General features: G+C 71.5%; 105 protein-coding genes, 1 tRNA gene and 1 riboswitch. Of the genes, 54 read left to right on the forward strand and 52 right to left on the reverse strand.

Annotation, left to right across the window (positions count from 1 at the left end):
* Positions 1-238 precede the first annotated feature (238 nt).
* Positions 239-715, forward strand: coding sequence for a hypothetical protein (locus QLQ12_RS11895; RefSeq protein WP_282759415.1), 477 nt, complete (start codon positions 239-241; stop codon positions 713-715).
* Between the two features lie 129 nt (positions 716-844).
* Positions 845-923: transfer RNA gene (locus QLQ12_RS11900), tRNA-OTHER, on the forward strand.
* 205 nt (positions 924-1,128) lie between these two features.
* Here QLQ12_RS11900 and QLQ12_RS11905 read toward each other — a convergent pair.
* Positions 1,129-2,634: a family 43 glycosylhydrolase gene (locus tag QLQ12_RS11905; protein ID WP_282759417.1), complete on the reverse strand. Its 1,506-nt coding sequence runs from the start codon at positions 2,632-2,634 to the stop codon at positions 1,129-1,131.
* Positions 2,635-2,857: 223 nt separating this feature from the next.
* Positions 2,858-3,415, reverse strand: coding sequence for a GNAT family N-acetyltransferase (locus tag QLQ12_RS11910; protein WP_282759419.1), 558 nt, complete (start codon positions 3,413-3,415; stop codon positions 2,858-2,860).
* A 241-nt stretch (positions 3,416-3,656) separates the two neighbouring features.
* On the opposite strand from QLQ12_RS11910, the gene QLQ12_RS11915 reads away from it, so the two are divergent.
* On the forward strand, positions 3,657-3,863 hold the full coding sequence (locus QLQ12_RS11915) for a DUF3311 domain-containing protein (protein ID WP_282759420.1): 207 nt from the start codon (positions 3,657-3,659) through the stop codon (positions 3,861-3,863).
* Entirely contained in the window at positions 3,853-5,550 is a 1,698-nt protein-coding gene (locus QLQ12_RS11920) for a sodium:solute symporter family protein (RefSeq protein WP_407651471.1), read from the forward strand. The genes QLQ12_RS11915 and QLQ12_RS11920 overlap by 11 nt, the downstream gene beginning before the upstream one ends.
* 66 nt (positions 5,551-5,616) lie before the next feature.
* Here the strand turns inward: QLQ12_RS11920 and QLQ12_RS11925 are convergent, their stop codons facing one another.
* Positions 5,617-7,152, reverse strand: a complete 1,536-nt coding sequence (locus QLQ12_RS11925; RefSeq protein ID WP_282759423.1) for a methyl-accepting chemotaxis protein — start codon at positions 7,150-7,152, stop codon at positions 5,617-5,619.
* A gap of 164 nt (positions 7,153-7,316) precedes the next feature.
* Between QLQ12_RS11925 and QLQ12_RS11930 the strand changes: the two genes are divergently transcribed.
* The 3 genes from QLQ12_RS11930 to QLQ12_RS11940 are packed head-to-tail and all read left to right on the forward strand — an operon-like array spanning position 7,317 to position 8,457.
* Positions 7,317-7,610, forward strand: coding sequence for a chorismate mutase (locus QLQ12_RS11930; RefSeq protein WP_282759425.1), 294 nt, complete (start codon positions 7,317-7,319; stop codon positions 7,608-7,610).
* A gap of 14 nt (positions 7,611-7,624) precedes the next feature.
* The gene (locus tag QLQ12_RS11935) at positions 7,625-7,972 is read left to right on the forward strand and encodes a metalloregulator ArsR/SmtB family transcription factor (RefSeq protein ID WP_282759427.1); all 348 of its coding nucleotides are present in this window, start codon (positions 7,625-7,627) and stop codon (positions 7,970-7,972) included.
* Positions 7,969-8,457 (forward strand): SRPBCC family protein, encoded by a 489-nt coding sequence (locus QLQ12_RS11940; RefSeq protein WP_282759428.1) that lies wholly within the window; start codon positions 7,969-7,971, stop codon positions 8,455-8,457. Before QLQ12_RS11935 ends, QLQ12_RS11940 begins: the two co-directional genes overlap by 4 nt.
* Here the strand turns inward: QLQ12_RS11940 and QLQ12_RS11945 are convergent.
* Positions 8,399-9,634 (reverse strand): DUF418 domain-containing protein, encoded by a 1,236-nt coding sequence (locus QLQ12_RS11945; protein ID WP_282759430.1) that lies wholly within the window; start codon positions 9,632-9,634, stop codon positions 8,399-8,401. The two genes, QLQ12_RS11940 and QLQ12_RS11945, sit on opposite strands and share 59 nt — an antisense overlap.
* A 140-nt stretch (positions 9,635-9,774) precedes the next feature.
* Here QLQ12_RS11945 and QLQ12_RS11950 point away from each other — a divergent pair, with 140 nt between their 5' ends.
* Positions 9,775-11,067, forward strand: coding sequence for a sensor histidine kinase (locus tag QLQ12_RS11950; RefSeq protein WP_282759432.1), 1,293 nt, complete (start codon positions 9,775-9,777; stop codon positions 11,065-11,067).
* Complete coding sequence (locus QLQ12_RS11955) at positions 11,064-11,714, forward strand: response regulator (protein WP_282759434.1); 651 nt, start codon at positions 11,064-11,066, stop codon at positions 11,712-11,714. Before QLQ12_RS11950 ends, QLQ12_RS11955 begins: the two co-directional genes overlap by 4 nt.
* A gap of 23 nt (positions 11,715-11,737) precedes the next feature.
* Here QLQ12_RS11955 and QLQ12_RS11960 read toward each other — a convergent pair whose 3' ends face one another.
* Both QLQ12_RS11960 and QLQ12_RS11965 read right to left on the reverse strand, forming a co-directional pair.
* Entirely contained in the window at positions 11,738-13,426 is a 1,689-nt protein-coding gene (locus QLQ12_RS11960; RefSeq protein WP_282759436.1) for a tetratricopeptide repeat protein, read from the reverse strand.
* A gap of 220 nt (positions 13,427-13,646) precedes the next feature.
* Positions 13,647-14,552, reverse strand: a complete 906-nt coding sequence (locus QLQ12_RS11965) for a LysR family transcriptional regulator (RefSeq protein ID WP_282759437.1) — start codon at positions 14,550-14,552, stop codon at positions 13,647-13,649.
* A gap of 69 nt (positions 14,553-14,621) precedes the next feature.
* Here QLQ12_RS11965 and QLQ12_RS11970 point away from each other — a divergent pair, with 69 nt between their 5' ends.
* The 3 genes from QLQ12_RS11970 to QLQ12_RS11980 all read left to right on the forward strand — a co-directional run bounded on the left by QLQ12_RS11970 (position 14,622) and on the right by QLQ12_RS11980 (position 18,238).
* The gene (locus QLQ12_RS11970) at positions 14,622-15,251 is read left to right on the forward strand and encodes a LysE family translocator (RefSeq protein ID WP_282759438.1); all 630 of its coding nucleotides are present in this window, start codon (positions 14,622-14,624) and stop codon (positions 15,249-15,251) included.
* A gap of 121 nt (positions 15,252-15,372) precedes the next feature.
* Positions 15,373-17,658, forward strand: coding sequence for a putative bifunctional diguanylate cyclase/phosphodiesterase (locus QLQ12_RS11975; RefSeq protein ID WP_282759439.1), 2,286 nt, complete (start codon positions 15,373-15,375; stop codon positions 17,656-17,658).
* Positions 17,659-17,794: 136 nt separating this feature from the next.
* A complete protein-coding gene (locus QLQ12_RS11980; RefSeq protein ID WP_282759440.1) occupies positions 17,795-18,238 on the forward strand; it encodes a rhodanese-like domain-containing protein in 444 nt (147 codons plus the stop codon).
* Positions 18,239-18,245: 7 nt separating this feature from the next.
* On the opposite strand, the gene QLQ12_RS11985 is transcribed toward QLQ12_RS11980, so the two are convergent.
* From QLQ12_RS11985 to QLQ12_RS12000, 3 genes are all read right to left on the reverse strand, one after another.
* Positions 18,246-19,169 carry a bile acid:sodium symporter family protein gene (locus tag QLQ12_RS11985; protein WP_407651472.1) on the reverse strand — a complete coding sequence of 308 codons (924 nt, stop codon included), beginning with the start codon at positions 19,167-19,169 and terminating at the stop codon, positions 18,246-18,248.
* 815 nt (positions 19,170-19,984) lie between these two features.
* Positions 19,985-20,833: a LacI family DNA-binding transcriptional regulator gene (locus tag QLQ12_RS11995; RefSeq protein ID WP_282759442.1), complete on the reverse strand. Its 849-nt coding sequence runs from the start codon at positions 20,831-20,833 to the stop codon at positions 19,985-19,987.
* 1 nt (position 20,834) lies between these two features.
* The gene (locus QLQ12_RS12000; RefSeq protein ID WP_282759443.1) at positions 20,835-23,273 is read right to left on the reverse strand and encodes a glycoside hydrolase family 2 protein; all 2,439 of its coding nucleotides are present in this window, start codon (positions 23,271-23,273) and stop codon (positions 20,835-20,837) included.
* A 103-nt stretch (positions 23,274-23,376) separates the two neighbouring features.
* Here QLQ12_RS12000 and QLQ12_RS12005 point away from each other — a divergent pair, with 103 nt between their 5' ends.
* Both QLQ12_RS12005 and QLQ12_RS12010 read left to right on the forward strand, forming a co-directional pair.
* Complete coding sequence (locus QLQ12_RS12005; protein ID WP_282759444.1) at positions 23,377-25,569, forward strand: alpha-galactosidase; 2,193 nt, start codon at positions 23,377-23,379, stop codon at positions 25,567-25,569.
* Positions 25,550-26,758 (forward strand): ROK family transcriptional regulator, encoded by a 1,209-nt coding sequence (locus tag QLQ12_RS12010; RefSeq protein ID WP_282759445.1) that lies wholly within the window; start codon positions 25,550-25,552, stop codon positions 26,756-26,758. Before QLQ12_RS12005 ends, QLQ12_RS12010 begins: the two co-directional genes overlap by 20 nt.
* A gap of 15 nt (positions 26,759-26,773) precedes the next feature.
* Here QLQ12_RS12010 and QLQ12_RS12015 read toward each other — a convergent pair whose 3' ends face one another.
* From QLQ12_RS12015 to QLQ12_RS12045, 7 genes are all read right to left on the reverse strand, one after another.
* Entirely contained in the window at positions 26,774-27,211 is a 438-nt protein-coding gene (locus QLQ12_RS12015) for a DUF732 domain-containing protein (RefSeq protein WP_282759446.1), read from the reverse strand.
* Entirely contained in the window at positions 27,208-27,696 is a 489-nt protein-coding gene (locus tag QLQ12_RS12020) for a hypothetical protein (RefSeq protein WP_282759447.1), read from the reverse strand. Before QLQ12_RS12020 ends, QLQ12_RS12015 begins: the two co-directional genes overlap by 4 nt.
* 207 nt (positions 27,697-27,903) lie before the next feature.
* On the reverse strand, positions 27,904-28,710 hold the full coding sequence (locus QLQ12_RS12025) for an ABC transporter ATP-binding protein (RefSeq protein ID WP_282759448.1): 807 nt from the start codon (positions 28,708-28,710) through the stop codon (positions 27,904-27,906).
* Positions 28,707-29,597 (reverse strand): ABC transporter ATP-binding protein, encoded by an 891-nt coding sequence (locus QLQ12_RS12030; protein WP_282759449.1) that lies wholly within the window; start codon positions 29,595-29,597, stop codon positions 28,707-28,709. The genes QLQ12_RS12025 and QLQ12_RS12030 overlap by 4 nt, the downstream gene beginning before the upstream one ends.
* On the reverse strand, positions 29,594-30,535 hold the full coding sequence (locus tag QLQ12_RS12035; RefSeq protein ID WP_282759450.1) for an ABC transporter permease: 942 nt from the start codon (positions 30,533-30,535) through the stop codon (positions 29,594-29,596). The genes QLQ12_RS12030 and QLQ12_RS12035 overlap by 4 nt, the downstream gene beginning before the upstream one ends.
* Before the next feature lie 12 nt (positions 30,536-30,547).
* Positions 30,548-31,537 (reverse strand): ABC transporter permease, encoded by a 990-nt coding sequence (locus QLQ12_RS12040; protein ID WP_282759451.1) that lies wholly within the window; start codon positions 31,535-31,537, stop codon positions 30,548-30,550.
* 27 nt (positions 31,538-31,564) lie between these two features.
* Positions 31,565-33,250, reverse strand: a complete 1,686-nt coding sequence (locus QLQ12_RS12045) for an ABC transporter substrate-binding protein (protein WP_282759453.1) — start codon at positions 33,248-33,250, stop codon at positions 31,565-31,567.
* A 316-nt stretch (positions 33,251-33,566) separates the two neighbouring features.
* Here QLQ12_RS12045 and QLQ12_RS12050 point away from each other — a divergent pair, with 316 nt between their 5' ends.
* Complete coding sequence (locus QLQ12_RS12050; protein ID WP_282759455.1) at positions 33,567-34,916, forward strand: cellulase family glycosylhydrolase; 1,350 nt, start codon at positions 33,567-33,569, stop codon at positions 34,914-34,916.
* Positions 34,917-34,984: 68 nt separating this feature from the next.
* Here the strand turns inward: QLQ12_RS12050 and QLQ12_RS12055 are convergent, their stop codons facing one another.
* Both QLQ12_RS12055 and QLQ12_RS12060 read right to left on the reverse strand, forming a co-directional pair.
* Positions 34,985-35,725 (reverse strand): ATP-binding protein, encoded by a 741-nt coding sequence (locus QLQ12_RS12055; RefSeq protein ID WP_282759457.1) that lies wholly within the window; start codon positions 35,723-35,725, stop codon positions 34,985-34,987.
* A 371-nt stretch (positions 35,726-36,096) separates the two neighbouring features.
* Positions 36,097-37,143: a fatty acid desaturase family protein gene (locus QLQ12_RS12060; RefSeq protein ID WP_282759459.1), complete on the reverse strand. Its 1,047-nt coding sequence runs from the start codon at positions 37,141-37,143 to the stop codon at positions 36,097-36,099.
* A gap of 148 nt (positions 37,144-37,291) precedes the next feature.
* Here QLQ12_RS12060 and QLQ12_RS12065 point away from each other — a divergent pair, with 148 nt between their 5' ends.
* Positions 37,292-37,594, forward strand: coding sequence for a hypothetical protein (locus tag QLQ12_RS12065; RefSeq protein WP_282759461.1), 303 nt, complete (start codon positions 37,292-37,294; stop codon positions 37,592-37,594).
* A 156-nt stretch (positions 37,595-37,750) separates the two neighbouring features.
* Here the strand turns inward: QLQ12_RS12065 and QLQ12_RS12070 are convergent, their stop codons facing one another.
* Both QLQ12_RS12070 and QLQ12_RS12075 read right to left on the reverse strand, forming a co-directional pair.
* Positions 37,751-39,094: a PQQ-dependent sugar dehydrogenase gene (locus QLQ12_RS12070; RefSeq protein WP_282759462.1), complete on the reverse strand. Its 1,344-nt coding sequence runs from the start codon at positions 39,092-39,094 to the stop codon at positions 37,751-37,753.
* 94 nt (positions 39,095-39,188) lie between these two features.
* Positions 39,189-39,509 (reverse strand): MerR family transcriptional regulator, encoded by a 321-nt coding sequence (locus tag QLQ12_RS12075; RefSeq protein ID WP_282759463.1) that lies wholly within the window; start codon positions 39,507-39,509, stop codon positions 39,189-39,191.
* A 946-nt stretch (positions 39,510-40,455) separates the two neighbouring features.
* On the opposite strand from QLQ12_RS12075, the gene QLQ12_RS12080 reads away from it, so the two are divergent.
* The 5 genes from QLQ12_RS12080 to QLQ12_RS12100 all read left to right on the forward strand — a co-directional run bounded on the left by QLQ12_RS12080 (position 40,456) and on the right by QLQ12_RS12100 (position 47,583).
* On the forward strand, positions 40,456-41,688 hold the full coding sequence (locus QLQ12_RS12080) for a multidrug effflux MFS transporter (protein WP_282759464.1): 1,233 nt from the start codon (positions 40,456-40,458) through the stop codon (positions 41,686-41,688).
* A gap of 388 nt (positions 41,689-42,076) precedes the next feature.
* Positions 42,077-42,892, forward strand: coding sequence for a DUF4397 domain-containing protein (locus QLQ12_RS12085; protein ID WP_282759465.1), 816 nt, complete (start codon positions 42,077-42,079; stop codon positions 42,890-42,892).
* A complete protein-coding gene (locus QLQ12_RS12090) occupies positions 42,889-43,566 on the forward strand; it encodes a class F sortase (protein ID WP_282759467.1) in 678 nt (225 codons plus the stop codon). Before QLQ12_RS12085 ends, QLQ12_RS12090 begins: the two co-directional genes overlap by 4 nt.
* A gap of 118 nt (positions 43,567-43,684) precedes the next feature.
* A complete protein-coding gene (locus tag QLQ12_RS12095) occupies positions 43,685-45,118 on the forward strand; it encodes a GGDEF domain-containing protein (protein WP_282759468.1) in 1,434 nt (477 codons plus the stop codon).
* Between the two features lie 107 nt (positions 45,119-45,225).
* Positions 45,226-47,583 (forward strand): PAS domain-containing hybrid sensor histidine kinase/response regulator, encoded by a 2,358-nt coding sequence (locus QLQ12_RS12100; RefSeq protein ID WP_282759469.1) that lies wholly within the window; start codon positions 45,226-45,228, stop codon positions 47,581-47,583.
* Between the two features lie 106 nt (positions 47,584-47,689).
* On the opposite strand, the gene QLQ12_RS12105 is transcribed toward QLQ12_RS12100, so the two are convergent.
* From QLQ12_RS12105 to QLQ12_RS12120, 4 genes are all read right to left on the reverse strand, one after another.
* Positions 47,690-48,472 carry a phosphotransferase gene (locus QLQ12_RS12105; RefSeq protein WP_282759471.1) on the reverse strand — a complete coding sequence of 261 codons (783 nt, stop codon included), beginning with the start codon at positions 48,470-48,472 and terminating at the stop codon, positions 47,690-47,692.
* A gap of 15 nt (positions 48,473-48,487) precedes the next feature.
* Positions 48,488-48,964: a glycine-rich domain-containing protein gene (locus QLQ12_RS12110; RefSeq protein ID WP_282759472.1), complete on the reverse strand. Its 477-nt coding sequence runs from the start codon at positions 48,962-48,964 to the stop codon at positions 48,488-48,490.
* 58 nt (positions 48,965-49,022) lie between these two features.
* A complete protein-coding gene (locus QLQ12_RS12115) occupies positions 49,023-49,967 on the reverse strand; it encodes a JmjC domain-containing protein (RefSeq protein ID WP_282759473.1) in 945 nt (314 codons plus the stop codon).
* A gap of 205 nt (positions 49,968-50,172) precedes the next feature.
* Positions 50,173-50,445, reverse strand: a complete 273-nt coding sequence (locus tag QLQ12_RS12120) for a hypothetical protein (protein WP_282759474.1) — start codon at positions 50,443-50,445, stop codon at positions 50,173-50,175.
* A gap of 224 nt (positions 50,446-50,669) precedes the next feature.
* On the opposite strand from QLQ12_RS12120, the gene QLQ12_RS12125 reads away from it, so the two are divergent.
* The 5 genes from QLQ12_RS12125 (at position 50,670) to QLQ12_RS12145 (ending at position 54,455) form a co-directional block, all read left to right on the forward strand.
* Complete coding sequence (locus tag QLQ12_RS12125; protein WP_282759476.1) at positions 50,670-50,999, forward strand: helix-turn-helix domain-containing protein; 330 nt, start codon at positions 50,670-50,672, stop codon at positions 50,997-50,999.
* Position 51,000: 1 nt separating this feature from the next.
* Positions 51,001-51,936, forward strand: coding sequence for an XRE family transcriptional regulator (locus tag QLQ12_RS12130; RefSeq protein ID WP_282759478.1), 936 nt, complete (start codon positions 51,001-51,003; stop codon positions 51,934-51,936).
* Positions 51,926-52,402 (forward strand): GNAT family N-acetyltransferase, encoded by a 477-nt coding sequence (locus tag QLQ12_RS12135; protein WP_282759480.1) that lies wholly within the window; start codon positions 51,926-51,928, stop codon positions 52,400-52,402. Before QLQ12_RS12130 ends, QLQ12_RS12135 begins: the two co-directional genes overlap by 11 nt.
* Before the next feature lie 338 nt (positions 52,403-52,740).
* On the forward strand, positions 52,741-53,403 hold the full coding sequence (locus QLQ12_RS12140; RefSeq protein WP_282759482.1) for a response regulator transcription factor: 663 nt from the start codon (positions 52,741-52,743) through the stop codon (positions 53,401-53,403).
* Positions 53,400-54,455 carry a sensor histidine kinase gene (locus QLQ12_RS12145; RefSeq protein WP_282759484.1) on the forward strand — a complete coding sequence of 352 codons (1,056 nt, stop codon included), beginning with the start codon at positions 53,400-53,402 and terminating at the stop codon, positions 54,453-54,455. The genes QLQ12_RS12140 and QLQ12_RS12145 overlap by 4 nt, the downstream gene beginning before the upstream one ends.
* A gap of 116 nt (positions 54,456-54,571) precedes the next feature.
* On the opposite strand, the gene QLQ12_RS12150 is transcribed toward QLQ12_RS12145, so the two are convergent.
* From QLQ12_RS12150 to QLQ12_RS12165, 4 genes are all read right to left on the reverse strand, one after another.
* Positions 54,572-55,327 carry an ABC transporter permease subunit gene (locus tag QLQ12_RS12150; protein WP_282759486.1) on the reverse strand — a complete coding sequence of 252 codons (756 nt, stop codon included), beginning with the start codon at positions 55,325-55,327 and terminating at the stop codon, positions 54,572-54,574.
* Positions 55,324-56,859, reverse strand: a complete 1,536-nt coding sequence (locus tag QLQ12_RS12155; protein WP_282759487.1) for an ABC transporter permease subunit — start codon at positions 56,857-56,859, stop codon at positions 55,324-55,326. Before QLQ12_RS12155 ends, QLQ12_RS12150 begins: the two co-directional genes overlap by 4 nt.
* Positions 56,856-57,605: an ABC transporter ATP-binding protein gene (locus QLQ12_RS12160; RefSeq protein WP_282759488.1), complete on the reverse strand. Its 750-nt coding sequence runs from the start codon at positions 57,603-57,605 to the stop codon at positions 56,856-56,858. The genes QLQ12_RS12155 and QLQ12_RS12160 overlap by 4 nt, the downstream gene beginning before the upstream one ends.
* A gap of 82 nt (positions 57,606-57,687) precedes the next feature.
* Positions 57,688-58,119 carry a universal stress protein gene (locus QLQ12_RS12165; RefSeq protein ID WP_282759490.1) on the reverse strand — a complete coding sequence of 144 codons (432 nt, stop codon included), beginning with the start codon at positions 58,117-58,119 and terminating at the stop codon, positions 57,688-57,690.
* A gap of 180 nt (positions 58,120-58,299) precedes the next feature.
* Here QLQ12_RS12165 and QLQ12_RS12170 point away from each other — a divergent pair, with 180 nt between their 5' ends.
* Together QLQ12_RS12170 and QLQ12_RS12175 are read left to right on the forward strand one after the other, a co-directional pair.
* Positions 58,300-60,192 carry an MFS transporter gene (locus QLQ12_RS12170; protein ID WP_282759491.1) on the forward strand — a complete coding sequence of 631 codons (1,893 nt, stop codon included), beginning with the start codon at positions 58,300-58,302 and terminating at the stop codon, positions 60,190-60,192.
* 138 nt (positions 60,193-60,330) lie between these two features.
* A complete protein-coding gene (locus QLQ12_RS12175) occupies positions 60,331-62,403 on the forward strand; it encodes a HelD family protein (protein WP_282759492.1) in 2,073 nt (690 codons plus the stop codon).
* 7 nt (positions 62,404-62,410) lie between these two features.
* On the opposite strand, the gene QLQ12_RS12180 is transcribed toward QLQ12_RS12175, so the two are convergent.
* Together QLQ12_RS12180 and QLQ12_RS12185 are read right to left on the reverse strand one after the other, a co-directional pair.
* Complete coding sequence (locus QLQ12_RS12180) at positions 62,411-62,587, reverse strand: hypothetical protein (RefSeq protein WP_282759494.1); 177 nt, start codon at positions 62,585-62,587, stop codon at positions 62,411-62,413.
* A 105-nt stretch (positions 62,588-62,692) separates the two neighbouring features.
* Entirely contained in the window at positions 62,693-63,049 is a 357-nt protein-coding gene (locus QLQ12_RS12185; RefSeq protein ID WP_282759496.1) for a PRC-barrel domain-containing protein, read from the reverse strand.
* Positions 63,050-63,143: 94 nt separating this feature from the next.
* Between QLQ12_RS12185 and QLQ12_RS12190 the strand changes: the two genes are divergently transcribed.
* The 7 genes from QLQ12_RS12190 (at position 63,144) to QLQ12_RS12220 (ending at position 70,352) form a co-directional block, all read left to right on the forward strand.
* Positions 63,144-63,302: a hypothetical protein gene (locus QLQ12_RS12190; RefSeq protein WP_282759498.1), complete on the forward strand. Its 159-nt coding sequence runs from the start codon at positions 63,144-63,146 to the stop codon at positions 63,300-63,302.
* Positions 63,303-63,380: 78 nt separating this feature from the next.
* Positions 63,381-64,601 carry a low temperature requirement protein A gene (locus QLQ12_RS12195; RefSeq protein ID WP_282759499.1) on the forward strand — a complete coding sequence of 407 codons (1,221 nt, stop codon included), beginning with the start codon at positions 63,381-63,383 and terminating at the stop codon, positions 64,599-64,601.
* Positions 64,602-64,638: 37 nt separating this feature from the next.
* The gene (locus QLQ12_RS12200; protein WP_282759500.1) at positions 64,639-64,875 is read left to right on the forward strand and encodes a hypothetical protein; all 237 of its coding nucleotides are present in this window, start codon (positions 64,639-64,641) and stop codon (positions 64,873-64,875) included.
* A 41-nt stretch (positions 64,876-64,916) separates the two neighbouring features.
* Positions 64,917-65,198 carry a CDGSH iron-sulfur domain-containing protein gene (locus QLQ12_RS12205; protein WP_282759501.1) on the forward strand — a complete coding sequence of 94 codons (282 nt, stop codon included), beginning with the start codon at positions 64,917-64,919 and terminating at the stop codon, positions 65,196-65,198.
* 19 nt (positions 65,199-65,217) lie between these two features.
* On the forward strand, positions 65,218-65,931 hold the full coding sequence (locus tag QLQ12_RS12210) for a VIT1/CCC1 transporter family protein (RefSeq protein WP_282759502.1): 714 nt from the start codon (positions 65,218-65,220) through the stop codon (positions 65,929-65,931).
* A 117-nt stretch (positions 65,932-66,048) separates the two neighbouring features.
* Complete coding sequence (locus QLQ12_RS12215) at positions 66,049-67,395, forward strand: FUSC family protein (RefSeq protein ID WP_282759504.1); 1,347 nt, start codon at positions 66,049-66,051, stop codon at positions 67,393-67,395.
* Positions 67,396-67,556: 161 nt separating this feature from the next.
* Positions 67,557-70,352, forward strand: a complete 2,796-nt coding sequence (locus tag QLQ12_RS12220) for a S8 family serine peptidase (protein ID WP_282759505.1) — start codon at positions 67,557-67,559, stop codon at positions 70,350-70,352.
* A gap of 101 nt (positions 70,353-70,453) precedes the next feature.
* On the opposite strand, the gene QLQ12_RS12225 is transcribed toward QLQ12_RS12220, so the two are convergent.
* The 4 genes from QLQ12_RS12225 to QLQ12_RS12240 form a co-directional block, all read right to left on the reverse strand.
* Positions 70,454-71,362, reverse strand: a complete 909-nt coding sequence (locus QLQ12_RS12225; protein ID WP_282759507.1) for an NAD(P)/FAD-dependent oxidoreductase — start codon at positions 71,360-71,362, stop codon at positions 70,454-70,456.
* A gap of 41 nt (positions 71,363-71,403) precedes the next feature.
* The gene (locus QLQ12_RS12230) at positions 71,404-72,288 is read right to left on the reverse strand and encodes a metallophosphoesterase family protein (protein WP_282759508.1); all 885 of its coding nucleotides are present in this window, start codon (positions 72,286-72,288) and stop codon (positions 71,404-71,406) included.
* 24 nt (positions 72,289-72,312) lie between these two features.
* Positions 72,313-72,385: riboswitch (ZMP/ZTP riboswitch) on the reverse strand.
* Positions 72,386-72,461: 76 nt separating this feature from the next.
* Positions 72,462-73,961 (reverse strand): glycoside hydrolase family 43 protein, encoded by a 1,500-nt coding sequence (locus QLQ12_RS12235; protein WP_282759510.1) that lies wholly within the window; start codon positions 73,959-73,961, stop codon positions 72,462-72,464.
* Between the two features lie 72 nt (positions 73,962-74,033).
* Positions 74,034-74,714 carry a uridine kinase family protein gene (locus QLQ12_RS12240; protein WP_282759511.1) on the reverse strand — a complete coding sequence of 227 codons (681 nt, stop codon included), beginning with the start codon at positions 74,712-74,714 and terminating at the stop codon, positions 74,034-74,036.
* 340 nt (positions 74,715-75,054) lie between these two features.
* Here QLQ12_RS12240 and QLQ12_RS12245 point away from each other — a divergent pair, with 340 nt between their 5' ends.
* The 3 genes from QLQ12_RS12245 to QLQ12_RS12255 all read left to right on the forward strand — a co-directional run bounded on the left by QLQ12_RS12245 (position 75,055) and on the right by QLQ12_RS12255 (position 76,716).
* On the forward strand, positions 75,055-75,501 hold the full coding sequence (locus QLQ12_RS12245; protein ID WP_282759512.1) for a hypothetical protein: 447 nt from the start codon (positions 75,055-75,057) through the stop codon (positions 75,499-75,501).
* 91 nt (positions 75,502-75,592) lie between these two features.
* Positions 75,593-76,378: a MerR family transcriptional regulator gene (locus QLQ12_RS12250; RefSeq protein WP_282759513.1), complete on the forward strand. Its 786-nt coding sequence runs from the start codon at positions 75,593-75,595 to the stop codon at positions 76,376-76,378.
* On the forward strand, positions 76,378-76,716 hold the full coding sequence (locus tag QLQ12_RS12255; protein ID WP_282759515.1) for a VOC family protein: 339 nt from the start codon (positions 76,378-76,380) through the stop codon (positions 76,714-76,716). Before QLQ12_RS12250 ends, QLQ12_RS12255 begins: the two co-directional genes overlap by 1 nt.
* A 48-nt stretch (positions 76,717-76,764) precedes the next feature.
* On the opposite strand, the gene QLQ12_RS12260 is transcribed toward QLQ12_RS12255, so the two are convergent.
* Together QLQ12_RS12260 and QLQ12_RS12265 are read right to left on the reverse strand one after the other, a co-directional pair.
* A complete protein-coding gene (locus QLQ12_RS12260; RefSeq protein ID WP_282759516.1) occupies positions 76,765-77,535 on the reverse strand; it encodes an SDR family oxidoreductase in 771 nt (256 codons plus the stop codon).
* Positions 77,535-77,975, reverse strand: coding sequence for a hypothetical protein (locus QLQ12_RS12265; protein WP_282759518.1), 441 nt, complete (start codon positions 77,973-77,975; stop codon positions 77,535-77,537). The genes QLQ12_RS12260 and QLQ12_RS12265 overlap by 1 nt, the downstream gene beginning before the upstream one ends.
* A 173-nt stretch (positions 77,976-78,148) precedes the next feature.
* Here QLQ12_RS12265 and QLQ12_RS12270 point away from each other — a divergent pair, with 173 nt between their 5' ends.
* Positions 78,149-78,781: an NADPH-dependent F420 reductase gene (locus QLQ12_RS12270; protein ID WP_282759519.1), complete on the forward strand. Its 633-nt coding sequence runs from the start codon at positions 78,149-78,151 to the stop codon at positions 78,779-78,781.
* Between the two features lie 60 nt (positions 78,782-78,841).
* Here the strand turns inward: QLQ12_RS12270 and QLQ12_RS12275 are convergent, their stop codons facing one another.
* The 7 genes from QLQ12_RS12275 to QLQ12_RS12305 all read right to left on the reverse strand — a co-directional run bounded on the left by QLQ12_RS12275 (position 78,842) and on the right by QLQ12_RS12305 (position 86,263).
* Positions 78,842-79,780 carry an ABC transporter substrate-binding protein gene (locus QLQ12_RS12275; RefSeq protein WP_282759521.1) on the reverse strand — a complete coding sequence of 313 codons (939 nt, stop codon included), beginning with the start codon at positions 79,778-79,780 and terminating at the stop codon, positions 78,842-78,844.
* Positions 79,780-80,589, reverse strand: coding sequence for an ABC transporter ATP-binding protein (locus tag QLQ12_RS12280; RefSeq protein WP_282759523.1), 810 nt, complete (start codon positions 80,587-80,589; stop codon positions 79,780-79,782). Before QLQ12_RS12280 ends, QLQ12_RS12275 begins: the two co-directional genes overlap by 1 nt.
* Positions 80,586-81,623, reverse strand: coding sequence for a FecCD family ABC transporter permease (locus QLQ12_RS12285; protein ID WP_282759525.1), 1,038 nt, complete (start codon positions 81,621-81,623; stop codon positions 80,586-80,588). Before QLQ12_RS12285 ends, QLQ12_RS12280 begins: the two co-directional genes overlap by 4 nt.
* On the reverse strand, positions 81,620-82,666 hold the full coding sequence (locus QLQ12_RS12290) for a FecCD family ABC transporter permease (protein WP_282759526.1): 1,047 nt from the start codon (positions 82,664-82,666) through the stop codon (positions 81,620-81,622). Before QLQ12_RS12290 ends, QLQ12_RS12285 begins: the two co-directional genes overlap by 4 nt.
* A 152-nt stretch (positions 82,667-82,818) precedes the next feature.
* Positions 82,819-83,775: a pectate lyase family protein gene (locus tag QLQ12_RS12295; RefSeq protein ID WP_282759527.1), complete on the reverse strand. Its 957-nt coding sequence runs from the start codon at positions 83,773-83,775 to the stop codon at positions 82,819-82,821.
* Positions 83,772-84,692, reverse strand: coding sequence for a pectate lyase family protein (locus QLQ12_RS12300; protein ID WP_282759529.1), 921 nt, complete (start codon positions 84,690-84,692; stop codon positions 83,772-83,774). Before QLQ12_RS12300 ends, QLQ12_RS12295 begins: the two co-directional genes overlap by 4 nt.
* Positions 84,692-86,263: a pectate lyase family protein gene (locus QLQ12_RS12305; RefSeq protein ID WP_282759531.1), complete on the reverse strand. Its 1,572-nt coding sequence runs from the start codon at positions 86,261-86,263 to the stop codon at positions 84,692-84,694. The genes QLQ12_RS12300 and QLQ12_RS12305 overlap by 1 nt, the downstream gene beginning before the upstream one ends.
* A 323-nt stretch (positions 86,264-86,586) precedes the next feature.
* Between QLQ12_RS12305 and QLQ12_RS12310 the strand changes: the two genes are divergently transcribed.
* A complete protein-coding gene (locus QLQ12_RS12310) occupies positions 86,587-87,768 on the forward strand; it encodes a right-handed parallel beta-helix repeat-containing protein (protein ID WP_282759532.1) in 1,182 nt (393 codons plus the stop codon).
* On the opposite strand, the gene QLQ12_RS12315 is transcribed toward QLQ12_RS12310, so the two are convergent.
* On the reverse strand, positions 87,765-88,736 hold the full coding sequence (locus tag QLQ12_RS12315; RefSeq protein ID WP_282759534.1) for an MbtH family NRPS accessory protein: 972 nt from the start codon (positions 88,734-88,736) through the stop codon (positions 87,765-87,767). The two genes, QLQ12_RS12310 and QLQ12_RS12315, sit on opposite strands and share 4 nt — an antisense overlap.
* A 275-nt stretch (positions 88,737-89,011) precedes the next feature.
* Between QLQ12_RS12315 and QLQ12_RS12320 the strand changes: the two genes are divergently transcribed.
* The 10 genes from QLQ12_RS12320 to QLQ12_RS12365 all read left to right on the forward strand — a co-directional run bounded on the left by QLQ12_RS12320 (position 89,012) and on the right by QLQ12_RS12365 (position 99,261).
* A complete protein-coding gene (locus QLQ12_RS12320; protein ID WP_282759536.1) occupies positions 89,012-89,902 on the forward strand; it encodes a UbiA family prenyltransferase in 891 nt (296 codons plus the stop codon).
* Between the two features lie 51 nt (positions 89,903-89,953).
* On the forward strand, positions 89,954-90,976 hold the full coding sequence (locus QLQ12_RS12325) for a sensor histidine kinase (RefSeq protein WP_282759537.1): 1,023 nt from the start codon (positions 89,954-89,956) through the stop codon (positions 90,974-90,976).
* Complete coding sequence (locus QLQ12_RS12330) at positions 90,973-91,668, forward strand: response regulator (RefSeq protein ID WP_282759538.1); 696 nt, start codon at positions 90,973-90,975, stop codon at positions 91,666-91,668. The genes QLQ12_RS12325 and QLQ12_RS12330 overlap by 4 nt, the downstream gene beginning before the upstream one ends.
* A 233-nt stretch (positions 91,669-91,901) precedes the next feature.
* Positions 91,902-93,230, forward strand: a complete 1,329-nt coding sequence (locus QLQ12_RS12335) for an aspartate aminotransferase family protein (protein WP_282759889.1) — start codon at positions 91,902-91,904, stop codon at positions 93,228-93,230.
* Positions 93,224-94,267 carry an NAD-dependent epimerase/dehydratase family protein gene (locus tag QLQ12_RS12340; protein WP_282759540.1) on the forward strand — a complete coding sequence of 348 codons (1,044 nt, stop codon included), beginning with the start codon at positions 93,224-93,226 and terminating at the stop codon, positions 94,265-94,267. Before QLQ12_RS12335 ends, QLQ12_RS12340 begins: the two co-directional genes overlap by 7 nt.
* Positions 94,267-95,205, forward strand: coding sequence for a UbiA prenyltransferase family protein (locus tag QLQ12_RS12345; protein WP_282759541.1), 939 nt, complete (start codon positions 94,267-94,269; stop codon positions 95,203-95,205). Before QLQ12_RS12340 ends, QLQ12_RS12345 begins: the two co-directional genes overlap by 1 nt.
* Positions 95,206-95,211: 6 nt before the next feature.
* A complete protein-coding gene (locus QLQ12_RS12350) occupies positions 95,212-96,204 on the forward strand; it encodes a glycosyltransferase family 2 protein (RefSeq protein ID WP_282759543.1) in 993 nt (330 codons plus the stop codon).
* Between the two features lie 2 nt (positions 96,205-96,206).
* The gene (locus QLQ12_RS12355; RefSeq protein WP_282759544.1) at positions 96,207-97,205 is read left to right on the forward strand and encodes a glycosyltransferase family 2 protein; all 999 of its coding nucleotides are present in this window, start codon (positions 96,207-96,209) and stop codon (positions 97,203-97,205) included.
* The gene (locus QLQ12_RS12360) at positions 97,202-98,293 is read left to right on the forward strand and encodes an endonuclease/exonuclease/phosphatase family protein (RefSeq protein ID WP_282759545.1); all 1,092 of its coding nucleotides are present in this window, start codon (positions 97,202-97,204) and stop codon (positions 98,291-98,293) included. The genes QLQ12_RS12355 and QLQ12_RS12360 overlap by 4 nt, the downstream gene beginning before the upstream one ends.
* Positions 98,294-98,304: 11 nt before the next feature.
* Complete coding sequence (locus QLQ12_RS12365) at positions 98,305-99,261, forward strand: aldo/keto reductase (protein ID WP_282759546.1); 957 nt, start codon at positions 98,305-98,307, stop codon at positions 99,259-99,261.
* Positions 99,262-99,457: 196 nt separating this feature from the next.
* Here the strand turns inward: QLQ12_RS12365 and QLQ12_RS12370 are convergent, their stop codons facing one another.
* On the reverse strand, positions 99,458-99,871 hold the full coding sequence (locus tag QLQ12_RS12370) for an SSI family serine proteinase inhibitor (protein ID WP_282759548.1): 414 nt from the start codon (positions 99,869-99,871) through the stop codon (positions 99,458-99,460).
* Between the two features lie 436 nt (positions 99,872-100,307).
* Positions 100,308-100,949: a maleylpyruvate isomerase family mycothiol-dependent enzyme gene (locus tag QLQ12_RS12375; RefSeq protein ID WP_282759549.1), complete on the reverse strand. Its 642-nt coding sequence runs from the start codon at positions 100,947-100,949 to the stop codon at positions 100,308-100,310.
* Between the two features lie 53 nt (positions 100,950-101,002).
* Between QLQ12_RS12375 and QLQ12_RS12380 the strand changes: the two genes are divergently transcribed.
* A complete protein-coding gene (locus tag QLQ12_RS12380) occupies positions 101,003-101,683 on the forward strand; it encodes a winged helix-turn-helix transcriptional regulator (protein ID WP_282759550.1) in 681 nt (226 codons plus the stop codon).
* Between the two features lie 84 nt (positions 101,684-101,767).
* Here QLQ12_RS12380 and QLQ12_RS12385 read toward each other — a convergent pair whose 3' ends face one another.
* Positions 101,768-102,784, reverse strand: coding sequence for a glycosyltransferase family 2 protein (locus tag QLQ12_RS12385; RefSeq protein WP_282759551.1), 1,017 nt, complete (start codon positions 102,782-102,784; stop codon positions 101,768-101,770).
* Positions 102,781-103,755, reverse strand: coding sequence for a lysylphosphatidylglycerol synthase domain-containing protein (locus QLQ12_RS12390; RefSeq protein WP_282759552.1), 975 nt, complete (start codon positions 103,753-103,755; stop codon positions 102,781-102,783). The genes QLQ12_RS12385 and QLQ12_RS12390 overlap by 4 nt, the downstream gene beginning before the upstream one ends.
* Before the next feature lie 228 nt (positions 103,756-103,983).
* On the opposite strand from QLQ12_RS12390, the gene QLQ12_RS12395 reads away from it, so the two are divergent.
* From QLQ12_RS12395 to katG, 3 genes are all read left to right on the forward strand, one after another.
* Positions 103,984-105,351, forward strand: coding sequence for an alpha-amylase family protein (locus QLQ12_RS12395; protein WP_282759554.1), 1,368 nt, complete (start codon positions 103,984-103,986; stop codon positions 105,349-105,351).
* Between the two features lie 84 nt (positions 105,352-105,435).
* Positions 105,436-105,867 (forward strand): Fur family transcriptional regulator, encoded by a 432-nt coding sequence (locus tag QLQ12_RS12400; RefSeq protein WP_282759555.1) that lies wholly within the window; start codon positions 105,436-105,438, stop codon positions 105,865-105,867.
* Positions 105,867-108,107, forward strand: coding sequence for a catalase/peroxidase HPI (katG, locus tag QLQ12_RS12405; RefSeq protein ID WP_282759556.1), 2,241 nt, complete (start codon positions 105,867-105,869; stop codon positions 108,105-108,107). The genes QLQ12_RS12400 and katG overlap by 1 nt, the downstream gene beginning before the upstream one ends.
* A gap of 50 nt (positions 108,108-108,157) precedes the next feature.
* Here the strand turns inward: katG and QLQ12_RS12410 are convergent, their stop codons facing one another.
* The 4 genes from QLQ12_RS12410 to QLQ12_RS12425 form a co-directional block, all read right to left on the reverse strand.
* Positions 108,158-109,126: a hypothetical protein gene (locus tag QLQ12_RS12410; RefSeq protein ID WP_282759558.1), complete on the reverse strand. Its 969-nt coding sequence runs from the start codon at positions 109,124-109,126 to the stop codon at positions 108,158-108,160.
* 50 nt (positions 109,127-109,176) lie between these two features.
* Positions 109,177-110,010, reverse strand: a complete 834-nt coding sequence (locus QLQ12_RS12415) for an FAD binding domain-containing protein (RefSeq protein WP_282759559.1) — start codon at positions 110,008-110,010, stop codon at positions 109,177-109,179.
* Between the two features lie 121 nt (positions 110,011-110,131).
* On the reverse strand, positions 110,132-112,495 hold the full coding sequence (locus QLQ12_RS12420; protein WP_282759561.1) for a glycoside hydrolase family 65 protein: 2,364 nt from the start codon (positions 112,493-112,495) through the stop codon (positions 110,132-110,134).
* Positions 112,496-112,616: 121 nt separating this feature from the next.
* A complete protein-coding gene (locus QLQ12_RS12425; protein ID WP_282759563.1) occupies positions 112,617-113,183 on the reverse strand; it encodes a TetR/AcrR family transcriptional regulator in 567 nt (188 codons plus the stop codon).
* Between the last annotated feature and the right edge of the window lie 26 nt (positions 113,184-113,209).

Below are 113,209 nucleotides of genomic sequence, written 5' to 3' on the forward strand. Positions count from 1 at the left end.
CCCGCCTGACGTGACCGATGTTCATCTTTCATTCGATCGAGTGATCACTATCTATCGCGAACCCGCAGAACGATCTCCAAACGGACCCAACGCATAGATCAACCTAAACAGTTCATGACCGGCCTCTGAGAACTGCGGTGATCACGTGTGCATCCGCCCACGATTGATAGCGGTGAAAGATCACGCCCTCATTCAGCCGATGTGAGTGCGTGTGGCACGTGCGGGGAATGTGCTACCCATGGTGGAAGAGCGCGCGAGATCAGCCCGCCGGAAGGCACTGCTGGGCCGGCTCGGTGGGCCGCCCGGACCGTATGCCGCGGTATGCGTGGTCCTGGCAGTGATGGTGTTTCCGTTCCGCCTGCTGCTCGACAGAGGCGATCCGATCACAGAAAGCATCGCCGGCAGCGGACTGCAAGGAGCTATGTTCGCACTGATGTCGCTGGCTTTCACGTGGGCTCAGCGGATGACTGCCGCAGCCCCCGGCTCCACCGGTAACCCTCCGCCACTCACCGCAGCGGACCGTTCGGTGCGGGATCGCCGCGGAGCGATTGTCGGCTTGGGCATCGGCGTGCCGTTCTTCGGAGGGCTTATCGCTCTGTGCCTGAGCACCGGCCTACCGCACGCGTACGCGATAAGTTTCGGTGTTGTATTGGCAGTCATGGCTATGATCGCGATCAGGAATCTACACCGGAGGCCTCCGGTGTCAGCCTCCTGACGGTGCCCTGTTCTGCCGTGATCCGCTCGGCTCGCGGATCGGCCGACCAGGTGAGAATACGGACGGGCGCTGGCTAGGCCTCGGTGACTGCCGAGCTGAGGGAAAGCGCCAATGCCGCACATTCCCCCGTGTCTCGTGGTCGAGCGGCCTAGGATTCCGCGCGCCCTTCGGGGACGGGGAGACGTGGGTTCAAATCCCACCGAGACATGGGCCCGACGCCGTCTTCGGCGTCGGGCCCGTCCTTACTCTCGTGCCGCTGTCCGGGCACGGCTTGGATGGCGTCTCCATGCTTGTCCTTGAGGGTGCCCCACAGACTCTGTGCGAACAGCAGGGCCGAGGCGACGCCGACCCGCGATCGCACCGCGCAGAGTGACGGCCGCGCCGCGTGCGCAGCGCGGCCGTCGTTCACTTGCTTACGGCGCGATATTCCAGCTCTGGCAGTTGTTGCCGAGCGCGGTCCACTGGCGTACGGCGGCGCCGTCGGCCGTGGAGCAGTTGGCGACGTCGAGGACCTTGCCGTTGCCACGGTTCGCGACGAGGTAGCGGCCGCCGACCGGTGTGACGCTCCACTGCTGGCAGACGTTGCCGAGTGCGGACCACAGGTCGACGCCGGTGCCGTCGGCCGTCCCGCAGTTCACCGAGTCGAGGAGCTTGCCGCTGTTCACGTTGGTGATGGTGTAGTAGCCGCCGGCCACCCGGGTGAAGGTCCACTGCTGGCAGGCGTTACCCATCGAGCTCCACTGCCGCACGCCCGTACCGTTGGCGGTGCCGCAGTTCGCGGCGTCGAGGACCTTGCCGCTGTTCTGGTTGGTCAGCCGGTACCGGATCCCTGCCACCGGGAAGGTGGCGCTGCCGCCCGGGTCTCCCGAGGGCGCCGTGATGGTGGCGCCGGAGGCGACCGGCGTGCCGAGGTTCGGCGTCCCGTCGGAGTTCCAGTTCACCTTCGAGATCCGCGACGTACGCGTGCCGGCGCATCCCTGCGTGGCGGAGTCGTTCGCGTGGTAGATCATCCAGTTCTCGGTGCCGTCGGGCGAGGTGAAGAAGGCGTGGTGGCCGGGCCCGAAGACGCCGTTGGCGTCGGAGCGCTGGAAGATCGGGGTGCTCTTCTTGGTCCAGGACGTGGCGCTGAGCGGGTTGGTCCCGGTGAGGGTCAGCATGCCGAGCTTGTAGTCCGGCGTGGTGCACGAGCTGGCGGAGAAGGTGAGGAACGTCTTGCCGCCGCGCTGCAGGATGTGCGGCGCCTCGTTGACCTTGGCTCCGGACGTCTCCCACGCGTGGGTGGGCGCGGCGATCTTCGTGGCGGTGCCACTGACCGTCCAGGGGTTGCTCATCGGGGCGACGAACAGGCTCTGCTGGTCGCCGACCCAGGCCGAGTAGAAGAAGTACAGCTTGCCGGCGATGGTGGCGACGGTGGCGTCGATGGCCCAGCCGTTGTTCTGGACCTGCAACTGCGCGGCGAAGTGGTACGGGCCCATCGGGTCGGTACCGCTGCTCTCCAGCACGACCGAGCGCTGCCCGTCGCAGCACGCCGGGGTGCCGGCCGTGTAGTAGAGGTACCACCGCTTGCCGTTCGGCCCGTCGAGCAGGTGCATCTCCGGCGCCCAGGCGTTGCAGCAGACGGTCGACCCGGCGCCGGTGTACACGACGCTGTAGGCCGCACTCGACAGCTGGCCGACGGAGGCAGCCTTCTTGACGACGACCTGGTTGTTCCAGGTGGTCGCGGCCAGGTAGTAGTTGCCGTTGTAGTAGCCCATCCACGGATCGGCGCCGTACGGCGCGGGGGCTACCAGATTGGAGGTGGTCGTGGCGGCGACCGCCGCGGGCGTGGTGCCGGTCAACAGCCCTGCGGTTCCCGTGACCAGGGTCAGCGCCAGGGTGACCATGGCCTGGACTACCCGGCGGCCGATCTTCGATGCCATGCCGTGCCTCTCGTTCCCCCCGCCGAGGCGGGGACGTACCAGCTTGGAGGCGAAGTGTGAGCGTTAACACCATGGGCCGTCAACATGCGTTCGAAACAACTTCGAAATACTTTCAGCCCGTCGGCAGCCGTCCGATCGGCCGCTACGCAGACCGTCGCCGCCATGCTCGGATGGTGACGCGACGCGCACCGTGCAGGCTGGTCAGGACGGACTCCGGGCTGAGTCAGCGGCCGGCCGGCGGCCGGTCGTCGAGGATCCGCTCGAACAGGAAACTGTCCTGCCAGGCGCCGTCGAGATAGAGGTGGCTGTGGGCGGTTCCGTACCGCTCGAAGCCGTTCTTGGTGAGCACGCGCTGCGACGCCAGGTTGGACGGCGAGGTGCCCGCCTCGACCCGGTGCACGCCGAGTGTCCCGGCGATCCGCAGCAGATCGCCGACCGCGGCGGTGGCGAGCCCCCGGCCGGATGCGGCGGCGTCCACCCAATAGCCGACAGCGGCGCCGCACACCGGCCGGGGCGTCAGCGCGTTGAGCGAGGCGTAACCCAGGATCTTCGCGCCGTCCACGATGACCCGGCTGACCAGTTCACCGTCCGCCTGCTTGCGCAGCAGCATGCGAAGCCTGTCCCGCTGGCCGTCGAGGGTCCAGTACGACTCGGGCCGGTCGGCCTCGAAGGGCATCAGATGCTCGCGGTTGCGCAGCAGCGCGTCGTGCATCGCCGGCGCGTCATCCTCCCGGACGCTACGAAGAACGACGCCGCAGGGCAGATCCACCGTTTCGGACATCGAGCCATCGTAGTGCCGGTCGCGCGGTGGCCGCGGTCCGCCGTCGCGAGCACGGCGGCGGCGGCGAAGATCCTCGGTCCGCGTCGATGATTTGGTTACGGGGGCTTTCCTCTTCGGATACCGGGGAGTAAAACAATCTTGACGGTTTCGGCACCAGCAGTGCTCATAGTTTCGCGCGCCCTTCCACGCCGTGGCCGGACACGGCGGCTTCCGCCGCACCGCACGACGCCAGGAGACGCCGATGGCCGCACCTGCCCGTTCCCGCCACTGGCAGTGGCTGCTGATCATTCCGACGGTCGCACCGCTGCTGACGCCGCTCACCAACCGGATCGAACCGACGTTGATGGGCATCCCGTTCTTCTTCTGGTACCAGTTCGCCTGCGCGCTGCTCGCCATCGTCGTCATCGCGATCGTGCACCTGACCATCCGCGAGGACCATCGTGAGTGACCGCACCGTCGAGGTCGGCGTGTTCGTCGTCCTGATGGCGGGTGTCGTGCTGCTCGGTTTCGGGGCCGCGCGCTGGCGCCGGCCGGCGGACCCGCTCACCCTCGAGGAGTGGGGCGTGGGCGGGCGCGCCTTCGGCAACTGGGCGACGTGGTTCCTGCTCGGCGGCAGCATGTACAGCGCGTACACGTTCATCGCGGTGCCCGCGGTCACCTACGGGGTCGGCGCGGTCGGCTGGTTCGCCATCCCGTTCGCGATCGTCACCACCCCGCTGACCTTCATCTTCACCACCCGGGCCTGGTCGGTGGCACGACGGCACGGCTTCCTCACCCACAGCGAGTTCGCCGCCGCCCGGTTCGGTTCCCGGGGTCTGGGCGCGCTCATCGCGGTCACCGGCATCCTGGCCACCATCCCGTACGTCGCCGTGCAGCTCATCTCGTTGCAGGCGGTGCTGAGCACGGTCGGATTCGGTGGCGAGCTGCCGCTGCTGGCCGCGGTCACCCTGGTGTCGGTGTGCACGTTCCGCTCCGGGTTGCGGGCGCCCGCCCTGCTGTCGGTCGTCAAGGACGTGCTGCTGGCGTGGATGCTGCTCACCGCCACGCTGATGGTGGCCATGTACGGCGGCTGGGACAGCACCTTCCGGATCGCCGGCGAGCGCTTCGCCGCCACGCCGAACCCGGCCGACGGGCTGCTGCTGCCCGACAACGGCCACCTCGGTTTCCTCACCCTGGTCATCGGCTCGGCGCTGGCCATCTTCGCCTACCCGCACGCCCTGCTCGGCATGCTCGCCGCGAAGGACCGGGCGACGGTACGCCGCAACGCGGCCGCCCTGCCGATCTACTGCGTGGCGCTGGCGCTGATGGCGATGCTGGGGTTCTTCGCCCTGGCCCGCGGGGTGACACCGGCCGACGGTGACCTCAACACCGTGGTGCCCCGGATGATCCACGAGTACTTCCCCAGCTGGTCGGCGGGTATCGCGTACGCCGCCCTGAGCATCGCCGCTCTGATCCCCGCGGCGGTGATGTCGATCGCCGCGGCGAACGCCTTCACCCGCAGCCTCTACCGTCCCTACCTGCGGCCCGGCGCCTCGCCGGCGACCGAGGCCTGGGTGAGCCGGTGGGTGTCGCTGATCGTCAAGTTCGGCGCGGCCGCCCTGATCCTGACCGTCGATCCGGCGTTCTCCGTCGACCTGCAGCTCATCGGCGGTGTGCTCATCCTGCAGACGCTGCCGGCGGTGTTCCTCGGTCTGCTCACCGCCTGGTTCCACCGGACCGCTCTCACCGCCGGCATGCTCACCGGGCTGGCCGTCGGCGTCGGCATGCTCTACGGCATCCCGAAGACCGACGGAGCCGGGCGGGTCGTCGCCGACCACTTCGGTGGGTCCAGCTGGCCGCTCGGCGACGGCGGCAGTGTGTACGTCGGCGTCGTGGCGTTGCTGGCGAACCTCGTCGCCGTCGTCGGCTGCACCCTGCTGCTGCGCGCCGCCGGGGTGCGCGAGGGTGTCGACACGACCCGGCCGGACGACTACCTCGCCGACGCCGGTGACCCGTACCTGAAGCGCCTCGACGATCTGATCGACGGGTCGCCGGCGAACGGCCGAGCGGTCCCCGCGCCGGCCCAGCACGGGGGCCGGTACCGGCGGGCACGGCCGCAGCGGAAGGCCGACGAGGGGCAGCCGATCGAGCGGTGACCTCCGAAAAGCCGCGAGGCAGCAGTCCCGCGAGTGCGGGACTGCTGCCTCGGGGAAAGACCGGTGTCAGTAGCGGAAGCGCGACACCAGCGTCTGCAGCTGCCCGGCGGTCACGGCCAGCTCGTCGGCGGCGTTCCGGGTCTGGCTCACCGAGTCGGTGGTGCGCCGGGTGGCGTCCGACACCCCGCCGATCGTGGTGGCGATGTCACCGGCGCCGTTGGCGGCCTCGGACAGCGTCCGGTTCATCTCCTGCGTGGTGGCCGTCTGCTCCTCGACCGCCGACGCGATCGTCAGCTGCAGGCCGTTGATCCGCTCGATGATCTCGGAGATCTCGCCGATCGCGGCCACCGCGTTGCTGGTGTCGGCCTGGATGGTCTGAACCCGCTGGGAGATGTCCTCGGTGGCCTTCGCGGTCTCCTGGGCCAGGTCCTTGACCTCGCCGGCGACGACCGCGAACCCCTTGCCGAGCTCACCGGCCCGGGCCGCCTCGATGGTGGCGTTCAGGGCGAGCAGGTTGGTCTGCTCGGCGATGCTGGTGATCACCTTGACGACGGTGGCGATCTCCTCGGACGACGAGCCGAGCCGGCCGACGATCGCGTTGGTCTGCGAGGCGACCCGCACCGCCTGGGCGGCGACCTCGGTGGCCTCCGAGGTGGAGACGCTGATGTCGCGGATCGCCGACCCCATCTCCTGCGAGCCGGCGGAGACCACCTGAAGGTTGTTGGAGACGGCGTCGGCGGCGGCGGCCACCGCACCGGCCTGGGTGGACGCGTCGGTCGCGGCGGTGTTGACCGCGCCGGAGACGGCGGTGAGCTGCCCCGCCGCGGACTGCAGGGTGGTGGCGTTGCCGGCCAGCTGCACCACGTCCTCGCGGAGGCGGGCGACGGCCTGGTCGAGCGCGATGGCCATCCGGCCGATCTCGTCCTGGCTGGTCACGCCGGAGGTGCGGGTGAGGTCGCCGGCGGCGAGGCCTTCGGCGAGGGCGGACACCTGGCCGACGGTGCGGCGCACCCGGGCGGCGGCCTGGAAACCGATCAGCAGGCTGAGGGCGAGACCACCGGCGAGCAGACCGCCAATCAGGTACGTGGCGGCGGTGGCGGCCTCCTCGGCGGCGGCGACGCGCTGGTCGACGAGCTCGTCACCGCGGGCCTGCAACGCGGCCTGGTCCTCGGTCAGAACCGCGTGCAGCTTGCCGTACTCCTGGAGGGCGGCCGCCAGCTCGGCCTTGGTGGCCGAGCTCCGGTCGGTCGCCATGAAGGCGAGGAACTTGTCCCAGTCCTTCTGCGTCTTCGCGACGGCCGCGTCGCCGGGCAGCGCGGTGGCGAGCGTGTCGAGGGCCCCCTCGACGCCCTTCCTGCTCTGCTCCATCGTCTTCGCGATCTGCTCGGCGACGGAGGGGTACACCTGGACGCTGGAGGCGCCGCCGACGTACGCCTCGATGCCGCGGCCGACCGTGCCGACCGCGTTGCCGATCGTGGTGGTGCGGCGCAGTTCCTGTTCGGCCTGGTCGTTCAGGTCGCTGATCGTGGAGATGGCGACACCGCCGACGATCAGGCCGCTGGCGGTCGCGGCCAGCGCCGCTGCCCCGATCTTCGTGCGCAAGGACCGATTGTCGAACAGTCCACCGATACCCATTGGTGTGCCTTCCATTGTCGTTGACCAGCGGATCGGCCTCGAATGTCCGTGGTTGAGCGGTCGAACCCCGTTGCTACCGATCCGCTCCCGGGACGCGCCCCCGTGGCCACCGCGGCTGACACGATGGGCCGATGACCGACGATCTCGCTGATGTCCGCTTCGCCATCGACGCCGTCGACGCCCAGGTGGTCCGGCTCCTGGCCGACCGGGAGCGCCTGGTGCGCCGGGCCGCCGCGTTCAAGACCGACGAGCAGGGGGTACGCGCACCGGCCCGCGTCGAGGCGGTGATCGGCAAGGTGCGGGCGCTCGCCGCCGGGGCGGGCGCGTCCCCCGACGTGGTGGAGCGGGTCTACCGGGCGATGATCGGCGCCTTCGTCGAGCTGGAACTGGCCGAGCACCACGACTCCCTGAAACGTAACCAGTAGGTTACGCTTCAGGGGTGGACGAGGTGGCGAGCGCGATCGCGGATCCGGTGCGGCGGGACATCCTGCTGATGCTGCGTGACGCGCCGCTGTCCGCCGGGCAGATCGCCGGCCGGTTCCCGGTCAGCAGACCCGCCGTCAGCCGTCACCTGCGCGTGCTGCGGGAAGCCGGCCTGGTGCGGGACGCCGCCGACGGGCGCCGCCGCGTCTACACCCTGGTCACCGAACCACTCGACGAGCTGACCGACTGGCTGGGCCGCCTGACGCGGCCGTCCGGCTGGCAGCACCGGTTCGACGCCCTCGAGACCGAGGTCTACCGCACCAGGCGCGAGCGGCGCCCACCCGCAGAGGAGAAGACCGCATGAGCCCCACACCCACCGGCCGGCTGTCCGGCGACGATCTCGTCCTGACCCGCACCTTCCGCGCGCCCGTCGACGACGTCTGGGCCAGCCTCACCGAGTCGGAGCGCACGGCCCGCTGGTTCGGCCCGTGGCAGGGCGACGCCGCCCCGGGCAACACCATCAAGGTTCAGATGTCACAGGAGGAGGGCGCCCCCTGGACGGACATGACGATCGAGGCCTGTGAGCCGCCGCGCCGGCTGGCGCTGTCCGCGGTGGACGAGTACGGCAGCTGGGACCTGGACCTGGTGCTGACCGAGAGCGGCGGGGTCACCGAGCTCCGGTTCACCCAGCACCTGACCGGCACGGAGAACGTCGGCGAGGTCGGCCCGGGCTGGGAGTTCTACCTGGACGCCCTGGTCGCCTCCCGCGAGGGCGCCCCCGCTCCGGACTTCAACGACTACTTCCCGGCGATGAAGGAGCATTTCGAGTCCCAGAGACCGGCCGGCTGAGCCGGTCCTGATCGGCCGGGCTCCGGCGCCAGGCCGGCCACCGCAGCCGGGTCGCCGCACGCAGCAGCCACTCCAGCGGACCGTAGGCGTAGGCCCGCATCCACGCCGCCGACAGGGCGAGCTGGATCGCGTACAACGCCAGGCAGAGCGCGACGACCGTACCCGGAGAGAGTCTGCCGACCAGAGCGAACCCGTAACCGGTGAAGATCACCGCGAGCACCACCGACTGTCCGAGATAATTGCTGAGCGCCATGCGCCCGGCGGGCGCCAGCGCCGCGGCGACCCGCCGCCCGGCCGCGGTGTGGAAGATCCGCAGCACGGTGGCCGCGTAGGCGGCGGCCAGCAGCGGGGCCGTGACCAGGTCGATCGCCGCGGCAAAGGCCTCATAGGCGGTGCCGGCCCCGTGGGCGGCGGCGTCGGCGTAGACGGCGCTGCCGGCCAGGCCGACCGGGAAGCCGATCCACTGCGCCAGGCGCAGCGCGGTGCGGTGCCGCATCGGATCGGCGAGCAGGTTCCGGGTGCCGGCGGCCAGCCCCAGCAGGAACATCGCCAGCGCGGCGGGCGCCTGGAAGAGCAGCAGCAGCGACGCCGTGCTGGGCAGGTCGTGCAGGTGGGCGCCGATCACCTGGGCCGGGTCGCCGGCGAGCTGCCCGGCGGCCCGGTACGCCCGGGCGGTCATCGCGGCGGCGTCGAGCGTCGCGTTCGGCTCGGTCCACGCGATCAGCCACCCCAGAGCCGCATAGATCGCGGCGACACCCGCGAGAATCCCGGCCGCGGCGAGCACGGCGGTCCGGGGCTTCAGGCCACCGGCGGCCAGCAGGATCAGACCCAGGACGGCGTACGTGGTGAGGATGTCCCCGGTGAACAGCAGCACCGCGTGGCAGGCGCCGATCACGAACAGCATCGCCAGGCGACGCAGGAACGCGGCCTTCTGCGCGAACCCGCGCAGCAGTGTGAACGAATATCCGAACAGGAACGAGAAGAGCAGGTAGAACTTCGTCTCGAACAGCCAGGTGACGAGCCAGGCGACCGTGAGGTCGGCGGTGGAGCCGAACGCCGGGTCGGGCAGCCCGCTGCCGTGGAAGGCGGAGGCGAAGTAGGTGGCGTTGACGATGAGGATGCCGAACAGCGCGAAACCGCGCAGAGCATCCACATCGGTGAGCCGGGCGGTGGCCACGGTGGGACTCCTTGACTGGGGTGATGATGTGCGTCGACCGTAGGAAGACGGCCCGGGTCACCGCGTCAGGCTCAGTGCTGACCTCCGTGTCCGACTTTGGTCGGACGCCCCGGGCGGCGCCGGATTCCTAGAATGGAGCGGTGATCAACTTCAGGGCCGCATGGCTGTCACTGCCGGCCGTGCTCTTCGTCCTGATCGCCACCCAGGAGGTGGCCGCCTCGCCCGATCTGCGGGGGCCGCTCTGGGCGAACGCGCTGTGCGCGGCGGGCATGGCGGCGCCGATCGTCGCCGGCCACCGGCGGCCGGCGCTCGCGGCCCTGGTGACGGCGGCCGCCGCGATGGCGCAGACCACGTGGCTCACCCCGTCGACCCGGCTGGCGATGCCGCTGGTCGCGATGCTGCTGGCGGCGTACACGGCGGGCCGGCGCATCGAGCGCCGGGCCGCCGCGGGCGCGGCGCTGCTGCTGTGCGTGGCCCAGGCGTGGCTGGGCCCGGTCGTGGTCAACGGCGACCCGCTCGGTGACGGCCTGTTCGTCACCGTCGCGCTGTGGGCGGTGTGGCTGCTCGGCCGGTCGGCGACCACCCGGGCCCGGCTCGCCGACCAGGAGCTGGCCCGCCAGGAAGCCGAGCGGCGGCGGGCCGAACAGGTGCGCCAGGCCGTCGCCGACGAACGGCGGGCCGTCGCCCGGGACCTGCACGACACGGTCGCGCACGCGGTCACGCTGATGGTCCTCCAGGCCACCGGCACCCGCCTGGTCGCGCAGGCGCAACCCGAGACGGCGGTGGCCGCGCTGGCGACCATCGAACGGACCGGCCGGCAGGCGATGGGCGATCTGCGCGCCATGCTGGGGGTGCTGCGGACCGCCGGCAGCGACACCGCCGCGCCGGGGCCGACACTCGACGACCTGGAGGATCTGGTGCGGGGCGCCCGCGACAGCGGCATGGACGTGACCGTCGAGGACCACACCGGCCGGCGAGCGCTGCCGCGGATCACCTCGGCCACCGCCTTTCGCGCGGTGCAGGAGGCGCTGACCAACGCCGCCCGGCACGCTCCGGGGGCGCCGGTGCTGGTCACCCTGCGGGCCGGCCGGTCCGGGCTGCGCGTGACGATCGACAACGAGCCGGGTACGGCCCCCGCCACCGACGTTCCCGGGGCCAGGCTCGGGCTGATCGGGCTGCGGGAGCGGGTGACCGCGCTGGGTGGGGAGCTTCGGGCCGTACCCCGGCCGGGTGGCGGTTTCACCGTCGGCCTGGACCTGCCCGCCGACCTGGATCCAGCCGGCGGGCCACCCGCGCCCAGCGAGCCGCACGCACCCAGCGGCCCGGATTCACCCGGCGGACCCGATTCATCCGGACCCGATTCATCCGGGCCCGGTTCGGTCGGTGGCCTGGATTCGGCTGTCGGGCCGCGTCTTCCCGGGGCCGCCGCGTGAAGCCGATCGGCGTGCTGATCGCCGACGACGAGCCGCTGGCCCGGGCCGGCCTGGCCCTCATCGTCGGCGCCGCCGCCGATCTCACCGTCGTGGGCGAGGCGGCGACCGGGCCGCAGGCCCTGGAACAGGCCGCGCTGCTGCGTCCCGACGTGATCCTGCTGGACATCCAGATGCCCGGCCGCGACGGCATCGCCGTCACCGCCGCGTTGCGGGCCGAACCCGACCCGCCGAGGATCGTCGTGATCACCACCTTCGGCCTCGACGAGTACCTGCACCGGGCGCTGGCCGCCGGCGCCGACGGCTTCCTGCTCAAGGACGCCCCGGCGGAGACGATCCAGGAGGCGGTGCGCGCCGCGCACCGCGGCGAGGCGGTGCTGTCACCGCGGATGACGCGGCGGCTGATCGACCACTACACCGCCGGGCGGATGCCCGATCCCGTTCCGCCGGCGGGGTACGCCGAACTGACCGGCCGTGAGCAGCAGGTGCTGGGCCTGATCGCGCGCGGGCGGTCGAACGCGGAGATCGCCGCCGAGCTGTACATCGGTGAGGCGACCGTGAAGACCCACGTCACCCGAGTGCTGATGAAACTCGGCCTCCGCGACCGCGCCCAGGCGATCGTGCTGGCCCACCGTCACGGCCTGACCTGAGCCGTCCGGCGCGGCGACCCGCGTCAGCCGCCCTTGGTCACGGTCAGCGTGCTGACCGGGGTGGCGTTCAGGGCGTTCATCCGGGTGCTGACGTCGCCCCAGGTTCCGGCGGCGATGCCGGCGTCACGTTCGGAGACCAGCGTGCGATAGGTGGCCGTGGAGATCCGGTCGAGGCGGACCTGCCACGCGACCCCCGTGCCCTCCGGTCTGGTGGACCCGAGATGGATGCTGTACGGCGCCGGCACGCCGTCGTGGACGTCCACCTTGCCGTCGAGGTAGCAGCGCCCGGCGACGCAGACCGACAGCGCCAGCACCGTCTCGGTGGCCGAGGCGTCCGCCGGCGAGACGGTGAACCTCGCGTCGAACGGCCACGCGACGGTGCTGCCGTTCGCCGGGGCGACGATCCTGGTCTTCGCGCCGGCGGCGGGCGTCGTGGTGCTCGCCGCGGCCTTCGTGGGTTTGACGGCGGGCGCGCTCGTGACGACCGCACGCGACGGGGTGGCCGCCGCGGACGCCGACGGGACGGCCGGGGCCGCCGCCGACGACGCCGGCGGGGCCTTCCGGCTCGTGCAGGCCTGCGGCGACGTGGCGGCGCCGTCCGGGCCGTACGACGCGACGACCGCGAAGCAGTGGTCGCGGCTCGGATCGAGGCCCTGGACCTCGAAGGACACCGCCTCCCGGGCGGCCTCCCCCAGGTGCCGCGGCGCCTCACCCACCGGGCCGCCGGTGATCATGAAGGAGGACACGCTGCCGTTCGTGGGCCGGCCCCACACGAGCATCACCGAGGAACCGGCGTCGTGCAGCGTCAGATGAGCGGGCGCGGCCTGGACGGCGACAGCGGACTCGGCCTTGCCGGGGGAACGGGCGAAGATCGCCGTCACCGCGGCGGTGACCGCGATCACGGCGACGCCGGCCAGCGCCCAGGACTTGCGGGATCGCGCCGGCCCGGCGGCGGACGCCGGTGGGGGCGGCACGGCAACCGGCTCGTGAGGCGGCGGCTCGACCGGCTGTCGCGCGTCTGGCCAGGGCTGAACCGGCTGAAGCTGGACCGGCTGGAGCTGAACCGGCTGGAGCTGGACCGGCTGGAGCTGGACCGGCTGGAGCTGGACCGGCTGGAGCTGGACCGGCTGGAGCTGGACCGGCTGGGGTTCGGCCGGTCCAGGCTCTACCGGCTGCGGTTCGGCGGATTGGCGTTCGACCGACTGGGGCTCGACCGGAGCCGGTATCGGAGCAGGCTCCGGCGCGGGGACCGGGGCCGGCGCAGCGACCGGCGCCGGGGCGGCCGGCGGGTCGGGTTCGGCGTAGGCGCGGGCGCGGACGACCGCCGGATGGTCGGGGCCGAGCGCCGCCGGGCCGAACTCGGCGACCCTGGCGAAGTTGGTGCGCGCCACGTGCCGGTTGGCCAGTTCCTCGGCGACCACCGCGAGGTCGTAGGCGAGCATCACCGCCAGCGGGTCGGTGTCACTGAGCCGGCGTCCGACCTCGAGAGCCTCCTCCAGCAGCCGCCGGGCCGCCATCGGGTCGTCCGCCCGCACATGGACGCCCGCGAGCTGGCGCATCGTGGCCAGCAGCTCGGCGTCACCCTCGGCGAGTCGCTCCCGGCCGATCTCGACGGCGCGTTCGAGCAGTGCCCGGGCTCCGTCCAGATCGCCCGCCACGGCGAGGGATTCGGCACGCTGACGGGCTTGTGAGAAGGCGGGAGACTCAGGCACCCGATCATGCTGCCTTCCGGCGGCGCGCAACGCCAGTCCGGGTTGGACGGAAATAGCTCCATTGACACCGAACAGCGACCGAGCCGGGTGTCCACAGCGCGCGATCGTGGATCGAGCGGTCACCGAGCAGCAGCGCGACTGGGGCGCCTGAGGGCGACACGGCGTGCGACCCCGGGCCGGACGCCGGTGACCTCTCCAGACTCCGCGAGCCTCCGGTTGATCACCCGGTCTTCCGGGCCAGCGCCTCGGTGATGCAGCGCAGCAGATGATGGACGGCGGCGGACCGGCCGCCGATCCGGGTGGTGGCGTGGATCTGCCGGGCCAGCCCGTCCGGCCGGCATACCGGCAGATAGCCCAGACCACGGTGGGCGGTGGCTGCGAGCTGCGGGACGAGCGACACCCCGAAGCCGGCGGCGACCATGGCGAGCACCATCGGGTAGCTGTGCACGCGGACGCTGATCCGTGGCTCGAACCCGGCTGCCCGGCACGCCATCTCGGTGGCCGCCTGAAAGCCGGTGCTGGTCAGCGCGGCCACCCAGTCCGTGCCGGCGAAGTCGGCCAGCGACACCGGCCCGGACTCGGCGGGAAGCAGGCGCCGGGGCACGGCGAGCAGCAGAGGCTCGTGGTAGAGCGGCCGCTGGGAGAGCCCTCGCAGGTTCGGCCGGGACAGCGGCGTGTACTCGTGGGTGACGGCGAGGTCGATCTCGCCGGCCCGGACCCTGGGCAGCGCCTCGTCGGACTCCAGCTCGGTGAAGTGCAGGTCGACGTCAGGCCACCGGCGCCGGAAGGCGGTCAGGGCCGGGATGACGAAGCTGGTGCCGGCGGTGGCGAACGCGGCGACCCGGACCGTGCCGCCGCGCAGCCCGGCAACGTCACGCACCGCGCGCTCGGCCTCGGCAAGCGAGGTCAGCACCGGTTCGGCGTGCTCGGCGAGGACACGGCCGGCCTCGGTCAGCCGGACGCTGCGTGCCGAGCGTTCGAGCAGGGCGGCGCCGACGTCGCGTTCCAGAGCGGACAACTGCTGCGAGGCGGCCGCGGCGGTGCAGCCGGCCCGGGCGGCCGCGCCGGCGATGCTCCCGGTGGCCGCGACATCACGCAGCAGGACCAGACGACGAGGATCGAGCACAAGCAGAACTTACGCTGAGCGATACGAGCATGCATTGATCCGGGTTTGCCACCGTGCCAGCCTGGCCGGGTGCCACTGGATCCGCACCTTCTCGCCGCCTTCACCGTCAGCACGATCGTCGCTACGCTGGCGCCCGGCCCGGACATGCTCTACGTGCTGAGCTCCGGGATACGCGGCGGTCCCCGTGCCGGGCTGCTCGCCACGGCCGGGATCGCCACCAGCGAGGCGGTCCACGTCCTCGTCGCCGCCGCCGGGCTCAGCGCGCTGTTCACCGCCGTGCCCGAGGCGTTCACCGTTCTCCGCGTCGCCGGTGCCGTCTATCTGGCCTACCTGGGCATCCAGATGATCCGCCAGCGCGGCGACCTGATCGTGTCCCCGGACGCCGCAGCGGCCGTCTCCGACCGTCGCGCGTACCTCACCGGCTTCCTGACCAACCTGTCGAATCCCAAGATGATCGCCTTCTCGGTGGCGTTCCTGCCGCAGTTCGTCAATCCCGCCCTGGGCTCGGTGTGGGTCCAGTTCGCCGTCCTCGGCGTGATCCTCATCGTCACGGAGTTCCTGATCGACGGCGGGGTGGGCGTCTTCGCCGGCCGGATCGGAAACTGGCTGCAGCACCGCCGCACGTTCCGGCGATGGGTCGACACCGCCACCGGCGGTATCCTCATCGCGCTGGGCATCAGGCTCGCGGTGGAGCAGTAACGCCCCGGCGTACCGGCCGGCCCATCGGTCGCGGCACGGTCGCCGGTACGCCGACGGCGCCGGCCGCCCTGATCCGCGGATTGCGGCTAAGGGCGCCGCCCGGCGTGCCGAAAAAGAGGTCGTGAGCGACGACGTCGCCCTGCCGCCCGCCCGCGCGGCCCGCAGGGCCGTCGCCTCCTGGGCGATGCTGGGCGCCATCCTGCCCGCCGTGGCGTTCGTCGGCGCGACGGGGCCGCCCGCCTCGTCGATCGGCTATCTACTGGGCGCCCTCGTCTGCATCGTCGCGACGGCGACGGGAATCCGCCGCAACGTCGCACCCGGAGACCGGCGTCCGTGGCTGTCGATGCTGGCCGGGGAATCGTTGTCCTTCGCCGGTGAGGCGGTCCGCATCCTGACGACCGTCGTCGACAGCCCGCCGCACTCCATCCTGGCGATGGTCCCGATCGCGGTGGTGCTGCCCACCTATCTGCTGCTGATCGCGGGCGTGCTGGATCTGGCCCGGCGCAGCCGGGCCGCCGACGACGATCCGGCCCGGGTGGACGCCGTCCTGATCGGTATCGGAGCGGCCCTGCTGGTGTGGTGTCTGTGGATCGAGCCGTGGTTCGCCGGTGACGACCCGCGATGGGAGAGTCTGGTCGCGGCGGTCCTGCCGCTCGCCGCCGCCCTGCCGCTGGTCATCGCGATGCCGATGCTGATGCTGGGCCGGGCACGTACGCCGGCGCTGTGGCTCTTCGCGACCAGCGGCGTGGCGTTGCTGGCCGCCAACATGGTGCTGGCCACCCGCGGCTGGTTCCCGGACGGCTCGGAGGCCGTACCCCTGCAGTTCATGGGTGTTCTCGTGCTGATCGCGGAAGCCGCCATCGCGGCCTGCGTGTTGCATCCCACGGTGGGCGTGCTGACGCAGCGGGTGCGGACCCGGTCCCGGCTGCTGCGGAAGGCCAGGACCGCGGTGATCGCCGCGACGCTGTGCGTGCCCACGGTCCTGAGCGTGGTGTCGCCTCCGGCGGACCGGACCTTCACTCTGGTACGGGCGCTGCTGTCGCTGGCTCTGATCGGTGCCGTGGTGTCCCGCGTGGTGCGGGCGAACAACTCCCGCGTACGGGCCGAGCAGGAAACCCTCTGGCGGGCCGAGCACGACCCGCTGACCGGTCTGCCGAACCGGGCGAAGCTGGCCGCCGTCGCCGACGGCCGGTCGCGGGTGAGTGTGCTCCTGCTGGGCCTGGACCGGTTCAAGGTGATCAACGATCAGTGGGGTCATGAGGTCGGTGACGAACTGCTCCGCGCGGTGGCCGGCCGGCTCACGGCCGCCGTACGCGAGGAGGATCTGGTCTGCCGGATCGGCGGCGACGAGTTCGTCGTGGTGCTGGCCGCCCCCGGGGAGCCGGCCGAGCGCGCGCCGGAGGACGGACCGGACGCCGAGCCGCTGGCGCAGCGTCTGCTCGCGGCGCTGGCCGTGCCGCTGCCGCTGTCCGTCGGCGCGGTCGACGTCACCGCCTCGATCGGGATCGCCCACGCCGACGGCCGGCCGAGCGCCGAGTTGCTGCGCGACGCCGACACCGCGATGTACGTGGCGAAGGGCTCCGGACGCAACCGGTACGCCGTCTTCGACCCGCTGCTGCGGGAACGGCTCCAGCGAAGGCTCACCCTGGAGCACGCGTTCCGCGGCGCGCTCGGCGGCGGGCAGCTGGACGTGCACTACCAGCCCCTCGTCGACCTGGCGACCGACCGGATCGACGGGTTCGAGGCGCTGATGCGCTGGACGCATCCCGAGCTGGGGGCCGTGTCGCCGGTCGAGTTCATCCCGGTGGCCGAGGACACCGGGATGATCGTCGCGGCCGGGGCCTGGCTGCTGGAGAACGCCGCCGCGCAGACGCGGGGCTGGCGGGCCGCCCACCCGCTGCACGTCTCGGTGAACCTGGCCGTGCGGCAACTGCGCGAGCCCGGCCTCGCCGACCGGGTCCGCGACGTCCTGACGCGGACCGGCCTTCCCGCCGAGGCGCTCTGGCTGGAGATCACCGAGTCCGGGTTCATGGAGGATCCCGACACCTGCCTGCGGACCCTGCACGAGCTGCGGGACCTCGGCATCACCCTGTGCATCGACGATTTCGGTACGGGCTACTCCTCGCTCAGCTATCTGCAGCGCCTGCCGGTGGCGGTCGTGAAGATCGACCGGGCGTTCGTGGCCGGGGTCGGGGACGGCGGCGCGAACGAGTCGATCGTGCGGGCGGTGCTGGCCATGTCGCACGCCCTCGGGCACCGGGTGGTGGCCGAAGGCGTGGAGACCGTGACGCAGCGGGACTGGCTGCGGGCCAGCGGATGCGACTTCGCCCAGGGCTGGCTCTACGGCAGGCCGCTGCCGGCCGCGGAGCAGGACGTCCTGCTCGGACGGCTCTCGGCCGTCCGATAGCGCGTCAGGGGGATCGCCGTCGTCGCGGGCGCGGGCGCCGGACCGGGCATTGATCATTCCGGTATGGACTGGCAGACTGCGGCCTGCGCTCTGTCACGTCAGGCGCGCAGACGTTCGCATTCACGGGGGATGCTCGATGTCGCAACAGTCCTATGCCCTGCGCGACCCGGGCGCCGGCCACGCCATCGGGATCAGCACGCTGCTGGAACAAGCCCGGGCCGGCGTGCGGCGGCTGCCGCCCCATGAGGCGCTCGCCGCGGCCGAGGGCGGCGCGCTGCTGGTCGACACCCGCACCGACGTCCAGCGGCGGGAACAGGGCGACCTGCCGGGGGCGCTGGTCATCGACCGTACGGTGCTGGAATGGCGCCTCGACCCGGCCTCGCCGGACCGCATCCCCGAGGCCACCGGCTACGACCTGCCGATCATCGTGGTGTGCCGGCAGGGTTACAGCTCCAGCCTGGCGGCGGCCAGTCTCCGCGCCCTCGGCCTGCACCGGGCCACCGACATGACCGGTGGCGTGCAGGCGTGGCGAGAGGCCGGCCTGCCGATGTGGGACGGACCCGCCGACGTGCGGCGCTGACGGGGCGTCAGGCCGGTTCCTGGTCGCGCGCCAGCGGTTCGAGGCGGGTGCGGGCCGGGTCGAACCGGCTCAGCACCATCCCGGCGAGCAGGGCGAGCGGGAACATGACCACACCGTAGACGGCGGCGGGGACGGCGAGTTCCTCGTTGCCGAGGACGCTGACGGCTATCGCGATCGCCAGGGTGCTGTTGTGGACGCCCACCTCGAAGGCCGTCGCGATGGCCTGCTGGGGGCCGACACCGAGCAGACGGGGCGCGGCGTATCCCACCGCGAGACTGCAGAGGCAGAACAGTGTGGTCGCGACGCCGACGTCCGCGAGGTAGCGGCCGATGTTCTCCCGTTCCGCGGCCAGGGCGCCGATGGTCACCCCGGCGAGCGCCACCGCGGAGGCGATGCGGACCGGCTTGTCGGCCCGGGCGGCGAATCCGGGCGCGAAACGCCGCACGGTCATCCCGATCGACACCGGCACCAGGACGATCGCGAAGACCTGGACCGTCTTGGTGAACTGGAGGCCGACGTCGCCCGCGCCGGCCGGGTCGAAGTAGGCCACGGCCAGGTTCACCAGCACCGGCAGGGTGATCACGGCGAGCAGGGAGTTGACCGCCGTGAGGGTGATGTTGAGGGCGACGTCGCCGCGGAACAGATGGCTGAACAGATTGGCGGAGGTGCCGCCGGGCGACGCCGCCAGCAGCATCATGCCGACGGCCAGCAGCGGTTCCAGGTCCAGGGCCAGGACGATCCCGAAGCAGATCAGGGGCAGCAGCAGTGTCTGCGCGACGAGCGCCACGCCGACCGGCCGGGGCTGGCTGCCGATGCGCCGGAAGTCATCGACGGTGAGCGACAGCCCCAGCCCGAACATGATGACGGCGAGCGCGACCGGCAGTCCGGCGGTCAACAGCAAGGAATCCACGGCGGTCCCCTTTCGATGGATCTCGTACGCGGCAGCATGAACCGCGGAGGAAGTGACGGAGACCACTCGGCCGCAAGGTTGCCGAGATGATCGCACTGTTCGGCGGCCGCGTCGATGCCGGGACCGTACTTCGCCGGCCAGGCCGTCGTCCCGGCCAGGCGTTTCCGGCGAAACCGGCGCACGCCGCGCCCCGGGGACGGCCGGCGAGTGAGGGCCCAGCCGGCTGTCGCCGGGAGAAGCGGCAACCGGGCCGTACGCGGACGCGGCCCAGCAGGGTCACCGATCTCGGCGGTGCTCAGCCCCGCTTGCGGATGCCCTGACCAGTCGAAGCGTCCAGGAATCCGGCGTTTCCTCGCCGACGCTCGCCCACAATCGGCATTGGCGACTGCGAATCGCCCGACGGCCCCTGGCCGGGCTGTCGCCCAGGCCGGTGTCTTCGCCGCCCATCGCTCGGCTTCCGCTGGGGTGTGGCCGGCGGGGCGGGCGCGCTTTTGATTCCGTCGCCTCACCTGATGGAGAAGTTTCCGATTCGGCTGTCCCGTACTGGCGGATGAGCACCTTCGAGTCGATGCTTTGGGCGCGACTCGGCCAGGTCGACCGCGGCGAAGTCACACAGCGCGACGCAGACGCAACGCGGCCGGAGCATCTGGCTCGGTTCGCGACGCATATCGACATGCATCGGGGCCTCATGCTGGCGAACGCAGGTGATCAGCGAGGCGGTCTGGCACACGCGAAGGCAGCCCTTGCCGCATTGCTCCCTGAGAAGCGTAGCCAGACGCTTCTTCTCGTTCTCGCTGAAGTAAGTGCAGCGCGCCGCCAGGCGGTAGAAGGGCCGTCTAGGTTGTGGGGACCGGGCCGGTGCTCGCGCGGTGGAAGATGCGGACCGGCGGTCCGGGGTGTTCGACCGGCGGAGCGCCGTCGAGGGCCGCCAGCAACGCGCGGGCCAGGGTGATCCCGTGTTCGTGCACGTCGATGCTGAGCGCCGACAGCGGCGGGACGGCGAGCTCACACAGCGGCGAGTCGTCGTAGACGAGCAGGCTGATCTGCTCGGGCACCGCTATCGCGGCGCGGCTCAGCTCCTGTTCGGCGGCGACGGCCATCACGTCGTTGTCGAAGATGACGGCGGTCGGCGCGGGGTCGCCGGCGAGCAGGTCACGGATGCCTCGGACGCCGCTCTCGGCGCTGTAGTCGCCCTCGACGATGTGCACGCGCACACCGTGGCGGCCCGCCGCCGCGAACATCGCGGCCGTGCGTTCGGCGGTGTGGACCAGCTCGGCGGGGCCGCTGACCCGGCCGATGGCCCGGTGGCCGAGGGAGACCAGCAGTTCCACCGCCTCGGTCATGGCGCCGCCGTCGTCGGTGACGACCCGGGCGAACCCGGGGGCGTCGGCGCGGCCGGCGAGGACGGCGGGCAGGCCGAGTTCGGCGAGCCGGGCCGGGCGCACGTCGTCGTGGACGAGGTTGACCACGACGACGGCGCTGACGGTGCGGTCGCCGGCCCACCGCCGGTAGGTGGCGAGTTCGGCGTCGAGGTCGGGCACGACCAGGAGCAGGACGGTGACGCCGTGCGCCGCCAGGGCCTGCTCCATGCCGGCGATGAGTTCCATGAAGAACGGTTCGACGCCGACCCGGGCGGCGCTGTCGGTGAGCACCAGGCCGATCAGGCCGCCGCCCGGGGCCGGCACGTCAGCCGACCTTGGCGGGGGTGGTCAGCACGTTCGCCGAGCGCAGCACCTCGGGGGCGGAGAACGCCTCGCCGTCGACGGTGGCGGTCGTGGTGACGGTGAACGTGTGGGTCTCCCCCGGCAGCAGGTCGACGAGCATGGTGTCGACCGTCGCGCCGGGGTCGACGCGATCGGCGAGCACGGCCACGTCCCGGGCGAACGATGCGGCGGTCACGGTGACCGAGTATCCGCCTTCCACGGCGACGGTGTGCGCCCGGACCGCCGCCGGGTCGTAGGCCAGGCTGTGATCCTCCGCGAACAGGTGGGTGGCGCGCTGCCCGCCGACGTCGGCGACCAGCACCTCCCGGTCCGGCTGGGTGACGGCCAGCAACGCGGGGTCGAGGTCGATCAGCCGCACGGAGCGGGCCGGCACGTGCACATCGACGCTGGTGACGGCCCGTTCGACGCCGTCGAAGCAGACCCGGCGCAGCCGCGCGCCGCCACGCCACGGCTCATCGCTGTCGTTGACGGCGGCGAGCACCACACGGCCGTCGTGCTTCTGGAAGGACAGAAGCCGGGGGGCGTACGCGTGACGCAGCGCGTACCAGGCGGGTTTGAGCCGCCCGGCGCCGTCGACGACGGCCCAGGAGGTGACCGGCCAGCAGTCGTTGAGCTGCCACAGGATGCTGCCCATGGTGCGGGGCGCGTGCGAGCGCAGGTGCCCGATCGCGTACGCCGTGGCCCGAGCCTGATTGAGCTGGGTCGCCCAGTGCCAGGCGGCGAAGTCGTCCGGCACCGCCATGTGATGGGCGAGCCCGCGGTCGAGTTTGCCGTTGCCGTCCTCGGCCTTCTGGTGCAGCAGGAACGTCGGCGAGTCCTTGCGCAGCTCGCCGGGGGGAATCGTGGCGACGAGCGTGGACCACGCCGGAGGGGCCTGCCAGCCGAACTCGGAGCAGAACCGGGGCACGAAGTTGTCGTGGTGGGTGTAGTCCTCCCGGTTCCAGGCCTCCCACTCGTGGCGGGTGCCGTACCGGTCGTCGTTCGGGTGCGCCCCGGAGGAGAGCGGGCTCGACGGGCTGCCCGCGTGGTAGGGCCGGGTCGGGTCGAGTTCGGTGAGCAGCGCCGGGAAGTCCTCGTAGTAGTAGCCGGCGCCCCAGGAGGCGCCGTTCAGCTCCTCTTTCCAGTTCCAGTCCTCGTGGCCCCAGATGTTCTCGTTGCCGCCGTTCCACACCGCCAGCGACGGGTGCGGGCTGAGCCGGGTGATGTTCTCCCGGGCTTCGGCGAGGATCTCGGAGCGCAGCGGCTCCTCCTCGGCGTAGGCGCCGCAGGACAGGGGGAAGTCCTGCCAGACGAGGACGCCGCGTTCGTCGCAGACGTCGTAGAAGTCGTCGGACTCCCAGATGCCGCCGCCCCAGACGCGCAGCAGGTTGGTGTTGGCGGCGACGGCCCGGTCCACGGCGGCTTCCAGATCGGCGCGGGTGATCCGGGTGAGCAGGTGGTCCTCGGGAATCCAGTTGAGGCCGAGGACGAAGACCTCCCGGTCGTTGACGACCAGGGCGAAGCGGTCGCCGTGCTCGTCGGGGCTCTCGTCGAGGCGCACGTCGCGGAACCCGACCCGGCTGTGGTGCTCGTCGAGGATCTCCTCACCGGCCAGCAGGGTGACGGCGACTCCGACCAGCGGCTGCTCGCCGTAACCGGCCGGCCACCAGGTCGGCGCGTCCGGAACGGCGATCTCCAGCACGCCGCGGTCACCGTCCAGCGCGAGCCTCTCGGTCCGCTCACCCACGGTCACTTCGACGATCAGGGGTACGGCCGACGCGCGCTCCACCTCGACGTGCACGGTGAGGCGGTCGCGGGTGGCCAGCGGCCGGGCCGCGGCGAGGCGGGCGGTGTGCCAGCGCTCCAGCCGGACCGGCTTCCAGATGCCCGCGGTCTGCAGGTCGGGGCCCCAGTCCCAGCCGAACGAGCAGGCCATCTTGCGGATCGCGTTGAACGGGTGCGGGTACGGCCGGGGCCTCCGCCCGAGCTTCCGCTCGTTCTCCTCGGCGTACTCCAGGGCGGAGCCGAAGTGCACGGTCAGCGGGATCGCGCCGTCGCCCAGCAGGTGCCGCACGTCGAACCGGTAGCCCCGGTGCATGTTCGCGGTGCGGCCCACCTCGACGCCGCCGAGTTCGATCGTGGCGACCGTGTCGAGGCCGTCGAAGACGAGATCGACGCGCTCGCCGGGAGCGGCCGGCGCCGCGGTCAGGGTGGTGTCGTACCGCCACGACGTGCGGTGGAACCACGCCAGCTCGGCCTCGTTGGCGCCGAGGTAGGGGTCGGGGATCAGCCCGGCCGCGAGCAGATCGGTGTGCACGGTGCCGGGCACGACCGCGGGCAGCGCCGACGCCGCGATCTCAGCCGGAACCGGCCCGCCGGTGGCCTGGACTGTCCAGCCGGTATGAAGGTCGGTCTTGAGCATGGGGGCGTGCTCCTGTCGTGTCGTGAGATCTGCCGCTGGCGTGCCGGGCGCCCACATTCTTAAGCTACTGAACGAAGTCCGTCAACGACGAACCGGAGGCACGATGCGGCCGAACCCCGCCCCCGACAGCGCCGGCCTGGTGCATCTGAGCGCCGCCGGAGTCAGCGTGGTGCTCGACTGCCGCGGCGACCGGTTCCCCTCGATCGTGCACTGGGGTGACGCCCTCGGCGACCTCTCCGCGGAGCGGCTGGCCGGACTGGCGCGGGCGGTGGCGCCGCAGCCGATCGGGTTCTCCGCCGACACGCCGGTGCGGGTGTCGCTGCTGCCCGAGCAGTCGGCCGGCTGGCTCGGCCACCCCGGTCTGGCCGGGCACCGTGACGGGCGGCACTGGTCCAGCGCGTTCCTCCTGACCGGAGTCGCACGCGACCGTGCCGACGGCGTACGCCTGGAGGCTGCCGACCCGGTCGCCGGGCTGGACCTGGCCGTGGAGATCGAGCTGGACCCGAGCGGGGTTCTGCGGGCGCGGGCGCGGCTGACCAGCACCGGCGACGGGGTGTATTGGCTGGAGCACCTGACGCTGTTCCTGCCGGTGCCGGCCGAGGCCACCGAGCTGCTCGACTTCACCGGCCATCACCTGCGGGAGCGCTCGCCGCAGCGGACCGCTTTCACCCACGGCCTGCGGGTTCGTGAGAACCGCACCGGCCGCACCGGCTACGACTCCGCCTACGTGCTGTGCGCGGGCGCCGCCGGCTTCGCGAACCGGCGTGGCCGGGTGTGGGGTGTGCACACCGCGTTCTCCGGCGGCTCCCGCACCGTGGCCGAGCGCGACTATCACGGGCACTCCGCGCTCGGCGGCGGCGAGCTGCTGCTGCCCGGCGAGGTCGGATTGGCCCGGGGCGAGAGTTATACGACCCCCTGGTTGTACGCGTCGTTCGGCGCGGACGGCCTCGACGAGCTGGCCGGGCGCTTCCACACCCTTCTGCGCTCGCGCCCGCACCACCCGGCCACGCCACGGCCGGTCGTGGTGAACACCTGGGAGGCGGTGTACTTCGACCACGACCTCACCCGGCTGACCGCCCTGGCCCGGGCCGCCGCCGAGGTCGGCGCGGAACGGTTCGTGCTCGACGACGGGTGGTTCGGCTCGCGCCGCGACGACACGTCCGGCCTCGGTGACTGGACCGTCTCCCCCGACGTGTGGCCGGACGGGCTCGGCCCGCTCATCGACGTCGTCCGCGGCCTCGGCATGGAGTTCGGGCTGTGGGTGGAACCCGAGATGATCAGCCCGGACTCGGACCTGGCCCGCGCGCATCCGGACTGGATGATGGCGGCCGGCGACCGCCTGCCGCCGGCGGCCCGCTCCCAGCAGGTCCTCGACCTGCACAACCCGGCGGCGTACGCCCACGTGCGCGACCGCCTCGACGCGCTGCTGCGCGAGCACGACATCGCCTACCTGAAGTGGGATCACAACCGGGACCTGGTCGACGCCGGGCACCCGGCCACCGGGCGGGCCGGGGTGCACGACCAGACGCTCGCCGTCTACCGCCTGCTCGACGAACTGCGGGCCGCCCACCCCGGGGTCGAGATCGAGTCCTGCTCGTCCGGCGGCGGCCGCGTGGACCTGGAGATCCTGGCCCGCACCGACCGGGTCTGGGCGTCGGACTGCATCGACGCGCACGAGCGGGTGCCGATCCAGCGGTGGACGAGCCTGCTCGTACCCCTGGAGTTGATCGGATCGCATGTGGGCGCGCCCCGCGCGCACACCACCCAGCGGGAGCTGCCTCTCGATGTGCGGGCCGGGACCGCGATCTGGGGCCACCTCGGCATCGAGTGGGACCTCACCCGGGCGTCGCCGGCCGAACTCGCCCGGCTGGCCGAGTGGGTGGCCCTCTATAGGGAGGTCCGCGGCCTGCTGCACAGCGGCACGCTGGTGCACGGCGACGTGGCCGACCCGGCCTACGAGCTGACCGGGGTGGTGGCCGCCGACGGCTCGGACGCGCTGTACGCGCTGATCGCCACCGCCACCAGCGAGAACTACCCGCCCGGCACGGTCGCCCTGCCCGGCCTCGACCCGGACCGGACCTACGCGGTGCGGCCGCAACCGCCCGGGGACCTGCCCGACGGCAACGCCGCCGCCTGGGGCGCCGCCCTGCCCTGGTGCGCACCCGGGGGCGTCGACCTGCCCGGGCGTGTGCTCGGCACGTCCGGGCTGAGATTGCCGGTACTGTATCCCGATCGTGTGATGCTGGTGCGGGCCACAGCGGCAGAACGGGGAGGCCGTGGGACAGGTAGCCGGTGAGGCTTCCCCGGCGAGCCGCAGGCGTGGCCCGGGCGCCCGGGAGAGCATCCTCGACGCGATCCGTGCCGCCGGCCGGCTCAGCCGCGTCGAGCTGGCGGCGATCACCGGGCTGACCGAGGCGGCCGTCTCGATGACCGTGCGCCGCCTGCTGGAGGAAGGGCTGGTCGTGGAGACCGGCCGCACCCCCACCGGCGGCAAGCCGCGCACCCTGCTGCGGCTGGACCCGGCGGCCCGCCTCGCCGTCGGCGTCTATCTGGACCGCGACACCACCACCTATGTGCTGACCGGCCAGACCGGCGGTGTCATCTCCCGGCTGGCCCGCCCGGCGCCCACCGGCGACCTGCTCTCCCACCTGGCCGCCGACATCGACGTCCTGCTGGCCGGCTCCGGCGTGGACCGGGCCCGCTGCTTGGGCGTCGGCCTGGTCTGGCCGGGCCCGCGCAGCGGCGTCGCGCGCCTCGACGACACCCCGCCGCATCTGCGCGGCTGGGACGGCGAGCAACTGGGCCGCGACCTGGCGGCGGCGGCCGGCTGGCCGGTTCTGGTGGAGAACAATGCCACCGCGGCGGCTGTCGGCGAGTACTGGGTGGCCCGGGTCGGCCCGGAGCGCGCGTTCGCCGCGCTGTACATGGGCAGCGGCATCGGCGCCGGCATCATCGTCGACGGCCGCGCCATGCGCGGCGGCCACGGCGGCGCCGGCGAGTTCGGTCACGTGTGCGTGCTGGTGGACGGGCCGGAGTGCTGGTGCGGCAGCCGGGGTTGCCTGGAGGCGCTGGCCGGGCCGCGGGCGGTGGTGGCGGCGGCGCTCGCCGATCCGGCCGCCGCCGCCGAGGCGGGCCTGGATCCGGGGGCGGCCCGGCGTGGCGCCGCCACCGACTTCGCCGCGATCGCACGCGCCGCGCGGGCTGGCGCTCCGCGCTGCCTGGCGCTGCTGGAGGACTCGGCCCGCTATGTGGCGGCCGCGGCGGAGTCGGTGGTGAACCTGCTCGACATCGACCTGGTGGTGCTGACCGGGCCGGGGTTCGCCGCGGCGTCGTTCGTCTACGGGCCGGCGATCATGCGGCGGGTGGGGGTGGCCGACGCCCGCACCTGGCGGCGGTCGGTGACCGTGACGGTGTCGCTGGCCGCGGCTACCGCCTCGGCCACCGGGGCCGCCGCCCTGGTGCTGCAGTCCCACCTGCGCCGCTGACGACCGGCCGCCGGCTCAGGCGGGCTGTCCGGTGTCCGGGCACATGTTCTCCTGTGCCGCCTTGATCATCGCCCGCTCCACGTACTTGGGCAGGGGGGTGTCGGCGATGAGGTCCTCGACGGTCGAGCCCGCGCGGAGACTGGCACACGTGGCCACCGCCACGTTGATCGCCGCCTGCTTCGTCGACGGCACGGCCCACCCGTTCGCGACCAGGAACGAGTCGGACGTCAGGTCCCGCCAGAACCCCGCCTTGCCGGGAAGGCCCTTCGGTCCGCGCTCGCCCACGGGACCCCGCAGCCCGGGCGTGCCCGCGACGCCCCTCTCGCCGGCCGGCCCGGCGGCCCCGGCCGCACCCCGCGGGTACGTCCCGGTGGCCATGGCGACACCTGCGCCGGTGGCCGTCCCCCAGCCGAGAGCGGCCAGGACCACCACGATGGCGACCGACCGGGTCATCCCTGTTCTCCCTGCGGTCCCGCGGGTCCCTGCGGGCCGACCTGGCCGGCGGGTCCCGGAGCCCCTGGAACGCCCTGCGGTCCCTGCGGTCCGGTCGGCCCTTCCGGCCCCACGCCGTTGAAGATCAGGACGGTGAGCACCGCCGCCGCCAGCCAGCCCAGCACCGCGATCAGCGCCGCCGTCGTCATGGAGATCTTCAGGGTCCGGCCGCCGCCGTCCGGGCCCGACGCCGCGACATCGTGCGGCGCCGCCGGAGGCGACCACGGCGGCTGCGGCGCGCTGAGCCCGGCGGGCACCACGCTGCCCGGCGGCGAGCCGGGGTGGTACTGCGCGGGAACGGACGGCACGGGAACGACCTGGGTGGGCACGGCCTGGGTGGGCACGGCCTGGGTGGGAACAGACGGCGGCGGGCTCCCGGCGCCGTCCGGCGCCGGCGAGTGCCCTTCTGCCGGTGACGCACTCGCCGCGTGGTGGGGAAAAGTCACAAGGCACTCCTTCGGATCTCTGTGGGCGGTCCCGGTGGGTCTCCCGGAGTAATCCTCCAGCGGTGCCTGTGTGCACGGTGCCCGGAAATGGACCGGGCTGGACAGGGTTGGACACGGTGCCGGGACTGGTCAGGCGAAGGGCTGTCCTCGTCCCGGCGGGCCGGCCGCGATCCTTTCGCGACGCCGCGCCCTGAGGGTCACCGACGGTCAGCGGCGCAGTTCGCCCAGGCGCCGCTCGGGGTTGGGAGCGGCGTCGGCGAGTGTCCGGGTGTACTCGTGCCGCGGACGGAGGATGACGTCGTCGGCCGGGCCGCGTTCGACGATCCGGCCCTGGTACATCACCAGGATCTCGTCGGAGAAGTGCCGGGCGGTGGCCAGATCGTGGGTGATGTAGAGGACGCCCAGGTCCTCTTCCCGTTGCAGGGTGGCCAGCAGGTTGAGCACTCCGAGGCGAATCGACACGTCCAGCATGGAGACCGGCTCGTCGGCGATGAGCACGCCCGGTTCCGGGGCGAGGGCGCGGGCGATGGCGACCCGCTGCCGCTGGCCGCCGGAGAGCTCGTGCGGGCGGCGCCGGGCGACGTTCGCCGCCGGGGTGAGGCGAACCCGTTCGAGCAGGTGCAGGACCCGGCGGCGCACGTCGGCGTCGGTCATCGCCGGATGGTGCAGCCGGATCGGCCGGGCCAGGTGATGCTCCACGCTGTGGAACGGGTTCAGCGAGGCGAACGGATCCTGAAAGATCATCTGCACGGTACGGCGATAGCGGGCCAGTCCCGCCCCGCGGCGGGCGACCGGCTCGGAGTCGAGCAGGATCTCACCGGAGGTGGGGCGTTCCAGTTGGAGCAGGAGCTTGGCGACGGTGGACTTGCCGCTGCCGCTCTGCCCGACCAGCGCCACGGTCCGGCCGTGGCCGAGGGTGAAACCGACGTCGTCGACGGCGCGCAGCGTGCTGGTCCGCAGGCCGTGCCGCAGCCGGTACTCCTTGCTCAGCCCATGCGCTTCCAGGGTGGTCACGAGGTCTCCTTCGCGGCGCCGGCGTCGATCGCGTCGAGGGCGAGCAGCCGGTCGTCCAGCGCGCCGCGCACGAACGAGCCGCGCTCGCCGGTCAGGCTGGGAAAGGACGCCAGCAGTTGGCGGGTGTAGTCGTGCCGGGGATCGGTGTAGAGGTCGAGGGCGTCGCCGAGTTCGACGATCTCCCCCTGGCGCATCACCGCGATCCGGTCGCTGATCTCCAGCAGCAGCGGCAGGTCGTGGGTGATGAAGACGACCGCGAAGCCGAGTTCGCCGCGCAGCCGGGAGATCTCCCGCAGGATCTCGCGCTGGACGACCACGTCGAGCGCGGTGGTCGGCTCGTCCATGATCATGATCTGCGGTTCGAGGGCCATCGCCATCGCGATCATGACGCGCTGCCGCATGCCGCCGGACAGCTCGTGCGGATAGGAGTTCAGCCGGGCCCGGTCGACGCCGACGCGTTCGAGCAGATCACCGCAGCGGTCCCGGCGCTCCCGGCGCCGGAGCGCGGGCCGGTGGGTGCGGAAGATGTCCTCGAACTGGTCGCGGATGGAGATCACCGGGTTGAGCGAGTTCATCGCGCCCTGGAAGACCATGGAGATCTTGTCCCAGCGGGCCGCCCGCAGATCCTCCGGGCCCAGGTCACCCCAGTCGATGTCGTGTCCCTCCGGGGAGTGGAACACCGCCCGCCCCGAGGTGATCATCGCGGGTGGTTTGAGCAGGCGCACGATGCCGTACGCCAGGGTGCTCTTGCCGCAGCCGCTCTCCCCCGCCAGGCCGAGCACCTCGCCGCGGCGCAGCGTGAGCGAGACGTCCTTGACCGCGTGCACGGGCGGATCGACCAGGTAGTCGACGCTGAGGTTCTCGATCGTCAGCACCGGACGGGTCACAGCGTGGACTCCTTGGCCTTGCGCAGTTGCTCGGACGACATCCGCCAGCCGCGGCGGGAGGCGCGGGTCTGGCTGCGCAGCTTCGGGTTGATGATCTCGTCGATCGAGAAGTTGATCAGGGAGAGGGCCGCGCCGAAGAGCGCGAGCAGCAGACCGGGGGGCACGAACCACCACCACGCGCCGAGCCGCAGGGCGAGGCCGTTCTGCGCGTAGTAGAGCATGGTTCCCCAGGTGAACGAGCCGCTAGCGCCCAGGCCCAGGTAGGACAGCCCGGCCTCGCCGAGGATCGCGAAGATGACCGCGAACACGACCTGTGAGGCGAGCAGTGGGATCAGGTTGGGCAGGATCTCCACGGCCAGGATCCGCCAGCGCTTCTCCCCCGCGACCCGGCAGGCCAGCACGTAGTCGCGGCCGCGCAGGCTCAGTGTGGAGCCGCGCAGCACCCGCGCCGACCCGGCCCAGCCGGTGATCGCGAGGACGAGGGAGACCAGCAGCAGGCTCTTGTCGGGCACGTAGGCGGAGATGACGATGACCACGGGCAGGCCCGGGATGACCAGCACGATGTTGGTGAACAGGGAGAACAGCTCGTCGAGCCACCCGCCGGCGTAGGCGCCGACGATGCCGAAGAACGCCGACAGCAGCAGGGTCAGAACGCCGACGATCGCGCCGACGATGAGCGAGCCGCGGGTGGCGTACGCCAGTTGGGCCAGCACGTCCTGCCCGGTCTGCGTGGTGCCGAGCAGGTGGTCGCCGGAGGGCCCGGCGAGCCCGATGTCGCCGACCCGCGACGGGTCCTGCACCAGCAGCGGGCCGAGCAGGCCGAACAGCACGACGGCGCCGCCGAGGATCAGGCCGGCGGCGAGTTTCGCGGTCAGCGGCGGCCACGTGGGGCGCCGCCGCGTGACGGGTGCGGTGAGGGCGACGGTGTCCGCGGTCAACGCGATCTCCTCTCAGCTCCGCGCCCGGATGCGCGGGTCGATGACCGAGTACAGGAGGTCGACCAGGAGGTTCGCGCCCAGCACCGCCAGCGTGATGATCAGGAAGATGCCCTGCATGAGGGCGTAGTCGTTGCCGCCGACAGCCTGCAGCAGCGCCGATCCGATGCCGGGGTAGGAGAAGACCGCCTCGGTGACGATCGACCCGGCGACGACGAAGCCGAGACTGATGGCGAAGCCGGAGATGGACGGCAGGACGGCGTTGCGAGCCGCGTACCGCCGCATGATCCGGCCCGGGCGCAGGCCTTTCGCCTCCGCGGTGAGCATGTAGTCCTCGGACAGGGTGGACACCATCATGTTGCGCATGCCGAGCATCCATCCGCCGGCCGACGACACGATGATGGTCAGCGCGGGCAGGGCTCCGTAGTAGAGGACCGAGCCCAGGAACTCCCCGTTCCAGCCGGGCGTCACGGTGTAGACGTCGTAGCCGCCGTTGAGCGGGAACAGCGGCCAGACGCTGCCCAGCAGGAAGAGCAGGATCAGGGCCAGCCAGAAGTACGGCACGGACTGGAACATGGTGGTGACCGGGATCAGGTTGTCCAGCCAGGAGCCCCGCCTCCAGCCGGCGAGGGTGCCCAGGCCCACGCCGGCCAGGAACGAGATGACGGTGGCCAGCCCGATCAGGCCGATGGTCCAGGGCAGTGTCCGCCCGATGATGTCGATGACCGAGGCGGGGAAGAACGTCACGGAGACACCCAGGTCACCGGTGGCCAGGCCGGCCAGGTAATCGCCGTACTGGCGCGGGAGGGGCCGGCTGGAGTCGGCGCCGAGGAGCGCCTCGATGGATTGCCTGGTCTCCGGCGTGACCGGCCCCTTCTGCCCCAGTTTCGACATCATGATCTCGACCGGGTCGCCGGGCATCAGTCGCGGGATGCAGAAGTTGACGGTCAGCGCCGCCCAGAGGGCGACCAGGTAGAACCCGAATTTGCGGATCAGGTATCGCATGTCGTGCGTTCCCCGGCGCCGGCCCGGCTACTTCGCCGGCCGGAGGTTGGCCATCACGATGCCGTTGTCCCAGATCTTCCAGGAGGCGGGCAGCGCGTACTTGTTCTCGTTGGTCGGCCACCCGGTGGCGCGGCTGGTGTTGAACTCGGTGAGCAGCGAGTTGACGTAGATCGGGATGTAGGGCAGGTCCCGCACGATCTCCTTCTGGATGATCGCGTACTGCGCCTTCTGCGCGGCCTCGTCGTTGGTTCCCGCGGCGGCCTGGAGGGCGCTGTCCACCAGCGGGTTGCTGTAGCGGGCGTAGTTGCCGCTGGTGCTGGCCGTCTCGCCGACCTTCGCGGTCGTGACGGTGGCGTACTTCGCCTGGTAGGTGTGGTAGGGGTTGTTGTTGGCGCCGAGGCCGATGGAGTCCAGCGACAACTGGAACTTGCCTTGGACCTGGTTGTTGTTCCACTCGTTCCAGGACACCTGGGCCGGTTTCAGCTCGATGCCGGCTTCCTTGAGCTGCTGGGCCATCGCGTCGTTGAGGGAGATGAAGTCGCTCCAGCCGGTGACGGTCTGGATGGTCATCGACAGGCGCTGGCCGCCCTTGCCGCGGATGCCGTCGGCGCCCTTGACCCAGCCGGCCGCGTCGAGGATCTGGCCGGCCTTCGCGACGTCCGGGGCGCCGGGGATGGTGACGTGCGCCGGATCGGTGATCCACTTCTGGTCCCGCTCGGGCAGCAGCAGGGTCGGCGAGGCGGTGGCGGCGAATCCGCCGCCGGCGAGCTTGTTGAGCTGGTCCCGGTTGATCGCGTGGTGGATGGCCTGGCGGACGGCCGGGTCGGTCTGCGGGCCGGCGCAGCCCAGGGCGACGTTGGAGCAGGTGAAGACGGATGCGGTGAGCACCGGGGTGTTGACGTAGGAGAGCTCCTTGTGGTTCTTCAGAAGCTGGTCGAGCCCCGGCAGGAAGGAGCTCATCCAGTCCACCTGACCGGCGGTCAGCGCGGCGCTCGCGGCGTCGGCAGTGGCCAGGGAGATGTAGCGGACGTTCTGGATCTGCGGCTTGCCCGGCTGCCAGTAGGCGCTGTTCTTCTCCAGCACGAAACTCTGCGCGGAGAAGGTCTTCAGCTTGTACGGGCCGGTGCCGACCGGGTTCTGGTTGATGGTCTTCGCGGGGTCGGGGACCTTGCTCCAGACGTGTTCCGGGATGATCGGCGTGTGGCCGACGATCGACGCCTCGTCGGTGAACGACTTGGCGTCGAAGGTGAGGACCGCGGTCTTGTCGTCCTTGGCCACCGAGGACCGGAGTTTGAGGCCGGTGGCGTTGATCGCCTTGGTGCGGCGGATCAGATCGAACGTGAACGCCACGTCCTTGGCGGAGAACGGCTGCCCGTCGGCCCAGGTCACGCCGTCGCGGGTGGTGACGGTCAGTTCGGTGCCGTCGGCGTTCCAGGCGTAGGTGGATCCGAGCATCGGCTGCGGCGCCGCGTCGCTGGCGAGGTTGTACCAGAACAGGGCCTCGTAGATCATGCCGTTGGTGGGCTGGAGCTGCGTGGGCGAGAACGGGTTCCAGTTTTCGAGAATGGTGCCGTTCGCGCCGTTGAACACGGTGATCGAACTGTTCGCGGCGTTGGCGCCGGGCTTGCCGTCACCGGAGCCGGAGCAGCCGGCCAAGGCTAGTGCCATCACGGCGACGGCCGCGACGGCCCGCCGTGCGAAGACGTGAGACATCGGCGAATCCCTCGTTCGGATCGCCACCCGGCAGGCGGCGAGTCACGTGCGCGTGCCCCGGACCCGCACCGCGGACCAGGATTCATGAGCTTCGATCGATCATTATTAAGTGGCTTAAGTTTGCGTTGTCAAGTGCGACTCTTCGGGGCACGGGATCGAAGACGATCAAGGCCTGATCACTTGACACGGCTTAGTTAAAACAATTTAGATTCTTTGGGAGCGTGACCACCCTCGATTCCGTTCCCGTCTCCCGTCCCCCCGGGAGTCATCCCCACGACCGGCCGAGGAGTCCCGCGGCCGGGCAGGAGGCACAACCATGAGATCGAAATGGTGGGGCGGCCTCGCAGCCGTCCTGACCGCCGCCGTCGCCGTGTTCGTGGCAGCCCAGCCCGCCCAGGCCGCCGCCGGGTTCACCGTCTCCGGCACCCGGATAATCGACGGCAACGGCAACCCGTTCCTGATGCGCGGTGTCAACCACGCGCACACCTGGTACCCGACACGGACCGCCTCACTGGCCGACATCAAGACCCTCGGCGCCAACACCGTCCGGGTCGTCCTGGCCAGCGGACACCGCTGGACCAAGAACGAGGCCGCCGACGTCACCGGCGTGATCAACCAGTGCAAGGCCAACCGGCTGATCTGCGTCCTCGAGGTGCACGACACCACGGGGTACGGCGAACAGGCCGGCGCCGCCACCCTGGCCCAGGCCGTCGACTACTGGATCTCCATCAAGAGCGCCCTCGCCGGCCAGGAGAACTACGTCATCCTGAACATCGGCAACGAGCCGTACGGCAACGGCAGCGCCACCGCGAGCTGGACCGCCGACACCAAGAGCGCGATCACCCGCCTGCGTGCCGCCGGATTCCAGCACCAGATCATGGTGGACGCCCCGAACTGGGGCCAGGACTGGCAGTTCGTCATGCGCGACAACGCCGCCTCGGTGTTCGCCGCCGACCCGCAGCGCAACACCGTCTTCTCGATCCACATGTACGGCGTCTTCGACACCGCCGCGGAGATCAACGACTACCTCGGCCGGTTCCAGAGCGCCAACCTGCCGATCGTGGTCGGCGAGTTCGGGCACGACCACTCCGACGGCAACCCCGACGAGGACACCATCCTGGCCACCACCCGCCGGCTCGGCATCGGCTACCTCGGCTGGTCGTGGTCCGGCAACGGCGGCGGCGTCGAATACCTCGACATGGTCACCGACTTCAACCCCGCCCGGCTCACCTCATGGGGCCAGCGGTTGTTCAACGGCGCGGACGGCATCAAGGCCACCGCCGTCGAGGCGACCGTCTACAGCGGCCGGCCCTCCGGCAGCCCCAGCGTCTCGATCAGCCCCAGCACCTCGGTCCCGCCGGCCGGCGCCTGCACCGCGACGTACACGGTGACCAACTCCTGGCCGGGCGGCTTCCAGGGCACCGTCACCGTCAAGGCCGGCACCGCCGCCATCACCGGCTGGACCGTCGCCTGGACCTGGGCCGACGGCCAGCGCATCACCAACAGCTGGAACGCGGCCGTCACCGCCTCCGGTAACACCGTCACCGCCCGCAACGCCGGCTACAACGGCACCCTCGCCGCCGGCGCCGAGGCCAGTTGGGGCTTCACCGCCTCCCGGAGCGCCGCCAACACCGTCCCGGCGCCGGTGACCTGCACCGTCGCCTGAGCCTTCCTCTCGCCGGTGCCGTGGAGTCCCCGACCACGGCACCGGCCCGGCGATCCGTCCGCGGACGCTCAGAGTCCCACCGTGGCCCACACGACCTTGCCGCCGAGGGTGGGCATGGCGCCCCAGGCCACCGCGGCCGCGTGCACCAACAGCAGACCCCGCCCCCGCTCTGCCAGTGGGCCCGGCGAACTGGTGGACGCCGGCTTGCCCGGGTACGGGAACCGGCCGGCGCCGTCACGCACCGCTACGTGCAGCCCGGAAACGCCGCAGATGGTGGTGACGATGAAGTCGGTGCCGGCGTGCTGCACGGCGTTGGCGGCCAGCTCCGACACGATCAACAGGGTGTCCTCCAGCAGATGCGGCAGGTCCCAGACACCGCAAGCTTGCGTGACGAGATGACGGGCGGCCGGAACGGAATCCGGCCGGGCCGGCAGGCGGGCCTGTCGCCGGTCGGCACGCGACATCCGCTCGGCGACCGCTATGCGCGCGTCCCGCACCGAGTCGTACACCCGGGGCTGCGGTCCTCGGAGATTCCGGATCCGCCACGCCAGCCTTGTCTCCGGGTGCAGGCACAACGCCAGGTGCACCGGTGACGGGCCGAGCCGGACCTGGCGCCAGGCGGACAGCCAGAACGGCAGGCTCACCCCGTAGGGATCGCTCACCCCGCGCAGATCGGCGATGATCGAGTCGGCCGGTCCGGCCCCGCACAGTCGCAGGCCCTTCGACACCTGGTCGCACAGACGCTCCGACCACGGGCCGCGCGGCACCAGGTCGATCACCGCGGCGGCCGCGTCACCGGTGACGGTCACATCCGCACGACGGCGGTCCGTCGCGGTGAGAAGGTACGGCGGTTGAAGCGGGGGAAGCCGTGCGCTCCGGTCCACGCTGGTCATCGCCGACCGGCCAGGCCCACGCCACTCTCGCCGGGCCGCACGGCGGGCACCTGCACCACGAGACGGATCAAACGGTTCACGACGGCCACAGCTCTCTGAGCACCTTGTCACCACAGGGGCGCTACCAGGGTCTGAGGCAGCCTGCGAGGATGACGTGCCGTCGTCCTCCGACTGCAATCTATAGCAGCCCGCCGTCGATTGCCGACATCGTAGGGATGAACGGGCGCCCGGCACTGTCCGTCCGCATCGATCGCCCCGGCGGACAGTGCCGGGCGCTGAAGCGCAGTTCAGCGGGCCGCGTGCTCGGCGCGAGCCGGCGCGCCCACCTCGTGCAGATGGCGCAGGGCCTGCCGGTAGGAGGTGACCAAGCTGGTCTGCTCGTAGGCGACACCGATCTCGGCGCAGTACGCCTGCACGATGGGCTGCGCCTTGCGCAGGTTGGGCGTCGGCATGCCGGGGAACAGGTGGTGCTCGATCTGATAGTTCAGGCCGCCCAGCGCCGCGTCGGTGAGCCGGCCGCCGTGGACGTTGCGGGACGTCAGCACCTGCTTGCGCAGGAAGTCCTCGTCGCCGGTGGGGTGCGGCATGCCCTTGTGGTTGGGCGCGAACGTCATGCCGAGGTAGACGCCGAACAGCGCCTGGTGCAGCAGCAGGAACCCGGCCGCCGGCAGCGGCGGCAGGACGATCAGCAGCGCGGTCAGGTAACCGGCGGCGTGCAGGACGAGCAGCGCGCTCTCCAGCAGCGGGCGCTTCACCACACCGCCGCGCAGCGCCTTGACGCTGGAGACCTTGAGGTCCACGGCGAGGAGGGTGAGCAGCGGGAAGAAGAGCCCCGCCTGGTGCCGGGTGACGAAGCCCTTCAGCCCGCGACGGCCGAGAGCCGACCCGGTGGCCCAGATGAGGACCTCGGGTGCGACGTCCGGGTCGAGGTCGTCGTGGTTGGGATTGTTGTGGTGCCGGGTGTGCTTCTCCACCCACCAGCCGTAACTCATGCCGACCGCGAGGTTTCCGGCGATCCGCCCGGAGATCGCGCTGGGGCGTTTGGTGCGGAACACCTGGCGGTGGGCCAGATCATGGGCGATCAGCGCGACCTGGGTGAACGCGACGGCCAGGAACGCCGCGGTGACCAGCTGCCACCACGACGAGCCGATGAGGAAGAAGGCGGTCCAGCCGCCGAGGAACATGAGCGCGACGACGCCCATCCGGGCCAGATAGTACGCGGGCCGGCGCTCCATCAGTCCCTCGCTGGTGATCCGGCGCGACAGGACGGCGAAGTCGCTGCCACCCGCCCTCGCCGCCGGCGTCGGGATGCTCGTCGGTGCCGTGGTTGTCATGCCCCCATTCCACCGTCCCGGGCGTGCACGGTCAGGAGCGCTGACTCCCCACACCGTGGTGGTGCCAGCACCACCATCGCGCCGGCCGGCACCGGCCCGCCGCCCACGGCGGCCCGGCGGTTAGGATCTGCCGGTTGAAAGGTGGGCGATGACGACTCCGCTCCGACCGCTGCGCTGGTACGCCGTACTCGCGGTGGTGTTCTTCGGCATCGCCCCGGCGGTGATGCTGACCCTGCTGGTGATCCGTGGCGACACCCCGGGTTCGGTCGGTTTCCTGCTCGCCGGCGGCATCCCGCTGGTCATCGCGGCGATCGCGGTGGGCGTGCGGGGCCTGGCCGAAACCGATCCCCAGCAGGCCGCGAAGCTGCTGCACCGCAGCATGGCCTTCGTCGCCGGCGCGGACGTGCTGATGCTCGGCGGCAACGCCCTGCTCCGGATGACCTCGTCCTGACCGGCGCGAGCCGACCACCGGCGCGCACGCCGGGCGGGTCACGGTCCGGGGTGTCGGCTGATCACCGGCGCGCACGCCGGGCGGGTCACGGTCCGGGGTGTCGGATGATCACCGGCGGCCCGGCTCCCGGCGACGAGGAGCCGGACCGCGGTCCGCTCAGGGGGCGGTGACGCGGTAGACCGCGCCCGCCTGGTCGTCGCTGACGTACAGCGCGCCGTCCGGGCCCTGCACGGCCATCACCGGCCGCCCCCAGCGGCTGCCGTCGGCCAGCTGGAACCCGGTCAGCAGCGTCTGCTGCGGCCCCAGCTCACCGTCGCGCCAGGCGAAGAACGACACCTCCGGCGGGCGGGGCGGCCGGCGGTTCCACGAGCCGTGGATGCCCGCCAGCGCGCCGGGCCCGTAACCGCCGGCCAGCCCGGGCCGGGTGGCGAAGCTCAGGCCCAGCGGCGCCGAGTGCGCGCCCATGCCCTGCTCGGTCAGGGCGAGCGCGGCGCAGTCGAGCTTGGAGCCGTCCGGGTTGGTCTGGATGTCACGGACGAACGGCCGCCGGGTGTAGCTCAGCGGCGTGTCCTCGGCGCCGGGCTTCAGATCGGGGTCCGGGTTGCAGTACGGCCAGCCGAGGTCGCGGCCCTGGGTCAGCTTGGCAAGCTGCTCGAACGGGTGGTCGTTCACGTACCACAGCAGGACCTCGCCGGAGTCCGGCCCCTCATAGGGGTAGCCGACGTTGTCACGGTGGTTGACGGCCGTCCACACCGCACCGTCGGGGGCGACCGCGAGCCCCGTGCCGTTGCGCACGCCACGGGCGAAGGTCGCCGGCTCGCCGCCGCTCGCCGGAATCCGCAGAATGGCGGCCCGCTCCGGCTTCGCCTCCCGGTCCTCGGCCGAGACGTTGCCGGTCGAACCCACCGAGACGTAGAGCTCGCCGTCCTTGCCGACGGCCACGCTCTTCAGCGCGTGAGCGTAGGCGCCGCGCAGGTCAGGGCTCTTCTCGTCGGGCAGCCCGGCGGCCAGGACCCGTTTCCCCGACAGCGTCCCGGCGCGGTAGGTGAAACTGACGAGCTGATCGCTTTCGGCCACATAGAGCGTGTCCCCGGCGAAGGCCAGCCCATGCGGCTGGGTCAGCCCGTCGATCAGGGTGCGCTGCTGGGGCGGAGCGTCGCCCGGCCCGGGGACGAGTTCGACGATGTCACCGGATTTCGGCCGGGACACCAGCAGCCGCTGGTCCGGTGTCCAGGCCAGCAGCCGGGCGCTGGGCACCCGCGCCCAGACCGAGACCACCCAGCCCGGCGGGGCCTGCACCTGCCGGGCCTCGTCGAACGGCGCCGTGCCGGTTCCGGCGAGCGTGCGGACAGTCGTGGCGGCCAGCGCCGGCACCGTCGCCGCTGACGGCGAGCCCGGCGGCGGCGACACGGTGGCGGCGGGGGCCGGATCATCGGCGGCACATGCGGCCAGGGCGAGCACGAGGCCGCCGGCCAGCGTCGTACGAGCGAACGTCTTCACCGTTGCATTTCTACCCGGTCACTCACCCGGCGGCCCGTCGGACGACGGACGTGCGGTCCCTCCCCGGCCGGAGAAGGACCGTGCGGTGGTCCGGTCAGGCGACGCCGTCTTCTTGACGTCGCCGGAATTTCTCGTTCTGCTGCAGGGCCTCCTCGAGCTGGTCCTCGAGGATGATGATCCGGCAGGCGGCCTCCAGCGCGGTGCCCTGATCGACCATCTCCCGGGCGCGTGCGGCGAGGCGCAACTGGTAGCGGGAGTAACGGCGGTGCCCACCGGCGGACCGGAACGGGGTGATCAGTTTCGCCTCGTCGAGCCGGCGCAGGAAGTCCTGCGAGGCGCCGGCGATCTCGGCGGCGCGGCCCATCGTGTAGGCGGGGTAGTCGTCATCACCGAACATGTCGTCGGATTGGGCCATTCACACCTCCAAGACGAGGGCCCCGACGCGGAAGCGCCGGGGCCCAGGGATTGTGGGTTTTAAACACCATCTACCGACAGGTTCGTCGGGTTGTCGTTTCCGCACTTACCGCCAGAGGCGGTTCGAAGTGCAGGGATCGCATAAGCGTGACCGGAGAACCACCTTTCGTGCGATGGAGCCTGCGGTGTCCGCCCCGGGTCAGAACTGCATCCCTGGAGGCGGGCGATCCAACGGTGTTCGTGCCCTCCCTTTCCTCTGCTTCGAATTTCCGTACTTCACACTCACCGGTGACGGAGCCCCACGCGACTTCATGGCCCCGCACACGTGCGGTCTGCCTTGACCTGGAATTACGTCAAGGTCTTGTGCTGCACTTACCTGTTACCCATTGCACCGAGCGAGCCACGACACCGTCTTCATCAACACCGTCGGGCCCTGCTTGACGCTCGGCCTGCATCATCGTCTGCGTCTTCAACGATCTCTGCTCTCAACGAGAGGAACACTATCCAACCCTGGCGAGAATGTCTAGTTCGCTCGCCATAGATTTTCTCACCGGCACCACCTGAGCCACGGGCGCGGCGCGGGTGAGCCGAGCCACGGTAGCCGGAACGTGGTCACGGTAGTGGGAACCGGCTGGGATCGGGGTGGGGGTGTACGGGCTTAGGCGCAGTCGGGTACCAACATGTAGAGATCGAAGACGTCGGGACATCCACTTTGCGCATCGCCCCTGATAGATGCAGCTCACAGCCCGGGCCGAACCCAGCACTGATCGCCGGGTTGATCAACCAAAGCCGCATCGGCCACAACTTGCCTCGAGACAGTTACGTCAACAGCAACAGCGTGCCTGCGTCCTGCACCGTGACGAGCGTCCGAGCGGATCGTGGCCAGAAGCGCGCAGCAACCGTGGCGCGGGTGAGCTGGTCTCCGCATACCGTTTAGGGTCTCTGCCATGGCGGATGCGGCCGGCTCCCGGGTGCCGAGTAGGCCGTTGCTCGTCGTCATGCTGGGGCTGGCCACCGCGATCGGTCCGCTGTCCACCGACATGTACCTGCCGGCGCTCCCGGCGATGGCCGACGACTTGGGTGTGGGTCCCGGCGCGATGCAGCAGTCGATCACGTGGTGCCTCTTGGGGCTGGCCGTTGGTCAGCTGATCGGGGGCGCGCTCAGCGACCGGTGGGGACGGCGGCGGCCGATAGTGATTGGCCTCGCCGCGTACGCAGTGTTGACGATTCTGATCGCGCCGGTGTCGTCCATGCCGTTGTTGATCGCTTTGCGTTTCGTGGAGGGCCTCGCCGGAGGCGCCGGCGTGGCGATTGCGCGGGCCGTGGTCCGCGACCTCTACGCCGGGACTGACGCCGCGCGGGTTTTCTCCCGGCTCGCGTTGATCTTCGGGCTGGCCCCGATCTTGGGGCCGGGCCTGGGGAGCTTGGTTTTGCGGGCGACTTCCTGGCGCGGCGTCTTCGTCGTGCTCGGTGGGCTTGCGGTGCTGGTCACCGTCTTGCTGGCGGCGAAGTTGCCGGAAACCTTGCCTTCCTCTCGCCGGATGGGAGGCGGTCTCGCTGCCACCGTCCGGTCGGCCGGACCGATCGTGCGGGACCGGGTCTTCATGGGGTACGCGGTGGCTCAGGCGCTCGCTTTCTCGGCGCTGTTCGGCTATCTCGCGAACGGCACGTTCGTGCTGCAGGACGGGTACGGGCTCTCACCCACCGCGTTCGGCCTGCTCTTCGGCTTGAACGCGGTGGGGATCACGGCGTTCAGCCAGGCCAACGCGCGGCTGCTCGGACGGACCACCCCACGCCGCCTGCTGCTAGTAGCGCTGACTGGGCTCGGTGTGGCCGGCGTGGTCGCCCTGGCGTCCGCGCTGCTTGGGAACCTTCCCGGACTCTGCGCCGGGCTGTTGCTGCTGACCTGCTCGTTCGGGATGACCCAGCCGAACTCGTTCGCCTTGGCCCTGGACCGGCACCCGGACCGGGCCGGTACGGCGTCGTCGGTGCTGGGTCCGCTTGCTCCGTTACTGGCCGCCCTGCTGGCGCCGCTGGCGACGCTGGGGCGGCCGGGCACGGGCGTGCCAATGGCCCTGCTGATCCTAGGTTGCGCCGTGGGGTCGCTGGTCTGCGTGTTCGCGCTGACTGGTGATTCCACTTGGTCAGCGACGGCTGGCCGTCGTCAGCAGTCCCGGTGACTGTCGATCCCATTTTGGCCGTTCAACGTAAGGATGAGTCACCCGGCGCCAATTCAAACGATGCCCCGAACATTAGACGGACATTCGACAAGTAATCGGTGCGCGCTCATGCGTGTTGGACGAGGTGTTTCCGCAACGCGGCGTAGTGGGGCAGGGGATCCGGGCGAGAGAGCTGAAACCAGGTGGCGCCTCGACGGGGAAGCCAGGCTCGACGAATGTTGTGGGACTGTTCAGCCTCGCGGGGCGTGGGTCGCACAGCGGGCGCGGGCGTTCGCCGCGCGGGCCGCCGGTGGATGCACGAGCTTGCTCACAGTCCCGGCCGCATCCATCCCCGCGGCCCGCCGCGAAGGAACGTGCGTACACCGACGCACTTCCTCCAGGAGTCAGCATGCGCATCCAGCACCTACACCGCGCGGCCACCGTCGGCGCCGTCACTCTGGTCGCCCTCGGCACGATCGGCGCCTCGCCCGCGTTCGCCGCCGCGAACTCGGCCGTGACGGTGGTCCACGGAATCCCCGGCCAGGCGGTGGACGTCTACGTCAACGGCGAGAAGACCATCCCGGACTTCCAGCCGGGCAAGGTCGCCGGGCCGCTGAGCCTGCCGGCCGGCCGGTACGACATCGCGCTCACCAAACCCGGTGACGCCATCGGCAGCGCCCTGCTGACCGTCAATGACGCCGACGTGCCCGGTGACGCGAACATCAGCCTGGTCGCCCACCTCGGCGCGGACGGCAAGCCGGCCCTCACCCCGTTCGTCAACGACACCGCCAAACTCGCCGCGGGCAAGGCCCGGCTGATCGTCCGGCACACCGCGGCGGCGCCCGCGGTGGACGTCCGCGCCGGCGGCGAGCCCGTCTTCGAGAGCCTGACCAACCCGAACCAGGCCGAGGCCGACGTCGACGCCGGCGCCGTCTCGGCCGACGTCGTTCTGGCCGGTACGCAGGACCGGGTGCTCGGCCCGGCCGAACTCGACCTCAAGGAGGGCACCGCGACCGTCGTCTACGCGGTCGGATCGGCCGAGGCCAAGACCCTCGACATCGTGGCGCAGACCATCGACGGGCTGCACTCCGCGCCCGGTGGCGTGCCCAGCGGTGACGGTGGCCGGGCCGACCGGGGCGCCACGCCGGTCTGGTACGGCGCCGGCGCGCTCGGCATCCTGCTCGCCCTGTTCGGCCTCACCCGGCTGGCGACCGGGCGCCGATGACCGTCTCCGGACACGGCGGCTCGCCCCGGCTCCGGCCGGGGCGAGTCCTGGTCGCCGGTGTCGTCCTGACCACGGCCGCCACGGTCTTCGCCTGCCGGTCGCAGCCGGCCGACGACTTCGGCTCACCGCCGGTGACCACGCCGGCCGCCTCCACCGCCGCTGCCGCGCCCGCCCCGGCCCGTGTCCCGGTCACCGACGGGCGACCGCCGGCGGCGGCGACCACCGACGCGCCCGCGCGGCTGCGGATTCCCGCGCTCGGCCTGGACACGGCCGTGGACGCCGTCGGCCTCGACCCGAAGACCGGCGACTTCGCCGTGCCGCCGAGCGTCGACCGGGTGGGTTGGTACCGGTTCGGGCCGGATTTCTCCGCGCCGGCCGGATCGATCGTGATCGCCGGCCACGTCGACGCCGCCGGCCAGGGCGAAGGAGCGTTCTTCAAGCTCGGCTCGCTGACCGCGGGCGACACGGTGGTGCTGGCCGGTGCGGGCGCGCGGACCAGGACGTTCGAGGTGGTGGCCCGCGAGCGGCACACCAAGACGGCGATCCCCCTCGACGGGTACTTCGCCCGCGACGGCGCGGCCCGGCTGACCCTGATCACCTGCGGCGGGCCCTTCGACGCCGCGACCCGCCACTACCGCGACAACGTGGTGGTCACCGCGGTCGCCCGGCCCTGATCAGCATGGCTCGCACCGGGAAGCGGCGAGGTGTCGGCAGCGGGCGCCCTGAGCCGGTGTGCCGTGGCTCACGGCGGATTCCGCACAGCTTCGGGCTCCCCCGGCCGACGTCACGACCATGGCAACACGCAGCATATGGGTCTTCCTGGGCGGTGCGACGTCCGCGGTCGCCGGTCTGGTGCTCACGTACGAGACCACGATCGGCGACGTTCTCTACCTCGTCACCTACCTCACCCTGTGCACGTTCATGTGGCTGGCCGTCCGCCGCACCCCGCCCGGCCGGGACCGGCGGCCGTGGGTGCTGGTCGCCGCTTCCCAGAGCCTGTGGGTCATCGGGGACTCGATCGAGATGGCGTACTTCTATCTGACCGGCGATGTGCCACCGGTCGGGGTCGCGGACGTCTTCTGGCTCGCCGGGTACCCGCTGCTGGCGCTGGCCCTGACTATGATGGCCCGCCGTCGCGCGCCCGGCCGTCTGCGTGGCGCTGTGCTCGACGGGCTCACCCTGACCGTGGCCGGCGCGATGGCGAGCTGGCAGTTTCTGATCGCGCCGTACCTGGACTCCGGGTATGGGCTCGCCGAGATGATCGTGCCGCCGCTGTATCCGGTCGCCGACGTCGCACTGCTGGCCGCGGTGCTGTTCATCGCGCTGTCTCCCGGCGACCGGCGGATGCCGACCCGGCTGCTGCTCGCCGCGGTGGGGCTGTACCTGACGATCGACATCGCCTACAATGTGCTGCCGAACTTCCTGGATTACACCCTCGTGGCCCGGATCGGGCCGCTGATCATGCTGGGCAATGCCATGATCATCGCGGCGTGCCTGCACCCGGACCGGGCCGAGCTGACCCGCCCGGGCCAGCAGGTGAACGTGCTGCACCCGTCGCGGGTGCTGTTCCTCGGTCTGGCGTTCCTGTCCGCCCCCGTGCTGAGCCTGGTCGAGAACGGCCTGGCTCGCAACGCGGTCATCGCGCTGGTCGCCACCGCGCTGAGCACCGGCTTCATCCTCGCCCGGTTCACCATCGCGGTCCGCGAGCAGGAGAAGGCCCAGGCGCAACTCGCCTACCAGGCCCGGCACGACCCGCTCACCGGGCTGGCCAACCGCGCCGTGCTCACCGACGAGCTGGAACGGGTCATGCCGCGGCGGTCCGGGCCGGTCGCCGTGCTCTACCTCGACCTCGACGGCTTCAAGCAGGTCAACGACACCCACGGGCACGAGGCCGGCGACCTGGTGCTGGCCACCGTGGCGCGGCGGCTGTCCTCCGCCGTCCGCGGCACCGACCTGGTGGTCCGCCTGGGCGGCGACGAGTTCGTGCTGCTCTGCCCGGATCTGCCGGAGGCGGACGCGATCCGCCTCGCCGAGCGGGTCGTCGGCGACGTGGCCCAGCCGATCAGCTTCCGCGGCGCGCTGCTGGACGTCGGTGCCAGCGTGGGCATCGCCGCCTACGGCGCGGACGCCCCGGCCCACGACAGCGATGTGCTGCGCACCGCCGACATGGCGATGTACCAGGCCAAGAAGCAGGGTCGCGGCCGCTGGGTGATGGCCGGCGCATGAGCTGATCCGAGCCGCCCTGCGCATTCAGGCACCTGCCGTCCGTTGACCAACGACAATGATGTGGTCCGCGATCGGAAGCGGCACCTGCGGTACGGGTGGTGATCGTCATGGTCCCCAAAGGTAAGGAACAGGCGCTGTTGTCGTCGGTGGTGAAGTCGGCCGCGGACGCCATCGTCGGCTGCGACGCCCAGGGCCGGATCACCGCCTGGAACCCGGCGGCCGAGCGGATCTACGGCTACCGGCGCGACGAGGTGCATCTGCGGCCGGTGACGATGATGTACCCGCCGGACGTCGCCGACCGTGACTGGGAGGTGTTCCAGAAGGCGCTGCGCGGCACCCCCACCACGCAGGTACGCACGGTCCGGCTGCGCCGCGACGGCACCCGCGTGCCGGTCCGGATGTCGCTGGCCCCGATCGAGGGCGTGGACGGGTCGGTGCGCGGCGTGGTGAGCATCGCCCACGAGCTGACCGGGGAGGTCCGCTCGGAGACGCGGATGGCGGCGCTGCTGGAGGCCACCCCGGACGCCATCGTCGGCGTGGACCGGGACGGGCGGATCGTGTTCGCCAACCGGTCGTGTGAGCGGCTCCTCGGCTACCGGCCCGGGGAGCTGGCCGGGCACCAGGCCCGGATGCTGTTCACCGAGGGCACCCGGGCCGAGATGATCGCCTTGCGGGAGCGGTTGTTCACCGACCCCGAACTGCGGGCGCGCACCCACACACTGGCCACCCGGATGCTGCGCCGTGACGGCAGCGAACTGCCCGGCGAGACGACCCTGAGCTGGCTGGAAGAGCCCGAAGGGCTGCTGCTGATCACGGCGACCCGGGACCTGTCCGAGCTGCAACGCGCCGAGGCCCAGCTCCGGGCGCTGCTGGAGGCGGTGCCGGACGCGATCACCGCCATCGACGCGAACGGCCGGATCGTGATGGCCAACCAGGGCACCGAGCAGCTCCTGGGCTATCCACGGGAGCGGCTGCTGAACCAGCCGTACGCCACCCTGCTGGCCGAGGACGAGAGTGAGCGGTTCGCGCCGGTCGTCGCCGCGCTGTTCGGGTCGCCGCAGCACCGCACGGTCGTCTACGTCGACGTGGTGCGCGCCGACGGCGTCCGGGTACCGACCGAGAACACCGTCACCCGGTTCAACACCGGTGGCCAGGACATCCTGCTGGTGGTCGGCCGCGACATCACCGAGCGCATCGCCGCGGAACGCGAACGGGTCCGGCTGACCGAACAGGTCGAACGGCAGCGCACCGAGCAGGCGATGCTGCGGGCTCAGCGGCTGGAGGCGCTCGGCCAGCTCGCCGGAGGGGTGGCGCACGACTTCAACAACCTGCTGGCGATCATCTCCAACTATGCCGGGCTGCTCAGCGACGACGTCGGGGACCTGGCCCGCACCGACCCGGGACGGTGGCAGCCGTACGCCGAGGACCTGGCCCGGATCCAGCAGGCGGCGCAGCGCGGCGCCACGCTCACCCAGCAGTTGCTGACCTTCAGCCGGCGCGACCTCAACCGGCCTCAGGTGCTCGCACCCGCCACCGTGCTGGAGAACCTCCGCTCGCTGTTGGAGACCACCGTCGGCGAGCGGCACGAACTGCGGATCGACACCGACGGCGACCTGTGGCCGGTCCTGCTCGACCCGGGCCAGATGGAGCAGATCCTGGTCAATCTGACCGCCAACGCCCGCGACGCGATGCCCGGTGGCGGGATGGTGCGCATCACCGCCGACAACCTGTGGCCCGCCGACGCGGACACGACCTGCCAGCCCGCCCCCGAACCCGGGCTCTGCTACCTGCGGATCCGCGTCGCCGACTCCGGCGCCGGCATGCCGCCGGAGGTCGCCGCCCGGGCGTTCGAGCCGTTCTTCACCACCAAGCCGAAGAGCCAGGGAGCGGGCCTGGGCCTGGCCACCGTTCACGGCGTCGTCGGGCAGGCCGGCGGCTGTCTCGCCCTCAAGTCCGAGCCGGGCACCGGGACCACGGTGACGGTGCTGCTGCCCGCCACCGATCAGCGTCCGCCAGAACCGGCGCCGCCGCCCGGCGCCGGCCACACCGACGGCGCCCCGGACGAGGACGCCGGGCGACAGCGGCTGATCCTGCTGGTCGACGACGAGCAGGGAGTGCGCGAATCCACCGCCCGCGTGCTCACCCGGCACGGCTACCGGGTCCTGACCGCCTACGACGGGCGCAACGCCCTCGACGTGGTGACCGAGCACGGCGACGAGATCGACATCCTGCTCACCGATGTGATCATGCCGCGGATGCACGGCGGTGAACTCGCCGAACGCGTCACCGACCTGCGCCCCGGCATCCGGGTGGTCTTCATGTCCGGGTACGCGGAGCCGCTGCTCGACACCGACCCGGCGGCGCACTCGGCCGTCCGCCTGCTGGAGAAGCCGTTCACCACCGCCGACCTGCTCCAGGCCGTCCGGTCGGCCACCCCGAGCGGCGGGCGCGGGCCGCACGGGTGAACTGGTCGTCCCAGCCTGCGCATCGTTGGGGCGAAGGACACAGGCTGTGGTTGAAATCCGGCTCGGCGTGAACCTGGGGATACTCCACGCCATCGGATGCTGGGGGTCAGTTGGCCGGGCGACGCCGGTACGCCGCCCATTGGCCGGTCCAGTCCGCAAGGTCGTGCATCCACCCAGCGGAGCCCTGCCGCGACTTCAGCGCCCATTTCTCGGCGTTCCGCAACGCGAAAAAGGTCAAAACCGCTGGATCGACCTCATGCCACGCAGAGTGCTGCGCCAGCCATTGTTCGGCTTGCTCCGGGGTGTGGCCGGCACCGATCAGCCATGCGACGAGCGCGGCCAACTCAACCCATGGAGCCGCCTCCGTTGCCATGGCCCAATCGACAATGCGTAGACCCTGGGTCGTGACGATCAGGTTCGCCGCAGTGAGGTCGGTGTGGACGAGCCTGTCACCATCCATCGCAGGGTGAGCGAACCCAAAACGCTCGCTCGGCACGAACAGTCGGGCGTCCGGCGCGGGTGTTCCGCCGAGGTCTTGCAGGGTCGCGGCGAGCAGTCCGAGATCAGTACTCCCTGGGGAGAGGTCGGCGTGCGGGCCTTCGCAGTGCTCAAAGGCCACCACCAGCCAGCCGGCCGCCTCGAAGTGCCACTCGACCGCGGGTGAGTGAGATCCGCTGACGGCCTCACTCACCCGCAGCTCGTAGCGCAGTGACCGGACACCGAGCTCGGTACGGGCCGCCTTGACGAACACCTTCCCGCGTGCCCCGGCGACGGTTGCGGCTATCTCCGCATGGTCACCGGCTGTAGCGGGTAGCACGCGAGATCCGTCGATCCGGTTGGCCACTTCCTTCGTGACGGCCTCGGGCAACGCGGTCCAATCCATGCGCATCGGTCAGATGGCCCTTCAGATTCCCGGGTTGGGCGGGCAGCAGGACTTCGCTTCGCCGTCCCAGAACTCGGGGTCGATGTAGTAGCCGGTCGCCGTCAGAGCTTGACGGGTGTAATCCATCGAGGAGCCGTCCGCCATGCCCTCCGTCATGATCGGCACGTGATGCATGAACTCCCCTACGACCTGTACACAGGCGGCCATGTACGGCTCGGTGTGCTGGAGCGACGCGTGCCAGGCCGCGTCGACCGGCTCGGTCGGAACGACGCGGTAGGACCGGCCGTCCGGCAGCAGCCGGCCGAAGTCGGGGTCGTTCTTCGAGTTGGCGTGGGCCTTCATCATGAGCAACATCTGTCCGACGGCCCGTCGGGCGTAGGTCTTGGTGACCTCCTGCGTGACGGCGAAGTGCAGGGCCAACTTGTCGAAGGTCTCCGGGTCGACGAGGGTCTGCGGGTCTTTGTCGGCCTTCGCCGGCAACGTGGGGCTGAGTGTCACGACTGCTCCTTGGGGGTGTATGGATCACCGACGCCTGATGCGCCGGGGAAGTTCCGAATCAGCGGGCTGATTGGTGATGGCCGTTGGGGCCGTGTCGCGGTGCGTGAGAGATGTAGTCGACGTTCGACTCGGTACGTGCCGCGTCGAGCAGGTCGGCGGCCAGTGCGTTGACATCGGCGCGGGCCAGCCATTCCGTCAGCAGGTCTCGCGCCTCGGCGACCTGTCCGGCGAAGGCAGCGCGGTCGACGACGCTGGCGGGCTGAATGACGCGCCGCAGCGGCGTCGAGGCGAGCGCGGCCTGGGCAAGCTTTCCGGCGATCCAATAGCCGGTGCGCTCGCGGGCCACGAAGGTGACATGGACGCTCTCCTCCGTCTGGCCGCGAGCGTGCGGGTTGTGCATCCAGCCGCGCGGAAGTACCAAGATCTGGCCAGGACTGAGGTCAAACTCGTAATCAGGTCGCATCGATTTCATGCGGTCGAGAACGTCACTGCCGGACGAGGTGTTGGACGCGAACTGCTCGCGGTGAGGTTCTTCGACCCCGGGCTCCCAGATCTGCCAGGTCTTCCGACCGGCTAGCTGGTAGACCAGGCCCATGTTCTGGTCCCAGTGGTGATGCAGACCTTGTCCGCCTGCCGGGGTGACGAAGCCGGTGGCGTAGGTGCCGTATCCGGTTTCGTTCTGGATCGCCGAGCAGATCGCGTGCACTGCCGGACACCAGCGGTGCAGGTTGCGCAGTTGGACGGTGTAGCCCCGGCCGCGCCACTTCGCGATCTTGCCCGCGTCGAGGTAGCCGTCCGTTGTGTACGCCCGCGAGTGGAGCGCATGCCCGTCCTTGATCACGATGAGCTGATCTGCGGGGGCAGTGCCGGTTTCGAGATAGGTGATGATGAGTTCCCCGTTGACGATGCGGGGAACGGGGCTGGCGTCGGGCGGCGTGTGAAGCGCCGGCTTGGTCGGCCAGGCGGTCATCATGTCGCTGACCGTGGCCTCGTCGAACAACATCGAAAGAGACATTTCACCCTCCGGGGTGTGGCAGTGGGTCAAGTCCGGTTGCTGCTCCAACTCCGATCGAGTGGCCCTGGCCCTCGCCGCCGTGGCGTGCTGGGTCGGCGGAGCGCGGGGGCAGGGGGCATTCGGCCGCGCCCCGCCGGAATATGAGGATGCAGACGAAAGAGCGCGATCGGCGGGAAGTGCTTGCGCTCCGCCATCACGCCACCCGCCGATTGGTAGCCACACAGGTGTTCTGGTGCGCGCTCACCACCTGCCGAGCCGACTCCGCCTCGCCGGCGTACTTCCCCAGCCAGGAACCTCCGGAGTGACCAGGCACTCGCACGTAGGCGTTGAACAAACCGTCGCCGGCTGCGTTGATCCATCCGACGTACCCGGTGCCAACGTGAACCGAGTAGCCCCCCATCGTGCTGACCTTCAGAGTGATACCCGGCAAGATCTCACGATCAGCGAGCGGAATGCGGCGCTCCACTGTTCACCTCCTTCTCGTGTTCTTCCGCGGACTCACCACGTCGTGCCGCCCCTTCCGCGATAGGCCTGAGCCGGGGTGAGGGCTCCGGCTGATACTGATAGACCTGAGCGCTACGCCACACGGGTGACGGTGGAGTCTGGCAGAGGTAGCGTGACGGATACGCAGAGCGATGGGCAGGTGTGCCGCGTACGCGGACAAGCTGCGTACAAGAATCTGGAGGCGACTTGAGCACCTTCGGGCAGACACTTAGGCAGCACCGTCAGGGCCGCAGGATTTCGCTGCGCGAACTCGGCAAAATGACGAGCTTCGGCTTCACATTCCTTTCGCAAATCGAACGCGGCGAGCGAAATGCGACTGAAAAACTTGCCCACCTATGCGATGAAAAGCTGAATGCGGAAGGGGTGCTCGTCAGCGCATACTGGAATGAAAGGGCAGGAAAAGAAGACATGCATCGACGCGCTGATCAGAACCCTAGGCGCCCTAGCCGCAAATTCATTACCGCTAGTGCAGTGGGAGGCGTTGCGCCACAGTATGGCCGCAGCATCGGATCCTGACATGGATCGATGGGATCAGGTCGTCGCTGATTACGGTGAATCATACTATCGCCTGCGAAGCGATCAGCTGATGGAGAATGTCCGCGCCGATCTGACTGTCCTACATTCCCTCATCGCCGCCGCCGACGGCCCGGAACGAAAACCATTACTCCGGGCAACGAGTCGCCTTTCTGTCGTTGTGGCTCTCGGTATGGTGGCCGCTGGTCAGATTCTTATCGCAGGCAGATGGTGGCGCGACGCGTACGAGTATGCCGTCAAGTCAGGAGATAAGGACAGCATTCTCCACGCTCGCGCCTGGAGCGTGGTTAATGGCTGCTATGACCGCCGCGATCCAGGCGACGTTGTGGCCCTATCTGACGAAGTCATGCCACTCACTGCAGGACGTTCATCCGCGGAAGCGTGCGGCCTGCTGGCAGGGCGCGCGCAAGCGCTCTCGCTCGCGGGACGACACAGCGAAGCTATCGACACAGTTCGGCAACTTGCCGACGCATCGGAAAAAATGCCAGCGAATGTGGCAAATGGCGTGCATTCACTATGGGGATGGCCGGAGCATCGCCTTCGCCACACCGAAGCATGGGTATATGCCCATTCCGGCACTCTAGTCGATGCAACCAAGGCGCAGGAGCGAGCAATCGAACTGTACCCACCTCAGATGACACGGCTCCGCACGCAAGTCCAACTCCACCACGCTGCGGCGATGATTCGCAGTCGACAAATCTTGGACGGGCTGCGGCTAGCTGCGAGCGCCCTGGAAAGCCTGCCTGCCGAGAACCACAATGAGCTCCTGCGAACCGTAATCCGACAGGTCGTCCACTCGGTTCCCACTGAAGCGCGGAAGCGTCCGGAGTATCGCGAGGTCACCGACCTCCTGAGGGGCCGATCCTATGATCTCCTACTTGAGTCACGACCCGGCTTCGGCAGCAGCTATGGTCTCTGACCTGGCCGAGCTATATGAATTGGTGTACTCCGAAGCACCCTACAAGGAAGGGCCGGAACAGGTGGAGCGGTTCCGGAAATCGTTTCTTGAAGAGGTGAATCGACCCGGTTTCGCCATGATAACGGCACATGACGGGGCCGGATGCCTTACAGGGGTTGCATATGGATGGACGATGCCGGCAGGAAGTTGGTGGTCAAAAGCCGACCATGAGCCGTCAGCATCAATCCACAATGCTGAGAAGTTCGCCATCATGGAGTGGATAGTGCATCCAAGTCAACGCCGCAGAGGTGTAGGGAACGAACTACTCAGCCGGTTGCTCAGAAATCGGCCTGAGCATTACGCAACTCTAGCTTCAGACCCGCGGTCCGAGGCGCGTAAGATCTACGCGAACGCGGGCTGGAAAAAGGTCGCACAGTCCACCCTCACGTGGGGCCCTTCAATGGATCTGCTCGTCTTAAAGATCTAATTTAGACAGTCACCTCGCGCAAGAGTTGAGGCCCCACAACAACGCCACACCCTGGCCGGTCGTCCTCCCCGCAGGGGCGGGCGGCGCTGCCGTACACCGAGGATCTCGACGCCAGCACGAAGCGCGGCCGCCGCGCGGCGCAGGCGGTGAGCAGCCGCTCGGTCGCGATGACGTCGTCCCGGTGGGTGTGCGCCGCGCCCCTCCCCACGAGCCGCGCACCCCGGGCCGTCCCGCCAGGTGCACAACCACGTCCGCGCCGGCCCCTGCTGCCGCCGGGCCCGGCAGACGTGCCCGGCGCCGACACCGGGCTGACACCGCCGGGCTGAAATCATGGCGGGATGCGTGTGCTCGTGGTGGAGGACTTCGAGATCCTGGCCCGGACCATCGGCGTCGGGCTGCGCCGCGAGGGCATGGCCACCGATGTGGTCCTGGACGGCGACGACGCCCTGGAGCGCCTGGCGGTCACCCGCTACGACGTGGTGGTGCTCGACCGGGACCTGCCGGGCACGCACGGTGACGACGTGTGCCGGCGGATCATCGCCGCCCACCGGGAGAGCCGGGTGCTGATGCTCACCGCGTCCGGGACGGTCCAGGACCGCGTCGACGGGCTCGGCCTCGGCGCCGACGACTATCTGCCGAAACCGTTCGACTTCGCCGAACTGGTCGCCCGGATCCGCGCCCTGGCCCGCCGGCCGTCCGCGCTGGTGCCGCCGGTGCTGCGGCACGCGGACCTGACGCTCGACACCGGCCGGCGGCTCGCGGCTCGCGGCGGCCGGCGGCTCGACCTCAGCCCGAAGGAGCTCGCCGTGCTCGAATACCTGCTGTCCGCCGACGGGCGCGCCGTGCCCGCGGAGGAGCTGCTGGAACGGGTCTGGGACGAGGCCGCCGACCCGTTCACCACAGCGGTGAAGACGACGATCCGCCGGCTGCGCGCCAAGCTGGGCGATCCGCCCGTGGTGCACACCGTCCGCGAGGGCGGCTACCGGGTCGGCGAGCCGTGAGCCGCCGCTGGTGGACGCTGCGCACGCAACTCATGCTGCTCTACGCGGTTCCGTTCGCCGTGTCGGGCGCGTTGCTGCTGACCGGGGCGATGCTGGCCGGCCGCGAGTCCGTGCCGGTGGGCACCCCCGGCGCCGTCGTTCCACCGGACGCGGAGACGGGCCGGTTCCCGGTCGTCATCTGGGCGGTCGCGGTGGCCGCCTTCGTGCTGGTGTCGTTCGTCCTCGGCCGGCTGGTCGCCGGCCGCTTCCTGCGGCCGGTGCGGGCCATCACCGCGACCGCGCGGGACATCTCGGCCAGCGACCTGCACCGCCGCCTCGGCGACGTCGGCGGCGCGGGTGAGTTCGCCGAGCTGGCGGCCACCCTCGACGAGCTGTTCCAGCGGCTGGAGGGGTCGTTCGCCTCGCAGCGGCAGTTCATCGCCAACGCCTCCCACGAGCTGCGCACGCCGCTCACTGCCGAGCGCACCGTGCTGCAGGTCGCCCTCGCCGACCCGCACGCGACGGTCGAGTCGCTGCGCGAGTCCTGCCAGCAGGTGCTGCTGCTCGGCGCGGCACAGGAACGGCTGATCGAGGCGCTGTTCGCTCTGGCCGGCGGCCAGCAGGGAGTGGAGCGGAAGGAGCCGTTCGACCTGGCCGGCCTCGCCCGCACGGTGCTGCGGGGCCGCCCGCACCCCGGCCTGACCGTCGAGACGTCCCTGGGCGCGGCTCCCGCCTCGGGGGATCCGCGGCTGGTGGAGAGCCTGATCGCCAACCTGGTCGACAACGCCGTCCGGCACAACCTGCCGGCCGGTGGCCGGGTCGAGGTGACGACCGCCGGTGTCGCGGACGGGGCGCGGCTGGTCGTCCGCAACACCGGCCCGATCGTGCCGCCGGCCGAGATGGACCGGCTGTTCGAGCCGTTCCAGCAGCTGCACCGAGCGCGGACCGGGCACGGCGACGGGCACGGTCTGGGGCTGGCGATCGTCCGGGCGATCGCCACCGCGCACGGCGCCGCGCTGGTGGCGCGGGCCCGCCCGGCCGGGGGCATGGACATCGAGGTCACCTTTCCTTGACGTCGCGTACCCGGCCGGCCCGGGGCGCGGCGGACACCCAACCCAGGTCGGGCGGCCCCGTTCCTTGCCCGCCGCGCCCCGGCCCGCCCCGGCACGCCACGTACCCGAACACCGGGTCAGGCGTCGCGGGCCTTCAGCAGCACCCCGCCGACGACCAGGGACCCGAACGCCCACGCTGCCAGCACCGCCAGCCCGCGCCACGGGCTGACCGGCAGGCTCGCCAGGTCCACAGTCGCCTGGATCGCCAGGCCGGCGGTCATCGGCGCGATCTCCCGCAGGTTCTCCCGCAGCTCCGCGTCCGGAACCATCTGCGCGAGGATCGCGAAGACGTACAGCAGGCTCAGCACCACACCGATCGCCGCCGCGGCGTCCCGGGCGATGACGGCGACCCCGACGGTGAGCAGCGCGATCAGCACCAGATAGAGGACCGACCCGAACGCGGCGCGCTGCACCGCCGCGTCGCTCAGGGCGAGCGTGAGTCCCCGGTCCGCCAGCATCGGCCGCCCGACGAGCACACCGGCCGGCACCGCGACCGCCCCGGCCAGGGCCACCACCCCCGCGACGACGGCCGTCTTGGCGATCAGCATCCTGATCCGCTGCGGTGTCGCGGCCAGGGTGGTGTGGATCATGTTGGTGCGGTACTCGCCGCCGACCATGAGGGCGGCGACGATCGCGACGACCGCCTGGCTCAGCTGGATCCCGGTGAGGCTGATCTCGGCCGGGTCACCGGTGCAGCCGGTGCTCGGGCACCGGAGGGTGGCGGCGGTCGCCGCCCCACCCGCCACGGTCACCGCCACGACCGCGACCAGCAGCCAGACGGCGCCCGGCGCGCTGCGGAACTTCGTCCACTCCGAGCGCAGGACGCCGGTCATGCGTCCCTCCGGCGCAGCAGGACGCCGGCGCCGGCCAGCGCGGCCCCGGCCCACAGGCACAGCACCGCGAAACCCGCCCACCAGGGCAGCGGGAAATACCCGCCGGCGGGCGTGTAGAGGTTCTCGACCTGGGCGTACTGCTTGGCGCTCTGCTGGACCGCGAACGCCGCCGCGGGCGTGACCCGCAGCAGCCACTGCCCGGCGGTGGCCGGCAGCACCGTGAGCGCGAGCAGGTACGGCAGGACGGTCAGGACGATGACCGCGGTGATCGCCCCGGCGCTGCGGCGCAGCATGGCGCCGATGCCGAGGGCGAGCACGGCCGCGACCGCGAGCAGCGCCCCTGTGCCGACGATCATCCGCCACGCGGTCGGAGTCGACACGGGCAGGACGTACACGCCGTTGTCGAGCAGCGACTCCCGGCCGATCGTGACCGCCGCGGCGGCGCTCACCAGCCCCACCACGAAGGTGACACCGCCGACCACGACCGCCTTGGCCAGCAGCATCCGGCCCCGCCGCGGGCTGGCGGCGAGGGTGGTCCGGATCATGCCGCGCCGGTACTCGCCGGTCATGAAGACCGTGCCGACGACGACGACCAGGACCAGCCCGGCGAACGTGCCGGCCAGTGTCTGGGTGACCGAGACGCCGAGGCCCGCCGCACCCGCCACGGCCGGCGCGATGTCACCGGACCCGGTCAGGACGAAACCGTCACCGGCCGGCTCGTGACGGCCCCGCTCCTGTTCGGGTGTGCCCGGGGGCTCGCCGATCGCCTCACCGGACCAGCCCGGGCCCGCGCCGGCGCCGGTACGTGTGATGGCGTCGAAGGTGGCCGCGGCGACCGTCGGGGCGCTGGCGCTGCCGGCCGCCCCGAGAGCCTCGACATGCTGGGGCGACGTGACGAACAGGCCGATCCGGACCGTCGCCGGCAGCCCGTCGAGTTCGGCGGCGCCGACCGTGGTCCAGATGACGCCGTCGGTGGACTCCTCGCCGGTGATCGTGTCACCGTCGCGGGTCAGCCGCAGCCATCGTGGCGCCGTGTCGCTGACGGCGCCGGGCTGTCCGGCCCGGTCGTGGACGTAGTCGTGCTGCATCCGGACGCCATGGCCGCCGGTGGCCATCACCGCCGCGTACGTCGTCCCCTGGCCGGTGCCGTCCTTGACGATGAGTCCCGCCTTGGCCCACGGCACGAGGCCGGGGCGCATGCCGCCGCTCCCGCCCGGTCCGATGGCGGCGCGTTCGTCGTCCTCGGACGCCGATCCCGGTTCCGGCGGCAGCAGGCCGGTCATCGACGTGAGCCGGGCGGTGATGGCGCCGTCGCCGGTGAGTGGCTGGTGGAGGAAGTAGAAGCTGTCGCGCACCTGTTCGCCCTCCGGGCCGACGGGTTGCCCGCAGGTGTCCCGGGTGCAGGTGCCGGACATCGGGCTCAGCGCCAGACCCAGGATCACGCCGCCCGCGACGAGCATCGCGGCGAGCCGGCCGCGGACCGTGCGGAACTTCGTCCATTCCGTTCGCGTCAGCCGTCCGAACCCGGTCATCGTGCCGCCTCCGTGCCGTTCGCCGCGCGGTACTCGACGGCGTCGCGGGTCAGCTTCAGGTAGGCCTCCTCCAGCGAGGACGAGGTACGCAGCAGGTCGGCCACGGCCGTGTCGGCGAGCACCCGGCCGCGGCCCACGATGACGACCTGACTCGCGGCGTCCTGCAGCTCGCTCATCAGGTGGCTGGACACCAGCACCGCGCGGCCCTGCCGGGCGAGTGATCGCAGGAACCCGCGCATCCAGATGATGCCCTCGGGGTCCATGCCGTTGAACGGCTCGTCCAGCATCAGCATCGGCGGGTCGCCGAGCAGCGCCATCGCGATGCCCAGCCGCTGCCGCATGCCGAGGGAGAACCCGCCGGCCGCGCGCCGGGCGACCCCTTGCAGGCCGGCCTCCTCGATGACCGCGTCGACCCGCCGGGCGCCGAGGCCCTGCGAGTGGGCGATCCACAGCAGATGGTTGCGGGCGGTCCGGCTCGGCTGCAGCGCGGCGGCGTCGAGCAGGGACCCGAGGTGGCACAGCGGCCGCCGCAGCGTCCGGTACGGCTGCCCGCCGACGAGCGCGGCGCCGGAGTCGGGCCGGTCCAGGCCCAGGATCACCCGCATGGTGGTGGACTTGCCGGCCCCGTTGGGCCCGATGAAGCCGGTGATCCGGCCGGGTTGGACGGTGAAGGTCATGCCGTCGAGGGCCTGCGTCGATCCGAACCGTTTCCGCAGCCCGTCGACGACGATCGTCGCCTCGCTCATGATGTGGTCTCCTCGCTGTCACCGATCGGCGTCGGTGCCAGTAAAGAGACGGGGCGGTGTCAGCCCGGTGTCATCGTCGCGCTCAGCGCACCACCGCGACGGTGCATCGGGCGTAGGCGGAGACGTGCTGGCTGACCGAGCCGAGGACCAGTCCCGCGAATCCGCCGTGTCCGCGCTTCCCGACCACCAGCAGGTCGGCGCCGGCCGACTCCTCGATCAGCACCTTCGCCGGGCTGCCCTGCCGGACCACCGGCCGCACCACGACCGGCGGCTGTTCGCCGAGTTCCTCTTTGATCACCTGGAGCAGGTCGTCGGCGGTGCGCTGGCTCGGGTCCGGCACGTACCGCTCGGACACGCTGACGCTGCCGGCCGGCGGCAGCAGCGTGTGCTCCCACACGTTCAGCACGACGAGGTCGGCGCCGTGCTGCGCGGCCTCGGCGGCGGCCCAGGTCAGCGCCTTGCGGCTGCCGGGCGACCCGTCGACGCCGACCACGATGGTCCGCCACTCGCTCACCGTCGTCTCCCTTCCACGCCAAGCCGTGCTTCTCAGAGTGGTCGAGATCTTGCCGGGCCGCCATCCCCCCGGTTTCGCAGAAATCGGCGCTCGCCGTTACTTCGTGTTGCGGCTCCGTTACATCGGGCTTAGCTTCGCATCGATGGTCTGGCTCTGATCGCGTCGGCCGAAGGGGGTCTCGTGACCACCACCACGACTGCCGGAACCGCCCCGCTCGACTCCGGGCAGATCGAGCGAAAACCGCTGATGAGCGGCCCCGCCCTGCTGATGATGAACCTCGGCTTCTTCGGGGTGCAGTTCAGCTTCGGGCTCACCCAGTCCGCGGTGAACCCGCTCTTCCTGCTGATCGGCGCCACCCCCGACCAACTGCCGATCCTCAACCTCGCCGGCCCGGTCACCGGTTTGATCATCCAGCCGCTCATCGGCGCGATCAGCGACCGGACGTGGCATCCGCGCTGGGGCCGGCGGCGGCCGTTCATCACCGCCGGGGCGCTGCTGTGCGCGGCCATCCTGTTCCTGTTCCCGTTCGTCGGCATCCTGTGGCTCGCGGTGGTCTGCTTCTGGCTGCTCGACGCCGGCAACAACACCTCGATGGAGCCGTACCGGGCGTTCATCTCCGACCGGCTGCCGAAATCGCAACTGGCCCGCGGCTTCCTGACCCAGAGCATGTTCACCGGCGCCGGGGCGGTGCTGGCGAACCTGTCGCTGTTCATTCTGGAAAAGGTCGAGGCGCTCCAGGAGACGGCAGGAAACGGCGTGCCCTACTGGATGTACGTGTGCTTCATGATCGGGACGGTGTGCATTCTGCTGACCGTTCTCACCGCGATGGCGCGTACCAAGGAAATCGTTCCCTCGGACGAGGACATCGCGGAGATGAAGGCCGCGCCGAAGGGTCTGCACCACGCGGTCGGTGAGATCGCCGACGCCGTCCGGACGATGCCGGTCGCCATGCACAAGATCGGCGTGGTGTTCCTCTTCCAGTGGTACGCGATGTTCATCTACTGGCAGTTCGTGGCGGTCAGCCTCGGCGAGACGGTGTTCGGCGCCACGCCCGAGGAGGGCGGCCCGGCGTGGGCGGAGGCGATCGGCTGGAGCGGCCTGGAGAACGCCGCCTACAACTTCGTCACCATGGTGTCGGCGCTGTTCCTGGTCGGTTTCGCCCGGCGGATCGGCGCGAAACGGGTGCACGCGGTCGCGCTCGGCCTGGCCTCGGTCTCGCTGGTCTGGCTGTCGGGCATCGACGACCAGTACGTCGCCCTGATCCCGATGATCGGCCTGGGCGTCTTCTGGGCCAGCGCGGTCGGGGTGCCCTACCTGATGGTCGCCAGCATGGTGCCGGCCAAGCGCACCGGCGTCTACATGGGCATCCTGAACATGATGATCGTGGTGCCGATGCTGATCCAGACGATCACCTTCGGCTGGATCTTCGAGAACCTCCTCGACGGCCGGGGCAGCAACGCGATCATGCTGGCCGGGGTGCTGCTGGGCATCGGCGCGATCGCGATGCTGTGGGTGGACCCGCCCGACGAGGCCGACGAGTCGCCGATCGTGCCGCTCGGCAGCAAGCGCAGCATCACCGTCTACGACCGGGTCGTGGTCGGCTCCGACGGCACTCCCACCAGCCTGTACGCCGTGGACCGCGCCGCCGAGGTGGCCCAGGCCGCCCAGGCCCGCCTGGTCGTGGTCACCGCCTACCGCGAGGGCGCGCCCGCCGATGCCACCGCCGGCGCGCACCGGGATCTGCACGGCGTCGACGCCGCCCGGGAGGCCATGGAGAAGTCGGTCACCGGGCTCACCAAGGAGCGGGCGCGTTACATCGACCAGCGGCTGGTGGTCGGCGACCCGGCGCAGGCGCTGCTCGACGCGGTCGGCGCGGACCCGGCGAACCTGATCGTCGTCGGCAACCGAGGGCTGGGCGCCAGCCACGGCCAGTTGCTGGGTTCGGTGCCGGCCGGCGTGGTGAAGAACGCGATCTGCGACGTCCTGGTGGTGCAGACCTCGGCCCTGGACGAGCCGCCGGCACTGACCGCCGGCGAGTCGCTGTCAGCACAAGAGGCTCCCCGTCAAGAATGAATTCACCATGGAGAGATGGCATCCGGCCGAAAAGAGCAAGGGTATTGAGAGAACGGTCTCCGTGACTGGCCGTCCGGGATTTTCGGACCCTAGTGTTGCCGCCGAATACGACTCGGCGACCATTACGGGGATCCGCGAATGCACCGGAATGCTGTCCACGAGGAACAGGAGTTCCTCGACCTGGCCACCGCCCGCCGCGCCGAACTGGCCGATCTCCTGCGGGCCGAGCTGTCGCACGACGCCACCGACGCGCTGGAGCAGTCCCGGCTGAGGATGCTGCGCCGCCGGCACGAGGAACTGCTCCGAGCGAGTGAGGGGCTGGTCTTCGGCCGGCTCGACGGCGCCGACGGCTCCGTGCGGCACGTCGGCCGGGTCGGGCTGCGCGACGACGACGAGAGCGCCGAACCGCTGCTGCTGGACTGGCGCGCCCCCGCCGCCCGGCCGTTCTACACGGCGACGGCCGTCGACCGGCAGGGGCTGGCACGGCGGCGGCACATCCGTACCACCGGCTCGGTGGTGATCGGGGTCGACGACGAGCCGCTGGACGGCGCGGCGACCGCCGGCCTCGTCGGCGAGGGCGCTCTGCTCGCCGCCCTCGGCGAGCGGCGCACCGGCCACATGTCGACGGTGATCGCCACCCTGCAACGCGAGCAGGACGACATCATCCGCGCCGCGGCGACCGGTCCCCTGATCGTGCAGGGCGGCCCGGGCACCGGTAAGACGGTGGTGGCCCTGCATCGCGTCGCCTACCTGCTCTTCACCCACCAGCGGATGGCCGACCAGGCCGTTCTGGTCCTGGGTCCGTCGCCGCGCTTCCTGGATTACATCGGGCAGGTGCTGCCGGCGCTCGGTGAGACCGCGGTGGTGTCGGCGACCTGCGACACCCTGCTGCCGGGCGTGCGGGTGGGCCGGGAGGAGAGCCGCCGGCTCGCCGAGATCAAGGGCCGCGCCCTCTGGCAGCCGGCGCTCGAGCGGTACGTGACGTCGCTGCTGCCCGGCGCCGGTAAGCTGAAGCTGCGCTGGGACGGCGAGTTCCACGTCATCGCCGCGGCGACGGTGGCGCAGGCGCTGGCCTCGGCGGTGCGGGGGCGTTCGTACCATCGCGCCCGCACGGTCTTCGCCGAGCAGTTGCATCAGATCCTGGCGGCGGCCGTCGCCGAGCAGCGCGAGACGCTGCTGGAGCAGATGGAAGAGGGGTACGAGGACATCCTCGCCCGTTTCGGCAAGGCCTCGGAACCCGCTGACGGGCACGGCAGCGACGTCGACGGCGTGCTCTCCGAGGAGGAGGTCGAGGAACTCCGCGACCGCATCGCCGACAGTCCCGCCATCGCCCGGTTCGTCGAGGCCTGGTGGCCCACCCGCGATCCCCAGCAGGCGCTGCGTGACCTGCTGGCCGACCCGGCCCGGCTGGCCCGGTTCGCGCCGGAGCTGTCGCCGGAGGAGATCGCGGCCGTGACCGCCGAGCCCCCATCGTGGTCCTCCGGCGACATCCCCCTGCTCGACGCCGTCGCCGACCTGCTCGGCGAGGTCGCGGCCGGAACCGCGTCACCGCCGGGCGGGCCCGTCGCCGAACACGCCCGGCGGCAACGCGGATGGGTCTACGGCCACGTCGTCATCGACGAGGCGCAGGAGCTGTCCGAGATGCAGTGGCAGATGGTGCTGCGCCGCTGCCCCAGCCGGTCGATCACCGCCGTCGGCGACATCGACCAGGCCGAGGCGGCACACCGGCACACCAGCTGGGCACAGGCCGTCGAGGCGGCTCTCGGGGACCGCTGGACCGCCGCCGAACTGACTGTCTGCTATCGGACGCCGCGCGAGGTCATGGACCTCACCGGCCCCGTCCTGGCCAGGGCGGGCAGCCACAACACCCCACCGCGGGCGGTACGGTCGTCCGGCATCGCACCGTGGCGGCTCACCGTCACCGTTGACGAGTTGGCCGGCGCCGCGGCAGAGGCCGTTCACGAACTGCGGCGCCGCTGGGAGGGCGGCACCGTGGGCGTCGTCGCCCCCGCTGCCCGTGTCGAGGAACTCCAGGCGGTGCTGACCGGTGTGCCGGTGCTGACCGCGACGCAGGCCAAGGGCCTGGAGTGGGATGCGACGCTGCTCATCGACCCGGACGGCATCGCCGCCGAACCGCGGGGCTGGAACGGGCTTTACGTCGCGCTCACCCGATGCACCCAGGAACTCGGCCGGCTCGTGCCGACCGGTTGATCAGTGGTCAGTTGGGGTTGCGGGGCGGCCTGCGGGTCGTGACCGTGCGACGTCGCTGGACCTGTGGTGGCGCGGTTTCCGGGTTGTCGAAGGCGCCGGGGCTGGAGAACACCACCGGCGGCACGGCCGCGCGCACGGCGGCATCGGACGTCGGGGATGAACGCTCGGGATCCGGGTTTTCCATGCACACACGCTAGCATCGAACGGTTGTTCTACGGGTCTCGCCCGACCGGACCAGGCTCCGGACCGCGCCTGATCCGCGTGCGGCGGCCGGTGGCCCGACAGCCGGTCAGCGGCGGGCGAGCCGCCGTGACCCCGGCGCCCCGGCGCCGTAAGGCAGGCCGTAATGGGCGAACACGGCGGGCTCGTCGACGGCCGCGAGTTCGCCGTCGAGGTCGATGCTGGGCGCCTCGCCGACCAGCTTCTTGTCGTACCGGACCCGGACCGCCTTGGGGGTGACGGTCGCCCCGGCGAGCGGCACGAAGACCAGCCGGTGCCGGCCGATGAAACCGACCCGCACGGTGGCGAACACCGGTTCGTCGTTGACCGTGTCGACGTACACCGCCTCCAGGTCGCCGATCTTGCCGCCGTCGGGGTCGATGACGTTCTCGCCACGCCAGTCACGCAGGTTCTCAGCCGGGAACATGTCATCGCCTTGCCCGGCAGGGATCGTTCGAAACGCGGTGGTTGACCGGTCAGCACACCGGGCATGCCCCACACATCAACGTAGGGAGCCCCTCATGCGCGCACTTCTGGTAACCCTCGGCGTCGTCGCCGTCGTGCTCATCGTCCTCGGCCTGGTGGTCAAGGCGGTCAAGTGGCTGATCATTATCGGCCTCATCGCTCTGGCCGCCTCGCTCGTGCTGGGTGTCGTCAAGGGACGCCGGTCGCTGCGGTAGGCGACGCCGCCGCCCCCGGCGGGAGGTTCCACCGCGAGGTCGGGGTTGCCGCACCGGCCGCCGGGGTAGCCGGAGGCCGTGTCAGCAGACCAGGAAGACCTCGACCGGCTCGACCGGGAGGACGAGGAGGAACGCGATCTCGTCCGCCCGCCCGACGTCAACCAGGAGTCGAACCGCTCCGCCACCCGGCTGGAACTCTTCTTCGACCTGGCGTTCGTGCTGTTCGTCGCCGGGTGCGCGGACGTGCTGTCGAAGAACGAGACGGTCACCGGCGGGCTGAAGTTCGCCGCGGTGCTCGCCGTCGGGTGGTGGGCGTGGGCCAGCACCACGCTGTACGCGAACCGGTTCGACACCGACGACGCGATCTTCCGGCTGCTCACCCTCACCGGCATGGGCGGCGTGATCGTGATGGCGGCGTCGGCCGACCAGGTCACCGGCCCGGCCGGGAAGTGGTTCGCGCTGGGCTACGTCACGCTGCGGATCGTCCTGATCCTGGGCTACCTGCGGGTCTGGCGGAACCTGCCGGACACCCGGGCGGGGGTCCGGCCGTACCTGATCGGCCACACCGCGGGCGCGGTGTTGTGGCTGGCCTCGCTGACGGTGGAGGGGCCCGGCCGCTACGCCCTGTGGGCCGCCGGCGTCCTGGTGGACCTGCTCGGCCCCACCCTGGCCGCCCGGGTGCCGGACGCCCCGCCGCTGCACATGGAGCACCTGCCGGAGCGGTTCGGCCTGTTCGTGATCCTGCTGCTCGGCGAGGCGGTCGCCGGCACCGTGCACGGGCTGCACGACGGCGCGTGGTCGGCCGGTGTCGTGACCACGGCGCTCCCCGCGTTCCTGCTCGCCGCCGCCCTCTGGTGGTCCTACTTCGACCTCTCCGGCGGAGCGGCGAAACGCCGTCTGGTCCAGGAGGGCGGGGAACACACCCGCCAGGGCGTGCACGACTTCTACGTGTACGCCCACCTGCCGGTCGCGATCAGTCTCGCCGCCGTGGCGGTCGGCCTGGAGCATGCCATCGCGCACGGCTCGGACGGTCACCTCAGCCCCGGCACCCGGGGGGTGCTCGGCGCGGGCCTGGCGGGCTATCTGCTCAGCGCGGCCGTGATCCAGAGCGTGCTGACCCACCGGTACCGGGCCGCACTGATCTGGCCGGGGCTCGGCGTCCCCGCGATCATCGTGATCATGGTGCTGGACCTGGCGGCGCCGGTGCTGGTCGGGCTCTGCGCGGCGGTCGTGATCGCCGGCGTCGTGACCGGCATCCGCCAGCACCGGCACGGCGAGATCCGGGTCGCGAAGGTGTGACGCATGATGATCCGTCGGGCGGGGTAGGTGTCGCCGTGTGACCCACATCGACGATCTCGGGCGGCGCACCGCGTCGGCCATGCGCGACACCGCGGACCAGTTGGAGACGGTCGAGGCCCGGCTGCACCAGAGCGCGGAGGAGTCGCCCGACCCCGAGACCGGGGCCCGGCTGCACGAGCTGGGCGATGAGGTCACCGCCCAGGCGAAGGACGTGGAGCGGCGCGCCGGGCTCCTGGCCGAGCCGGAGGCGCCGCAGCGGCCGGATCCCGCCTGAGCCCGGGTTTCGGCCGGTGCCGTGCGGGCATCCCCGACCGCATGACCGTCGATGATCAGGAGCAGGGCGCCAGCGTGGTCGTGTACGAGAACGGCCCTCTACTGCTGCGCGGCAGCTTCACGTTGCGGACGCCGGACGGCGAGACGATCGACCCGGGCCGCACCACGGTGGCGTTGTGCCGCTGCGGACGATCGGCGATCAAACCCTTCTGCGACGGTACGCACAAGGCCGTCAAGTTCCGGGCGGGAGTGGACCGGGAGACGCCCGCGCCCCGCTCGGCCGACGCCGGGCAGGAGGCCGTCCCCCACCCGAAGTCGACGTGATCCCGCGCACGGGAGCACGATGGCGTCCGTGACGCATCCCGGGGAACCGCACACCGACGACCTGTCCGGACTGCTGAACCGGCTCCGGGCCGGCGTGCTGGGCGCCAACGACGGCATCGTCTCGACGGCGGGCCTGGTCGTCGGGGTGGCCGGCACCACCCTGGCCACCGGCCCGATCGCCACCGCCGGAGTCGCCGGCATGGTGGCCGGCGCGGTGTCCATGGCGCTGGGCGAGTACGTCTCGGTGAGCAGCCAGCGTGACACCGAACGGGCGCTGCTGGCCACCGAGCGCACCGAGCTGGCCGACTTCCCCGATCAGGAACTCGACGAGCTGACCGCGTTGTACGTGGCCAAGGGTCTGACCCCGGCGACCGCCCGCCGGGTGGCCGAGGAGCTGACGGCGAAGGACGCGTTCGCCGCCCACGCGGACGCCGAGCTGCACATCGACCCGGAGGCGCTGGCCAGCCCGTGGCAGGCCGCCGGCGCCTCGGCGGCCGCGTTCACCCTCGGATCGCTGCTGCCGCTGACCGCGATCCTGCTGCCGCCCCCGCATCTGCGGGTGGCCGTCACGTTCGCGGTGGTCGTTCTCGCCCTGGCCGTGACCGGCGCGGTCAGCGCGCGGCTCGGGCGCTCGCCGGCCGGGCGTGCGGTCGCCCGCCTGGTGGGCGGCGGCGCGGTGGCGATGGCCGTCACCTTCGGCCTCGGGCGGCTGGTCGGCGCCGCCGTGGGCTGAGCGACGCCCATCACATTCCCACTAAATCGGCCGTTTCGGTTCAGCACTGGCAATAACTTGGCGAACGGATACCGGGTCGACATTCGGCCTTCCGTTCCTGAGAGAGAAAGCCACGCCTTGCCCCAGCTGCTCGTCGCCTCCGTCAACCCGATCACCGTCGTCGCCACGGGCCTCGCGCTCTGCGCGCTGGCCGCGACGCTGCTGAGCCGCAAGGTCCGGCCCGCCGTGGAGGCCGCCTTCCGGGCGGTCGTCGCCCGGCTGCGGCCGCACCTCCCGGCCCCGCTGCGCCGGGTGGCACGCCGTTATCGCGACCGGGTCGAGCCGGCCACCGCCCGGTCGGTGGTTATCACCGGGATCGCCGCCGGGATCGCCTGGTCGGCGGCCGAGACGCTGCACCTGTCCGGCTCGATCATCGCGGCGATCTCCGCGACCCTGTCGGTGCAGCTGAGCTCGCACGCCTCGATGCGGGAGGGCGCGCAGCGCCTGGTCGGCACCCTCGCCGGGCTGGCTCTCACGGTCGTCGCGTGGGGCGCGTTCGGCCTGAACCCGCTGTCCATCGCGATGATCGCGGGCTGCGGCCTGGCCGCCGGCCGGCTGCTGCGCCTCGGGGACGCCGCCGTGACGGTCCCGGCGACCTCGCTCGGCATCATCGTCGCCGGCAGCGCCGTCACCGAAGCCTTCGTGTGGGAGCGCATCGCGGCGACCGCCCTCGGCATCGTCGTCGGCGCGATCCTGTCGCCGCTGGTCGGCGGGATGACGCCGCTGGAGCGGGCCCGGGTCCGGCTGGCGGACCTGTCCGGCGAGATCGCCCGCCTGCTCGGCCACCTCGGCGCCGGGGTGTGCGGCGGTTACACCCGCGACCAGGCCGCCGAGTGGCTGGCCCGGTCCCGCGAACTCGGCGAGAACCTGGAGGACGCGGTCACCGCGGTCGACGACCTGACCCGGCAGGCCCGGTGGTCGCTGACGACCCCGCTCACCCGGGTGACGCCGATGCACCAGACCCTGCGCGCCCTCGAGCACGGTGTGCACCAGGTCAACTCGGTGGCCCGGTCGATGTTCGACGCCACCGCGACCCCGCAGGCGGCCGGCGTGCCGCGGCAGATCGGCCAGGTCCTCTCCAAGGCGGCGGAGGCGTTCGCCGCGCACGCCACGCTGGTCGCCGACCATCACGCCGACTCCACCCGGGACGCCAGCAACCTGCACGAGCTGCTCGACGGTCTGCGCGAGGCCCGGCAGCGGACTCTGCGCAAGGTCCGCACCGAGGTCGACGACACCGGTGTGCTGGTGCTCACCGGCTCGATCATCACCGACATCGACCGGATGGCCGGCTCCCTGGAACGCTCCGCGCCCGCGCTGACCGTCGGCGTGCGCGAGCCCGGCCCCGGCATTCCCGCGGTCTCCGAGATCCTGCCCGCCGTGCGTCTCATCTGGGAGAAGAAGGTGACCGCCCGCACCGGCCGCTGACGCTCGCGCCACTCTTCGCGTTCACTGCGTGACGACTCCAACACGGAGAGCACTGTCGCGCATCGATCGCGACCGATAGGCTCCTCGACATCGAGATCAGTAGATGTCAATGGGGGGCCCAGGCATTGAACATTTTCAGTAGGACCAGTCTCCGGCGCGCGGTGACGGTGGCCGCGATCGGCGCCACCGTCACCGCACTCGCGACACCCGGCGCGAACGCGAAAGCACCCGACGATCCCACCGCCCGCGCATACTCTCAGATCGCCGCGCTCCAGCAGCTCAAGCAGTCGTTGACCCCGGCCGAGCGCAAGCTCGACAGCCGGCTCGCCGTCGAACTGCGCAAGCGCGGCGGCCAGGTCGCGGCGAACACCCTGCCGCAACTCGGCACCGGCGTCGAGGTGTCCAAGTCGGGCACCACCGAGGTCGAGGTGCACGCCGAGAAGGTCGGCGACGAGCTGATCTCCCGGCTTCGCGCGATCGGCGCGGGGATCCGCTTCCCGTCGGCGGCGACCGGAACCGTCCTCGTCGAGGCGCCGCTCACCGCCCTGCCGGAGATCGCCGGCTGGAAGGACGTGACCAGCGTCAACCTCAAACACGGCCTGATCAGCGCCCGGCAGACCGACCCGAACGCCAAGAAGACGGACGAGTCGAAACAGACGAAGGCGGCCCGCATCGAGACCGCCGTCCGCGCGGCCCAGGCCGCACCGAAGGTCGCCGCCGCCCCGCAGGGAGCGGTGGTCTCCGAGGGCGACCGTACGCACGCCGCCGACACCGCCCGCACCAGGTACAAGGTGACCGGAACCGGCGTCAAGGTCTGCGCGCTGTCCGACGGCGTGGACTCGCTCGCCGCCTCCAAGGCGTCCGGCGACCTGCCGGCCGACCTCGACGTGCTGCCCGGCCAGGAGGGCTCCGGCGACGAGGGCACCGCGATGCTGGAGATCATCCACGACCTGGTGCCGAACGCGAAGCTCGGCTTCGCGACCGCGTTCACCAGCGAGGCCAGTTTCGCCGACAACATCCGCGCGCTGCGCTTCACCGCCGGCTGCGACATCATCGTCGACGACGTCGTCTACTACCACGAGAGCCCCTTCCAGGACGGGCTTCCGGCGCGGGCGGTCAACGACGTCACCGCCGACGGGGCCTACTACTTCAGTTCCGCCGGCAACGAGGGCAACACCCTCGACGGGACCTCCGGCAACTGGGAGGGCGACTTCGCCGACTCGGGCCGCGGGATCGGCAAGTTCGCCGGCGCCGCGCACGACTTCGACCCGGGCACGGGCGTGCAGGAGTTCAACCCGCTGTCGCCGAACAGCGCCGGCCAGGTCACCACACTGTGGTGGGCGGACGCGCTGGAGGCCTCGGCCAACGACTACGACCTGTACGTGCTGAACTCGCTCGGCAACGTCACGTCGTTCTCGCAGGACGTGCAGAACGGTGACGACGATCCGTTCGAGATCCTCCGGACCGGCGCCGGTGCCGGGCAGCGGCTCGCCGTCGTCAAGTTCTCCGGCGAGGCACGGTACTTCCAGCTCAGCGCGTTCCGCGGCCGTTTCGCCGACTCCACCGACGGGCTCAAGGGCTTCTCCACTCCGGGCGTGACCCGCGGGCACAACTCGGCCGTCGGCGCGTTCTCGGTCGCCGCGACCCCGGCGAAGGACCCGCTGCCGTTCGCCCTGGAGACCGGTGACCCGGCGAACCCGGCCGGGCCGTACCCGAACGTGCACACCCGCCAGTCGAAACCGGAACGGTTCACCTCCGACGGGCCACGCCGTGTCTTCTTCAACGCCGACGGCACCCCGATCACGCCGGGCGACTTCACCTCGACCGGCGGCGCCGTGCGGGCCAAGCCGCAGATCACCGCCGCGGACGGCGTGGCGACCTCGGTCGCCGACTTCGCGCCGTTCTTCGGCACCTCGGCGGCGGCGCCGCACGCCGCCGCGATCGCCGCGCTGGCGCTGTCCGGCAACCCGGGCCTCAGCAACGACGAGATCCGGACGGCGTTGCAGGGCACCGCCCTCGACCTCGCCCCGGCCGGCTCCGACAACCGCACCGGGCACGGCGTCATCCGCGCCGACCTGCTGCTGCGCAACACCGGGGCGACACCCCAGCCGCTGGTACGGGCGGGCACCCCCACGGTCACCCCGACCACCGGCGACGGCGACGCCTTCCTCGAGCCCGGCGAGCAGGCGAAGGTCACCGTTCCGGCGGAGAACATCGGCGACGGCACGGCCACCGGCGTCAACGTGGTGCTCGACCCGGACCACCCGGGAGCCACGGTCACCCCGCGTGCCCGGTCCTACGGCAACCTCGCCGCGGGCGCGTCCAAGTCGCGGGACTACACCGTCAAGCTGGCCGCCGACTACCCGCTCGGCCGGCCGGTCACGCTGAAGGCACGGGTCACGTTCGCCGGCACCCTCTCCCCCACCACCGGCAGCCTGCTGGTGGCGACCGGGCAGCCGTCGGCCACGGTCCGGGACTTCGCCTACACCGGCGCGCCCGTGCCGATCCCGGACAACGACCCGACCGGCGCCTCGGTCACGGTCGACGTCAGCGGCGTCGGCTTCGCCTCCGGGATCACCTTCTCCATCGACGGTACGGCCTGCTCCACCGACACCGCGTCGGCGACGGTGGGCCTCGACCACACCTGGGTCGGTGACCTGGTCGCCACGCTGACCGGGCCGGGTGGCCGCACGGCGACCCTGTTCGCCCGCGACGGCGCCGGCGGCAACAACCTGTGCCAGGTCGTGTTCGACGACGCGGCCACCACGGCGTTCGCGTCGGTGACGTCGAGCAACGCGCCGTACACCGGCACCTGGCGGCCGGACGACCCGCTGGCGCCGTTCCGGGCCTCCTCGGCCGACGGCACGTGGACGTTCACCGTCGCCGACCGGGCGGGTAGCGACACCGGTTCGATCCGGGCGTTCTCGCTGCACGTCACCGGTTTCGAGCCGGCGTGACCGATGCCGTCCGGGCGCGTCCACGGCGCGCCCGGACGGCATCCACACCCAGCAGGGCCGGACAGCGTCTCAGCCATCACCCAGCAGGGCCGGACAGCGTCTCAGCCATCACCCAGCAGGGCCCGGGCGACGGCGCGGCCGGAGAGCCAGGCGGTCTGGACGCGAGGACGGCCGAAAGCGTCGCCGCAGAGCCAGACGCGGCCGTCGACGGCGTAGGGCGCGTCGGTGGGTTCGGATCGGGCATAGGTCCAGCGGTGCACCCGCGCCTCGGGCTCGGCGCGGAGACCGAGCAACTCGCCGACGGCCCCGGCGAGAATCGGCCCGGCCGTCTCCGGGTCCTCCAGATGCCGGGCGGCCAGCGCGGCGGTGGAATGGGCGACCAGCACCGGAGCGCCGTCGCCGCGGCGGTCGCCGTCGTCGCAGACGGTGGCGAGGGTGGGATGGTCGTTGACGAAGGCGCCGTGCAACTCGCCCCACTCGTGGGACGGATAGGTGAGGACGGCGGTGATCACCGACTGCCAGATCTGCGCGGTCGCCGCCGCGACGATCGCGGGTGGCGGGGCCAGGCGCAGAGCCTGCGGGCCGGGCATGGCGAGCACGACGACATCCGCGTCCCCGGGCACCGCGTCGAGCGGGGCCGACAGCCGCACGTCGAGCCCGTCGGTGAGGTCGGCGGCCAGAGACCGCAGCCCACCGGGCGCCGCCCATCGCATCGGCCCGGCCGTCTCCGCGCCGCCGGGATAGACCCGGAACGTGTCGGTCCACGGCCGGGCCAGCCCGCGTGACTCCCAGGACGTGACCTGCGCGGTGAAGTCCGGGTCGTCGGCGACGAGGTAGGCGGCGCCGATGTCCGCGTAGCGGCCGTCATAGCGTTTGCTGGCCAGCCTGCCGCCAGGCACCCGGCCCCGCTCGACGACGCGCACCCGGGCGCCGCCGGCAGCCAGCGCGCGTGCACACGACAGCCCGGCGATCCCGGCCCCCACCACGACAACGTCCACGACGGCGAACACTACCCAGAATCCCGGCGCGAATCCCGGGGAGCCGGGATGCCTCAGAACTCCCGGGCCACGTCGTCGCCGGACATGGCGTCGACGAGGTACACCTGCGTGCCCGCGCCGGGATCGCGCGCCTGGAGTGTGTGGAACATCGGCGAGAACGGGCCGCCGAGATCGACGACGGTCGCGCCCGCACCCCGCACCGCGCGTTCGAGGCGCGCCGGGGCGGTCAGGTCGATCCGGGTGACGACGGCCGGGGCGACCCACACCGGGATGCCGCTGAGCATTCCCGACAACTGCAGGTGGAAGTGGCCGCAGAGCACCGCGTGCACATCGCTGCCGGCCAGCGCCTCGGCGAGCCGGCCGGCGTTTCGCAGGTTGACCGTCGGCATCAGCTCCGACGACGCGAGCGCGATCGGCGGGTGGTGCAGGACCACGAGGGATCCGGCGGCCGCCGGCCGGGACAGCAGCGACCGCAGCCAGACCAACTGCGCGTCGCTGACGGCGCCGTGCACGGCGCCGGGGACGAGGCTGTCCAGCGTGATGACCCGCAGGCCGTTCACCTCGCTGACGGCCGCCCGTTCGTCGCCCACGTCGTCGGCCGGCCGGCCTACGTCGTCGCCGCCGGGCCCGAGGTGCCCGGTCCCGAGGACCGCGGCGAAGGCATCGCGGGAGTCGTGATTGCCGGTGCAGTAGATGTGCGGGATGCCCCGCTCCCGCGCGAACGAGCCGATCTGCCGCAGGACGGCGGCGCAGCCTTCGGCGGAGCCGTCGTCGGCGAGGTCTCCGCTGACCACGACAGCGTCGATTCCCGGAACGAATCGCAGGTCATGCAGCATGCGTTCGAGCGCGGCCGCGGCGGCGGCGTCCGCACCGGCGCCGGGCCGGGTCAGGTGCGGATCGGACAGGTGCAGGATGCGGTGCCGTTTCGTGTCGGTCATGCGCACACTCCTCATCACGAAGATGAGGAGCACCCAGGCGGTCGATGCTCCGAACTCACTCCCCGGTGGTGGTCCACCCGCGCCAGTCGTGTCGGCCCAGGCTAGATCGATGCGCCTCCGGCGGCAAGAAGGCTCACGTCCTCTCCGAGGCCGGGGCGGAGACGGGCCGTGGATCACGCGGGCTCATAGTCGAACCAGTCGAAGCGGACCGTGCCCTCGCTGGCGAACATGCCGATGACCCGGCCGGTGAATCCGCCGGCCACCTCGGTGGACAGATAGCGGCCGTCCAGCTCGGTCAGCACCTCGAAGTGGCCGTCCTCGGCCTCGACGCCGAGACGCAGCACGTCCGGCTCCTGGCAGGGATGGCCGTCGCCGGGCGCGGCGGCCCGCACGTCGATGCGCAACCGGACCGGACCGTCGGGCACCGGCCAGGCGGGCATGGTGTGCCGCACCGAGCCGAGACGCGCGGTCACCCGTACCCCGCCGTCTCCGGTCTGCAGTTCGTAATGGTGGCTCTCGTCGAGCCGGACGGCGAGGCCGCCGCGGCCGGAGGAACTGTCGACCAGCGTGCGGACGCGGCAGGACGGGTGCTGCTGGCGGCGCCCGACGAAGGTGACCGACGGGTCGTCGAGGGAACGGTCACGGGCGTGCAGGGTGAGCCACCCGGGGCGGTCGGTGGTGGACCAGCAACTGTCGGGACGAGAACGCGGCGACACCCATCGCGGATGCAGAGCGGGCTCGTCGAAGTCGTCCCGGCCGTCGACGGGAACCGGTGGGCCGGACGGCCAGGACGCCGTCATGACCGGTTCCACGGCACCGACGACCGGCCAGCCGTCGTGCCAGGTCACCGGGGCGAGGAAGGTCTCGCGGCCCAGCACGTGCCAGCCCGGGGTGCCGCCGCCGGGCCGTACGCCGAGGAGAACCATCCACCAGGAGTCGTCGGGCGCCCTCACGAGATCGGCGTGGCCGGTGTTCTGGATCGGGTGGTCGCGGCCGCGGTGGCTGAGGATCGGGTTGGCGGGGCAGGGCTCGAACGGCCCGTCCGGCGCGGGACCGCGGGCGATCGACACGGCGTGGGCGCGCTCGGTGCCGCCCTCGGCGATCATCAGGTACCAGTACTCGCCGATCCGGTAGAGGTGCGGGGCCTCGGGCGCCTGCGCGCCCGGCGTGCCGGACCACAGTTTCCGCGGCCGCGTCAGGACCCGCCCGGTGACCGGGTCGATGCGGATCTGGGAGATGCCGGCGTACGTACACCAGCAGTTGCCCTGGTCGTCCCAGACCAGATCGGGGTCGATGCCGACGCCGGGCACCCGGATCGGGTCGGACCAGGGGCCGGCGATGTCGACCGACGTGACGATCATGGCGCCCCCGCCGGGCGCGACGTTCGTGGTGATCAGCCAGAACCGTCCGTCGTGGTGGCGCAGCGTCGGCGCGTAGACGCCACCGGACGAGCGCGTCGAGGGCGGCAGGGCGAGCTGGCCGGGGCGGTCGAGGGCGTTGCCGATCTGTTCCCAGTTCACCAGGTCGCGGCTGTGGAAGATCGGCACGCCGGGGAAGTACTCGAAGCTGGAGCAGGCCAGGTAATAGTCGTCGCCCACCCGGCAGACGCTCGGGTCCGGATGCATGCCGGCGATCACCGGATTGGTGAAGCTGTGGCTGCCGACCACGGTCATTCCGGCACCCTCTCGCCGCGGGAACGTTGGGAGGCCGCCCGGCCCGACAAGATTCAACCACGGCTGTCGATGTCAGGCCATGCTTTGCCACCGGCCGCCGAAAGAAGGTGGGGCCACCACCAGCTCGGTGGCCGGATCATGGTCGATCCCGGCAGGACCGCCGGGACCGGCGACGATCAGGGTGGCCCGGGCCCACGGCTGTTCCCGCGCCAGGAACGGCACCTCCTCCAGCAGCCAGTTCGCCACATGCTCGCGCTGCTCGACGGAGTCACCGTCGCGGGCGGCCAGCAGGCGCTCCCGCTCATCGAGGTCACCCTGCATCCACACCGAGGCGTCCAGCCACGGGGCCAGCTCGTCGCGGATGATCCCGGTGCCCTCGACCCAGACGAAGTCGGCGCCGGCCGGCACGATGATGGATCCGGGCCGGCCGTGCGCGGCCCAGGCCTCCGGGCGATGGTCCACGGCCTCACCCCGGTGCAGGGGCCGCAGGATGTTCCCGGCGAGCGTGGCGCCCCAGTCGAAGAAGGCGTGGTTCCAGGCGACGTCGTCGGTGTGCACGGTGGCGGACCGGGGCACCGCCTCGCACAGCCGCGCGACCAGGGTCGTCTTGCCGGCGCCGCCGCGGCCGTCGACCGCGACCACCCGGGGACGCCCGCTGACGCCCGGCGACGCGTCGCGCAGCCGCCGGACCACGTCGGCCACCGTCACCACCTGCCAGCCGGCGGCCTCGGGCTCACCCGGATGCAGACGCATCGGCAACCTGCCTCGGTAGGGGTCGGGACACGGGGCCGGGACATCCGGCGGGCCGTCGGTCCCCGCGATCCTATCGGCGTCACGGCCGCGCTCGAAGGGAAGGTTTCCGAGCGCGACGACGGGCGTGACTTCGATGCTCGCCGATGAAGGCGGATGCGTGCCGATGACGGCGCCGCCGTCCGGGGACCCGGGAGCGTGACAGTCTTGTTTGGCGGGAGCGGTCGCGGGCAACACCAGAACCGGTAAGGGACGTCACGGTGGGTGCGCCGGCCTGGAAGGACGGTCATCCACGACACGGACTTTCACATGTGGGCTCGATGACGTGATCGGAGAAGTGTTGATGGGAATGCTCAAGCTGGCCGCTGGTGTAGCCGTCGGATATGTGCTCGGTAGCCGGGCGGGCCGGGAGAAGTACGAGAACATCGCGGCCACCGCGCGCAAGGTCGGCTCGCACCCCACCGTCGTGCAGGCGCAGGAGAAGGTGAAGGGTTTCATCGGCACGGGTGGCTCGGTGAGCGGCTCCACGAGCGGCGCGGCGATCGGCTCCTCAAGCGGCTCGTCGGGCGGCTCGGTGAGCGGCTCGTCCGGCAGCTCCACGACTAGCTCCACGAGTGGCTCCACGAGTGGCTCCACGAGTGGCTCCACGAGTGGCTCGGTGGGCAGCTCCGCCGGTGGCTCGACGGCCGGCAAGGTGAGCACGCCTGCCACGACCTCGTCGCCCACTCCCGGCGTGACCACGGGCCGGCGGCCGTCGCCCAGCAAGACCGGCACCGACTCCTCGCTGTAGGGCATATGTGAGCACGAGGCCCGGGTGCGTTCGGCACCCGGGCCTCGTAGCCGTTTGACCTTCGCCCGGGGTGAAGGTTGAGACTGAGGTCGTGGACGACCTACTGCCGATCGGCGTGTTCTCCCGCGCGACGCTGATCTCGGCGAACACGTTGCGGGCCTATCACGAGTCCGGCCTTCTCGAACCGGCCGTGGTGGACCCGCGGACCGGATACCGCGGCTACCGTGCCGCCCAGTTCGGCGACGCCGCGGTGATCCGCGACCTGCGTTCCCTGGACGTGCCGCTGGCCGGCATCCGGGAGGTCCTCGCCGCCCGCGACCCCGCGGTCACCCGCCGGGTCCTGGCCGAACACCGCGAACGGACCCTCGCGCAGCAGGCCCGGATGGAACAGATCCTGCGGGTGACCGGTGAACTGCTCGACGAGCCGGCGGCGATCACCCCCACCGTCGTGACCGAGCGGACCATCGCGCCGGTCACCGCCTTCACCCTCACCCGAGAGGTCCGCGAGGACCAGTTCGCCGACTTCCTCGACGAGGCGTACGCCCTGCTGGAAGCCTCAGCCGGAGCGGTCCACGGCCCGTCCGGCGCCCTGTTCCCGGCGGAGTACCACGACGAGGCCGTCCCCGTCACCGCGTACGTCCCCGCGGAGCACGGCCCCGACCGGCTGCCCGGCGGCCGGTTCGCCGTCGCCGAGTTCACCGGCCCCTACCACGGCATGTCGGCCGGCTACCGGGCGCTCGGCGCCTGGCTCGCCGGCACCGACCTCGCCATCACCGGGCGCGTCCGGGAGAGCTACCTGCTCGGGCCGGGCGACGTGGCGTCCGAGAACGAGTACCGCACCGAGATCTGCTGGCCCCTCACCGCCCTGGAGAACTGATGCTCACCATCGAACACATCACCTTCGACTGCGCCGACGCCGCCGCGCTGGCCGGCTTCTGGTCGCAAGCCCTGGGACGCCCGGTCGACGAGGGCGCCTGCGAGTACCACGCGACCATCGGCGAAGGCGGGCCCGGACCCGTGTTGATGTTCCTGCAGGTCGGTGAGGACAAGACGGCCAAGAACCGCTGCCACCTCGACCTCACCGCCGACGACCGCGACACCGAGGTCACCCGCCTGGTAGAGCTCGGCGCCGTCGTCCGGTCCGAGCACCAGGAGCACGGAATCCACTGGATCGTCCTGCGGGATCCCTCCGGCAACGAGTTCTGCGTCGCCTGACCGCGCCTCCCGCACGGCGGCCGGCGGCGCGGTCAGGCGCGGGTGCGGTCAGGCGCGGGTGCGGTCCGGGCTCGGGCCGGCGACCTGCCCGCCGAGCCACTCGGTGAACCGCTGCCGGCCCAGCGCCGCTTCCCCGGTGGGCAGCAGGGCGCCGGTCGCGACGGCGCGCGCCGTCGCCCCGGGCAGCCGTACCGGCAGCACGAGCCTTCGCATGCGCCGGGCGCGCACGACGGCCCGTGCCATGGCGGTGACCTCGAGGCGCTCCGGGCCGGCCATATCGATCACCGCGCCGCGCGGCTCGGCGACCGCCAGCCGGACCAGTTCGCCGGCGACCTCGATGGCCGCGACCGGCTGGCTGAGCATTCGGGGCAGCGGCACGACCGGTCCCGGCACCCGGTCCAGCAGCTGGCCGGCGAATTCGAAGAACTGGGTGGCGCGCAGGACCGTCCATGGCGTCCCGCCCGCGCGAACCAGCTCTTCCTGCCGTCGTTTGCCCTGGTAGTAGCCGTAGTTCACCCGCTCGACGCCGACGATCGACAGCACCACGTGGTGGCGCACCCCGGCCCGCCGGCCGGCGGCCGACAGGTGCCCGGTGCTCGCCTCGAAGAACCTCACGGACTTCGTACGGCTGGTCGTGATCACGTTGGTCGCGTCGATCACGGCCTGTACGTCCCGCAATGCGCTGTCGAGCCCTTCACCGGTGGTCAGGTCGACCCCGGCCGAACGGGCGATCACCACGACGTCGTGTCCGGCGGCCCGGGCGGCCTCGACCGCCATCCGCCCGACGAGGCCGGTGCCACCGGCAACCGCGATCCGCATCACCGCACCTCCGCTTCCGTACGCCCGCGAGTCGACCAGGGCGCCCCGCCGGGTATCAGCAGCAGGGCGGCGAGCAGCACCGATCCACCCAGGGCGACCATCATCGCGATCCGGTCGATCGTCGGGAACATCTCCAGGTGCAGGCTGTGGAAGGCGAGGTGCCCGGCGCCGAAGACGAGCCACGCCAGCCCGGTCACCCGCACCAGCTCGCCGGAGGGCCGCGCCGCCGCCCAGGCGGTCAGCACGAACAGGGCCAGATAGAGGCCCCCGACGTCGCGCACCAGGTGCTCGTTGTACGGACCGAGCCCGCTGACCCACGCCCGTCCCGGCAACGGGAAATCGGAATAGAACGACGCCGGGGCCACGGCCGCCCACCCGCCGACCACGAGGGCGGAGGCGGCCAGCACCGCCGCCATGCCCTGTTTGCTGATCACACTCATACCGAACAGACGAGGCGGCCGACCGCGGTGTGACAGCGATCCACGTCACCCCAAGGGTGGATTCGCGGGGGAAGCAGGCATACCGCCTCCCTGTAGTTCGAATCCGAATTACCTTGGGCGTGGGTGGAAACACCATCGCGTACCTCCGTTCACCACAGCCCGAGGGAAGAACCATGAAGATCGCAGTGTTCGGCGCCGGCCACGTCGGATCCGCTCTCGCCGCCCGGCTCGTCGAGCGGGAACACCACGTCACGCTCGTCGCCAGCGATCCCGGCTCACCCCGGCTCGCCGCCGCCGCGGCGGCTTCGGGCGCGGAGATCGGCACCGCCGTCGACGCCGCCACCGTCGCGGACCACGTCGTGCTCGCGGTGCCGTTCGCCGCGATCGACGACCTGCTCACCGACGAGGTCCGCGACGCGCTCGCCGGCAAGGTCGTGATCGACGCGACGAACCCGCTCGCCCCGGACTTCATGTCGCTCACCGTCGGCCACACCACCTCCGGCGGTGAGCGGGTGGCCGAGCGACTGCCCCGGTCGCACGTCGTCAAGGCGTTCAACACGATCTTCGCCGCCACGCTCGGCACGCCCACCCTCGGCGGCGCCGCACAGCTGCTGCCGGTCGCCGGCGACGACCCGGACGCCAAGCGGGCCGTCATCGACCTCGGCATCCAGCTCGGCTTCGACGCCATCGACGCCGGCCCGCTGTCCAACGCCCGCTACCTGGAGCCGGCCGTCGTACTGCTCCTGCAGCTCGCGTACCGCCAGGGCCTCGGCACGAACATCGGTCTGCACCTCACGCGGGTGTGATCGCCACACACCCGCGACGATCACACGTCTCGCCGCCGGCCGGCGGCGAGACACGCGTCGTCAGCTGGTGAGGTGTTTCTCCAGGTCGTCGAGGATCTTGCCGGCGGCCGTCACTCCGATGCCGAGCATCCAGGTCTCGTCCGTCACCGGGTACACCTTGCTCGCCTTCACCGCGGCGAGGTTCTTCCACAGGTCGCCGCCCGTCACCCCGGCCTGCTGCGCCGCGGCCTTCTCGCCGTAGGCACAGTAGAAGATGACCTCGCCGTCCACCTCGGCGAGGCGCTCGGGGCTGACCTTGTCGAACCGCTTGTCGTCCTTGCCGGCCAGCAGTTGCCGTTCGGTGCGGCCCAGCCCGACGTCGCCCACCACGATGCCGGAGAACGACTCCGGACCGTAGACCCGGATCTCCGCCGGCATGAACCGGACGATCGAGATCTTCCGGTCGCCGGGGGTGCCGATCTTCGTGCCCACCTGCTTGGCGCGGGTCTCGTAGGCGGCCAGCAGGTCGCGCGCCTGCTGCTGTTTGCCCAGCGCGGCCCCGTCGAGCAGGAAGTTCTCCTTCCAGGTGATGCCGACCTTCTCCGTGAACACGGTCGGCGCGATCGCGGACAGTTCGTCGTAGAACTTCTCCTGGCGGAACTTGGAGCCGAGGATCAGGTCCGGCCGCAGGGCGCTGATCGCCTCCAGGTCGGGCTCGGCCAGCACGCCGACCTCTTTCATGGCCGACACCTTGTCGCCGAGATAGGCGGGCCACCCGGAGGCCTCGCCCGCGCGGGCGGCGCCGACCGGCACGATGCCCAGCGACAGGGCGGTGTCCACCTTGTCGGTGTCCAGCACGACCACGCGCTGCGGGCTGGCCGGCACCTCGGTCGTGCCCATCGCGTGGGTGACCGGGCGGGTCGCGCCGGCCGGGGCGCTCGGCGGGGCATCGCTGGCGCAGCCGGCCACACCGAGGGTGAGGGCGACCGCGATGAGGGCCGCGGTGCTGAATCGACGCATCAGGCGTCCTTTCCTGGGGATACGGTGACCGGCCAGGTGGGCACCACGAGCGGTGCACCGGAGGCCGGGCAGGGCACGACGAGACAGTCCAGCCCGAAGACGTCGCGGACCAGGTCCACCGTGAGGATCGTGCGTGGCGGGCCGGCCGCCACCACCGCTCCGCCGCGCATCGCGACGAGGTGGTCGGCGTAGCGGGCCGCCTGGTTGAGGTCGTGCAGCACCGCGACGACGGTGCGCCCGCGCTCCGACCGCAGCCGGTGCACGAGGTTCAGGATCTCGACCTGGTGTGCCGGGTCGAGGAAGGTGGTGGGCTCGTCCAGCAGCAGGATGTCGGTGTCCTGGGCCAGGGTCATGGCGATCCAGACCCGCTGCCGCTGTCCTCCGGAGAGGGTGTCGACCGGCCGGTCGGCGATGCCGTCGACGTCGGCCAGCGCCATCGCCTCGCGCACCGCCTCGGCGTCGCTCGTGGACCACTGCTGCCACCATCGCTGGTACGGCTGCCGCCCGCGCGCCACCAACTCCGCCACGGTCACGCCCTCCGGGACCAGCGGGCTCTGCGGCAGCACGGCCAGCCGGCGGGCCACCTCCCGGGTCGGCAGGTCGCGCACCGCGGCGCCGTCGAGCAGCACCGTGCCGGACCGGGGCTTGAGCAGCCGGGCCAGCGTGCGCAGCAGCGTCGACTTGCCACAGGCGTTCGGGCCCACGATGGCGGTGAACTCCCCGCCGGGCAGGTCCAGGTCGAGGCCGTCGAGCACCACGCGGTCCTCGTATCCGGCGATGAGCGCACGGGTGGAAAGCTGAGCCGTCACAAGACCCTCCTACGTCCACGGACCAGCAGGAAAAGCAGGTACGGCCCGCCGAGGGCAGCGGTCAGCACGCCGGCCGGCAGTTGGGTGGGCGCGAACAGCCGGCGGCCGAGCAGGTCGGCGAGCACCACCAGGACGGCGCCGACGAGCGCGGCGCACAGCAGCGGCGGGCGCTCCGCGCGGACCAGGCGCCGGGCCACCTGCGGCGCCACCAGGGCGACGAAGTCGACCGCGCCCACCTGGGCGGTCGCCATGGCGGCGGCCAGCACACCGGTCACCACGAACCCGGTCCGGCGGGCCACCGGCCGCACCCCGAGGCCCCGGGCCGTGTCGTCGTCCAGGGCACTGCTGTCCAGCGCCCAGCCGGCCCACAACAGCACCGGCAGCAGGACGGCCAGCGTGACGGCGACGTACGCCGCCTCGGTCCAGCCCCGGCCGGCGAGCGTGCCGATCAGCCAGATCTGGGCGCGGAGCCCGTCGATCGGGTCGGCGGAGAGCATGACCACCTCGGTGAGCGAGCGCAACGCCACCGCCACCGCGACGCCGGCCAGCACGAACCGCCGGGCGGCCAGCCCGTGCCGCGAGCCTAGCGCCAGGACGACGGCCGCGGCCAGCAGGCCACCCGCGAGCGCCGCGGGGGCCACCAGCGCCGCGGCGGCCCCGGTGGTCAGCGCCACCGTGGCGGCCAGCCCGGCGCCCTGGGTGATGCCGATGATGTCGGGACTCGCCAGGGGGTTGCGGCTGACGCTCTGGATCAGCGCTCCGCCGACACCGAAGGCGGCGCCGACGACGACCGCGAGCACCGTGCGGGGCAGCCGGAGCTGCCGCACCACCACGTCGTAGGGCGTGCCGTCGCCGGGAAGCGCACGCAGCACGTCGAGAGGGGCGATGTACCGGCTGCCCACGCAGAGGCTAGCCAGCACCGCGGCGGCCAGCACGACGAGCAGGGCGCCGGCGACCATGACGGACCGGCGCCGGACGAGGACGGTCACGGCTCCGGCACGCACGACCGACCGGCCGATCGTCGCGGAGGTCACTGCGCGGCCATCCGGGCCCGCCGGACCAGAACCACCAGCAGCGGAGCGCCGATCAGCGCGGTGATGATGCCGGCCGGGATCTCCCCCGGCGGCGCCACCAGCCGGCCCGCGACGTCCGCGCCGAGCAGCAGCGCCGGTCCGAGCAGCGCCGCTACCAGCAGCGTCCACCGGTGGTCGGCCCCGACCAGGGCCCGCGCCAGGTGCGGCACGGCCAGCCCGACGAACGCGATCGGCCCGGCCGCGGCGACGGCCGCGCCGGTGAGCAGGACGGCGGCGCCGCCGCCGCCGATCCGGACGAGGCCGACCCGGTGGCCGAGGCCGCGCGCCATGTCGTCGCCGAGAGCCAGCGCGTCGAGGCCGCGCGCCACGGCCGCGGCCAGCACGGCGCCGACCGCGACGAACGGCAGCACCCGCAGGGCGACGGACACGTCCCGGCCGCCGAGCCCGCCGACCACCCAGAAGCGGAACTCCTCGAAGGTGCGGGCGTCCGCGGTCAGCAGCGCGACCACCACCGCGCCGAGGCTGGCGTCCAGGGCCGCCCCGACCAGGGCGAGGGTGACCGGGTTGGAGCCGTCGGGCGTGCCCGCGGTCAGGCCCAGCACCAGGACGCCGGCCAGCAGGGCGCCGGCGACGCCGAACCAGACGTAGCCGGTCAGGGTCCCGACGCCGAACACGGAGATCGCGAGGACCACACCCACCGAGGCGCCGGCGCTGATCCCCAGGATCCGCGGCTCGGCGAGCGGGTTGCGGGTCAGCGCCTGCAGCAGGACCCCGGCGACGGCCAGGGCCACGCCGACCACCAGCCCCAGCACGGTGCGCGGCAGGCGCAGTTCCCGGACGATGACGCTGGCCTCGCCGCCGTCCGGCGCGATCAGGGCCCGCCACACGTCGCCCGGCGGCAGCGGCTTGCTGCCGAGGGCGAAGCCGGCGAGGACCATCACGGCCAGGAGCACGACCAGCGCGGCCACCACCAGCACCCGGCGGCCCGGCCGGGAATCGCGCGATGACGTCGTCTCGGCTGCGGGCGCAGCGGCAATCGTCATCGAGCAGTCCACCGTAAGGAGAGTTAATTAGGTTGCCCTAACCTAACATGCGATCTTCAACGATCTCACGCCACGTCACCACGCCGGTGGAATACCGGAAACGGCGCGGCACCCTAGGGCGACGCGCCGTTCCTGATCAGGTGCGGGTGGTCTCAGAGCCGGCCGGCGCCCGCACCGGCCCGCACCAGGGACGGCACCGCCGACGCGGGGTCGAGGGTGTAGCCGTAGTAGGCGCGGGGTTCGGCGACGGCTCCGCCGGCCTCGCACCGGCCGGAGCCGGTGAAGACGTTGCCGCGCTGCACCAGGCGGCCGGGGCCGCTGTCGGCGTAACCGCTGGTGGAGAAGCACGGGTACGGGACGGCGCTGAAGTTGTTGGCCTCCAGGAGCACGCCGCCGTTCATGGTGGAGGCCACCCCGTACAGGGCATTGCCGTCGAAGAAGTTGTTGTAGACGTGGACCGGCTCGCCGAACCGGACCCGGGGATGCCGCTGCCGGGACCCGTCGAACCAGTTGTGGTGGATGCTGACCTTCAGGTGGCCGACGTCGGTGGACGAGGCGCCGTCGGAGTGGCCGATCAGCATGCTCTTGTCGGTTCCGGCGAAGTGGTTCCACGACACGGTGACGTAGTCGGCGCCCCGCACGATGTCGATCGACCCGTCCACCGGGCTGACGAACGTGTTGTGGTGGATCCAGATGTGATGGGACTGCTGGCCCACGTTGACGGCGTCGTCCTCGGCGCCGACGAACGTCAGGTTCCGCACGATCACGTTGTACGACTTGTAGAAGTCGAACCCGCCGCCCCGGATCGTCGCGCCGGCGCCGATGCCGACGATCGTCTTGTTCGGGCGTACGCCCTGCTTGCTGGTGATGTCGATGGCGCCGGACACCTGGATGGTGAGGTGACCGACCGTGTCGATGGCGTCGAGCAGCTCGTCGGTGGTGTCGACGGTGACGGTCGGCCCGGCGGCGCCGCCGGTGGTGGTGCTCACCCCGAGAGCGGCGACCGACGCGAACCCGTCGACGGTGGGCGCGGCGTGCGCGGGACCCGCGGCGACGGTGAGCGAACCGGCGGCGAGCAGCGCGGTGACGAGGACGCGGAGCGGTCTCATCGGCCCACCCCCGCGCCCGCGGTGACCAGCGCCGGGACGTTCGCCGCGGGATCCAGCGTGTAGGAGTAGAAGGTGCGGGGCTCGGTCACGACGCCGCCGGCCTCGCAACCGCCGGAGTTGACGAAGGCGTTGGCCCGCTGGACGAGGCGGCCCGGGGCGCTCTCGGCGTAACCGCCGGTGGAGTGGCAGGGGTGGGGCACGTTCTCGAAGTAGTTGCCCTCGGCGACGACACCGGCGTTCTCGGTGGACGCGATGCCGTACAACCCGATGTTCTTGTAGTAGTTGTTGTAGACGTGCACCGGCTCGCCGAACCGGACCCGCGGGTGCCGCTGGTTAGAGCCCTCGAAATAGTTGTGGTGGTAGGTGACGCGCAGGTAGCCGACGTCGGCGGTGAAGGTGTCGGAGTGCCCGAGCAGCATCGACTTGTCGGTGCCGAGGAAACGGTTCCACGACACGGTGACGTTGGTGGACTGCCGTTTGATGTCGAGCGAGCCGTCGTGTCCCGGCAGGAACTCGTTGTGGTCGATCCACACGTGGTGCGCCTTGTTGGTGACGCTGATCGAGTCGTCGGAGGCGTTGCCGAACCGGATGTTGCGGATGATCACGTTGTTGCCGGGCCGGGTGGTGGTGCCCAGCTGCAGGCCGCCGCCGGTGATCTCGGCGGTGGACCCGATCCCGAGGATGCTCTTGTTCGCGACGACGGTGATCATGCCGCCGGCGGAGATCCGGCCACTGACCAGGATGGTGTACGGGGTGTTCGCTCCCGCGTACCGGGCCAGGCCGGCGGAGTCGGTGACGGTGACGGTCGGACCGGCCGCGCCCCCGGTGGTGCCGGTGGCGAAGCCGTCGGCGGTCGTGGCTGGCGGCGCCGCGACCAGACTGGGTGCGATCAGCAGTGCGGCGAGCAGGCCGTGCATCAGAGCCTCCCCACACCGGAGCCGGCGGTGACGATCGACTTGACCGCGGACGGGTCGTCGAGGGTATAGCCGTAGTAGGTGGACGGCTCCTGCACGGCGCCGCTGCAGTCCGGCGGGCCGGACTCGCCCGCGAAGACGTTGTCGCGGGCGACGCAGCGGCCGGCGGGCCCGGCGTAGGTGTTGGTGACCGGTTCCTCGACGTTCTCGAAGTAGTTGCCCTCGACCAGGCAGCCGGCGGTGTTCTGGCAGGCCACGCCGGTGTCGGTGTTGTAGAAGTAGTAGTTGTTGTAGACGTGCACCGGTTCGCCGAACCGGACCCGCGGGTTGCGCTGCGGTGTCGCGTCGAACCAGTTGTGGTGGTAGGTGACCTTGAGCCGCCCGGTGTCCTGGGCGCCGTTGCCGTCGTCGTGGCCGAGCAGCATGTTCTTGGTGTGGTGGTGGTTGTGGTTCCACGACACCGTCACGTAGGACGAGCCGCGTTTGATGTCGATCAGGCCGTCGTAGCCCCGGGCCAGGTCGTTGTGATCGATCCAGATGTGGTGGGAGAACATCTGCACGTTGATCGAGTCGTCGCTGGCGCCGCGGAACGACAGGTTCTGGACGATCACGTTGTGCACCGCGTCGGCCGGCGGTGTGGTGACGGTGGAGACCGGCAGGCCGATGTTGAGGCCGCCGCCGGTGATGCCGGCCGTCGCGCCGACGCCGACGATGGATTTGTCGCTGGTCACGTCGTACATGCCGGCGGGCAGGGCGATGACGCCGAGGACGCAGATGGTCAGCGGGCCGGGCGCCGCGATCGAGGACAGCAGTTCGGCCGCGGTGTCGACCTGGACGGTGGGCCCGCCCGCGCCGCCGGTGGTGCCGTTCTGACCCCACGCGTTCACGGTGGCGAAGCCGGCCGGGGCGCCGGTGACCGCGCAGCCGCCGGGCGGCGGCGGGGTGGTCGGGGTCGGCGAACTGGGCGACGGGCCGGGTCCGGGCGCGGTGGTGTCCACCCTGACGTCGTCGAAGGTGGCGCTCGCGGAGGAGGTGATCAGGCCGATCCGGCCGGAGGCGAAGGCGCTGTCGGTGGCCTGGACGACCTGGCTGCCGTCGACGTGGCCGGTGAGCGTGTTGCCGCGCACGGTCAGTGCCAGGGTTCGCCACGAACCCGCGCCGGAGACGGCCGCGGTGGCCAGCGCCGAAGCCGAGCCGCCGGAGACGCGCTGCAGCTGGGCGCTGCCCGAGCCGGTCAGCACGAGGGTGTAGTACTGGCTGGTGGACTGGGCGCGGGCGGCCACCCCGGCGGTGCCGGGGGTCTTCACCCGGGCCTGGACGGTGTAATCGGTCCAGGAGTTGTTGCCGGCCAGGACGCGGGCGTTGCCGCTGGTCCCGGACTGCCGGTAGGCGGGGCTGCCGTCGGCGACGATCGCCCAGGTGCCGCCGTTGCGGCTCCAGCCGTTGGCGTCGCCGTCGTCGAAGGTGTCGCCGAACAGGGTTTCCGCGCGTGCGGGGGCGCTGATCAGAGCGGTGAGGAGCACGGCTGACGCGGCTACCGCCGTGCCGCCGCTGATCCATCGGATTCTTCGCATGTGGAGTCCTTGCTGACGCCGTCGGAAGAGCAGGAGCGGGTACGCGGAATCGCCGCCGAAGCCTGAAGACGACGGCGTGAATCAGTGACCGAGAATGGGCTGCGTAACATCCGCGTAACCTTGGGCCGACCATAAAATTGCCATCCGTGCACGTCAATGCTCTGGCGTTTGCAGGAATGTTGCAGTTCACCCACTGCGAAGTCAGTGGATTGACTTGCGTCCATGCGTGTCGTACCGTCCCGGCGGGAAAGCGCATTCCCCCACGTCGTGGCCGCCCCGGGCCACCTCGGTCGCGCGCCGGCGGCGAATCAAGGAGAATCCCCATGAAATTGCGGAATGTGCTGGCCGCCATGATCAGTGGTGTGGCTCTGTCCGTCGTATTCCACGCACCCGCGACGGCCGCCACCACGCTGTATGTGGCGACCGGCGGCAACGACGCCGGCGCCGGAACCCTGTCGGCGCCGCTCGCCACCATTCAGAAGGCGATCAGCATGGTCACCGCCGGCGGCACGATCGCGGTGCGCGGCGGCACCTACATGCTGGCCACCAACATCCAGATCACCCGGAGCGGCACGTCGGGGGCGCCGATCACCCTGACCGCGTACGGCACCGAACGGGTGATCATCGACGGTGAGAACCTGGACTACACGCCGGGAGCGGTCGGTTCCACCATCCCGCGCGCGCAGCGCGGCGCGATCCACATGGAGGCGTCGCACTGGAGGCTGGCCGGGCTGGAGATCATTCACGGGCCGTACGGCGTCTATTGCGCGGGGTGCGACGACAACACCTTCGAACGCCTCGTGACCCGCGACAATTACGAGACCGGCTTCCAACTGCAGGGGTCCTCGGCCGGCAACCAGATCATCAACCTGGACAGTCACGGCAACCGCGACCCTCGCAAGAACGGCGAGAGCGCCGACGGCCTCGGCATCAAGGAGGGCGGCGGCGCCGGCAACGTGGTACGCGGCGCCCGGCTCTGGAACAACGTCGACGACGGCTTCGACGCCTGGGCTTTCACATCACCGATCACGATCCAGAACACCGTCGCGTACGGCAACGGCTACAACCGCTGGAGCCTGCCGAACTTCTCCGGTGACGGCAACGGGCTCAAGCTCGGCGGCAGCGGCGGCACCGGCCCGGCCGCCGCGCACGCGGTCAACAACACGTTCTCCTTCAAGAACGCGGCACACGGGTTCACCGACAACGGCAACACCGGCGCGATCGCGATCAGCCGCAGCACCGCCTGGCAGAACGCGAAGACCGGTTTCGACGTCGACGGCGGCTCGAAGTCGAAGCTGACGGCGAACCTGGCCGTCGGCAACGCCTCCGCGGTGGCGCTCGGCTCGTCGACCGCCTCCGGCAACTCGTGGAACATCGGCGGCACCTGGCCGCTGGCCGGCACCGACGCCGCCACGATCACCGGTGCCCGCAACGCCGACGGGTCCATCAGGTCGTCGAACTTCCTGGTCCCGTCCAACGGCGCCGCGGTCGGCGCGAGGATCTAAGCGGCCATCTCGATCCGGCCCGCGGGAAGGCGGCGAACCCGCAGGCCGGTGCGGAACATCAGCCGCCCGTGCCGGGAGCTGAGCGGATCCGGCAGGAAGCGGCTCAGCGTCAGGTCGGGCCGGTCCAGGTAGCCGGCCGCGATCGGCTCGCCGCCCACGTAGAGCTCACCGGCCTCGGCGGGCCGGAACCGCTCGTCGAAGACGTAGAGGTGACCGCCCGGCAGCGGCGCGCACGAGGCGGTGCCGGGCACGGTCACGGCACACAGCATGGTCGTCTCGGGGCAGCCGAGCAGGACGTCCGGGCCGGCCGCGAACCGGGTCAGGCCCGGGCCGCCGGCGAGCACGGTGAGCGCTTGCGCGTCGCACGGCACGCCGGCCGGCGCCAGGACGAGTTCGGCCCCGGTCAGCAGCGCGCGCAGCACCTCGACCGGGAACAGCGGGTGGCCGGCCGGGCTGCTCTGCAGCAGTCGCGATCCGGGGCCGAGTCTCGGCAGGCCGCACTCCCCCGCCAGCCGCAGCAGGGTGCGGTGACGCCATCGCACGGGCAGATCACCGGACATCACGAGCAGTTCCGGCACCGGCTGGGCGGCGCCGTCGACGAGCGCGGTGAGCAGGTCGCCGACCGGTCCGGCCCGGTCACCGGCCGGCGAGTCGACGGCGTCCCACAGTTGGCGATAGGTCAGCGACCGCGTCCCGAGGCGCAGCGCCGGGGCGTCCGGTTGCCGGCGCGCCACCGCGCGCAGCGCCCGCACCAGCGTCTCGTCCGTGGCACGGGACACCGGTGCGGGCCCGTCGCCCGGCTGCTGCCGGGCGCCGAGCTCGGCCACCTGGTCGGCGCACGCCTCGACCGTGCCGGCGAACGGGGTCGCCCGCCAGCCGGCCGGGGGCATCTGCCCGACCGGCCACACACCGCGGTCACCGATCTCGTTGACGACGATGCGGAAATAGGCCGACTTCACTGCACGCATGGCGGGCTCGGGAGAGCTCAGTAGCGGAGGACGAACGCGAGCGCCGACACACGCTCGGTCGCGGCCAGGACTTTCCGGATCATCTTCATCCTTTTGCTCCTTTCGGGTGGGTACCCGGCAACCGTCCGGCCTGCGTCCGGCCGCTCGCAAGGTGGCGCGGCCCGGCCGGGCGCAACTGTGGCGGGAGGTGGTACCGGTCCTACGACCTAGGTCGTACCGCGGCTCGGCACTCCGGACGGTCCGGGGTAGCCGGTGGCGGCAACAGGATGTGAGCCATGACGTCCCAGGTGCTCCAGCCCGCTTTCAGCCCGCTGCGCCAGCTCTCCGCCTGCTGGTCCGAGGCCAGACCCGTCGTCCAGATCGTGTTCCAGCTCCGCTTCTGGGCCGCGGTGGCACTGACCGCCCCGCAGGCCTTCACCGCCCGGCCCGCGTCGGTGCTGCTGGGCGGGACCGCCTGGCTCTGCGCGACCTGGTACGTCTACCTCATCAACGGGATCTCCGACCAGGTCGAGGACCGGGCCAACGGTTCCGTCCGGCCGCTGGCCTCGGGCCGCCTGCCGGTTCGGGTGGCGCACCGGTACGCCACGTCGCTGGCGATGACGGCGCTGCTGCTGGCCCTCGCGGTGTCGGTGCGCCTGGCCGTGCTGACCGCGATCATGCTGGCGCTCGGCTGGGTGTACTCGGCCGGCCCGCACCCGCAGAAGCGCAGCCTGCTCGGGTTCGCGGTGGTGGTCACGATGGGCGGGGTGGTGACCTATCTGGCCGGCTGCGCGGCCGCGGGCGGGGTGGTGAGCCCGGAACTGCTGGTGCTGATGCTGTCGATGTCGCTGTGGATGGCGCTGGCCGGGTGCACGAAGGATCTCGGGGACGCGGCCGGGGATCGCGCGGCCGGCCGCCGCACCCTGCCGGTCCTGCTCGGTGATGTGCGGGCCCGCCGCCTGACCGCGGCGTCGGTGCTGCTCGCCGGAGCCGGAACGGTGACCGCCACGGCGCTGGCCGCGCCGGCGCTGCTGGGCCCGGCGCTGTTGCTGGGCTGTGGCGCGCTGGCTGTCGCCTTCCTGACACTCGCCGGCGCCGGGGCCCGGGAGCGTTCCCGGCAACGTCGCCCGTACCGGTACTTCATGGGCAGTCAGTATGTCGTACACCTGTCCATTGTGGCCTTCTGACCCGCATATCCCATCGCTCACCTTGGATTCAAGGGTGTTAGCATCTGGCTCGTGACCAGCCAGACGACTGTCGCCGAGCAGGTCTTCGATACACTCCGCGCACTCCTGACCGAGCAGGGCAGTGAGCTGATCGCCCACCCCGAGGTCGCCGAGCAGCTCGCGATCCAGGTGCGGGCGGTGTTCGACGATGTGACCGCCGAGATCACCGGCGGCGTTCCTCCCGGTCGCGCTCCGTTGGACGTCGGCACCGACCGCGCCCGGCGCGGCATCCATCCGGCCGAGTCGCTGCGGGCGTCGACCGCCCTCTTCGACGTGATGCTCCCGGCGCTGACCGACCTGCTGGCCGCCGACGGCCACGACCCGTTGCGGATCAGCCGCGTCCTGCACAAGGCGATCATGACGCGGGTCGCCCAGGCCTCGCTGTCCTACGTGAACTTCCTGATGGAGAAACTGCAGGCGTCCCGCGAGGAGGAGCGCCTGCGGATCTCCCGCGAGCTGCACGACCGGGTGCTGCACGAGATGGGCCTGGCCGTGCACCGCCTCGATCTGTACCGCTTCTATGCCGACCGTGACCCCGCGCAGGCCCGCGCCAAGGTGGACGCCGGCATCGAGTGCGTCGACGAGGCCGCCCGCAGCGTGCGCCTGCTCTCCGCCGAGCTGCGCCGGTCCGCGCGCACCGAGGGCCTGGAGCGGATGCTGCGCAACTATCTGGCGGTCAACGCGCCCCCGTCGGTCCAGGTGGACGTCTCCACCTCGGGCGACCTGAGCCTGCTTCCGCCGGACGCCCCGGAGGAGCTCTACCTGATCGTCCGGGAGGCGGCACGCAACGCGCTGCGGCACGCGTCGCCGACCCGTCTGGAGATTCGGATCGACGTGTCACAAGCCGAGGCGCACGCGGTGGTGTCCGACGACGGGTGTGGTTTCGACCCCGGCGACCCGGAGATCGCCCACGGCGGCCTGCCGTCCATGCACGAGCGCGCCCAGCTGCTGCGCGGCTCCCTGCGCCTGACCAGCTCCCCCGGCGCGGGCACCCGGGTCGAGGTCCGCCTCCCGTTCGCGCGGGTGACGCTGTGACCGGCCCGGCGCTGGAATCGATCACGGTCTGCCTGGCCGACGACCACACCCTGATGCGCGACGGCATCCGCGAGATGCTCTCCACCGAGCCCGAGTTCCGGGTCGTCGGCGAGGCGCCCTCCGGCCACGACGCGATCGCCCTGGTCGCCCGGCTGCGGCCGGACGTGCTGCTGCTCGACGTGGAGATGCCCGGCCCCGGCCCGGTCGCGGTGATCCGCCAGGTGCGGGCGATGGCGCCGACCACCCGCGTGGTGGTGCTGACCATGCACGACGACGCCGAGATGGTGCACCAGCTGCTGGACGCCGGCGCCGTGGCGTACCTGCTGAAGACCATCCTGCGGGAGGAGCTGATCGCCGCGGTCCGCTCCGTGGTGCGGCGCCCGGCGCAGAACAACATCCTGCTCGCGGTGTCCCGTGAGACGGTGCAGCAGCTCGACCGGCAGAAGGCCCGGTCCGAGGGCACCCCACTGACCGCCCGCGAACTGGAGGTGCTGGTCTGCATCGCCGAGGCGATGAGCAACGCGCAGATCGCGAACCGGCTGTTCATCACCGAGGCCACCGTGAAACGCCACCTGACCAACATCTACGCCAAGTTGCAGGCGGTGTCGCGGGTGGACGCGATCCGCAAGGCGACCGCCGCCCGGTTGATCAAGCCCGCGGGCGAGCAGCCGCCCTATTCAGCGCCGGCGTGAGAGCGCTTTCCCGCTCACGGCTACACCCCGCCTACGACAGGTCGTAGATTCGCCTACGACCTGTGTGCACAACATCGCGCCCAGCTACGACGCCACCTGTTCCCGGGTCCGCGAGATCCCTAGCGTCGCTTCCCATGACGGAACTCATCAGCCTCGACGACTGCGAACTGCTGTCGGTGAAGCAGGTGCACGACCTGTACCGCCGGCACGTCAACAAGAGCCAGGTCGCCCTGATGACCTCGTTCGGCTTCGGCCAGGAGCTGATCGACCACGCCGAGGGCGCCATCCTGCACACCCGCGACGGACGCGAGATCGTCGACTTCACCGGCGGCGTCGGCGTGCTCAACCACGGCCACAACCACCCCCGCATCCTCGCCGCTCGCCAACGGTTCGCCGAGCGGCACCGGATGGAGGTGCACAAGACCTACTTCTCGCCGTACGTCGCCGCGCTCGGCCACAACCTCGCGGCGGTCCTGCCCGGCGACCTGAACATGTCGTTCCTGCCCAACTCCGGCGCCGAAGCCGTGGAGGGGGCCGTCAAGCTGGCGTACAAGTACCACGGCGGCAAGCGGAACACGATCATGCGGGCCGACATCAGTTTCCACGGCAAGCTGCTCGGGTCCGGCAGCCTCACCGGCAGCACCCAGAACCACTTCGCCTTCCCCGGCATCCCCGGCGTGGTGAAGTTCCCCTACGGCGACCTCGACGCCGTCCGCGCGGCGGTCGCGGAGGCCCGCCGCGCCGACGGCGGCTGCGACGTCTACGCCCTGCTCATCGAGCCGTTCAGCGCGTCCACGATGCGGTCCTGCTCGGAGGAGTTCCTGCGCGGGCTGCGCGAGCTGTGCACCGCCGAGGGCATCGTGCTGATCTTCGACGAGATCTACACCGGCTGGGGCAAGACCGGCACGATGTTCTACTTCATGCGCTACCCCGGCCTGCTCCCGGACGTGGTCACCACCTCCAAGTCGTTCGGCGGCGGCAAATCCTCGATCTCGGCGTACGTCGCCCGCGAACCGATCTTCCGCAAGGCGTACGACAGCCTCACCGACGCGCTGCTGCAGAGCACCAGCACCACCTACTACGGGTTCGGTGAGGAGACCGCCACCGCGATCGAGGCGGTCAACATCGCCGTCGAGGAGGACTTCCCCGCCAAGGCCCGCCAGATCGAGCGGATCCTCGCCCCCGGTCTGGCCCGGATCGCCAAGGAACACTCCACCGTCATCGACGAGGTCCGCGGCGCCGGCGCGCTGTGGGGCGTCTTCCTCAAGGCCGGGGCCGTGCTCGACCTGGTCGGCAAGGTGGCCCCCGGCGGCCTCGCGAAGGACCCGCAGTTCGGCACCAAGCTGGTCACCTGCGCGGTGATCGACGAGCTGTACCGGCGGCACGACTTCTACACCTACTACACGCTCAACGGCCGCAACCCGTTCGTCGTCGCGCCGCCGCTGGTCACCGACCCGGCCCACGTCGAACGGTTCCTCGAAGCCCTCGACGCCACCCTGGCCGTCGGGCTGCCCCGACTCGTCATGCGCTTCATGCGCGAGAAAGTGAGTTCCCTGTGGTGACATCGATACTGGTCACCGGCGGCTCCGGCATGCTCGGCGGGGCCGTGGTGCGGTCCCTGGCCGAGGCCGGCCACCGGGTCCGCAGTGTGGACCTGCGGCCGCCGGCCGAGCCGGTCCCCGGCGTGCAGACGCACACCTGCGACATCCGCGACGCCGACGGCATGCTGCGCGCCGCCGACGGGATGGACGCGATCGTGCACACCGCGTCGGCGCTGCCCACCTACTCCGACTCCGAGATCGACTCGATCGTCGTCGGCGGCACCCGCGGCGTTCTCGGCGCGGCGAAACAGGCCGGCACACCGCGGGTCGTGCACATCTCCTCGACCGCGGTGTACGGCCTTCCCAAGATCGTTCCCACCACGGAGAGCCACCCACGGGAGCCGGTCGATCCGTACAGCCGCGCCAAGGCCCGCGCCGAGGAGGTCGTCGAGGAGTTCCGGGCGGCCGGTCTGCGGATCCCGGTGCTGCGCCCCAAGACCTTCGTCGGCCCGGGCCGGATGGGCCTGTTCTCGATGCTGTTCGAATGGGCCGAGGAGGGCCGCAACTTCCCGGTCCTCGGCAAGGGCGACGTGCGCATCCAGATGCTCGCGATCGAGGACCTGGTCGCCGCGGTGCACACCGTGCTGGACGCGCCGATCGACGTCGCCGACGACACCTTCAACATCGCGGCCGGCGACTTCGGGACCATCCGCGAGGACTTCCAGGCCGTCCTGGACGCGGCCGGGCACGGCAAACGGGTCGTCGGCATCCCGGCCAGGCCCGCGGTCGCGGTCCTCGAACTGCTGCAGAAGGCCAAGCTGTCACCGGTCTACGGACGGCTGCTGCACAAACTGCTCGCCGACTCCTACGTCTCCATCGACAAGGCCCGGGACGTGCTCGGCTTCGTGCCCGCACGGTCCAACCGGGACGCCATTCTGCGCACCTACGCGTGGTGGCGCGAGCAGCGGCGCGGCGCCCCGGTTCCGGCGGGCACCGGCCGCACCAGCCGCGAGCCGTGGCGTCAGGGCGTCCTCTCGCTGGTGAAGGCGGTCTTCTGATGACCGCGGTGGACACGGCCGTACCGCTGAATCCACCGGTGGCCCGGGTGGCGAACGGGCTGCGTGACCTGGTCACCCTGATCCGGCCGCACCAGTGGGCCAAGAACCTGCTCGTGGTGCCGCTCGTCCTGCTCGACGGGACGGCCCTGAACCTGTCCGCGCTGTTCGCGGTGGCCTGGGCGGTGCTCGGCTTCACGGTCGCGTCGTCGGCGGTCTACGTCTTCAACGACATCGCCGACCGGCACCGTGACCGGCTCCACCCGGTCAAACAGCTCCGCCCGGTCGCCTCCGGACGCGTGGGGGTGGGACTCGCGTACGCGTACGGAATGATGCTCGTCCTGCTCTTGATCGCGGTGGCGGTGAGCGGGCCGGTCACCCCGGCCGCGTGGTGGCCGTTGCTGGTGTACCTGGCGCTGAACGTGGCCTACAGCCGCGGGCTCAAGCACGTGCCGCTGATCGACGTGTTCGTGGTGGCGCTCGGGTTCGTGCTCCGGGTGGTGCAGGGTTACGTGGCCGCCGGCACACCGGTCGCCGGCTGGCTGCTGGTCGCCGTGTTCAGCCTCTGCCTCGTGATGATCCTCGGCAAACGCCGGCACGAGGTCGGCACCGGCGGCGCCCTGCACCGGCCGTCGCTGCGCGGCTATTCGACGCAGTATCTCGACTACATGATCGTGCTCTGCTCGGTGCTCGCGGTCAGCGCGTTCCTGCTCTACGTCGACGACGCCTTTCCCGCCCCCTACGGCACCGCGGCGCTGCTCGGATCCGTGCCGTTCGGGCTGTTCGCGCTGGCCCGCTATCTGCAGGCGCTGGTGGTGCTCGGGGACGGCGGCGACCCGGTGCGGGTCCTGCTGCGCGACCGGACCATGGTCGTCACCTCGCTGCTGTGGGCCCTCGTGCTCGGCTCCATCCTCCTGACCGCGCAACTCGTGAAGGGATAGAACACCATGCTGGTGTCGGTCATCGTGCCGAACTACAACTACGCCAGGACCCTGGACCTGTGCCTGGCGGCCGTGAACGCGCAGACGTACCCCGACGTCGAGGTCATCGTCGTCGACGACAACAGCACCGACGACTCGGTGCGCATCGCCGAGGCGCGCGGGGCACGGGTGATCCGTACCGGGACGAACATCGGAGCCCCGGCGGCGCGCAACCTGGGCGCCACCGAGGCCGAGGGTGAGGTGCTGTTCTTCCTCGACTCCGACGTGGCGCTGCGGCCGGACGCCCTGGCCGAGGCGGTCGCGATCCTGGCCGACCCGGCCGTCGGCGCGGCGTGCGGCACCTACGAGGCCAAGCCGCTGATCCGCGACAGCCTGGTCGAGGAGTACCGGGCGCTGCAGCTCTACTCGTGGTGGATCGGCGACCTCGGGGACACGAGCACCGTGTTCACCGCCATCATGGCGATCCGGGCCGACGTGTTCGCCGAGGTCGGCGGCTTCAACCCGGCGCTGCGGCACAGCGAGAACGCCGACTACGGCCACCGGCTGTCGCAGCGGTACCGGATCCTGCTCACCGACCGCATCCAGGGCCGGCACGACCACGACGACAAACTCGGGGTACTGCTCACCAAGTTCTTCCACCGCGCCCGGCTGCACGTGCCGCTGTTCCTGACCCGGCCGGACTTCAGCGGCGGCCCGACCAACGGCTCGCGCGGCTGGGGCAGCGTGGCCGCCCTGCTGGCGGCGGTCTCCCTCCTGGCCCCGGCGGTCCTCGGGGTGGCGTGGCTGGCCCTGCCGGCGCTGCTGTTCGCCACGTTCGTGCTGGCCGACCTGCCGATGTACCGGATCGTGCGCGGGCACGTCGGCCCGCTGTTCCTGGCCTACTACACGGCCGTCCACTTCGTGGTCAACGTGACCGTGGGCCTGGCCGTCGTGGCCGGCCTCGCCCAGTGCGCGGTGTCGCAGCGGTTCCGGACCACCTACGCGCTGAAGGTGGCCTGACCATGCGACTGGTCTCGGTGATCATCCCGAACTACAACTACGCCGTCTCGCTGCCGCTGTGCATCGAGGCGATCCGGAAGCAGACGTACCCGAATGTCGAAGTGATCATGGTGGACGACCGGAGCACCGACGACTCGGTCGCCATCGCCGAACGTCTCGGCGTCAAGGTACTGCACACGCCGGTCAACTCCGGCTGCGCCACCGCCCGCAACCTGGGCGTCGCCGCCAGCAACGGCGAGATCCTGATGTTCGTCGACTCCGACGTGGCCCTGCACCCGCAGGCCATCGAGAAGGCGGTTTTCTATCTAGATCAAGATCAGACCCTGGGCGCGGTCTGCGGGGTGCACGATCCCGAGCCGCTGATCCGCGACAGCATGGTCGAGGAGTACCGGGCCCTGCAGTACCACTACTGGTCGATCTCGTCGGAGGGCCGGATCTCGTTCATGTTCCCGGCCGTCTGCGCCATCGAGCGGGCCGTCTTCGACGAGATCGGGCCGTTCAACACCAAGCTGACCCAGACCGAGGAGGTCGACTACGGCAACCGGCTCACCCAGCGGTACGGCATGCTGCTGACCAGCCAGGTCCGGGCCAGGCACGACCATGACGACGAGTTGGTCCCGCTGCTGCGCAAGCTCTACCGGCGGGCCCGCGCCCGGGTGCCGCTCTACGCCCGGCGCAAGGCGTTCGCCACCGGTTTCGAGACCTCGAACCGGGCGTTCGGCAGCGTCGCGGCCCTCGGCGCGGTGGCCACGCTCCCGCTGGTCGCGCTCCTCGGGCCGTGGGCGCTGCTGCTCACGGGGGCCGCCCTCGGCGCCTCGCTCGCGGCCGACCTGGGCATGTACCGGTTCGTCCGGAAGTCCCGCGGCGTCGGCTTCCTGCTGTACTTCGCCGCCGTCCACTTCGCCGTCAACGTCACCATCGCCACCGGGGTCGCCGTCGGCGCCCTGAAGTGGCTGGGGTCGGCGCGGTTCCGGCGGCTCTACGACCCGGTGCCGGCATGACCCTGCTCGAAGCCTCCTCCCCCGTAGTCGCCGAACCGGTCGCACCGGCCCGCCGCCGCTCCGGCCTGACCGTGCTGGGTCTTGCGGTGCTCTGGCTCGGCTACGTGCTCGCCCACGAGCTGCTGTCCGGCCGGGTGTGGTGGATGCTGCTGCCCGACCTGGCCCCGCCGTTCGTGTTCGCCCTGATCCCGGCGCTGCTGCTGGGCGGCGCGGCGATCGTGCGCGGACGGCACGGCGGGCGCGCCGCCCTGCTCGCGGTGGTGGCGTTCGCCCTGACCGCCGGCCAGTCCGGCCTGCGCCTGCCCGCCCTGGGCTCCCCCGGCCCGGTGCCGGCCGGCGCGATCCGGGTGGTCTCCTGGAACACCCAGTTCTGGGAGCAGGACGAGGATCCGCAAGCCTTCTATCGATACCTGCGGTCGTACGACGCCGACGTCTACCTACTGCAGGAGTACCTCTACTTCACCGACGGCCCCATCCGGATCGACCGGCTCGCCGAGGTACGGCAGTGGTTCCCCGGTTACCAGATCGTCGCCGACAGCGAACTGCTCACCCTGTCGCGCCTGCCGATCCGCGACTCCCGCCCGCTCGCCGCCGTCGACGACGCGGCGCCGCCACCGGCCGGCACCGACTTCCTCAGTTACTGGACCACCAAGACGTTGCGCACCGACATCGAGGTCGGCGGGGGGGTGATCTCGTTCTACAACGTCCACACACCGGTCCAGCTCGACGCCGAACGCAGTCCCCTGACCACCCGCTTCTACACCGTCGTCCAGGACCAGGCGGCCCGGCGCGAGGCGAGCTGGCGGGCCCTCACCACCGACCTCGACGGCAACCCCGGCCCGGTGTTCGTCGCCGGCGACTTCAACAGCACCCCCGCGATGGGCGAGCTCGACCGGATCCGGCTCGACGAGGCCGCTCTCACCGGCGGCGGCCTCTACCCGTCCACCTGGGACGCCCGCGGCCGCGGCTGGTGGCGGCTCGACCACGTCTTCACCAGCGACGACGTAGCCGTGCACCGCTACGACCTGCACGACAGTCTCGATCTCTCCGACCACCGTGCGCAGGACCTGCGCATCAGCCTCACGTAGGGAGAACATCCATGGAACAGCGTCACATCGGCGGTCTCCAGGTCAGCGCGCTGGCCCTCGGCACCATGTACTTCGGCACCCAGACCGACGAGGACACCGCGTTCGCCCTGCTCGACCGTTTCCACGCGGCCGGCGGCACCCTCGTCGACACCGCCAACTGCTACAACCAGTGGCTCGGCGAAGGCGGCGAGAGCGAGGCCGTGATCGGCCGCTGGCTCGCCTCCCGCGGCCACGACATGGTGATCGCCAGCAAGGTCGGCTGCCAGACCACGGTGCCCGGCAAGCCCGTCCCCGACTATTTCCAGGGCCTCGGCGCCGACGTGATCCGTGGCGGAGCCGTGGAGACCCTGCGCAACCTCGGCCGCGACCACATCGACCTGTACTACGCCCACTTCGACGACCGGGACACCCCGCTGGAGGAGACCGTGGACGCCTTCGCCGGGCTGGTGGAGTCCGGCAAGGTCCGCGCCCTCGGCGCCAGCAACCAGGCCACTTGGCGGATCGAGCAGGCCCGCGCCCTGGCCCGCGCCGCCGGACGTCCCGGTTACACGGCGGTGCAGCAGAAGTACACCTACCTGTGGACGCGGCAGTTGCCGGCACAGACCGACCAGGCCAGCGACGAACTGCTCGACTACGCGTCCTCGCAGCCGGACGTGCAGGTGCTGGCCTACACGCCGCTGCTGAAGGGCGCCTATGTGCGGTCCGAGGTGGAGCTGCCGCTGACCTACGACCACCCGTCCAACGCGGCGCGCCTGCGGGTGCTGCGGGAGGTCGCCGCGGACCTGGGCCTCACCCCGAACCAGGTGGTGCTGGCGTGGATGATGCGGGGCCGGCCCGCGGTCATCCCGATCATTGGCGCGAGCAGCGTGGAACAGCTCGACGAGTTGCTCGGCGCGGCCGACGTGACCCTGGCCCCGGAGATCCGCGACCGTCTCGACGCCGCCGGCCAGAACATCGGCGCCCGCTGACGGCGCCCCAGCGATGACGGCCGCCGCCGGCTCCCTGCCGGCGGCGGCCATCGCGCTGTCCGCGCGCCGCGAACCTCACCGGACGGCTGGTTCACCGACTTCGCGGACGGCTCGCGATTTCATATTTTCACAGTTTCTTGTCACCGTTTCACGGTTTCGCGGCGAACCGTCACACGGTCTTCGCGAAATCCGTATTTCAGAAATTGAAAACGTCGCCGGTCGCCAGCAGAAGAAGGCAGCGGTTGGAGAACGTGGCACGGTAGGAAAGAGGCTCTCCCCGCCACACTCCCATCGCCACCGCGGTCACCGGACGATATTCACGAGTACAGATGCCGTCCTCCGTGGCCAGGGCCCGGATGTCGCCGCCGACGGAGCGGAGATCGTCGCAGGCGGCGGTCGCCGCGCGGTGCGTCCCGCCGTCGGCGTCACACCTCAACAGGGCCTGCTGAATCGGCCCACCAGCAGGTTCAGCGGGGATGACGCTCAGTAGGACGGTGCTGGAGGCCAGCGGCCGCGCGGACTCGGCCGCGGCCGGCGAACCCAGCGGCAGCGCGGCTGCCGTGGCACAGAGGGATAGCGCGAGAATGCGCGCACGTCGGTTTCGCAACATCGATTCCTCCTTGTGGAAGGGGGCGGCGAAAAGGGGATCACTCTCTTGTGGAGAGCACCTCATCCGTTCGCCACTCATGTGTCACGAGCACGTTAAGACGACGCTTCGCGGGCGTCAAACCGACAGCTTTTCAATTGTTCCAACAATGCGACGACATGGCGGCCCCCGGGGGGCCGGCGCGGGGTCGGCACGCCGGGGCGAAAGGGGCCTCGGCCGTGTGTCAGCGCCGGTCGCGGGCACGCCGGCGCCGTGGCCCGGTCGGGCCACCCGCACCGTCGAGAGTTCACCGTGTCAGATTGGTCACTCTTGGCCATTGATGAGCCACGCCCAGTGATGATCGCCCGTCGGCCCTTCCCCGCCGGCGGCCGGCACGGCTCAGGAAGCCGCCCGGTCATGACGGCGGCTCAGGAGCCGCCCGCTCGGCCAGGACGGCGGCTCAGGAAGCCGCCCGCTCGGCCAGGACGGTCACCCCGGGGCCGGTCAGCTCGCCGGGCTCGACGGCACGGCCGGAGACCGCGAGCAGCAGCGCGATGGCCGGACCGCGCACCTCCGGCCCGGATCCGGTGTCGAGGGGCGCGTCGGAGGCGACCAGCCGCAGGCCGGCGGCGAGCTCCTTGCCGCCGCCCATCCGCACCGTGGTGCGGAGCTGGTGCGCCAGCGCCGTCACCACCGGGCCGGGCGGATAGTCGCCACGGAGCCCGACGGCGCGCCGGATGTCCTCGCCGTGCACGAAGGCCTCGACCAGGCGCGTGGCGACCGGCGCCGGCGGAGCGCTGGTGCGCGTCACGACCGACCGGAACGCCCGGAGGGTGTCCCGCGGATCGTCGCGCCTCTCCCGTGCGACACCGAAGGCGTTCTGCCGGTCGAAGTCTCCTCGGGCGGCGAGCATGTCGCGGACGAAGCCGAGCCTGGTGGCCTTGGCGCTGTCGACCAGGTGGGCCACGACGTCGTGCACGTCCCATCCGGTGCAGGCGGTGGGGGCGCTCCACTGCTCGGGCGCGAGCGTCGCCAGGTCACGGCAGAGGGTGGCGCGCTCCTCGTGGACCACGCTCCAGACGGTGGCGCGTTGAACGGTCATCGCACTACTAAAACAGTAGTAGCCACTACCGGGCAAGTAGTTAGCATGGTCGGGTGGCCACGCGACGGACGTACAGCTCGTACAACGACGGCTGTGCCTCCGCCCACGCGCTGGACCTCATCGGCGAGCGATGGGCACTCATCGTGGTGCGGGAGCTGATACTCGGCCCCAAACGGTTCGTCGACATCCAGCGCGACATCCCCGGCATCGGCCCCGGCGCTCTCTCCCGCCGTCTGCAGGACCTCGAGGACTCCGGGATCGTCGTGCGCCGCAGCCTGCCCCGCCCGGCGGCGGTCACCCTCTACGACCTCACCGATTGGGGCCGCGAGCTGGAAGCCGTCAACGCGGCCCTGTCGCGGTGGGCCGTGCGCTCACCGGCGCTGCCGGTCGAGGCCGACATGAGCCCCGACACCCTCGTCCTGGCCATGCGCGCCCACGCGCGGCCCGCGTCGGCCGGTGAACCCACCCGACGGATCGCCCTGACACTGACCGATTCCCGCATCGCCGGGCAGGAGCCCGCCGGCTACCTCGCGACCGTGGGCCCCGGCGGCACCACCGTGTCGAGACAGCCGCTCCCCGCCGACGTCGACGCGCACGTCGAGGCGACGACACTCGCGTGGAAGACCCTCGTGCTCGGTGGTCCGCCGCCCGGGGACGCGGCGATCACCGTGTCCGGCGACGCCGAAGCGGTCCGAGCCCTCGTCGCGGCGACCCGGCTGGAGATCCCCGGCTGAGCCGGATCCGCGGTGAACGCTCCCGGCCACCCGGGAGTCCCGGGACAGGGGACCCGGCGCGGCCAGGGAGCGCCGGTCAACCGTTCAGCCCACCGGTGCGGGGCGGCGGCGGGCGGTCATCCAGTGCAGGGCGCCGGTGGCCGCGCCGGCCAGCGTGGTCACCTGGACCGTCAGGTGCAGGCCCAGGAAGAACGCCAGGAACGCCGCTCCCCGCTCACGCAGGACCAGGCGGCACAGACCCGGGTCGGCCGCGACCATCGCGGCGAAGGCCAGCGCCGGGACCGCCAGCAGCCACGGTGACAGCCACACGAGCGGCAGCGTCGCCAGGCCCGCCGCGGTCGCCGCCACGGACGCGGGGCGCAGACCGGTGAGGGTCGCCGGGCCACGCCCGCCGGAGCGGGGGCGCGAGGCCCGGTCGCGCAGCTCGGCGACGGCCATCGGGACCAGCAGCCGGGAGCGGCGGAACTGTTCGCCGAGAACGTCGCGCAGGGAGGCGGCGTCGTCGTGGCGGCCGACCATCCGGTCGGTCAGGACGATGCGGCAGCGACCGACCAGCCGGGTGCTGATCTCCACGTCCTCGCCGTCGCGCAGGGACTCGTCGAAGCCGCCGGCGTCCAGGAGCAGCCGCCGGCGGATGGCGCCGAGCGCGAACAGGGCGGTGCCGACCTCGCCCACCGCCCGTACCCGCCAGTGATGGTTGTTGAGGATCTTGTAATGCTCCACCGGACCGTCGTCGTAGAGCGGCTCCGGCGCGTAGATGCCGTGGACACAGCCGACACCGGGGTCCTGTTCCAGGACGGCCACCGCCTCCGCGACGGCTTCCGGCTCGATCGCCACGTCCGCGTCGACGTAGAAGATCACGTCGCCCCGGGCCGCCGCCGCGCCGGTGTTGCGGGCCGCGGAGACGCCCCGGTTGTGCGGCTGACGGATCACCCGCACTCCGAACGCGGCCGCCTGGGCCGCGGTCTCGTCGGTGCTGGCGTCGTCGACCACGATCACCTCGGCCACCGGGTGGGTCTGGCTGAGCGCGGCCCGGAGGCAGACGGCGATGGTCCGGGTCGCGTTGTAGGCCGGTACGACGATCGACACCGACAGGGTCATGACACACCTCCGAGAAGGACGGGCGCGAGCCGGCGCCGGCGGACCTCGGCGGCGAGGAGCATCCCGCCGCTGAGAGCGAGTTCACTGACGACGCAGACGACCCGGCTGGCCAGCGCGGCGGTGCCGGCGAGGGGCAGCGGCAGCACCGTGACGAGCAGGGCGCCGAGCAGCACGTCGCGAGCGCCCCAGCCGTCGGGCAGCACGATGACGAGCATTCCGGCGGTCGAGGCCAGCGCGAACCCGCCGACGCAGACCGGCAGGGCCGCGACCGGATCGGCGCCGAGCGCGATCGCGAGCAGCCACAGATGCAGGCCGCCGACCGCCCAACTGGCCACCGACGCGGTCACCGAGCGGCGGATCGCCCGGCGCTGCGGCGGCTGCTCGGGCAGGGGCCGCCGGACCAGCCGGGCGGCCCGGGCGACCAGCCGGTAGACCAGTTCCGGCCGCAGGTAGCCGACGACGGCCGCGCCCACCGGCGCGGCCAGCCACACCATCGACGTACCGAGCAGGCCGGGGGCCGCGAGCAGGCCGACGGCGGCGCCGGTGAGCGCGGCGGTCGCCAGGCCGAGCAGGAAGACGGCCATCAGCGGGCCGGCGGCGATTCCGGCGCGGCGGCCGATCTCCAGCTGGGCGAGGACGCCCCACACCCGGCCGGGCACGTACTTGCCCAGGAACGCGACGAAGAAGATGCGGGACTCGGTGACGAATCCGGCCGGTGCGGCGACCGCGGCCAGCAGCCGGCGCCACGACAGCCAGCTCAGCAGGACTCCCGCCGCGTTGGCGAGGACCGCGCCGACGAGCAGCGGCAACGCTTCGGGGCGGGTCATCGCGGACACCGCCCGCGGGTCGACCATCCGGGCGGCGAGGACCACCCCGAGGATCACGGCGACGGCCAGGAACGCGGTGCCCGCGCGCCGCCGCCACGGCCTCTGCCGGTCCGGTTCGGGCATCGGGCTGTCCGGTTCGGGCATCGGGCGCTCCTGTGGTCGCGGGTCCTCTACGCCTGCCGAGCGTAGGGACGCCGGCCGGGCCGCACAGGTGGCAGCGGGCTCCGGGACCGCAAGACTCGACTTAGGTCGTAGACCGCGGATACGCCGTCCCCTCATCCCGAGATCACGAAAAGGGGTACGCGACGCCGGGACCGGGCATCATCGACCGCGAACGTTGATCGCCGACCCCGGCCCGAACGGAGAACACCCATGTCCGGCACGCACCGGCCCGGACCCGACTGGGCCCGGCACGTCATCTGGTGGCACGTCTACCCGCTCGGGTTCGTCGGCGCGGAGCCGCGGGCTGACGACGGCGGGCGAGCGCCGCGGGACCAGGTGGTCCGGCACCGCCTGGAGCGGCTGACCGGCTGGCTGGACCACGCGGTCCGGCTCGGCGCCTCCGGCCTCGCCCTCGGCCCGGTCTTCGCCTCGGAGAGCCACGGCTACGACACCACCGACCACTACCGGATCGACCCACGCCTCGGCGACGACGCCGACCTCGACGCGCTGCTGAAGGCCGCGGCCGAGCGCGGCGTCCGGGTCCTGTTCGACGGGGTGTTCCATCACGTCGGCCGGTCGCATCCGGCGTTCCAGGCCGTGCTGGAGCAGGGACCGGCGGCGCCGACCGCCTCGTGGTTCCGGCTCCGCTGGCCGGACGGGCCGGAAGCCTGGAAACCCGGCACCGAGCCGGACTACGACGATTTCGAGGGCCATCATCATCTGGTCGCCCTCGACCACACCGAGCCGGCGGTGGCCGCCCACGTCGCCGACGTGATGAACCACTGGCTCGACCGTGGGATCTCCGGCTGGCGGCTCGACGCCGCGTACGCCGTACCTGCCGCCTTCTGGGCGAAGGTCGCCGACCGGGTCCGTGCCCGCCACCCGGACGCCTACCTGATGGGTGAGGTGATCCAGGGCGACTACGCCGCCGCCGTCACGGGCGGCCACCTGGACTCGGTCACTCAGTACGAGCTGTGGAAGGCGATCTGGAGCAGCCTCAACGACCGCAACCTGTTCGAACTCGCGCACGCGCTGCGCCGGCACGACGAGTTCCTCGACACGTTCGTGCCGTACACCTTCCTCGGCAACCACGACGTGACCCGGATCGCCAGCCGTCTCGCCGACGAACGGCACCTGGACCACGCCCTGGTCGTGCTGACCACGGTCGGCGGCACCCCGGCGATCTACGCCGGTGACGAGCACGCCTTCCGCGGGGTCAAGGAGGACCGTGCCGGCGGCGACGACGCGGTCCGGCCGGAGTTCCCCGAATCGCCGGACGACCTGTCGCCGCTGGGCCTGCCCACGTTCCACCGTCATCAGGAGCTGATCGGCCTGCGGAGGCGTCATCCGTGGCTGCACGCGGCCCGCACCACGATCCTGGACACCGCGAACGAGCACCTCAGCTATGCCACCAGCGCCGGCGCGGACGGCATCGTCGTGGCCCTGTCCACCGCGGCGACGGCGACCACGGTCCGCGCGCCCGGAGCCGGCCGGCTCCTTGCCGGTCGGGGCGACGTCGCCGACGGCCGGGTGACACTGCCCCCGCACGGCTGGGCGGTCCTGTCCCGGTCCAGCTGAGTGGCTCGCGCACACCGGCCCCGGCATGTGACGAGTTCGCACGAAACTTGAACGATTCCAGAAAGGGGCACTATGGTCGTCCCCATGAAGTCCGACTTCGAGGCGCAGCTTCGTGCGGTCTCGTTGCGCGTGACACGGCCCCGGCTCGCGGTGCTGTCCGCGTTGCGCGACCACCCCCACGTCGACACCGATGCGGTGCTCTCGCTGGTGCGCGCCGATCATCCGACGGTGTCTCACCAGGCGGTTTACGATGTGCTGCGTGCGCTCACCGACACCGGTCTGGTGCGGCGCATCCAGCCGGCCGGTGCGACCGCCCGCTACGAGTTGCGGGTGCGGGACAACCACCACCATGCCGTGTGCCGCACCTGTGGCGCGATCGCCGATGTCGACTGCGCTGACGGACTCGCCCCCTGTCTCACCGCCTCCGACGATCACGGATTCGTGATCGACGAGGCGGAGGTCGTCTATTGGGGCACCTGCCCCGAGTGTGTGACCCACAGTTCGGAAGGAAGCTGATGAGCGACACCCAGGACAATTCCGCGGCCAAGTGCCCGGTCGCCCACGACTCCGTGACGGCCACCGGAAGCGAGAGCGAGAACCCCGCGATCGATTCGCCGACGCCGAAGACCGGCGGCCGCCCCCGCACCAACCGGGACTGGTGGCCCAACCAGCTCGACCTGTCGGCGCTGCACGCCCACTCGCCCAAGGGCAACCCGCTGGGCCCGGACTTCGAGTACGCGAAAGAGTTCGCCAAGCTCGACGTCGAGGCCCTCAAACGTGACATCACCGAGGTCCTGACCACCTCGCAGGACTGGTGGCCGGCCGACTTCGGCCACTACGGCGGTCTGATGATCCGCCTGAGTTGGCACGCCGCGGGCACCTACCGCATCCACGACGGCCGCGGCGGCGCCGGTGACGGCAGCCAGCGTTTCGCCCCGCTCAACAGCTGGCCCGACAACGCCAACCTCGACAAGGCGCGCCGCCTGCTGTGGCCGGTCAAGGAGAAGTACGGCCAGAAGATCTCCTGGGCCGACCTGCTGGTGCTCGCCGGCAACGTGGCACTGGAGTCGATGGGCTTCAAGACCTTCGGGTTCGGTTTCGGCCGCGAGGACGTCTGGGAGCCGGAGGAGATCATCTGGGGTCTCGAGGAGAGCTGGCTGGGTGACGCCCGCTACGGCGAGCAGAAGCTGACCGACAACGTCGGCGCGGCCGAGATGGGCCTCATCTACGTCAACCCCGAGGGCCCCCGCGGCAGCGCGGACCCGCTGGAGGCGGCCTGGTTCATCCGGGAGACCTTCCGCCGGATGGCGATGAACGACGAGGAGACCGTCGCCCTCATCGCCGGCGGCCACACCTTCGGCAAGACGCACGGCGCCGGCCCGGCCGACGGCCACGTCGGCGCGGAGCCCGAGGGCGCACCGCTGGAGGCGCAGGGCCTCGGCTGGCTGAGCACGCACGGCAGCGGCAAGGGCGGCGACACCATCACCTCCGGCCTCGAGGTCACCTGGACCGACAAGCCGACCCAGTGGAGCAACCGCTTCTTCGAGATCCTCTTCGGGTACGAGTGGGAGCTCACCACCAGCCCGGCCGGCGCGAAGCAGTGGGTCGCCAAGAACGCCGAGCCGATCATCCCGGACGCGCACGACCCGTCGAAGAAGCACCTGCCGACGATGCTCACGACCGACCTGTCGCTGCGCGTCGACCCGGCGTACGAGAAGATCTCCCGCCGTTTCCTGGCCAACCCGGACGAGTTCGCGCTGGCGTTCGCCAAGGCCTGGTACAAGTTGCTGCACCGTGACATGGGCCCGGTGGACCGCTTCCTCGGCCCGTGGGTGGCCGAGCCCCAGCTGTGGCAGGACCCGGTCCCGGCCGTCGACCACGAGCTGGTCGGCGAGGCCGACGTCACCGCCCTCAAGGCGAAGATCCTGGACTCCGGCCTGTCCACCGCCCAGCTGGTCTCGACCGCCTGGGCTTCGGCCGCCAGCTTCCGGTCCACCGACAAGCGCGGTGGCGCCAACGGCGCCCGGATCCGCCTGGAGCCGCAGCGCAACTGGGAGGTCAACCAGCCCGAGCAGCTCGCCTCGGTGCTGAGGACCCTGGAGACCATCCAGCGGGAGTTCAACGCCGCCGGCGGCGCGAAGATCTCGCTGGCCGACCTGATCGTGCTGGCCGGTTCGGCCGCGGTGGAGAAGGCGGCGGCCGACGCCGGCTTCCCGGTGACCGTGCCGTTCCACCCGGGCCGCACCGACGCCACCCAGGAACAGACCGACGTCGAGTCGTTCACGGTTCTGGAGCCGCGCGCCGACGGCTTCCGCAACTACGTGCGCGCGGGCGACAAGAACCGGCCGGAGGAGCTGCTCGTCGAGCGGGCGTACATGCTGGACCTGACCGCGCCGGAGATGACCGTCCTCATCGGTGGTCTGCGGTCGCTGGGCAACAACGTCGGCGGCAGCCGGCACGGTGTCCTCACCGACAAGCCGGGCGTGCTCTCCAACGACTTCTTCCGCAACCTGCTCTCCCCCGGCACCCGGTGGAAGGCGTCGGAGTCCGACGAGAACGTGTACGAGATCCGCGATCTCGCCACCGACCAGGTCAAGTGGACCGCCACCTCGGTCGACCTGATCTTCGGCTCGAACTCGCAGCTGCGGGCCCTGTCCGAGGTGTACGCCAGCGCCGACGCGAAGGAGAAGTTCGTCAAGGACTTCGTCGCCGCATGGACGAAGGTCATGGAGCTCGACCGTTTCGATCTCGCCTGATCCTGCTGTACGGACGAGCCCCGGCCGATCGGCCGGGGCTCGTCGGCGTCTCAGCCGTCGATGCTCTGCGACAGGTTCGCGATGCTGGTGACCAGGGCCGTCAGATAGGCGTCGATGCGCCAGGCGGTGGCGACCACGGTCGCGAGCCGCGCCACCACCACCGGCAGCGGAACCACGGTGGTGCCGGCCGCCCAGACGATGACGCGGGCGACGAGGTCACCGATCAGCCCGCGGACGATGTCCCGGGTCAGCAGGATCAGGTCGCCGGCCGCCTTCGTGATCACGGTCATGGCGGTGCAGGTCGCGTCGAGCCCTCGGAGCGCTTCGACGTTGTTCGCCATCAGGGCGAGGTAGGCGCGCACGTCCGGCCGCCCGACCGCGCCGAGATCCTCGTCGAGGCACCGCCGCAGATCGGCGCCGATCGCGCGCAGGTCGGCGGCCATGCCGGTCCACAGGTCGGCCTGCTTGGCGACGACGTCGGGCATGCCGGTCAGGTCGTCGAGCATCTGCCGCAGCGCCGAGACGTGCGTCATCGCCCGGTCCAGGCCGGCGGCGCGCAGCGCGGCGACGGTGTCGTCGACCGGCGCCGCGAACTCGGCCACCGGCGCGGCCTCCGCGAGCTGCGGCTCCACCCATTCCCGGCTCGACACCGTCTCCAGGACACCGTCGACGATCTCGGTCGCCGAGCGCGGGGGCTCGTCCGGGACGGGTTCGGTGTCCTCGTCGGGCAGGCCGAGGAAGTCGGCGAGCCGCTGCTCGCCGTCGGCGACCCGGGTCAGTCCGTGCACGGTCAGGACGAACGTCTCCTCGACGTACGCGACCAGTTCGTCGTGCCGGACGTACCGTTCCTCCAGCCCGGTGAGGATCCAGCCGCACAGGCGCCCGAACGCCGCCTGATCTCGCTCGAACTCCGCGACGGTGACCCGCACCCGGCCGAGCCTGGCCCGCAGCGCGTCGAGCCGGGCGGCGTGCGCCCGGAAAAGCTCCGGGCCGAACTGGTTGCCGGCCGCCGTGTCCACGACAGCGACCCTAATCGCCGGACACTCCGCCCGGCCGTCTGGGCCCGACGTCACAGCCCTTCCCGGGCCCGGGTCAGAGCCCGGCGGGCCAGCAGGCGGAACGCGCGGGGGCGGGCACTGTGGACGGCGTCGACCCCGGCGGCGGCCTCCGCGGCGGCGTTGATGGCGGCGTCCGAGAACGTGCCACCCACCAGGGCCTTCTCGGCCGCGTGGGCCCGGACCGGACACGGGCCGCCGTTCACCAGGCCGATCGCCGCCGCGCTGACCGCCCCATCGGTGACGGTGACCGCCGCCATCGCGGCCGCCTGCGGATAGATCGTGGTACGCCGGTCCTCGGCGTACCCGGTGCCGGTTCCGGCCGGCAGCACCGGCAGCCGCGCCTCGATCAGCAGTTCCTCGGGCCGGCGCACGGTCGTGTACGGCCCGGTGAAGAACTGCTCCGCCGGAACCGTCCGGCGCCCGTCCGGTCCGGTCAGGACCAGCCGCGCGCCGACCGTGACGGCCAGGACCGGCCACTCCGCCGCCGGATTGGCGTAGGCGAGGCTGCCCAGCATGGTCCCCCGCGCCCGGATCGGCGGATGCCCGATGTGGCACACGACCAGGCGCATCAGGTCACCGAGCGGGCCGCCGACCGCGTCCGACTCGAACGCCCGGTGCCGGACCAGCGCGCCCACCCGCAGCGTGCCTTCGGTCTCGGCCAGAGCGTCGAGCCCGGCCACCGGGTTGATGTCGACCACCCGCCGCGGCGGATGATCCATGGTCGCCATCTCCGGGATGAGGCTCTGCCCGCCGGCCAGCACGGCCGTGTCACCGTCGGCCAGCACGCCCAGCACCTCGTCCACATTCGTCGCCGCCACGTACTCGACGGTCGCCGGCCTCATCATTCACCCTCCACCAGATCAGCCACCAGACGCATACCAGCGGCTGTGTCTTAACCGGCAGGCGGAGACCATTCTCGGTCACTGCGACGGGGTGTGGGGACCACCGCCACCCGTCCGGGTGACCTCATCGTTCGTCGCGGCGGCGCGGCGCGTATCCCGGTGGCTGCCGCGGCGGCGGCAGGACCGGTTCCAGGGGCACGACCGGACGCGTCACCGCCTCGGCCGCGGTCACCTCCACCTCCTCGCCGTACAGCAGGATCGGCAGCCGGCCGTCGGCGCCGTCGCGCAGGCTCACCCGGGCCGTCTCGTGGTCGGCCTCGACCAGCAGCCGCAGTCCGCTGTGCCGCAGGTTGAACCGCAGCCGGGTGATGCCGGACGGCAGCCGCGGCGCCAGCGCCAGGACCGGGCCGTGCTCGCGTTCCCGCAGCCCGCCGAACCCCTCGACGATCGCCGACCACGCCCCGGCCAGGGACGCGATGTGCAGGCCGTCGCGGGTGTTGCCGTGCAGGTCGCGCAGGTCGACCATGGCGGCCTCCCAGGCGTAGTCGTGCGCCAGCTCCAGGTGGCCCACCTCCGCGCACATGACCGCCTGGGTGCACGCCGACAGCGACGAGTCCCGCACGGTGATCCGCTCGTAGTAGTCGACGTTGCGGGCCTTCTGCGCGGGCGTGAAGTCGTCGGCGCACCAGTGCATCGCCAGCACCAGGTCGGCCTGCTTGCACACCTGTCGGCGGTAGAGCTGGAAGTACGGGGCCCGCATCATCAGCGGCTCGTCCGGGCGCTCGGGCGGGAAGTGCCAGGGCGCGTACCGGGTGAAGCCCGCCGACTGCGGGTGCACGCCGAGCCGCTCGTCGTACGGCAGGTGCACGGCGTGCGCGCACGCCCGCCAGGTGTCCGGCTCGTCCGCCCGCACACCCAGCCGTCTCGCCAGCTCGGGGTGACGGGCGCAGGCCTCGGCCGCGGCCCGCAGGTTTCGGGCCGCCATCAGGTTGGTGAAGACGTTGTCGTCGGCGACCGCGCTGTACTCGTCGGGCCCGGTGACCCCGTCGACGTGCCAGACCCCGTCGGCGTCGTGGTGGCCGTGCGACTCCCACAGGCGGGCCGTCTCCACCAGGATCTCCAGCCCGCACTCCTGTTCGAGGGAGCTGTCGCCGGTGATCTGCCGGTACCGGTCGACGGCCCGGGCCACGACCGCGTTCAGGTGCAGCGCGGCAGTGCCGGCCGGCCAGTACGCCGAGCACTCCTGGCCGCCGATGGTCCGCCACGGGAACGCCGCGCCGGACAACCCCAGCGTGGCGGCCCGCTCCCGGGCGTGCGGCAGGATCGCCCACCGCCAGCGCAGCGCGTCCGCGGCGGCTTGCGGGGCGACGTAGGTCAGGAGCGGCAGCACGAAGCCCTCGGTGTCCCAGAAGGCGTGACCGTCGTAGCCGGGACCGGTCAGGCCCTTGCCCGGCACGGCCCGCCGCTCGGCGCGGGCGCCGGCCTGCAGCACGTGGAACAGCCCGAACCGGACGGCCTGCTGCAGCGCCGGGTCACCGTCGATCTCCACGTCCGCGGCGTCCCAGAAGTCGTCGAGGTAGCCGCGCTGCTCGGCGACCAGACCCTCCCACCCGGCGTAGCGGGCGCCGTGCAGGGCCGCGGCGATCTGGTCGCGCATCGCCTCGGTGGAGCGGGACGTGCTCCACCCGTACCCCAGGAATTTGACGATGCGCAGCCGCCCGCCGGGCGGCAGGACGGTGACCACGGTCGTCCTCGCCCAATCCGGCCGGACGTCGGTCTCCTCCTCGTAGTCCCCGGGCGCCTCGACGATGTGGTCCATTCCGGCGGCCATCAGCAGCCCGCTGCGCCGGGTACGGTGCAGCAGCACCGCGCCGTGCTGCTCGGTGTCCTGCTCGACGGCGACCAGCGGGTCCTTGAGCGCGGCCGCGACCCGCGGATCATCGGAGACCTTCACCTGCTCCTCGTTGGCGGCCAGGCCCGACTGCGCGGTGACGCGGACCGGCTGATCGCCCGCCTGGACCTCGTAGGCGATCGCGGCCACCGCCCGCTGGGTGAACGAGACCAGTCGCTCGCTGCGGACCCGCACCCGGCGGCCGGCCGGCGACTCCCAGTCGACGTCACGGCGCAGCAGCCCGGACCGCAGGTCGAGGACCCGCTCGTGGGCGTGCAACCGGCCCCGGTCGATGTGGAACTGCTCGTCGTCGACCATCAGGCGGATCAGCTTGCCGTCGGTGACGTTGACGACGGTCTGCCCCTGCTCGGGATAGCCGTACCCGCCCTCCGGGTACGGCAGTGGCCGCTGTTCGTAGAACGAGTTCAGGTAGGTGCCGGAGATCTCGTGCGGCTCCCCCTCGTCGAGGTTGCCGCGCAGGCCGAGATAGCCGTTGGCGAGCGCGAACACCGACTCCATCTGGGCGAGCAACCGGGTGTCGAGGCGCGTCTCGCGCACCTGCCAGGGGTCCGCCGGGCAGATCTCTTCATTGATCATGCGATGTGACCGGAACTGTTCATGGCAAAGCCGATTGCCCAGGCCGGTGCGGAGGAAACTGGCAGTTCCCTGAATCCTCGGCCGCGATCCGCCCCGTCCTTCTCAGCTCGGCGGCGAGCTCTCAGGTCACCAGGCGTTCGACGAAGGCGGCGACCACCTCGTCCGGGTCGGCGGCGGCGCCGATCGAGGTGGTGAGCATGTCCAGCAGCAGCCCGTCCATGGCGTAGTGCAGCAGCGCGATCTCGAACTCCCCGCCGGGCAGGCCGGTGGTGGCGTGGAAGGCGACGTCGTCGCGGAAGCCGCCGCGCAGGGTCGCCCCGAGGATCTCGGCGAGCTCGGGGCGGCGGGCCGCCTCCAGCCGCAGCTCGATCAGCGCACGGGTCACGTCGGGCTGCCGGGTGGTGCGCTCCAGGATGTAGCGCAGATAGTCGATGAACAGCTCGCGGGACGGCTCGCGGGCGGCCAGGGCGGCGATGACCTTCTCGTCCGGGGCGAACCGCTCCATGATCCGTTCGCCGAGGGCGCCGAGCAGCGCGTCGCGGGAGCGGAAATAGTTCGACGCGGTGCCGGCGGGCACCCCCGCCCCGGTGTCGACGGCGCGGTGGGTGAGGCCGCGGGCGCCCTGCTCGGCGAGCACGCGCAGGCCGGCGTCGGCGAGGAGGCGACGGCGATCCGGATTTCTCGGCATGGCGACACGGTAGCAGTAACCACTAC

The sequence above is a fragment of the Actinoplanes sandaracinus genome, from assembly GCF_030009775.1.
Lineage (GTDB): Bacteria > Actinomycetota > Actinomycetes > Mycobacteriales > Micromonosporaceae > Actinoplanes > Actinoplanes sandaracinus.

What these genes read in the sequence shown, in the direction of transcription:
- QLQ12_RS12185 (WP_282759496.1), bottom strand. Translation starts at nt 63,049, where the DNA reads ATGTTCCCGGCTGAGAACCTGCGTGACTGGCGTGGCGAGAACGTCATC.
- QLQ12_RS12060 (WP_282759459.1), bottom strand. Translation starts at nt 37,143, where the DNA reads ATGACAACCACGGCACCGACGAGCATCCCGACGCCGGCGGCGAGGGCG.
- QLQ12_RS12310 (WP_282759532.1), top strand. Translation starts at nt 86,587, where the DNA reads ATGAAATTGCGGAATGTGCTGGCCGCCATGATCAGTGGTGTGGCTCTG.
- QLQ12_RS12295 (WP_282759527.1), bottom strand. Translation starts at nt 83,775, where the DNA reads ATGAGACCGCTCCGCGTCCTCGTCACCGCGCTGCTCGCCGCCGGTTCG.
- QLQ12_RS12050 (WP_282759455.1), top strand. Translation starts at nt 33,567, where the DNA reads ATGAGATCGAAATGGTGGGGCGGCCTCGCAGCCGTCCTGACCGCCGCC.
- QLQ12_RS12260 (WP_282759516.1), bottom strand. Translation starts at nt 77,535, where the DNA reads ATGCGGATCGCGGTTGCCGGTGGCACCGGCCTCGTCGGGCGGATGGCG.
- QLQ12_RS12205 (WP_282759501.1), top strand. Translation starts at nt 64,917, where the DNA reads ATGACCGTCGATGATCAGGAGCAGGGCGCCAGCGTGGTCGTGTACGAG.
- QLQ12_RS12135 (WP_282759480.1), top strand. Translation starts at nt 51,926, where the DNA reads ATGGTCTCTGACCTGGCCGAGCTATATGAATTGGTGTACTCCGAAGCA.
- QLQ12_RS12090 (WP_282759467.1), top strand. Translation starts at nt 42,889, where the DNA reads ATGACCGTCTCCGGACACGGCGGCTCGCCCCGGCTCCGGCCGGGGCGA.
- QLQ12_RS12350 (WP_282759543.1), top strand. Translation starts at nt 95,212, where the DNA reads ATGCTGGTGTCGGTCATCGTGCCGAACTACAACTACGCCAGGACCCTG.
- QLQ12_RS12245 (WP_282759512.1), top strand. Translation starts at nt 75,055, where the DNA reads ATGGGAATGCTCAAGCTGGCCGCTGGTGTAGCCGTCGGATATGTGCTC.
- QLQ12_RS11910 (WP_282759419.1), bottom strand. Translation starts at nt 3,415, where the DNA reads ATGTCCGAAACGGTGGATCTGCCCTGCGGCGTCGTTCTTCGTAGCGTC.
- QLQ12_RS12100 (WP_282759469.1), top strand. Translation starts at nt 45,226, where the DNA reads ATGGTCCCCAAAGGTAAGGAACAGGCGCTGTTGTCGTCGGTGGTGAAG.
- QLQ12_RS12360 (WP_282759545.1), top strand. Translation starts at nt 97,202, where the DNA reads ATGACCCTGCTCGAAGCCTCCTCCCCCGTAGTCGCCGAACCGGTCGCA.
- QLQ12_RS12160 (WP_282759488.1), bottom strand. Translation starts at nt 57,605, where the DNA reads ATGAGCGAGGCGACGATCGTCGTCGACGGGCTGCGGAAACGGTTCGGA.
- QLQ12_RS12105 (WP_282759471.1), bottom strand. Translation starts at nt 48,472, where the DNA reads ATGCGCATGGATTGGACCGCGTTGCCCGAGGCCGTCACGAAGGAAGTG.
- QLQ12_RS12420 (WP_282759561.1), bottom strand. Translation starts at nt 112,495, where the DNA reads ATGATCAATGAAGAGATCTGCCCGGCGGACCCCTGGCAGGTGCGCGAG.
- QLQ12_RS12275 (WP_282759521.1), bottom strand. Translation starts at nt 79,780, where the DNA reads ATGCGTCGATTCAGCACCGCGGCCCTCATCGCGGTCGCCCTCACCCTC.
- QLQ12_RS12355 (WP_282759544.1), top strand. Translation starts at nt 96,207, where the DNA reads ATGCGACTGGTCTCGGTGATCATCCCGAACTACAACTACGCCGTCTCG.
- QLQ12_RS12150 (WP_282759486.1), bottom strand. Translation starts at nt 55,327, where the DNA reads ATGACCGGCGTCCTGCGCTCGGAGTGGACGAAGTTCCGCAGCGCGCCG.
- QLQ12_RS11940 (WP_282759428.1), top strand. Translation starts at nt 7,969, where the DNA reads ATGAGCCCCACACCCACCGGCCGGCTGTCCGGCGACGATCTCGTCCTG.
- QLQ12_RS12080 (WP_282759464.1), top strand. Translation starts at nt 40,456, where the DNA reads ATGGCGGATGCGGCCGGCTCCCGGGTGCCGAGTAGGCCGTTGCTCGTC.
- QLQ12_RS12425 (WP_282759563.1), bottom strand. Translation starts at nt 113,183, where the DNA reads ATGCCGAGAAATCCGGATCGCCGTCGCCTCCTCGCCGACGCCGGCCTG.
- QLQ12_RS12290 (WP_282759526.1), bottom strand. Translation starts at nt 82,666, where the DNA reads ATGACGATTGCCGCTGCGCCCGCAGCCGAGACGACGTCATCGCGCGAT.
- QLQ12_RS12040 (WP_282759451.1), bottom strand. Translation starts at nt 31,537, where the DNA reads ATGCGATACCTGATCCGCAAATTCGGGTTCTACCTGGTCGCCCTCTGG.
- QLQ12_RS12180 (WP_282759494.1), bottom strand. Translation starts at nt 62,587, where the DNA reads ATGGAAAACCCGGATCCCGAGCGTTCATCCCCGACGTCCGATGCCGCC.
- QLQ12_RS12230 (WP_282759508.1), bottom strand. Translation starts at nt 72,288, where the DNA reads ATGACCGACACGAAACGGCACCGCATCCTGCACCTGTCCGATCCGCAC.
- QLQ12_RS11895 (WP_282759415.1), top strand. Translation starts at nt 239, where the DNA reads ATGGTGGAAGAGCGCGCGAGATCAGCCCGCCGGAAGGCACTGCTGGGC.
- QLQ12_RS11905 (WP_282759417.1), bottom strand. Translation starts at nt 2,634, where the DNA reads ATGGCATCGAAGATCGGCCGCCGGGTAGTCCAGGCCATGGTCACCCTG.
- QLQ12_RS12375 (WP_282759549.1), bottom strand. Translation starts at nt 100,949, where the DNA reads ATGACCGTTCAACGCGCCACCGTCTGGAGCGTGGTCCACGAGGAGCGC.
- QLQ12_RS12305 (WP_282759531.1), bottom strand. Translation starts at nt 86,263, where the DNA reads ATGCGAAGAATCCGATGGATCAGCGGCGGCACGGCGGTAGCCGCGTCA.
- QLQ12_RS12005 (WP_282759444.1), top strand. Translation starts at nt 23,377, where the DNA reads ATGCGGCCGAACCCCGCCCCCGACAGCGCCGGCCTGGTGCATCTGAGC.
- QLQ12_RS12390 (WP_282759552.1), bottom strand. Translation starts at nt 103,755, where the DNA reads ATGCCCGAACCGGACAGCCCGATGCCCGAACCGGACCGGCAGAGGCCG.
- QLQ12_RS12320 (WP_282759536.1), top strand. Translation starts at nt 89,012, where the DNA reads ATGACGTCCCAGGTGCTCCAGCCCGCTTTCAGCCCGCTGCGCCAGCTC.
- QLQ12_RS12395 (WP_282759554.1), top strand. Translation starts at nt 103,984, where the DNA reads ATGTCCGGCACGCACCGGCCCGGACCCGACTGGGCCCGGCACGTCATC.
- QLQ12_RS12240 (WP_282759511.1), bottom strand. Translation starts at nt 74,714, where the DNA reads ATGCGTCTGCATCCGGGTGAGCCCGAGGCCGCCGGCTGGCAGGTGGTG.
- QLQ12_RS11980 (WP_282759440.1), top strand. Translation starts at nt 17,795, where the DNA reads ATGTCGCAACAGTCCTATGCCCTGCGCGACCCGGGCGCCGGCCACGCC.
- QLQ12_RS12210 (WP_282759502.1), top strand. Translation starts at nt 65,218, where the DNA reads ATGGCGTCCGTGACGCATCCCGGGGAACCGCACACCGACGACCTGTCC.
- QLQ12_RS12335 (WP_282759889.1), top strand. Translation starts at nt 91,902, where the DNA reads ATGACCTCGTTCGGCTTCGGCCAGGAGCTGATCGACCACGCCGAGGGC.
- QLQ12_RS12085 (WP_282759465.1), top strand. Translation starts at nt 42,077, where the DNA reads ATGCGCATCCAGCACCTACACCGCGCGGCCACCGTCGGCGCCGTCACT.
- QLQ12_RS12190 (WP_282759498.1), top strand. Translation starts at nt 63,144, where the DNA reads ATGCGCGCACTTCTGGTAACCCTCGGCGTCGTCGCCGTCGTGCTCATC.
- QLQ12_RS12000 (WP_282759443.1), bottom strand. Translation starts at nt 23,273, where the DNA reads ATGCTCAAGACCGACCTTCATACCGGCTGGACAGTCCAGGCCACCGGC.
- QLQ12_RS12370 (WP_282759548.1), bottom strand. Translation starts at nt 99,871, where the DNA reads ATGTTGCGAAACCGACGTGCGCGCATTCTCGCGCTATCCCTCTGTGCC.
- QLQ12_RS12270 (WP_282759519.1), top strand. Translation starts at nt 78,149, where the DNA reads ATGAAGATCGCAGTGTTCGGCGCCGGCCACGTCGGATCCGCTCTCGCC.
- QLQ12_RS12300 (WP_282759529.1), bottom strand. Translation starts at nt 84,692, where the DNA reads ATGCACGGCCTGCTCGCCGCACTGCTGATCGCACCCAGTCTGGTCGCG.
- QLQ12_RS11930 (WP_282759425.1), top strand. Translation starts at nt 7,317, where the DNA reads ATGACCGACGATCTCGCTGATGTCCGCTTCGCCATCGACGCCGTCGAC.
- QLQ12_RS12015 (WP_282759446.1), bottom strand. Translation starts at nt 27,211, where the DNA reads ATGACCCGGTCGGTCGCCATCGTGGTGGTCCTGGCCGCTCTCGGCTGG.
- QLQ12_RS12065 (WP_282759461.1), top strand. Translation starts at nt 37,292, where the DNA reads ATGACGACTCCGCTCCGACCGCTGCGCTGGTACGCCGTACTCGCGGTG.
- QLQ12_RS12255 (WP_282759515.1), top strand. Translation starts at nt 76,378, where the DNA reads ATGCTCACCATCGAACACATCACCTTCGACTGCGCCGACGCCGCCGCG.
- QLQ12_RS12415 (WP_282759559.1), bottom strand. Translation starts at nt 110,010, where the DNA reads ATGATGAGGCCGGCGACCGTCGAGTACGTGGCGGCGACGAATGTGGAC.
- QLQ12_RS12045 (WP_282759453.1), bottom strand. Translation starts at nt 33,250, where the DNA reads ATGTCTCACGTCTTCGCACGGCGGGCCGTCGCGGCCGTCGCCGTGATG.
- QLQ12_RS12265 (WP_282759518.1), bottom strand. Translation starts at nt 77,975, where the DNA reads ATGAGTGTGATCAGCAAACAGGGCATGGCGGCGGTGCTGGCCGCCTCC.
- QLQ12_RS12400 (WP_282759555.1), top strand. Translation starts at nt 105,436, where the DNA reads ATGAAGTCCGACTTCGAGGCGCAGCTTCGTGCGGTCTCGTTGCGCGTG.
- QLQ12_RS12075 (WP_282759463.1), bottom strand. Translation starts at nt 39,509, where the DNA reads ATGGCCCAATCCGACGACATGTTCGGTGATGACGACTACCCCGCCTAC.
- QLQ12_RS11915 (WP_282759420.1), top strand. Translation starts at nt 3,657, where the DNA reads ATGGCCGCACCTGCCCGTTCCCGCCACTGGCAGTGGCTGCTGATCATT.
- QLQ12_RS12365 (WP_282759546.1), top strand. Translation starts at nt 98,305, where the DNA reads ATGGAACAGCGTCACATCGGCGGTCTCCAGGTCAGCGCGCTGGCCCTC.
- QLQ12_RS12155 (WP_282759487.1), bottom strand. Translation starts at nt 56,859, where the DNA reads ATGACCGGGTTCGGACGGCTGACGCGAACGGAATGGACGAAGTTCCGC.
- QLQ12_RS12095 (WP_282759468.1), top strand. Translation starts at nt 43,685, where the DNA reads ATGGCAACACGCAGCATATGGGTCTTCCTGGGCGGTGCGACGTCCGCG.
- QLQ12_RS12345 (WP_282759541.1), top strand. Translation starts at nt 94,267, where the DNA reads ATGACCGCGGTGGACACGGCCGTACCGCTGAATCCACCGGTGGCCCGG.
- QLQ12_RS12140 (WP_282759482.1), top strand. Translation starts at nt 52,741, where the DNA reads ATGCGTGTGCTCGTGGTGGAGGACTTCGAGATCCTGGCCCGGACCATC.
- QLQ12_RS12315 (WP_282759534.1), bottom strand. Translation starts at nt 88,736, where the DNA reads ATGCGTGCAGTGAAGTCGGCCTATTTCCGCATCGTCGTCAACGAGATC.
- QLQ12_RS12130 (WP_282759478.1), top strand. Translation starts at nt 51,001, where the DNA reads ATGGATCGATGGGATCAGGTCGTCGCTGATTACGGTGAATCATACTAT.
- QLQ12_RS12175 (WP_282759492.1), top strand. Translation starts at nt 60,331, where the DNA reads ATGCACCGGAATGCTGTCCACGAGGAACAGGAGTTCCTCGACCTGGCC.
- QLQ12_RS12235 (WP_282759510.1), bottom strand. Translation starts at nt 73,961, where the DNA reads ATGACCGTGGTCGGCAGCCACAGCTTCACCAATCCGGTGATCGCCGGC.
- QLQ12_RS12115 (WP_282759473.1), bottom strand. Translation starts at nt 49,967, where the DNA reads ATGTTGTTCGACGAGGCCACGGTCAGCGACATGATGACCGCCTGGCCG.
- katG (WP_282759556.1), top strand. Translation starts at nt 105,867, where the DNA reads ATGAGCGACACCCAGGACAATTCCGCGGCCAAGTGCCCGGTCGCCCAC.
- QLQ12_RS12385 (WP_282759551.1), bottom strand. Translation starts at nt 102,784, where the DNA reads ATGACCCTGTCGGTGTCGATCGTCGTACCGGCCTACAACGCGACCCGG.